Below are 109,819 nucleotides of genomic sequence, written 5' to 3'. Positions count from 1 at the left end.
TTACGTTACCGTAACGGTGCTGGGTTTGGAGGGGCAGGGCGTGGCGCCACCGGAGCTGCTGGCCACCGTGGCCGCCGCACTGAATGACGACAATGTGCGGCCGGTGTGTGATCGGGTGACCGTGCAGAGCGCCCAGGTGATCCCTTACCAAATTCAGGCAATTCTGCACATGACCGGCGCCGGTCCCGAAGCGGATGCCAGTTTGGCCGAGGCAAAGAGTCGGTTGGCGGCCTGGATCAACCCGCGCAAACGGCTGGGCGTTGAGGTCGCACGCTCCGGCGTAGACGCTCAGTTGCACGTTGCCGGCGTTTCCCGGGTTGAGCTAGTCGGCTGGCAGGACTTGTCCCCGACCAAGGCTCAGGCGGCGTACTGCACGGGCTACACCGTGACGCTGGCGGGCTGATATGAAAAGCCTACTGCCGATCAACAGCACGCAACTGGAACGCGCCATGGAGGCGACGTTTTTTGAGAAAACGATTGTCCCGCTGCGCGACCTCTACAACGCGGATACCTGCCCGGTGCATTTGCTGCCGCACCTGGCCTGGGCGTGGTCGGTGGATCGCTGGGACTACCGATGGCCGGAGGCGGTCAAGCGGGCGGCCATTAAGGCCTCTTACTACATCCATGCCCACAAGGGGACCATCGGCGCGCTGCGCCGCGTGGTCGAGCCCCTGGGTTACCTGATCGAGATTATCGAGTGGTTCAACATGAAGCCCGAAGGGGTGCCAGGCACCTTTGCGCTGAAGGTTGGTGTGTTGGACACCGGTATCACCGAGGAAATGTATCAGGAGCTGGAGCGGCTTATTGATGACGCCAAGCCCGTCAGCCGGAAACTGACGGGGCTGGCCATCAGCCTGGAAACCACCGGCGGCATCAATGTTTTTGCCGGTGTGTATGACGGCGACGAGATTGATGTTTATCCGCCTGTATTGCAGGACATTGAAGTCACAGGCGTTATCGGCGGCGCAGGGCGTGAGCATTCCATTGACGCGCTGGATATTTACCCGCCTTCAAGCGGCGTTATCTCGGTTGACTGCGTTACCGGGGTATCTGCCCGCGAACATTCCATAGACTTTTTGGACGTATATCCATGATTGATGCCAATTCAAAGTTCTACGCCATCCTGACTGCGGCCGGGGAGGCCAAGCAGGTCAAGGCCGATGCAGGTTTGCTGACGTGGAAAATCACCCACATGGCGGTGGGTGATGCCAATGGCCTCGATCCATTGCCAGACCGCATGCAAAAGGTGTTGATCAACGAGCGGCGCCGCGCTCCTTTGAACTCGCTGGCTCCCGATCCTGCTAACCCGGCCATCTTGGTCGCCGAGCAGGTTATTCCTGCCGACGAGGGCGGTTTCTGGGTGCGGGAGCTGGGGCTGTTTGATGCAGACGGTGACCTGGTGGCCATTGCCAACTGTGCCCCTAGCTTCAAGCCAAAGCTCTCCCAAGGCTCAGGGCGCACGCAAACGCTGCGCATGAATTTTGTGGTGAGCAGCGCAAGTAACATCGTGCTGACCATTGACCCGGCCGTGGTCCTGGCGACACGCAAATACGTCGACGACTCGGTCAGCAATGCAGTCAACCGGCTGGACACCAAGCAATCAGTGTTGGTGGCCACGACGGGGCCAATGGTGCTGGCCGGTGTGCAAGTGATTGATGGCTTGGCCGCTCCCGCTGGCTCTCGCGTGCTGGTGAAGAATCAAGACCAGCCGAAGGATAACGGCCTGTACCTGGTCAGCGCTGATAGTTGGGTTCGCACTGTCGACGCTGATACCAGCGACAAAGTAACGCCGGCATTGCTGGTCAGCGTTGAGCGGGGCACGGTCAATGCTGACACTCAGTGGCAGTTAGTGACGGATGCGCCAATTGTGCTGGGCAATACCGCGTTGAGCTTTCGTAACATCCTGGCTGGCTTGATGGGCAATTTTGCCGGTAGCCGCACCGTGGCGCAGAGTCGCGCCCTGACAGTTGATGAACGGGGGATGCGTATTGAGTTGGCGGCCGGGGTGGTGGCCACGTTGCCGCTGACAACCTCTGTGCCAGAAGGCACGGCCTATTTGCTGTCAGCAGGTCCGACGTCGACCACCTCTAAGCTCGCTACTGCCAATGGCGATCAGTTCGCCATGAACAACCTCGCGGTGCCGACCCCTTACACGTTCTCGCCAGGCGGCGACGTGATTGTGGTTCGCGAGGGCAGCGTCTGGCGTGGGCACTGCGGCAGTGAAACGCTGAAGACTTCAAAGATGTTCAGCGCTTCGCTGGCAACGCCTGGGTACCAGTTTCTGCCAAGTGGTTTGATTGAGCAATGGGGGGAAATCACCACGACGGGGGCTAACGAACCGGTCACGGTGACTTTTCCGCTGGCGTTCCCCACTGCGTGTTTTCACTTCATCGCGGCCGCCTCTAGTAGTCCGGTAGGGTACGTGGGGGGGGAGGCGCGAGGTAAAGAGCGGGGTGTAGTCACCAGCTCAGCAACCGTGCCACAAGTCTTGTACTGGCGCGCACTCGGAAAATAAGGATGGCACCATGCTTTATTACTCAGCCCAAACCGGCGGCTTTTACGACGATGAAATTCACCGGTCGATACCAGCCGATGCAGTCAACATTACGCAGGATCAGCACACGGCGTTGTTAACAGGGGAGGCAGCGGGCCGGATAATTTTTGCCGGTGAAAAGGGCTTCCCGGTCTTGGTCGATCCTGAGCCGCTTTCTGACGAAGCTTTGAGTGCGCAGGCAAGGCAATGGCGAGATAGCGAGATTGATAGCCTCAAATGGTTGCGCGAGCGTCACCGTGATGAAGTCGACGCGGGCCGTGCCACAACCTTGACCGCCGCTCAGTCCGGCGAATTGATTGATTACGTTCAACAGTTGCGCGACTGGCCAGCCGTTGAAGGGTTTCCGGCGAGCAAGACCAAGCCGCTACGGCCCAACTGGATCGACCAGCAAACTCAATAACGCCCCGCCTTGTCGGGGCGTTTTGCATTCCCGTTACGCGTAACACAAACACCCCTCCCAGCCTCGCTTAAGCGGGGCTTTTTCGTTCTTGGAGATTGAACGATATGAGTTTCTATCACGGCGTCACCACGACTTCGGTTGATACCGGCGCACGCACTATCTCGCTGCCCTCGTCGTCGATCATTGGGTTGTGCAGCACCTTCACCCCGGGCGTCCTCGGCGGCGGCACCGCCAAGGCCGGCGAGCTGAAGTTGATCACCACCGAGCGCGAAGCCATTGCCGCCTTCGGCGCTGACTCGGCTATTACCAAGGCCTGTAAGGCGATCTATGCCAAAGCCAAGGCGGTGATCGTGGCCATCGGCGTGCCGAAGATGGAAGACGCGGCGCTGCAAACCTCGGCGATCATTGGTGGCGTTCTGGTCTCTGGTCAGCGTACCGGCTTGCAAGCTTTGCTCGATGGCAAAAGTCTGTTCAACGCGCAGCCGCGGCTGCTGATCGCGCCAGGCCACACGGCCACTCAGGCGGTGGCCACCGCGCTCGATAGCCTGGCGCAGAAGCTGCGCGCTATCGGCATTATCGACGGGCCTGGCACCACGGACGAGGCCGCCATGGCGTACGCGAAGAACTTCGGCAGCCGTAACCTGTTCATGGTTGACCCTGGTGTGCAGTACTGGGACACCGAACTCAGCAAGACCGTGGATGCCCCGGGTTCAGCTTGGGCGGCGGGTTTGTTTGCCTGGACCGATGCGGAGTACGGCTTTTGGGCTTCGCCGTCGAACAAGGAGTTTACCGGCATCACCGGCACGACCCGGGCCGTGGAGTATCTGGACGGTGACGCGACGTGCCGGGCCAACCTGCTGAATAACGCCAATATCACGACGATCATCCGCGACGACGGTTATCGCTTGTGGGGTAACCGCACGCTGTCGAGCGATCCTAAGTGGGCGTTCGTCACACGCGTTCGTACGCTGTTCATCCTCATGGATGCGGTGCAGGCCGGCCACAAGTGGGCCGTAGACCGCTCGATCACCAAGACCTACGTAACGGATGTCACCAATGGCCTGGAAGCGTTCATGCGCGACCTCAAGGCCCAGGGCGCAATTATCAACTTCGAAGTGTTCCCGGACACCGAGCTGAACACGGCCAGCCAAATTGCCCAGGGCAAGGTGTATTGGCGCATCCGTTTTACCGACGTGCCGCCGGCTGAAAACCCGAATTTCCTTTTCGAAGTCACCGATCAGTGGATGACCGAAGTTCTTGAAGCAGCCTAAGAGACCACGCAGATGATTCCTCAAACTTTGTACAACACGAACCTGTTTGTTGACGGCGTTAACTTCTCCGGTGACGTGCCCAGCTTGACGCTGCCCAAGCTGACCAGCAAGACCGACGAGTATCGCGGTGGCGGTATGGCCGGTGCCATTGAGATGGACCAAGGCCTGGAAAAAATGGAAGCGTCCTTTATTACCAAAGGCGTGCGCCGTGAGTCGCTGAAGTACTTCGGCCTGGCCGATGGCACTGCATTCAATTCGACGTTCCGGGGCGCCTTCAGGGGGCAAAAAGGTGCGGTGACGGCGGTTATCGCCACCTTGCGTGGTCGGCTCAAAGAGGTCGACCCGGGCGACTGGAAAGCGGGTGATTCGGCCGAGATCAAACACGCCATCGCGGTTGCTTACTACAAGCTCGAAATCGACGGGCGCCTCATGTACGAAATCGACATGGTCGCTGGCGTTCAGGTGATCGACGGCAAAGACCAACTCCTCGAAGTGCGCACCGCGCTCGGCCTGTAAGGGAAGAAATCTAGATGAATCAAGCAACTAAGAAAGTACCGGCCTGGCTGTCGCTCAGCGCTCTCGCTGCGGTCGTTACGCTCACACGCCCAAGCAATGCCAACGGCGTGCTGGTCGAGACATTTACCTTGCGTGCCCCGGCCGTACGCGAAGTGCGGGCAGCCGATAAGGCGTCGAATGGCGACGAGGAACAACGTGAGCTGATGCTGTTCGCTGGCTTGGCCGAGGTGGGCGTCAAAGATCTTGAAGGCCTCAAGTTAGCGGACTATCGCCGTGTTCAGGCCGCTTACTCGCACTTGGTGCCCGATACCGATTACTCAGCGTTGATGCCATCGTGGCTGTCTGTGACCACTGATCAGGCCTTGGTAACGCTTTCTTGCCCGAGCGAAATCAACGGGGTGTTGGTTGATAAGTTGGCTCTTCGCTCCCCGACAGTGGGCGATGTGCGAGCGGCTAATCGTGACGCTGCTGGGAATGACGAGCAGCGCGAGTTGGTGCTGTTTGCCGCGTTGGCTGGTGCTCCAGTCGCAGACCTGGAGGGCCTGAAACTGGTGGATTTTAACCGCCTGCAGGCCGGCTATTTTCGCATGGACCAAGACGACGGGATTTAACCCCGGCGTTATAAAGATGGCGGCGAAGCGTCTGGCGGCGGAAACCGGATTTTCCGCCGCTGAGATTCAGTCGATGCCGTTTGCTGAGATGGTTTGGTGGCTCACGGATTGAGCCTCTTTCGGTGAGGCTGTGCAAATGGGGGCCATGACATGGCGAACAAAATCGCTCTCGGGCTGGTCATCGGCGGCGCCGTCAGCTCGACTGTCGGCGCTGCGTTCAAAGATGTAACGGGGCGCATCAAGCGTCTTGAGGCCGAAGGTAACAAGGCGCGCGTTCTGCAGCGCACTATCGGCGACACCATTCGCTTGCGCGAGGAATGGAAGAAAGCCCACGACAGCGGCTCTGCTGGGGCGTCGAAGTTGCTGGGCCGGTTGAATTCAAATCTGGACATGCTTAAAAAGCAGGGTATTGAAGTCGGCCGGCTAGAGAAGGCCTATCGGTCCCTGGGGCAGACCGCGAACAAGGCAGAGCTTAAAGCCAAAGGACACCAGCAAATTAATGCCGGCAAGGACGGCATGAAAAGCGCGGTCGGCGCAGCTGTAGTCGGGGTCGGCATGCTGGCAATTCCGACGAAGGTGAGCGCTGACTTCGGTGCCATTGTTCGTGATATTGCGATCAAGGCTGGCATTGCCAACAAGCCGCAAGAGCAGGAGGTTTCGCGAAAAATCATTGATACGTCGCGCGACACCGGCATGGCACGTAACGAAGTCGCCGACGTGGTCAATCAGTTGGTCGGCGCCGGTATGGATTTGAGCAAGGCGTTGGAATATGCGCCGGTCGCGGCCAAGTTCGTTGTGGGGCAGGGATCAAGTGGCGTAGACACGGCCAAGATGATCAACGCCTTAGGGCAGAACGCCAAGATCACCGACCCCAAGCAGATGCAGCAAGCGCTGGAGGCGATTGCCTACCAAGGGCAGGCGGGCAGCTTTGAAGCCGCCGACATGGCCAAGTGGTTCCCTGAACTGTTGGCCAACATGGGTAGCCTGGGTATTACCGGCATGGATGCGGTGACTCAGTTGGGCGCCATGCTGCAAGTGCAGATGAAGTCTGCCGGCGGCGCCGATGAGGCTGCGAACAACCTCAAAAACTGGATGGGCAAAATAGGCTCGACCGACACGGTCAAAGCCTACCAAAACGCTGGCATTGACTATAAAGGCTCGATGCAAACCGGTTTGCAGAACGGTATGTCCACGCTCGAAACGAGCATGGCGTTAGCTCAGAAGTACATTCAGGCCACCGATCCGAAGCGTGCGGCGGCGATGGCCGAGGCAACGGCAAAGATCAGCAAGGAATCTGACCCGGAGAAAGCCAAGGCCATGATGGCCTCGCTGGAAGAGTCATTGCGCACCGGCGACCTGTTCGCCGACATGCAGGTAAAGGCAGCGCTTTCTGCTTACATGCAGAACAAGGCGCTGTACAGCCAGCTCAAAAACGATTCGCGCGACGCAACCGGCATTCTCGACAAAAACCTCAGCGAGCGCCGCGAGTCGTCGTCACAAAAGTGGGCCGAGATGGCCCAGTCGATGGACGACGCAATGCGCAGCGTTGGGGACGCGCTACGCCCGGTCACGGATACCGTGGCCGAAACGCTCACCAAAGTCACCAAGGGCATTACCTCGCTGGCAGACAGCGCGCCTGGGGTGGTGACGGGGATCGCGGCGGTTGGCGGCGGCCTTATTGCGCTTAAGGGCTTGCTCAGTTCGTTCAAAATCGCCAAAGGGTTGCTCAATCTCGCGCGCGGCTCGCTGGGCGGAAAGTCTGGCGAAGTGCAAAAAGTCTTTGTCACCAACGCCAGGGACAGCGACGGCGAGGGCAGTGGGAAAGGCGCAGAGCCCAAGGGAAAGGCCGGTAAAGCGCTGTCGCTGGTCGAGACAGGACTTAAGGCGGTGGCCGCTTTCAAAGGGGAGCCCGCCGATGGTGACGACGATAGCGAAGGTAAAGACGACAAGAAGCCGGGCAAGTTCGACCTGGTGGCGACTGGCCTCAAGGTGGTTTCGCTAGCGCAGGAGGCGGTATCTGGCGGCGACGAAGGCGCTGAAGGTGGTGCTGCGGGTGGAGGCGACGACGGCGTCAAAAGGGTTTTCGTTGTAAATGCGAGTGATATAGGCGCAGCTGCTGGAGGGGCCGGCGAAGCACGTCGACGTGGTCGCGGTGCAAGGCGCACGCCTTCGCGTCGTCGGCCGAGACCACCTCGGGCGGGCGGCCCGCCACGGCCGCCAGTGCCAAGGCCGGGACCGCCAGTACCTCGGCCGCCTGGTCCGAATCCGCTCCCACCGAGACCACCATTGCCTCGGCCGCCTGGTCCGAATCCGCTCCCGCCGAGACCGCCAGTGCCTCGGCCGCCGGTGCCGATTCCCCGCCCGCCGATTCCACCGGTTCCGCCGGTGCCGGTTCCCAGCGGGGCGTTGGCCAAGTTAAGTGGCGTTGTGCAGGTGGCTGGCAAGGTCGGCAAAGCCGCCAAGATGATACCGGGCGCCTCGGTGATGGAAGCCGGCGCGATGGCGTTCGACACGTTTGAGAATGCCACGACCCAGAATGAAAAGGCTGAAGGCTATGGCGCGGCCGCTGGCAATTTGGCCGGGGCCATGGCTGGCGCGGCGGCGGGTGCGGCGATTGGTTCAGTGGTGCCGATTATTGGTACTGCCATCGGCAGTTTGATTGGCGCTTATGTCGGCAGTCAGGGCGGCTCGGTGTTGGGTGGGTCGTTGGGCAAATCGCTGTTTGGTGGCGATGATGAACAGCCCGAGGAAAAACCGGAAGCCAAGCCGGCGCCAATGATAACGCCATTACTGATGGGGCCGCGCCCTGGTCCGGCGGTTCCCAGCCTGGCCACCTTGACCCAGCCGCTCAGTCGGTCGGCTGATCAGGACAAGGCGAACGGTTCCGGCGCGTTGCTGATGGCTCATGCCCCAGCCCCGCAAGGCCCGGCGCTGGGCGACGTCGCGCGCGCAATGGCTGTACAGGCACCGGTTAAGGCGGCGGCCGTGGCCATTGAGCCCAAGGCGCCAGAAAAGCCGGTCCCGGCCAAAGTGGATCAGCAGTTTCAGTACTCGCTGAACATGCCAGTCACGGTGCAGGGCGATGTCAAAGACCCACAACGCTTTGCACAGGATCTGATGCCGCACATGCAGCGGATGATGGCCGACGCGGCGAAGCAGAACGCCACCAAGCTGTATGACGAACCTCACTTATAAGGGGGCTTTATGGCCTATATGGAACAGTTGCAATCGGGCCTCAAGTATCTGGTAGACGCGGGTGAGGCCGGGCGGCGCAGTGTTGACGGCATGCTCGGGCCGGTTAATGGTGCCATCAGTGAAATAACCGGCGCCGCGTCCGCACTGGAAAGCATCCCGTTTGTGGGGCCAGCCATCGGGGCCAAGCTGCAACGGGTCATGCGGGGGGTGAATGCGGCGCAGGCCAAGGTCGGCCAGGTGGCGGCGGTGTACGGCCGTGCCACGCGTGCCGCCGCCGAGGTACAGGAACGACTGGGCACGCTGAAGGAACAAGCGGGCAAAGCGGCGACGGCGATCAACAACATTGCCGGCAAAATCAGTCCGTCACTGGCGAACATCGTACCCACCAGCTCTTTTGCAGTGGACGCCACGCCGGCACCGGAAGCGGTGAAGCCGTTCCCGCACTTGCTGATCATCCAGCCACGAGACCCCAAGGTGCAGCCTTATTACTTCAACTTGGACACGGCGGCCTTCGACGAGCTATCCCGCTCGACTGAATTCCGCTGGGCTTCACAGGAACGCTTATCGCGGCGTCCTGCGCAGCAGGCCGTGGGCCAGGGTGATGAAAAGCTAACCCTTAAGGGGACGATTTACCCGGGCTTCAAAGGTGGTCTCAAGCAGCTCGACACGTTGCGCACCATCGGCGGCAGGCTACAGCCGCTAACCCTAACCACGGGCTATGGCGAGGTAATCGGTACCTGGTGTCTGAAGACTATCAACGAGGAACAGGGCGCGCTGTTGCACGGCGGGATTCCTCGTAAACAAGGGTTTAGTTTGGAGTTCGTGCGTTATGGCGACGATATGCAGAACGTCTGATGGGGACATGCTCGATGTCATTTGCCATAACGTTTATGGCCATCTGAACGGAACCACCGAGGCGGTGCTCGATGCCAATCAGGGATTGGCTGACGAGCCCCAGCCTTACCGCGCAGGGGTGGTGATCGTGCTGCCGGATCTGCCCAGCCCGACCGAAGAAGGGATTAGCTTGTGGGATTGACCCCGCGCTACACGGCCGCCGGCAACTCGTTGCGTTACGCGTAATGGCACTCTGTTTTGACCCGCCTGGTGCGGGCTTTTTTTTGGATAAAATCCATGACACCCACCTTTCGAATCGTGGCCGATGGTTCCGACATCACGGCCCTGATCAACGATCGACTGTTGTTGCTGCGCACCTCTGACAAGCCTGGCATGGAGTCCGACGAGTTTGAGTTGCGTATCGATGACCGGGACGGCCAGGTGCAACTGCCTTCGCGTGGCAGTTCAATTGAGATTTATCTGGGCTACGTCGAAACGGCCCTGACCCGCCTGGGGCGTTACGCGGTCGACACGGTTGAAGTGTCCGGCCCGCCGGACACGATTGTGATCAAGGGCAAGGCCAGCGACATGCGTGGCAGTGGCAAGACCATCCGTAGCGGCAGTTGGGAGGACGTGCCGCTGTCGAAGATCGTGAGCGACATCGCCGCGCGCAACGGTTGGCAGTCGGGGTGCCCGGTGTCCACGAAAGTTGCCCGGGTGGATCAACTCAACGAGTCGGATTTTAATTTCATCACGCGCTTGGCGAAGCAATATGACTGCACGGCCAAGGTCGCTGACGGCAAGCTGTTGGTCATGCCGCGTCAAGGTGGCCAGACCGCGAGCGGCAAGACGTTCGGCGCGATCACCCTGACACGCAGCGACGTCAGCCGCTGGCAGTTCAGCTTAGGCGACCGCAACTCGCACAAGGCCGTGGCGACCAAACATCAGAACAAGAAGGACGGCAAGCTGTCCGTGGTCACCATTGATAACGATGACGCGCCGGATGGTTTGCCGGCGGTGCATACCGACCGGCATATCTACCCGAACAAGACCGCTGCCGAATCTGCGGCCAAGGCGCGCTTGGCGGCGTTCAATCGCTCGACCGCTGACGTGCGATTTGAGATGCCTGGCCGGACAGACATTTTTGCCGAGCGGTCGATCAATGCTCAGGGCTTCAAGGTCGGGCTTGATGGTGAGTACTTGGCGGATTCGGTTGAGCAGGTGTTTACGCAAGCGGGCTGGTCCACCACGGTCGAGTGCAATGCGGGCAAGAAGGGCAAATCCAAATCGGCGAAGAAAAAGAAAGCAACGGCGCCGCTCAAGGTAGTGAACGTCGAAAAACAGTAACGAATCCCCTGGCCGCCCAAGTGCGGTTTTTTTATGTTTGGAGTTTTTATGCCCATCACTGAGCAACAACTACAACGCATCATGCCGAACGCCCGCCGCCAAGCGGGCGTTTTTGTATCCGCCCTCAACGTGGCGATGGTCAATCGCCAGATCAACACGCCGAAACGCCAGGCCGCGTTCCTGGCGCAGGTCGGTCACGAGTCGGGTCAACTGCAGTACGTCCGCGAGCTGGGCGGCGATCAGTACCTGAGCAAATACGACACCGGCAAACTGGCCGCAAATTTGGGTAACACACCTGCAGCAGATGGGGATGGCCAACGCTATCGCGGTCGCGGTCTGATTCAGATTACTGGGCGCAACAATTACCTGCGCTGCAGCTTGGCCTTATTTGGCGACGAGCGGTTGCTGCGCACCCCCGAGCTGCTCGAGCTGCCGCAATGGGCCGCCGAGTCGGCCGCATGGTTCTGGTGGGTGCGCGAATTGAATGCCCTGGCAGATCGAGACGAGTTCGAGTCCATCACCCGCAAGATCAATGGCGGTCTCAACGGATTAGCGGATCGGCTGGAGCTGTGGGAGCGGGCGAGGGCGGTGCTATGAGCCTCGTAGGCTTTATCCATACGCCGTATCGGCTGCTGGCCAACGCTGTGTTGCTGGCCGTGTTGGCTGGCAGTTCTGGCGCGCTAGCCTGGCAAGTTCAGGCTTGGCGCTACGGTCAGCAGCTGGAGCGGCAAGCCCGCCTGCATGTCGACGGTCTGAACCAACAGGCCCAGGCAGCGGCTGCTCTGCAGCGAGCCGAACAGGATAAGCGCTTGGCGTTGGAGAAGCGGCTTTCCGCCAGTGAACAAACCCACTACCGAGTTTTGAACGATGTCCAACGTGATCAAAGTCGTTTGCGCGACCGCCTTGCCACTGCTGATTTGCGCTTGTCAGTCCTACTCGACGCCACCGCTACCCCCGGCAACGGCTCAGTGCCTGCCACCGCCGCCGCCGGCAGCGTGGTTCATGGAGGCACAAGAGCCCAACTTGACCCGGCGCATGCTCAACGAATTATCAGCATCACCGATGCCGGTGACCAAGGACTGATCGCCCTGGCGGCCTGTCAGGCCTACGCCAAAGAAGTCTCAAAACCGAAGTGAAATCACCAAACTGTCGCTCTCGTGGCAATCCGGTTCTGGGTGAGCCTGAGCGAGCGCGCCACAGAACATGGGGTTCTGACTCTTTAAGCTAATGAAGTAAGGCTGTTTTGGCGTCGTCAAGTCACTCGCTTTCTCAAGTCCTCCCGCACCCAATCTCGGTGTAATCTGCAAAAAATAGATAACTAGATTTTTCCGGGCCTTTCAAGCGTCGATGCATGTATCGTTCAAGTCTGTTCCGTTCAATTTCCATAGGCACTCAGGACGGTGGCGCTCACGACTGTACTCAAGCTACACTTTTTGGGTGTTGAAAAGTCGGGTGACCGTGACGGGCCAATTTGTAAAGTTCCTCAGGAGCAGCGCTCATGATTCCTCGTATCATCATAGCCGACGATCACCCCGTCATCGTGCACGGTTGCCAGGTTGTACTGCTGAATGACAGCAGTTTTGCCAAAATTCAGGCGACCGCCACAAGCATTCCGGAACTCTTTATCGCGCTGGAAAACCATGAGTGCGACGTGCTGATCGTGGACTATTCGATGCCCGGCGCGGACATGGACGGTCTGCGCATGCTGGGTGTGCTCAACAGACGCTATCCGAACTTGCCGGTGCTAGTGCTGACGGGTGAAGAGAACATCGGCATTCTTAGGCTGATTATGGAGGCGAAAGTCCGTGGCATCATTCAAAAAAACAGCGACATTCTCTGCTTGCCAAAAGCCGTGCGCACCGTGCTGCGTCGAGGTATCTATTTAAATGAGTCTTTAAAAAAGGCGCTAGCTGAATCCCCCCGCAACACGGCAGGAGAACCGCAGCTTAGCCCCAGAGAGCTGGAGATCGTGCGGCTGCTGGCGTCGGGCAAGTCGCCCGAGGACATTGCAGAGACGCTGCATCGCAGCATCAAGACAGTGAGCTGGGGCAAGAACTCGGCCAAGCGAAAGTTAGGTATACAATCCGACGCGCAGCTGTACCAGTATTACGCCTCACTGGCCAAATCCACCGTCGAGCACACCGGGTGATAATCGCCCTGCGCAGGTTTTTGTGGCTGATACCGCTGGTGTCTAGCCTATGCGCGGCGTCAACACAAGCTCCGGCGGCTTCTGGCAACCGCGTGGTAGTGGTCGGCCTGCCCGTGCAGGCCACTGCTCCCTTGGGCTTCTGGGTCGGCGACAGTCCGGCCGGGTTCAGTATCGACTACCTGCGTTACCTGGCTGACCGACTGAATCTGAAACTGGAGTTTCGCCAGTTCGCCACCTTTGAACAAGTCACCACCGCACTGTGCGAAGGCCGCATCGACGTGGTGCCAGATTTGCAAACCAACGCCGAGCGGCAACGCTGCATGGACTTTTCCAGCCCCTATCTTCTTTCCCCCCTTGTGTTGGTTGTACGGCAGGGCAGCGCGGCGATCACTCCTGCAGACTTATCATCACATTCATTTGTCGCCGAGCAAAGCTACACAACCGCTCAATGGCTGAGCCAACGCCTGCCGCCCTCTCAGCTGCGAATCTACGCGGACACCAAGGCAGCCCTGGACGCCTTGCAGCATGGCGAAGGTGACGCCTACCTAGGCGAGCCTTACCAGCTCGAAGCGCTGTTCAGCAGCGGACATTACAAGTCCCTTGAGGTCAGGCAGCAGGATCTGTACGACAACGCCGGTCTGCACTTCGGTATTAGTTCACTGAGGCCCGACTTGCGCGACGCCCTTGCAGCAACCATGGCCCGCACGCCATCCGACTTTCTCAACGAACTGCAGTTGCGCTGGCTGGACAAGCATTCGATCAATCAACGCATGCAGCCTTCCTCTCACCTGACCACCGCGCAGCGCCAATGGTTGGATGACTTGCCGATGCTTCGCGTGAGTTATGAAGCCACCTTCCGCCCCATGTCGTTCCTCGACGAACACGGTCGCCCCAGTGGCCTGAGCTACAGCTACCTAAAGTACCTGGTAAATGCGCTACGGCTCAAAGTGGTTGAGATACCCGCGCCAAGTAGCACAGTTGCGCCTTCCGACGAGATTGACCTGCGTATCCCGGTTGACGCATCCACCGAACACTTGCCCGGCTGGCGCTACACGCAGCCGTTTGTGAAGATTCCAAATGTGTTAGTGACACGCCTCGGAGAACCCGCCAAAACCGCCATCGAAGAGCTCAATGGCGCGACCCTGGTTGTGCCGGACAATCCGAAGTTCGCGCAACGTCTCCAGCGACGGGTGCCCGACAGCTTGCTGCTGCGGGTAACCGACCCGGCAGATGGCTTTGAGCTGGTGCGCACAGGCAAGGCCGATGGTTACGTTGGCAACCTGATAACCGTGGACCGATTACTGGAGAAAGGCTGGTCGGACAGCCTCAAGATTGCCGCAGCCACCGATCTGCCGCTGGAATTGTCCATCGCTGTAACCGAACGTCATGCGCAACTGGCAGCACTACTGGATCAGTTGATCCAGAGCATTCCGATAGAACAGCGCGACTTGTTTGCCCAACAGTGGCTGCGCAATACCTATGAAATCGGCGTCTCCCCGCAACGCCTCTGGCGCATCGTCGGCAGCATAGGGTTTGCAGCCCTGCTGATCATTGGCGTATTGCTCTACGCACACCTGTCGCTCAAAACCCGCCAACGCACCCTAGGGGAAACGCAACAGCGGCTGTCCGCGCAACTGCGCTTCAGCCGGGAGCTGCTTGAATCGTATCCGTACCCGGTGGCAATCAAGGACCGTCAGCGCCGATACCTGATGCTCAACAAGGCCTATGAGCGAACCTTTAACGTCGAATCGGCCCAAGTGCTGGGGCGCTCTGTTGACGAAATCAGCTACTACCCCATGCAGGTGCGCCAGCGTATCTCGAAGATGGTCGATAGGGCGCTACGCGACGATGAGCGCCAACAAGGTGAGCATATTTTGGTAGGCGAGGATGGCAGCGATCAGCACTGGCTGTACATCGTCACACCCTACCGACTTGATGACGCCGAACCCCAGGGCGTGCTCACCACGTTCATCGACGTCACAAGCATTCGCGCAGCCGAGCAACTGGCTGAACAGGCGGCCGAGGCCAAGGCAGCGTTTCTGGCCACCATGAGCCATGAAATTCGCACGCCGATGAATGGCATTCTCGGCCTGCTCGAACTGATGAGCGATCTGCATCTGCCCACGGATGCCCAAGAAATGCTGACGATGGTGAACGAATCGACCCGCTCGCTCCTGCAGGTACTTGACGACACACTGGATTATTCACGGATCGACTCCGGCATGTTGGTTATTGCGCCTGAGCCTACTGATCTGCGTCAATTGCTCGACGGTGTGCTGCGCCTCATCGGCCATCAAGCACACAGCAAAGGCCTTGGGCTGCACAGCCTGATTGATCATCGCATCGCCGGACTGCTGGAGGTCGACGGCAGCCGCCTGCGCCAGGTACTGCTCAACCTGCTCAGCAACGCCACCAAGTTCACCCAAAGCGGTCATGTGCGCGTGGAGCTGAGTGTGAAGCGAGATGATGGCGAGCAGCACTTGGAATTTCTGGTTACGGACACCGGCATCGGCATCAGTCAGGAGCAGCAGGAGCGTCTGTTTCAACCCTTTATGCAGGCAGATAGCTCCATTACCCGCCGTTATGGAGGCTCGGGCCTGGGGCTGATGATTTCGCGTCGACTCGTGCAACTGATGGGTGGCGAACTTTACCTGCACAGCTGCCTCAATAAAGGCACACGCATCACCTTCACGCTGAGTCTGCCCGTCGTAGCTGCACTTAAAAAACCTTACTCATCGCACTCGGTAAAGCTCGCGTCCGATCTTGCGCCCTGTCGGGAAGCCCTTGCAGAGCATCTGCTGGCGCTGGGCTTTCACTTTACGCCGGATCAGCAGGACTTGCTGATCACCGCCGATGAGGCATCCGCTGGCAAGGCGGGGACTCTGCTGATCACCACCGAGGACTTGCCTGCCGGCTATGTGGTCGGGCCTTCGGCCACCCGTTTGAGCGTCAACCCGCTGACTTGGGGCGGTTTGCAGGCAGCGCTTGAACAACTGCTGCTGGGGCGCAACAGCAGCCGCCGGATTCCGTTGCCCCGCTCCAGCTACACCAAGGGTCATAAAGTGTTGATCGTGGAGGATCACCCCACCAATCGACTGCTGCTAAAAAGGCAGATGGAGCATCTGCAATGCGCATTCGACCTAGTGGAAAATGGCCTGCAAGCGCTCGAGCGTCTGCAAACGCAGCAGTACACGCTGATCCTGACCGATTGCTATATGCCGGAGCTTGACGGCTACGCCATGACCCATCAATTACGCCACTCACAGCTCGACGCCGCGATGATCCCTATCATCGGCATGACAGCAAGCATTCACTCGCAGGAGCAGCAGCGTGCCCGAGCGGCCGGCATGGACGAACTTATCCTTAAGCCCATCGTCCTCAGCGCGTTGATTAGCCTATTCGAGCGTTACCTGCGCGCGCCGCCTGTAAACTCGGCAGTCACCAGCATGGGCGATCTCAAGGCCGTGATGTGGGACAGTTTTTGCGAAGAGAGTCGCAAGGACCTGCTGGCCATAGAGGCCGCGCTGATCAGCGACGATGCCGAAACCCTCGGCGATCTGCTGCACAAGCTCGCCGGAGCGTTGCAGTTGGTCGAACTGACCGACCTGTCACGTAAGGCGCAGCATTTGCATCGTGAAGCAAAGGGCGACCGGGTCGTACACACGGCTATCCGCGACTTCGCTTACCAACTTCGCGCAGCCGGTATCTGACGGTTCGCACGTAACTCCCGTATACACGTCCCAGCTGTGCTCGCTAACAGCAGAACTAGAATAATCTAGGCAACTACCGTTTCTTGCGCTCCTATAATTTCGCCGCTCTTGAATGGTGTCGATTTCACTATCGACTTTGCTATCTCGACGCGTCTTTAATTATTCATAGGAGTATGACTTTGAAATTTTTCAAACTGGGTACCACATTGTCCGTCGCGGGCTTCGCTGCCTTCGCCCCCTTTATCGCTCATGCCGCCAGCGACATTAACGTTAAAGGCGTGATTGGTCCGAGCGCCTGCGTGGTTGATATTCCAAGTGGTACTGATCTGGACTGGGGCACCATTAGCTGGGACTCACTTAATAAATCCGATTTCACCACGCTCAGTGCTAAAACAGCCACGATCACAATTAACTGCCCGGAAGGTACAACCACGAAAACCGCCATGTGGATTGTCGACGCAGACCCTTCCAGCGCCATGGTCGGCAGGAACAACAGCGGGCGTGCTGACCACGGTGATTCGGGCCGTATCTTCGGCATCGGCATTGACGCGGTGACTAAGAACAAGATCGGTAACTTTGTACTCAACCCAGTTAGCACCACGGTCGACGGCACCGCCAACGTCACTAACTTCGGTTATAACCGCGACGCCGCCACCCACTCTACTATTCCGGGCAGTGTTGCTTTGATGTCCAAGTGGGCTTATTACACCGCAGAAGAGTGGAGCCCGTTGGATGCCAGTAACAAACCGGCCAGCGGCACTTCGTTTACCTGGACCTTTGATGTGGAACCGCAAATAAACAAGGCCAGCCAAATCAGCGCGACCACTCAAGTTCCATGGAGCGGAACAGCGCAAGTCAACGTTCGTTACTTCTAATTTATTGTAGGTTCGCAAATGTCCTGCCTGAGGGTGGGACATTTTTATTGCCATGAAACCTATCCACTTCCTACTGCTGATCTTTTTCATGTCCATGAACGCTCAAGCACAGCTCAAGTTTGACAACAAGTTGCTCGGTATCAGTGGCATCAGTGATCAGCAAGTTGAGGACGCGCTTCACGACAAGGAACTTTATGCCGGCGAGAACTCGGTACATCTATACGTCAATGATCGCTTCATCGCCAAGACCGTGGTTTATGCTACGGCGGGAGGACAGGCGGGTTACACGGCGCATGACCTGCAAACGTTTGGCCTGAAGAAAGAAGCTTGGGGGCAGCGCATTAAAAAAGGCGCGGCGACCTACGTGCAACTGACTGATAGGGTAAAGTCCAATTTCAGCCGCAGCGACCGTAGCCTGAAACTCACGGTGCCGCGCGCGCTGCTGGAAAACCCCGATTTCATTCAAAAACAAAAAGGCGGCACCGGCGCCTTCGTCAACTACAACACTTACTATTCTACGTTCACCTCCTCCGATTCAAGCAGCGAGTCACTGAGCACAACCTATCAGGTCGGCGCCAATTCCGATAACGCGTTGCTGCGTGCCAACGGCACCTTCAGCAGTTTCACTTCCAAAACCCAGCGCTACTCCAACAACAACGTTCAGTCGTTTTATCTGGATCGCGATTTTGACGTGGGTCGCCTCAAAGCCGGTCGCCTGAACTCGCCCGATGGCGGCTTCGGTGTGGGTTATGTGGATGGCGTGGTCTACAATTCCAAAGACGCGCCCTCAGGCATCGGCAGCGTTGCCTTAACGTACGACAGCGATGCGCCGGCGGTGATCGAGTTCTATCAGCGAGACCAACTGGTCTACACCCTGAATGTCAACCGCGGTCACAACAACCTTGCCGCCATACCGGTGACATCACTCACGTCGGATGTGGTGGTGGTGATCAAACGCGATGGCCAGGTCATAGATACCCGCCAGATTTCCCGTGCCCGCATCAGCCGCGCGACCACCCAAAGCAGTGGGCTTTACGCCTTTGCGGGGCGCTCGAACACAGACGCGCACGCAGTGACAGCAGGCGCTGGTTACTCAAAACGCTACAGCGATGCCGTGAATCCCACCGTCGCGGTGGTCGCTCAGCAACGTTATCAAGGCGTTTCGCTGAGCAACACCTTCGACAAAGGCGGCCTGCAGATGACCACGTATGGCCTGTTATCGAGGAATGAGCGTAATAAGCTGGGGGTCAACTTAAACGCCACCCTCAGTTACGGTGGTACCGATCTTACGTACCAGGCCATCAGCCGCAATTTCTCCTACGTCGGCCAAGCGCTTTATGATAATCAGGCTGATATTAAAAGTACCTTGGGAATCACGCACAGTTTTGTGGTGGGTGACCATAATGCGCTCAGTGTTTCGCTCAATCGTTATAACTTTTATAACCGTGCCAGTTATTCGACCTGGTCGGCAGGCTATTCTACAAACATCAAAAGAGCCTTGTTTACCTTGAGTGCCGGGTATGCCCCGCAAGCGCCGGGAGACACCCCGCGCGATAAAATGACCTTGAATGCCAGCCTGTCGGTTCCGTTTGAAGTGGGCGGTCGCCCTGTTTACTACCGGTCGCAATACAACACTTACAGTAATAGCCAGCGCCTGGATAACTATCTGACCACTCGGGTCAATAGTGATTACAGCGTGACCGCTGGCCATGTGCGGCGCACTGCAAATCGCAGTGAGACCACAGAGAACTATATAAGTAACGACTTCAATACACCTTACACCCATGCGGGCCTGACTGTTTCTAAGTCCGAAAACGACAGCCGCAGTGCAACGTCAAACAGCCTGAGCCTTTCGGGTTCCATCGCCGCCAATCGCAAAGGCGTGGTATTTACTCCCGAACAACTCAAAGACACCTACGCCATTGTCGACACTCATCTCAAGGGCTTCGTCAAGGTCAGCAGCCGACGCAGCTCAGCCAGAACGAACTATAACGGCAAAGTGGTGCTTGCCAATATCTCTGATGACAAGCCTGACTTTGTTAAAGTTAATCCCAAGGGACTGGACGACGGCGTGTATTTCCAAAATAACCAGGTGGACTTTATCAGCGACCGTGGGGCGGTTTCCTATTTCGACTTCGAGCCCACGCATAACAAGAATGTGCTGCTGCATTGGACAAACAAGCCTAAAGCACTCGGCTCTCGCGCGGTGTTTTATGACCAAGACGGCAACCTGATCGCTAACTTCATTGACCAAGACGTGCTGCTGGTAAAACAGGACAATATTAAACAACTGCAAACGTCAGGCATGTTCGATGCGTCCGACAGCACCTTGATGTGCAAACTTCCCACTCAACTGGAGATCTCCAATGAACAGATTATCGATACAACCTTTGACTGCTCTAGGCAAAAAATGCCTCTGGCTGGTCTGCCTGACAGCCATACCCCTGCTGGCTGAAGCCCAGGTGCAACCCAGCGCCTCTGCGGTGCTGATTGAAAAAGGACAGAAAGAGGCCACTATTGACCTTAAAAACAATAGTGACGAGGCTGTGCTCCTCTACAGCAAAGTTAGCAAACTGCCGGATGACGACCTCGACGGTGGCGTGCTGTACACCGTGCCGCAAACCGTGGTGGTCGCGCCGGGCAAAAACCAGACCGTGCGCGTGATCTACCGAGGCAACAAGCCCCTCGATAGGGAACATATCGCACGAGTGTTGTTTTCTGGTCTGCCCCCACAAGAGCAAGCTGCAGGCAAGGTGAAATTCGTCATAGGCCAGGATCTGCCTGTGGTTATCGGCGTCGACCCTAACGTGTCCGAAGTCGATACCTGGAAACTGATTACCTTCAAACAGGCGCAGGGAAAGCTCTGTATGAGCAACCCTTCACGCAAGGTATTTCGCTTTGACCCGAACATGTCGAATGTGCAGACCAAGGCGGACATTACCTTCAACAAGGCTTACGTCTTACCGGGCGAGACGCTGTGCCAGTCGCTGAAATCACCGCTGGCCGCCAACGCTTCGTTGACTTTCAACAGCGTGTCCAGTTTCAACTTCATGCTGCAAACCCATATCATCCAGTTATCCAGTCAGACAACAGAAAATTGACTATCCAACTGAGTGAGCGTCCCAATCGAGGCGCGCAACAGCAAACTTCGACGTGTTCATCTTGAAAAAATACCTCTGGACGGTTAAAGGCTTTCCTGCATGCGAACAGAGGGGGTTGGAAACGCGTCATTAGGCGTTTCCAAATCAAAAGTTCAGGCTCTTTAGAGTGCGCCCTGTAAGTTGTCAGATGAGTGCGAGTACTGGAGCGCCGACTGAATTTCAGGCCGCAGTCATCTTGAATTTGCATCGCGATCCTCAAAACCGACGACGGTGAGCACGCTCCTAGGGTGGATCTGTGTTTTTCAGCCAGATCGATCTGGCCTTCAGTGCAAAACATTAAGGGTGTGGTGGGGTAGTGAGGTGTCCAAGGTAAGTTCCGCAACTCAGCGCGGACTGCTTGGCCTGCTTGGGTTGCGCCCGATTGAAAATAGCGGTTTTGCGGAATCAATATCGATTCAACCTACTGATTTATAAGTAAAATGTTGTGGATTGCAAATCCGCCTACGCCGGTTCGATTCCGACCTCGGCCTCCACTCTTAGAAACCCCGTAGATTAACGTCTACGGGGTTTTTTATTGCCTTCAAATTGACTGCGCTCAGCCTTGAGCGGTTTCGCGAGCGATAGCCCGGTATTCCCTTGCAGGTGGCGACCGGCTTGAGCGTGGTGCTTTCGCTGTCAGCCGTGCTGGGCCTCAACGGCGGTTTTCCGTCTTCCGCCGGGCTGTATAGGCCCCAGCTACTTGCGAACGCCGAGGCGTATCTGGATGAATTGCGCCGCGCAGGCGCGGTTATTCGCGAAGACATTGAGTAACCGTCACCTGGTGACAACACGAGGCAACTTTCAAAGTAAAAAAGGAACGGCTCTATTCAACTAAATAGATCCGTTCCTTTCTCAGTTACAGAAGAAATTAACGCGATTTATACCGACGCTGCACTATTAAAAGACTGACAGCGAAAGCAGATTTGATCACGCCCTCGCCGTTGGCGTGACAGTTATCCCCCAAACGGCCCGCTCTTTATCTGCTCGCCTTTTTTCGCGCAAGAGGGTGGGTTGGACATGCCGAAGGTCAAGATATTGCCGCCGTTGATAATGCAGTTGAATTGCTTGTTATCGTTGGTTTTCAGCAATACGTAGGTATTGGTGCCCTGGGTTTGACGATTGACAATAGTCAGGTCCGCAGGGGCGTAGCCCAGTGCGCCGGCGCTTTGCGACTTCACGTCATCATCGCTCAACATGTTGGTCTTGCCTGCGAGCGCATTGCAGCCGCCCAACAATGCCACAGTGATGACCAGTGCAAATAACTTGTGCAGTGACATGTTCCTTATCCTTTTGCCTATAACACGTGAATTAAGCGCTTATGCGGTTCAGCTATCGTCAAATAACAGCGCAAGTGATAAACCTGCGCTGCTGTTTCGCGATGGCTGTTAACAAGCGTCAATTATAAAATGTTACAAAAAGTTCCAGAGAGAAATCTCTTGTCTCTCCGTCTCCATTGCTTGTCTGTGTGTCTCGCCGGTGACCCCCTCACTGTCATCGCCTGCGAACCCTCGCAGTTGAACCTGTAAGAAAATGTAACCGTTCGTCGGAACCCACGCACTATCAAAGGGATACAGAGGTCGATCTACAGAACAAATAAGACAGGTAGCTATGCGATCTCTAATTTTGGATATGCCTAACGGGCGCCAGCTCGTAGAAGAACTGGACCTGGCAACGGAGCAGATGATGGCGACGCCCGTTGAGCAAATTGGCGGTGAACAATGGCAGGCGGCATTTGCCAGGCAGCAACGGGCGTTCAGGCTGTGGAGCGATTATCTGCATTGCAAGGCTGACGGCAGGGGGCTGGACTGTCCTCGTAAGGTTGCTTAGGCGTTTGACTGTCAGTTACAAGAAGGGCATGCCTTGCTCTGCAGACGGGCGGGCCTGGCACCACGCATCCTTGGAGTAGCGAGCCCATGTCAAACGCCGCCAGCATGTTTACGCGACAGTTCTTTCACGGCACTCGGGCTGACCTCGAGCCGGGAGACATGATCCGCGTCGGTTATCCGTCCAATTTCACCGAAGGGCGTGCGCTGTCCTGGGTCTATTTTGCGGGCACGTTGGACGCCGCTATCTGGGGGGCCGAACTGGCACTTGGCGATGAGCGCGAACGCATTTATGTCGTAGAGCCCACGGGCCCGATCGTGGACGATCCCAACGTCACGGATAAGAAGTTTCCCGGCAATCCGACGCTGTCCTATCGCTCCCGCGATCCACTGCGGGTCGTTGCCGAAGTGACCCAATGGCAAGGGCATTCGCCAGAGCGGTTGCAGCAAATGAAGGACAATCTTGCCCGTTTAAGGGCCGAGGGCGGCGATGTCATCCTCGACTGATGGACCGGTACCTGCGCGTTGAATAGCGACTAAGCCTGGGCCTCGGACCTGGTGATACGCTGCGCTTTGACCTCATCTGCATACAGGCCAATTTTCCCTTGCTGAGCTGTCAGCAACGTGCATATTTTCATCAACGCCACCGCTTCGTCCGGCGTCCTGCCAGTGCCGGCCATGGCCGTCAGTTCAACCACTGACCAGCCGATAACAGCCGCCGCATCTTCAAGGTCATAAAACAGTTCTTGCTGCGCAGTCCTGAGCCCATCGAGCCCCTGCATCAATTCTTCCATCTGCTACCTACCTGACATTGGTTGAAGTCCAATCCATTCACCCCATCCCTCTTTCAGCCAGGTCTGGGAATTACCAAATACCTCATGAAATCCCGGGCGTCCTGCCCTCACTTGCCCCCGGTGACGTCAAGAAACGTCCCGGTAATGAACGACGCTTCATCGCTCGCCAGCCACAGGATAGCCCGCGCAACTTCTTCGGGTTGTCCGCCGCGGCCCATGGGGATTGAGTCCTTGACCCGATCCACCCGACCCGGCTCTCCGCCACTGGCGTGCATGTCGGTGTAGATATGGCCGGGGCGGATGCAGTTGACGCGGATGCCGTCTCGCGCAACTTCTTTGGCGAAGCCGATGGTGAACGTCTCCAGGGCGCCTTTTGAGGCAGCGTAGTCGATATATTCGTTCGGACTGCCGAGCCGGGCCGCGCCCGAGGATACGTTGATTACAACGCCGCCGCGGCCGTTATGGCGATGGGACATGCGTTTGACCGCTTGTTGCGCGCACAGCATCGGGCCGATGGCATTGACCGCGAAGATGCGCTGCATGCGTGCAAAGCCGAGGTCTTCGAGGCGCGATTGTGGTCCGAGTATGCCCGCGTTGTTGACCAGCACATCGATGCGGCCAAACTCGCGGTCAATCGCGGCGAATAACGCCGCGACCTGCTCCGGCTCTGCGCTATCGGCGCGGACCGCCAGCGCTCGCCGTCCGGCGGCTTTCACGTCATTCGCCACGACCAGGGCGGCGGCCTCGTCGGACACGTAGCTGATCGCGACATCGTAGCCGCGCGCGGCGGCCAGTCGCGCGGTGGCCGCACCGACGCCGCGGCTGCCACCGGTAATCAGGATGACAGAGGCCTGGGGAAGGGTGCTCATAACGCGTAAACCTCACTGTGTGACAGCAACGGACGGCCTCAGCCGATAAGTACAGTGCCGAGCGCAATCACCGCGCAGGCCAGAAACTTGCGCAGCGTGAATGCCTCGCCGAGAAACCAATAACCGATCAGCGCGGCAAACAACACGCTGGTTTCGCGCAATGCAGACACCGCGCCCATGGGCGCAGTGGACATGGCGTAGATGATGATCCCGTAGGCCAGCAGCGAGACCAGTCCGCCGCCCAAAGCCGTTGCGACACCGGGCCGCCAGCTGAACAAACTGCGCGTCCCACGTAAACCGATATACACCAGAGGCATCAACACGCCCCACAACGCGCACATCCACACGGTATACGCCAAAGGCGCGCCAGACAGCCGGGCGCCAATGCCGTCGGTCACGCTGTAAGCCGCAATAAAAACCCCAGTACCCAATGCGTACGGCAGGCTGGGAACGGCAAGCCTGCGTTTATTGAACGCCAGGGAAATGATGCCGCCAGACACCAGCGCAATGCCCAGCAGCGCAGCGCCGGTGACTGTTTCCCCGACAAAAAAAGCAGCGCTGAGGGCGATCAGGATAGGCGAGGAACCGCGGGAAATCGGATAGGTTTGCCCCAGGTCGCCAACCTTGTAGCTGCGTACCAGAAACAGGTTATAGCCCACATGCAGTACCGCCGACAGCCCGGCGTAGCACCAACTGGCCCGGGCGGGCGGCGCCAGGAACGGCGCGATGAGCACGCTGGCAGTGGCCACCGCCAGGCACATCACCGTCATCGCCCACAACCTGTCGGCGCCGCCACGCAGTAGCGCGTTCCAGCTGGCGTGCAGGAGGGCGGCGAACAGAATGAGCAAAACGATATGAAAAGGCATGCGCCATCCTAAGCAACGGCGCGCCTGCACTAAAGCGAAGTCCCCTCATCCTGGCATGAGCAAACGTTCATGCTTTAGCGGTAACTCAGCTGAGCCTGCTGTGACGCTTCCATCAGCCAGTGACGAAAACTGACGACGTGGGGCTGCGATTCGATGCCTTTTGGGCAGACAAAATAGTAGGCCACCGGGGAGTCGAACGGCACATCAAACAGCCTGACCAAACTGCCGTCGCGGATCTGCGCTTCGACATGCCCGCTGCGCGCAAGCGCGACGCCCTGGCCCAGCAGCGCAGCCTCGATGGTCATGTTGGTGTCTGCAAACCGCACACTTTCCTTGAGCGCCGCGATGCCCGTGCCGACATGCTGGAACCAGGCCTCCCACTTCGGCACCAGGTCTGCGCCGTCGCGCGTCAGCAATGGGTAACGCAATAACTGCGCAGGCGTTTGTGGCATGCCAAAGCGGTGCAGGAGATCGGGGCTGGCCACGGGGAAAATCTGTTCCCTGAGCAGAAACTCCGAGTGCAGGCCCGGATAATTGCCATTGCCCAGGCGGATCGCCACGTCAGATTCAATGCTGGAAAAGGTGATGGCTTTGTCGCTGGTCTCCAGCGTGATCAGAATTTCCGGGTGCTGCTGCGACAAACTCGGCAACCTGGGAAGCAGCCATTTGAGCGCAAAGGAGTAAGTGGTACTGACCTTGAGGCGCACCCGGCCTTTGTGCTCCCGAAGGTCAGACAGGGTGGCTTGCAGGTTCATGAAAAACTCACGCACGATCGGCGCTAGCGCGGCGCCGGCGGGTGTCAACGTCAACGACTTGCCGCGCTGAAAAAGCTCCAAACCCCAAATCGCTTCGAGGTGTTTTAACTGATGGCTGACAGCGCTTTGGGTGACATGCAATTCCTGCGACGCCGAGGTGAAGGTGGCATGCCGTGTGGCAACCTCAAAGGCGCGCAAGGTGGCGGTGGGCGGTAAGTCTCTCATCGGATGCAAGCCGGTAGCCATGAATGAAGGCTCATGGTAGTTGATTTGCCGCCAATCGACTGTTCACCGTGTCCATCCCAGCCCCAGCGCCTTGTGCAGCGACGCAAAATCCTTCAGCAACTCTGCGTCCGCGGAGATCCGGCTTTCTTGTGCCTGATAGCGCGTGCGCTCCGCATCCAGCCAATCCAGCGTACTCGCGGTACCTGCACGGTAACGCTGACGCGTCAGGTCGGCTGCACGTACTGCGGAAGATTCCACCGTGCGCAACAGCAGCACGTTCTGGCGCTGGTGCCCATAACGCGCCAACGCCACGTCGGCATCGCGCAAGGCACTCAACACCACGCTTTTATAGTTGGCCAGGGCCTCGTCACGTCCAGCCTCTGCCCCTTTGACGCTGGCGGCAACACGGCCGAAATCCAGCGCGTTCCAGGTGATCCGAGGCAGGATCAACCAGGTGCCGTTGTCCTTGCGTGCAAGGTGCCCAGGGTCACCGGCCGAGAACGACAGGTCACCCATCAAGCTCAGTTTGGGAAACCAGTCTGCGGTCTTCTCGCCAATCTGGGCATTGCTCGATGCCAGTTTGCGTTCGGCGATGCGGATGTCCGGGCGGGCCTTCAATAGCGCGGCCGGGTCGGCGACCGGCACCGCCTCCGGGATAGCGGGCAGCGGCCGCGCGGTGGCCAGTTGGCTGTCCAGCTCGCCGGGTTCCAGACCGCAGAGCAGGCCAAGCTGGTCGAGCGATTCGACGATGGCCGCTTGCAGCGGCAGGCGTTGGGCCTGGGTGTTTTGGGCCTGTGTCAGTACCTGCTCCAGTTGCAGTTGCGAGGCCACGCCGCGTTCGCGCCGTTGCTGGGTGAGGTCCAGGGCCTGGTTTTCGATGCCGACGCTGGCGTCGACCAATGCCAGGCGTGCTTGCTGGTCGCGCAGGTCGGTGTAGGCCTGCACTATTTCCGCAGCCAATTGCACTTGGGCGTCAGCCAGCTGGGCTTGGGAGGCGTCGGCCTCTGCCTGGGCGGCTTCGACTGCACGGCGTGTGCCGCCAAACAGGTCGGCCTCCCAGCTGGCATCGAAACCGGCGAGGTACAGGCTCAACGGGCCGCGGCCACCACCATTGTTGCCACCCAGCGCGGAGGTGTCCGGGGAGCGCAGTTTGAGCATCGCGGCATCCCCAGTGACCTTGGGCATCGCGTTGGCTTGCGCGCCGCTGAGGCTTGCGCGGGACTGCTTGAGGCGCGCCTGGGCCGTGGCAATGTCCGGGCTGTTTTGCAGGGCTTGCTCCACCAGCTGGTTCAATTGCGCGTCGCCCAGGGTTCGCCACCACTGCGCGACACCGGGAGCGCTTGCCGATGCGCTGTCAGCGTGCGGCAGGTGCCCGGCCGCCAGGGTCTTTGGCGCGACGTCGGGGGCATCGTGGTAGTCCGGGCCGACGGTGCAAGCCGACAACAGGCCGACAGTCAGCAAGAGGGGAAGGGTGCGAGGAATCATCGTTGTACCGTGCGCTTTTTCAGGATGAAGATCAGGGGCAGGCACGCCAGCATCGCGAGGCCCAGTACATAAAACGAGTCGTTGTAGGCCATCACCGAGGCTTGTTGCGCAATGTCATTGGCCAGTTGTGCGAACGCCTGCACCTGCGCCGTCGATGCATCGCCGGTTTGCGCGAGGTAGCTGGCGGTGTGGCTGGCCATGTGGTCCTGCGCCAACTGGCTGTTGGCCTGGATGCCTTCGCGCAGCCTGTCGTCATGAAAATGGCTGCGCCGGTCCATCAGCACGCCGAGCAGGGCCAGGCCGATGGTGCCGCCCAGGTTGCGCGACATGTTGTAAAGCCCAGCGGCGTCCCCGGCGTCACGGGTCTCGACCGAGCGCATCGACAGTTGGCTGAGTGGCATCATCACCAGAATCTGCCCAAAACCACGCAACAGCTGCGACCAGACAAAGTCGTGCCCGACACTCTCGGTGGTGAGTTGGGTGTCGACAAAGCAGCTGGCCCAATACAGCAACAGGCCGGCACCGACCATCCAGCGAAGGTCATAGCGGCCGAGCATGCGCGGCAAAATGGGCATCAGCAAAAACGCCGGTATGCCCGACAGCAACATGATCGCGCCGGACTGCTGCGCGTTGTAGCCCGAGAGGATGCCCAGGAACTGCGGCACCAGATACGCCGTGCCATAAATCCCGGCGCCCACGGCGGTACCGATCAACAGCACGCTGCCAAAGCTTTTGTTCAGCACCAGTTGCAGTCGCACGATCGGCGTACTCGAGCGCAACTGCCCGACCGCAATCAGGAAAAAGCCGATCACCGTGGCGATGCTCAGCCACGTGATCAGCAGCGAGTCGAACCAATGCTCACGCTGGCCTTCTTCAAGCACCACCGTCAGCGAACTCAGGCCCATGGCCAGGCCGAGGATGCCCAACCAGTCGGCACTGATGAAGCGTTGCAGGTTCATGCGCTCGCTTGGCAGGCCGGTGATCAGCAGCGTGATCAGGGCGATGCTGATGGGCAGATTGAGAAAGAAGCACCAGCGCCAGTTGATGTTTTCCGTGAGCCAGCCGCCGATGACAGGGCCGAGCAAGGGGCCGAGGATCACGGTCATGCCAAACATCGTGGTGCCGATGGCCAACTGGTGCGGCGGCAGGCGCGTGCGCACGATGGTTTGCGCGGTGGGAATCATCGCGCCGCCGGCGAACCCCTGGCCGATGCGCCCGGCGATCATGGCGCCGAGGCTTGAGGACAGGCCACAGAACATCGAAAACGCAGTGAACATCAAGGCCGTGCCGATCAGGAACCGGCGCAGGCCGAACACCCGGGTCAGCCAGGCGGCGAGGGGGATCATGACGATTTCCGACATCAGATAGCCCGTGGCGATCCACGTGCCTTCGGTGCCGGTCGCGCCGATTTGCCCTTGAATCTGTGGCAGCGCCGAGTTGGTGATCGACACGTCCAGCGTCGCCAGCAGGGCGCCGAGTGCGCCGGCAGCCACGGCGATCCAGTCGGTCAGCGAGGCGTTGCGCGGTTTTTCTGTGGCCTCGGCCATCAGCGCTTCAGCCATGATTGGCGTCCGCGGCATGGGTGCGGGTGTCGACGTCAACGGTTGCCGACAGGCCAGGCATCAACGCCGCGCGCACCTCATCGGGTATGTCCAGCGAGATGCGCACCGGTACGCGTTGCACGATTTTGGTGAAGTTGCCGGTGGCATTCGACGGCGGCAGCAGCGCGAACTGCGCGCCGGTGCCTGGGGAGAGGCTGTCGATATGGCCTTGCAGATCACGCCCTGGCAGCGCGTCCACGTGCACGCTGACGGATTGGCCGGGACGCATGTCGCCGATCTGGGTTTCCTTGTAGTTGGCGGTCAGATAAATCGCGCTGATCGGTACCACTGTCAGCAAGCGAGTGCCGGGCTGCACGTACTGACCGACACGCACGCCGCGGTCGGCCACGCGCCCGTCCAGCGGGCTGCGAATCACTGCATCATCCACGTCCAGCTGGCTTTGCGCCTCGCTGGCCTTGGCCACGCCGAGTTGCGCCTGGGCTTGTTTGAGTTGTGCTTCAAGCGTGCCATAGCGGGTCTGACTGGAGCGCAAGGCAGCCTGTTTGGCCGCCACGGTGCTGCGGGCCTGGGCCAATTGGTTATTCAACTGCGCCAGGCGCTCTTCGGGCTCGGCACCTGAACGCGCCAGCGGGGCGTAGCGCGCGACTTCGGTCTGTGCGTGTTTTGCATCGGCCTCGGCGCCTTGCAACTGCGCGCGGGCTTCGGCGATGGTCGAGTCCTGCTGCACCAGGTCGGCCTGGGCCTTGGCGTAGTCGGCCGTGCGCGCGGCAATGGTTGCCGAGGCTTCATCGCTGACGGCCTGGTATTTGCGCGCATCCAGGCGCACCAGCACATCGCCGCGCTTTACGTCCTGGTTGTCGCTGACCAGCACTTGGGCCACGTAGCCATTGATCTTGGGCGCCACACTGATGCTGTCGGCTTGCAGGTAGGCGTCGTCGGTGGTCTGGATGAAACGTCCGGTGAGCCACCACCAGGCAGCCCAACCCACAGCACCCACAAGTGCGACGGTGGCGATGGTCAGCAGTATCCGTCGAGCCTTGCCGCGTTGACGGTTGACGGTGTCTTCAGGAATGACCTGAGGCGAGGGAGGTGCAGCAGACATCGGGTCACTCCAGATTTATAACGGATGGAATAAATTCTATTTTTCGCGAATTTTTGTCAACTGGTATATTTTGGTCCGGTATTCGAAAGGAGCTGCACATGGCACGACATAAACCTGCCGCCGAGGGTGGTTATCAGCGTGGTGAAGAAACCCGCGCGCGTATTGTCGACGCGGCGGTCGTGGTCTTTGGCGAGCGCGGCTACGACGGTGCGTCGACCCGCGACATCGCCACGGCCGCGGGCGTCAACGCCCCGGCGATTCAGTATTATTTTGACGGCAAGGAAGGCATCTATCTGGAGTGTGTCGAGCACTTGATCACACTGCTGTGGCGCAAGATGGCGACGTGCGTGGAGGCCGCCGAATGCGCGTTGGCTGATGAGGCCTCGGACGATAAAACCCTGATCGACGTGTCGCTGGGCATCCTCGGTACGGTGGTTTCCACCATCCAGGACAGCCCGCAAACCACCGCCTGGCGTGCGTTTCTTGACCGCCACCAGGCCGGCCTGTGTCCAGAAAGCGCGACAACCGCCTTTGAGGATCGCTTCAAGGCGCGCATTGGCCGGGTTATCCGCCAACTGATCGCGCGCCTGGCCGGTTTTGCGGTGGAGGACGAGCGCACCGTGATTCACTCGATGGCACTGTTCACCCAGGGCCTGGCATTCCGGGTGCAAAAACCCAAGCTGCTTGAGGCGTTGAAGTGGGCCGAGGTCAACCAGAAGGAAATGGAACTGGTGCGCGACGTGGTGCTGATGCAGGCCCGGTTTACCCTCGAAGGCCTGGTCAAGCAACGCGGCGTGATCGCTACGTGATGTGATGTTCAACCCCAGACAAGGACGCAACGATGTCGCTCTATACCGTTACCATTCCCTGCTTCGCCCAGATGCTGAACTCGCTCAAAGGCCTGCTCGCCAAAGGTGAGGCTCACGCTGCAGCGCTGGCTTTCGACCCGCAAGTTCTTCTCGATTCACGCCTGGCACCCGACATGCACCCCCTGGCGACTCAGGTTCGCTACGCCTGCACCCAGGCGCGCGAGGCGGTTGAGCGGCTAAGCGGGCAGCCGCTGTCGACGCTGCAGGCGCCGACTTCGATGGCTGAGGCGCTCGCACTGATCGACCAAACGCTGGCAGTGCTCGCCGGCGCTGATCGCAGCGTGATTGAGCGTCGGGCGGATGAATCCATCGCCATCGAACTCCCCGGTGGTATCGCCTTCCAGATGACCGGCAACGAATACGCCGTCAATTGGGCCACGCCGCAGTTCTATTTTCACCTGATGACCGCCTACAACATCCTGCGCCATAACGGCGTGCCGCTGGGCAAAGCGGACTATGTGCCGCACATGTTTGCGTATGTGCGTCAGGGCTGAACGCAGCACTAAGGGCGGCGGCGATTGGGGGTCTGCGCAGTGTCGACACGTGCTGTGCGAGTGGTCTGCCGCCGCGCTTTTTTGCGGATGACCTGCGTCCAGATGCTGCGAAAATCGGCCAGCCGTTGTGAAATGTTGTGAAGCATGGGGAATGGCCCTTTGCCCATGCTAACGTCCGCATCGGGGTATCGTCAGCACGACGATTTCATTCGTTCCATTGAGGGAGCAGCGCCGATGTCTACTACCGTAACGCCCGCGTCTGGCGGGTCGAACACGCCAAAGTCCTCGCCATCGTCTTTCGACGACAAGTTGAACATTGCCAAGTCCAGCAAGGTCATTGCCGATTACATGCGCCAGACGGGCAAGTCGGCCGTCACCAAGCAGGAGCTGTCGCAACTGGCCAGCAATGCCTCGGGCAAGGTGCCAGCGAACGTTTCCGACGCTGCCAAGTACATGGAAAAACACCCGGATGTATTCACCGCCATCGAAACCCACGACGTGGCCGGCGCCGACAACCTGTCCGGCGTGTGGAACTTCGACTGGGCAGCCAATGGCGGGCTGAAGGGCACGGCGACCGATGCCATCGCCACCATGCAGGACACGTTTGACATGGCCATCGCCAAGTCTGCGCAGATCACTGAAATTTCCACCGCTAAAAAAGCCGAACTGGATTCGACCAAACAACGGCCGCAGAACTGAGGCCGCAGGTTGTCAGCCACGCCCAAAACGGTTCCCGGCGCTTCAGTGGGGGCCGTTTTCTGCCTGACCGGCGGTCAGTCTCACTCAATATCCGCAACTCAATCACGGCGCTGTGCCGACACTCATCGTTTGGCCTTTTTTGATGCGTTCAGCGCAGATTCAAGCAGCGTGAGCAACTATACCGGTCAGTGAAAGCAATCCACTCGCCACTGCCGGAGAAACCTTGATGCTTGTGATCGTCGGCGTACTTGCCAGCGTGGCCGTGTGGATCTGGTGGACCTATCCCCCGCGAGTTTCTCGACAACGCCAAAGTGTATTCCTCGATCCGACCCTAGCTGTACGGGGCAGCCAGGGCTGCAACCGATTACTGTCGCAGGCAACCACCGCCGTCTGGATGCCGCGCCATGTTCATGTCTACCAGCCTGCTCTCAGCCTTCGTGCTGTTTGCCTTCGTGTCCTCGATCACACCTGGCCCCAACAACACGATGCTGCTGGCCTCGGGTGTGAACTTCGGGTTTCGCCGGTCGATGCCCCACGCGTTGGGAATCAGCATCGGCTTTATGCTGTTGGTGATTTCGGTGGGGCTCGGTCTGGGCGAAGTGTTCAAGGTATTTCCGTGGGCCTACACCCTGTTGCGGTATGTGGGCGCGGCTTACTTGTTGTACCTGGCGTGGAAGATTGCAACCTCCGGCGGCATGTCCGAGAGCGAAAACGAACACGCCAAACCCATGACCTTCCTCGGGGCGGCGGCGTTTCAATGGGTCAATCCCAAGGCGTGGATCATGGCGTTAGGGGCGATCACCACCTACACGCCGGCCGAGGGCTATGTGACCAACGTGCTGGTGATTGCCCTAGTGTTTGCGGTGGTCAACTTGCCCAGCGTGTGTGTCTGGGTGGTTTGCGGCACTGGCCTGCGCACTGTGCTGCGTGAACCGCGTTGGTTGCGTCTGTTCAACGTGTCGATGGCCGGGCTGCTGGTGGTGTCGCTGTACCCGATGCTCTTTGCGAGTTGATAAAGTTCGAGACGGTGACGCACTCACACGGGCGAGATGGTCGCCAGCAAGCCGATGCCGATGGTCAACACCAAAAAGCCGAACAGGAAAAGTGCCATCTTGGTCATAAGGCCTCCGAAGGGAAGGGAGCGACAGGAATGTCGGGTTGGCGCCATTGTCCGCCTCGAGGCGTTTTCGATACAGACGCAGATAGCAAAGAAAAAACCGTATCAGATGGCCCCGCAACTGCCCGGCAGCTGGCCTGGAAGGCGGGCGGGTTTCTAAAGATCAGGCACTCGGCTGGCGTTCAACAGCGCCGCCGGGGCAACCGCACGCCCAGGCACCACGCCTGGGGAATGCCGAGGGACAGCGCCTGCATTTGCCCCTAAGATAGCGCCCACTGCATCAACAATAAGCGTGGGCCAACCCTCGATGGAAAGACGCCAATTCAGCGGTGGCATGCAAGGCAAGAACCTGCGCTACCTGAATGACTCCCCCCAGCAGCGGCCGCCGGTTACCCGTGTGGGCTTCCTGCTGCTCGAACACTTCTCCCTGCCCGCATTCACCCAGACCCTCGACACGCTGATCACCGCCAACCTGCTGCGTCCCGAACTGTTTGCCACCCGTACGTTCGGTTGCGGCGACGGCGAGGTGATCAGCGACCTGGGCCTGGTGATCCGTCCCGATGCGCGCCTGGACGTGTCGGCATTGCCGCAGTTGGACCTGTTGGTGGTGTGCGGCGGCTTTCGTACCGAACTCAAGGCCGATGACGAATTCAGCCAGCTGTTACGCAGCGCCGCCGAACAGGCTGTCGCCCTTGCCGGGTTGTGGAACGGCGCCTGGTTTCTCGGCCGCGCCGGACTGCTGCAGGGCTATCGCTGCGCCATCCACCCGGAACATCGCCCGGCGCTGGCGGAGGTCTCCAAGGCCGCCCAAGTGACCAGCGAGCCCTATGTGATCGACCGTGACCGCCTGACGGCCTCCAGCCCCTCAGGCGCGTTTCACATGGCCCTGGACTGGATCAAGGGCCTGCACGGCAAGGCGCTGGTCGAGGGCATTGAAGACATTCTGGCGTTCGAGGAGTCGCGTTACCGACGCATCAAACCCACGGAAAATGTCTGCGTCAGTGCGCCGCTGCGTGAAGTGGTGAAGCTGATGGACGCCAACCTTGAAGAACCGCTGGAACTCGACCAGTTGGCCGTCTACGCCGGTCGTTCACGCCGTCAGCTGGAGCGGCTGTTCAAGGAACAATTGGGCACCACGCCGCAGCGCTATTACATGGAACTGCGGGTCACCGAGGCGCGGCGCTTGTTGCAGCACACCGAACTGTCCCAAGTGGACGTGCTGGTGGCGTGCGGTTTTGTCTCGCCGAGCCATTTCAGCAAATGTTACAGCGCGTATTTCGGCTATCGCCCCTCCAAGGAGAAGCGGCTGGTCAAGTAGTCTGCGCGCGTTGAATTTCTATCTGGACGACGTTTTATCAAGGAGTACCGATGCCTATAACACTGTCAGACCGCTACCGTGGCAGCCTGCTTGGGCTGGCCTGTGGCGACGCGGTCGGCACCACGGTTGAGTTCATGCCCCGAGGCACATTTGCCGCCGTGACGGACATGGTCGGAGGCGGGCCGTTCAGCCTGAAGCCTGGCCAGTGGACCGACGACACATCGATGGCCCTGTGCCTGGCCGAAAGCTTGCTGAGCAAGGGCGGCTTTGATGCGAAGGATCAGATGGGCCGTTACCTGAACTGGTGGCAATGGGGCTATTTGAGTGCCACGGGAGACTGCTTTGATATCGGCATGACCGTGCGCGAGGCCTTGACGGCTTTCCAACAGCATGGCGACCCATTTGCCGGTTCTACACACCCGTATTCGGCCGGCAATGGCTCGATGATGCGCCTCGCGCCTGTGGTGTTGTTCTTTTTCCCGAACCTGCAACGTGTGCGCACCTTTGCCATCGACAGCTCACGCACAACCCACGCGGCTCCAGAGGCCATCGAGTGTTGTGTGGTGCTCGCGCAGGCGCTTTGCAAAGCCTTGAGCGGCATGCCCAAAGACGAGGTGTTGTGCGTCTCGGACGGTGCGCTGACGGCGCCCAAAGTGCTGGCTATCGCTGCCGGCGAATACCGTAACAAGGCGCGTGGCGAGATTGCCGGTTCCGGCTATTCGGTTGCCTCGCTGGAAGCCGCGTTATGGTGCTTCCACCACACCGACAGCTTTGCCGATGCCGTGCTCGCCGCTGCAAACCTGGGTGACGATGCGGACACCACGGCTGCCATCGTGGGCCAGTTGGCGGGCGCCTATTATGGCGTCCAAGGCATCCCCGCCGGCTGGCTGGAAAAATTATGGATGCGCGAGGAGATTCAACAAATGGCGGATGCCTTATCGGACGCCTCCAGGGCCGGCCACTGAGGCCCGCACCCGGCAGCGTTGCTCAGAATCGCCCCAGTCGATAGGGCGCAAGCGTGGGCAGCCCGGACAGCGAGGGGGGTGCGGCGGCCAGTTGCGCGACGATCTCCGCCGTCACCGCTGCTTGCGTCAAGCCCAAATGCTGGTGCCCGAACGCAAGCAGCACCTTGCCGTCGCACAGCCGATCAATGATCGGCAATGAGTCGGGCAGGGAAGGGCGAAACCCCATCCAGGCGGTCGCGTCCTGTGCGTTCAGTTCCTGACGGAACAACCCTTGGCTCAGCCGGTGCAATTGCCAGGCACGCTGCATATTCGCCGGGCGCTCGAGCCCTGCGAACTCGACGGTGCCGGCCAGGCGCAAGCCATCGGTCATGGGCGTCATGATGAACTTGCGCTCAAACGAGGTGACGGCAAACGGCAGGCGGTGCTGCTCCCTTGGCAGCATCAAGTGATAGCCGCGCTCGGTGTCCAACGGCACTGTTTTACCCGTGAGTGCCGCGGTGAGTCTGGCCGAGTGAGCACCGCAGGCGATCAGCACCTGGCGCGCGGCGACGACGCCTTGATCGGTCATCAGCGACACGCCGGCGCCATCCAGCCGCCCATCCAGCACGCGCTGTTGCACAAACTGCACGCCACTGGCCTGGGCGGCGCTCACCAGTGCGCAGACCACGGTGTACGGGTCAATAAAGTGCCCGGTGCCGGGGAAAAACAGGCCGCCTCGGATAGCCTCGCTCAGTTGCGGCGCCACCTGGCGTATCGCCTCGCCTGGCCAGAATTCCACCGCCACGTTCTGCTGCTGCATGCGCAGGCGCAATGCATCGATCGCCTCAGCTGACGCGGCGCGCTCAAACACCAGCAAGGAACCGTCTGGGCGCAACAACTGTGGCCGGTCGATGCTCTGCAACAACCGTTGCCAGGCCGCCAGGCTGGCTTCATTCAGCGCGCGAATACCTGCCACCGTGCGCCGGTAGCGCGCCGGGCGCAGGTTCAGCAGCAGGCGCGCAAACCAGGGCAGGGCGCGCGGCAGGTATTTCCAGTCCAGGCGCAGCGGGCCCATGGGGTCCATCAGCATCGCCGGCAGGCGCTTGAGGATCGACACGTCGGCAATCGGAAACACCTGCTCGGTCGCCAAGTGCCCGGCATTGCCATAGGAGGCGCCCATACCGGGCTGCTGCGGGTCGATGACCACCACGCGCCGGCCTTGACGCGACAATTGCAACGCGCAGGCCACGCCGATGATCCCGGCGCCGATGACGACGGTGTCTGCAGTGTTGGAATCGGACATGGCCTAGGCCTCTCTCTGACCGTCGAGCAAACGCCTTAACTGCAACGGGTTGCCCTGTTGCAGCGCGCAAGGCAACAAACCATCGGGGAAGTCCTGGTAGCACACCGGGCGCAAAAACCGCAGGATCGCCGCTGTGCCCACCGAGGTGCTGCGTGAGTCCGAGGTGGCAGGGAAGGGCCCGCCGTGGACCATGGCGTCACACACTTCTACACCCGTGGGCCAGCCGTTGACCAGCAGGCGCCCGGCCTTGCGTTCAAGCACGGGCAGCAAGGCTTTGGCACGTGCCACGTCCGCATCGTCCAGGTGGAGTGTGGCAGTCAGTTGGCCTTCCAAGTGTTCCGTGACTTGGCGGACTTCATCTTCGCTGGCGCACACCACCACCAGCGATGCGGCGCCGAAGACTTCTGCTTGCAGGTGCTGATTGCGCAAAAAGTCGTGGGCCGGGGCGACGAACAGGTGCGCCTGCCCCTGGTTGGGGCCGTCGGCCGCCTGACCTGTTGCTGCAATCCGGGCATGTTCGGCCAGCGTACTCACGCCGCTTTGGTACGCGCGAAAAATACCCGGCGTCAGCATGGTTTGGGCCGCGCAACCGCGCAGCAACTGCGTTGCGCTGGCGATGAAAGCATCCAGTGCGCTGCCTGCGACGGCGATCACCAACCCAGGGTTGGTACAAAATTGCCCGGCGCCCTGAGTCAACGACGCGACAAACCCCTGCGCCAGTGCTTCGCCACGTGCCTGCAACGCGGCAGGAAACAAATACACCGGGTTGATCGAGCTCATCTCGGCGTACACCGGGATCGGCTCCGGCCGCGCCTGCGCCGCCTGGGTCAATGCGATACCCGCGGTGCGCGAACCGGTAAAGCCCACGGCCTTGATGCGCGGGTCGGTGACCAGCGCGATGCCGATGTCCGTGCCCGCGCCGTAAAGCAGTGAAAACACCCCGCCGGGCAAACCACAGGCCTTCACCGCCTGGGCCACCGCGCGTCCGACCAGTTCACTGCTGCCGGGATGGGCACCGTGTGCCTTGACGACCACCGGGCAGCCGGCCGCCAGGGCCGATGCGGTATCACCGCCCGCCACCGAGAACGCCAAGGGGAAATTGCTCGCGCCAAACACGGCCACCGGTCCCAGTGGCACCTGCCGTTGACGCAAGTCTGGGCGTGGCAACGGCTGGCGCTCGGGCTGCGCGGTGTCGACACGCACGCCCAGCCATTCACCGGCGCGCACGGTGCGCGCAAAGCTACGCAACTGCGCGCAGGTGCGGCCGCGTTCGCCCTGGATGCGCGGGCGCGGCAGGCCCGTTTCGGCCATGGCGCGTTCAATCAACTCATCGCCGAGCGCTTCGATAGTGTCGGCAATGACGTCCAGGAAGCTGGCGCGCTCGGCCAGCGAGGTTTCGCGATACGTGTCGAACGCAGCCCACGCCAGGGCGCACGCCTGCTCGACATGCTCACGACTGCCGCCGGCGTAAGCCGGTTCCAGTGGCGCGTCGGTGGCGGGATTGATGGCCCGAATCGCTTCGCGATGGCCGGAAATTGCTTGCTGACCGATCAGCATCTTGCCCGTCAGAGTCATGGGGTCGTCCTGGAAAAATGAGGGTTGGCCGCTGTGAGAAACACAGCGGCGCGCAAGGGCTCAGGCGAGGTTCTGTTCGGCCGACCAGTTGGCGTACCACTGGCGGAACAGCGCGTACTGGTGCTCGGCATAACGCCGCTGCGCATCACTGAGCACGTCGGTGTCGTTGAAGTGCAGGGCGTAACCCTGGTCACCGTTAAGCACCATCAAATGCTTGTAATACAGCACCAGGTCGCAGCCTTCGTCGAAGGAGGACAGCACGCCCAGCGCCGCTTCCAGTTCGCGGGCCAGGCGCCGGGCCTTGGCGTCACCTTTGGCGGCTTGCTTGCTCAGGGCCACCAGTTGCAGCACTTCGCGTGGCAGCGCATTGCCGATGCCGGTAATGGCGCCGGTGGCGTTGCAGTTGACGAAGCCGTGCACCACCTGGGTGTCGACGCCGACCATCAGGGTCACGTTATCGTCCTGGGAGGTGATGTTTTCAGCCGCGTAACGCAGGTCGGCAGCGCCGCCGAATTCCTTGAAACCGATGAGGTTGGGGTGTTCGCGGCGCAGTTCGAAGAACAGGCCGGCGCGGGTGGCAAAACCGTAATACGGGCTGTTGTAGATCACCGCCGGCAGGTTTGGCGCGGCGTTGAGGATGGCCGCGAAGTGCGCCTTTTGCGCGGTGGCCGACGCACCGCGTGACAGCACGCGCGGGATCACCATCAGGCCATGGGCACCGACGTTGGCCGCGTGCGCTGCGTGGGCCACGGCCTCACGGCTGTTCACCGCACCCGTGCCGACAATGGTCGGCACACCGGCAGCCACCAAGCGCGCCACACCTTCCTGGCGCTGGGCCTCGGTGAGCAACGGCCAGTCACCCATGGACCCGCAGTACACCACGGCGCTCATGCCGATATCGATCAGCTCGCGCCCCTTGGCCACCAGGGCGTCGAAGTCCGGCGTGCGCTCATGCGTGCACGGGGTCATCAGCGCGGGGATGCAACCGGTGAAAATGTTGTCGCTCATTGTTTTAACTCCTTGCAGCGTTCAGTAAAAAAATCGGGGCTCAGATGCCCCAGGCGAAAGGGTCCTGCGCGTCGATCAGCAGGGTGCTGTCGGCGGTCATGTAGGCGCGGCCGGTGATAAACGGGCGTACGCGCTCGCCGTCCCATTCATAGCGGCCTTCGAATTGGCTGCCGGTGATGCTGGCTTGCACCCAGGTTGCGCCGGGCGCGAGCTTGCCGTCGGCGGCCAGGCACGCGAGCTTGGCGCTGGTGCCGGTGCCGCACGGCGAGCGGTCGTAGGCTTTGCCGGGGCACATCACGAAATTGCGGCTGTCGGCGTTGGCGTCGTCTGCGAACAGTTCGACATGGTCGATCAGCGCGCCATCGGCGCCGTGGATGCCTTGGTTTTCCAAGGCCTTGAGCATCGTCCAGGTGTAGTCGGTGAGGGCGTCGACGTTGCCCATCTCAAGCGTTTGCCCGTGCTGCGAGACCAGGAAAAACCAGTTGCCGCCCCAGGCAATGTCGCCGTGGACCACACCATGGCCTGGCACGTCCACCGCCACGTGGTGACGATGGCGATAGGCGGGTACATTGCGCAGGGTCACGGCGCCGTCTTCGTGCAGGGTGGCCGTTACAGGGCCGACCGGCGTGTCGATGCTGTGAACGCCGGGCTTGATGCGCCCCAAGTGGTGCAACGAGGCGACCAGCCCGATGGTGCCGTGGCCACACATGCCGAGGTAGCCGGTGTTGTTGAAGAAGATCACCCCGCACGTTGCACCCGGAGTGACCGGCTCGCAGTACAGCGCGCCGACCAGCACATCATTGCCGCGCGGTTCCAGCAGGCAGGCGCGGCGCCACAGGTCGTGCTCGGTGCGCAGGTTCTCCAGTTGCTCGGCGATGCTGCTGCCTGTCAGCGTGGGAAAGCCGTCCAGCACCAGGCGCGTGGGTTCGCCGCCGGTATGGGAGTCGATCACGTGCAACCGTTTCATAAAACGCTCCATTCAGTGGGTGGCCGGGGACAAAAGCGTGCTGTGCCGGGGCTCGTTGGCGACTTCGCTTTCGTCGTCTTCGTGTTCCAGGCGCACGAGGTGGGCAGGCACGCCGGTGGCCGCGCCCCAGTAATAAATGCCCAAGGCGCAGGCCGCGACGATCAGCGTGTCAAACGGGTGGCTGAGCACGCCGAGGCCACCAAAACTGCCAAGTTTGGAGAGCAGGAGGGTCACCGCGTAGAAGCCGATCAGCCACGCCGATGAGCGCACTTGCTGCTTGATGTTCAGGTGCGCGGTCGGCACCCAGCGTGCGCACAGCAGGTACACCCCAAACATCAGGATTTGCAGGCCGAGCAGCCACGACACGGTGCTCCAGCCAGACCAGTACACAATTAGCGCGGCGATAATGAACGACAGCGGGCCGAGTACCGCCATGCCCTTGACCCGGAACGGCCGTGGCATGCCCGGTGCATTGCGGCGCAGCGCGGCGACGGTCACCGGGGCGACGGCGTAGCTTAGGATCAGCGCGGCCGACACTACATTGATCAGCGCTTCCCAGGAGGGGAACGGCAGGGTCCAGAACACCGACAGGCCAAAGGTCAGCCACAGCGCCGGGCGCGGGATGCCGGATTTCTCATCGATACGCGTGAAGATCTTGAAGAACGTGCCGGTCTGCGCCCAGCCATACACCACGCGCGGCGTGGCATTCATGTAGATATTGCCGCAGCCGCTGGGCGAGATCACCGCGTCCGCCACCACCAGGTACGCCAGCCAGCCCACACCCAGCGCCAGGGCGATATCGCGATAAGGCAGCGCGAGTTCCTTGCTGATCCCCGCCCAACCGTTGGCGAGCATCTCGGTCGGCACGCCGCCGAGGAACGCGGTTTGCAGCAGCACATAGATCGCCGTCGAGAGCAGCACGGAGAGGATCAACGCGATCGGAATCGTGCGTTGCGGGTTCTTCACTTCACTGGCCACCGAGATGATCGGCGTCAGGCCCAGATAGGCAAAAATCACGCCGCCGGCCGACACCGCCATCTCGATGCCCGACAGGCCGAACGGGGCAAAACCCTGGGCCTGGAAGTTCGCCGGTTTGAAGAAGGTGAACAGCACGCCAATCACCAGCAGCGGCACGATGAACTTGAACACGCTCACCAGGTTATTGGCGATGGCGAAGGTCTTCACACTGCGGTAGTTAAGGACAAAGAACAGGCACAACAGCGCCAATTGCATCAGCCAGCCCAGGGTGGTGGGGTCGCTGGAGCCGGCCTTGGTCAGTTCGGGAAACCAGGCCGCGGCGTATTGGCGCGAAGCGACCACTTCAATCGCCACCAGGCTTGAAAACGCAATCAGCGTGATAAAGCCCATCAGGTAGCCCAACAGCGGGCCGTGGGAATACACCGGGTAACGCACCACGCCACCGGCACGGGGCAGGGCGGCGCCGAGTTCGCAATAGACGATGCCCAGCAGCAGCACGGCGAAACCGCCGATCAGCCAGGAAAAAATCCCCGCCGGCCCGGCGATGGCCGAGACGTGACTGGCCGCAAACAGCCAGCCCGAACCGAAGATGGCGCCCAGCCCGATAAAGGTCAGGTCCATCAGTGAAAGTTGTTTCTTGAACTTGCCTTGAGCAGACATGGCGGCGCCTTCTTGTGAGTTATTGGATAGGCAGGTAGTGGCGTTATCCTGAACGCATCAAGGGCGTGGCGATTGATGTTTTGCGCCTGTGTGGATGACGAATTCGGCACAGTTTGCCGCGCTCGACAGTCACTTCGGCATGGGGCAATCTGCTCGAAAACAGGGGAGTCCAGTTCATGCTGCCGAGCGCATTTGCGAGCCTTTTTCAGGCCAATCGTCCCCACGACATGCAGCAGCTATTGGCCGGGGTGGCGCAGCTGTTGCCGATGCTCGACGTGATCCCCAACGCCGCGATCTTTATCAAGGACATCGAGGCGCGTTACGTGCTCGCCAACCACACGCTGGTGCAGCGCTGCGGGCTCAAGCAGTTGCAACCGCTGCTGGGCAAGACCAGTGCGCAGGTGTTCCCCGCGCAACTAGGGCCGGGCTATACCGAACAGGATCGGCGCGTGCTGGAACAGGGGTTTGTGCTTGAAGACCAGCTGGAACTGCACCTCTATGGCACGCGCGAACCCGGCTGGTGCCTGACGCACAAATGGCCGCTGTACAGCGATGAAAACCAGATCATCGGCCTGGCGGGCATCTCCGTAGATCTGCAGTCAGCCAGCGAAACGCACCCGGCGTACCAGCGCCTGGCCGCTGTCGACGCGCACATCCGCACGCATTTCAACCGGCGCGTCAGCCTCGGTGAACTGACGCGCATCGCCGGCATTTCCGTGGCGCAGCTGGAGCGCTACTGCAAACGCGTTTTCCACCTCACGCCACGGCAGATGATCCAGAAAGTGCGCCTGGAACACGCGCACCGGCTGCTGCATACCGAACTGCCGATCACCGAGGTCGCGCTGCAATGCGGCTACACCGACCACAGCGCGTTCACGCGCCAGTTCAGGGCGTTGACCGGGTTTACACCGAGGCAGTATCGGCAGGCGACGCAAGGCCGTGCGTGAGACCTGAGCCATTGAGCTTCGCCGCGAGCAGCGCCCGCGCTGTTGCCAGCGCACACGCGGCGAGCGACTTGATGGCGGTTCCCGGTGGCCACAAATGACGCCGCGTGATTTTGCTCATGCGCCCGGCAAGTCCAGTGCGCGATTCAACGCCTACGAACTGCGCTGCACGGACAGTGCAAATTGCAATGCAACGAATCGCACCCGTGGCGGCTCCTATGCTTACAGATAACTTTTTCACGCACACAGGTAACGGGCTTATGACGGCGGCGGACAACGATCATGTGAACTGGCTGGTTGAGCAATCGATGCTGCACGCGGCGCGCCAGCGCGCCAAGCTCTATTCGGGGCAAGGGCGATTGTGGCAGCAGCCGTATGCGCATACCCGGCCGCGTGATGCTTCAGCCTTGTCGTCGGTGTGGTTTACCGCCTACCCGGCCTCGATCGTGACCCGTGAAAACGGCACGGTGCTGGAGGCGCTGGGAGATGAAAGCCTGTGGCACGCGTTGTCGAAGATCGGCATCCAGGGCATTCACAACGGCCCACTGAAAAAATCCGGCGGGCTCTCTGGCACGCGGCATACACCGACCATCGACGGCAACTTTGACCGCATCAGTTTTGAAATCGACCCGCAGCTGGGCACCGAGGCGCAGCTGCAGGCGCTGACGCGCATGGCCGCTGCGCACAATGCGGTGATCATCGACGACGTGATCCCATCCCACACCGGCAAGGGCGCGGATTTTCGCCTGGCCGAGATGGCGTATGAGGACTATCCCGGGCTCTACCACATGGTGGAAATCCGCGAAGAAGACTGGCCGATGTTGCCCGAGGTCGCCGAAGGCCGGGACGCGCAGAACCTCAGCCCGGTGCAGGTGGATGCGCTGCGCGACAAGCATTACATCGTCGGCCAGTTGCAGCGGGTGATCTTCTTTGAGCCCGGCGTGAAGGAAACCGACTGGAGCGCTACCCCTGTGGTGGTCGGCGTGGATGGCAAGCCGCGCCGTTGGGTCTACCTGCATTACTTCAAGGAAGGCCAGCCGTCGCTGAACTGGCTGGACCCTTCGTTCGCCGCGCAGCAAATGATCATCGGCGACGCCCTGCATGCGATTGACGTGATGGGCGCCAAAATCCTGCGCCTGGATGCCAACGGCTTTCTGGGGGTGGAGCGCAAGCTCGAGGGCGGTGCCTGGTCGGAGAGCCATCCGCTGTCGATTACCGGCAACCAGTTGCTCGGCGGCGCGATTCGCAAGGCCGGTGGGTTCAGCTTTCAGGAGCTTAACCTGACGGTGGATGACATCGCCTCGATGTCACACGGCGGCGCGGACCTGTCCTATGACTTCATCACGCGCCCTGCGTATCAGCATGCGTTGCTGATGGGCGACACCGAGTTTCTGCGCCTGATGCTGCGCGAGATGCACAGCCAGGGCATCGACCCAGGCTCCCTGATTCATGCGTTGCAGAACCACGATGAGCTGACCCTGGAGCTGGTGCATTTCTGGACCTTGCACGCCCACGACAATTACCTCTACCAGGGCCAGACTTTCCCCGGCAACATTTTGCGTGAGCATATTCGCGAACAGATGTACGAACGCCTGACCGGCGAACATGCGCCGTACAACCTCAAATTCGTCACCAATGGCGTGTCCTGCACCACCGCCAGCATCATCACTGCAGCGCTGGGGATTCGTGACCTGGAGGCGATTACGCCGGCCGATATCGAGCAGATCCGGCAGATCCATTTGTTGTTGGTGATGTACAACGCCATGCAGCCTGGGGTGTTTGCCTTGTCGGGTTGGGACCTGGTTGGCGCACTGCCGTTGGCGGCCGATGAAGTCGCGCATTTGATGGCCGACGGCGATACCCGTTGGGTGCATCGCGGCGCTTACGACCTGGTGGACCTGAACCCCGACGCCGAGCTGTCGGCGGGGCAAATGCCGCGCTCCAAAGCCTTGTATGGCAGCCTTAACCAGCAGTTGCAGGACCCGCAGTCGTTTGCCTCGCAGCTGCAAAAAATCCTCGCGGTGCGCAGTGCCTATGGCATTGCCGCCAGCCGGCAGATTCTGGTGCCGGACGTCGAGCATCCCGGCTTGCTGATCATGGTCCACGAGTTGCCGGCCGGGAAGGGTACGCAGATTACCGCGCTCAACTTTAGCAACAGCGCGATCACCGAAACCCTGCACCTGCCCAATATCGCGCCGGGGCCGGTGGTGGACATCATCAATGAACGGGTTGAGGGCGACCTCACTGCCGAGGGTGAATTTACGATCACGCTGGATGCCTACGAGGGCCTGGCGCTGCGCGTCGTCAGTCATTCGCCGATGGTTTAAGTGCCGCATTAACGCGGCGTTCGAGCGTGAGCCTTGCGCAGCGCCGCATCCTCTGCGTCTCGCTGGCGCAAGCCGTCGGCAATGCCTTGGGCCAGCAGTGGTGTGCACTTGTGTGGTGATCCGTTGCGCTTGCAGCGAGGCGGGCGGGCTATTGGCGGCGGGCAGCATCAGCGTGGCCGCATCCAGTTCGCTGAGGAACAGGCGTTGTTCGAGCTGGAACTGCAGTGCGTGACAATGCTTCGCCCAAGGTTTCTTCCAAGTGCTGAATGCGACGAGAAACCGCGGACTGCGTCAGGCAAAGGGTTTGCGCTGCCTTGGTCAGTGACGCGCTATCGACCACGGTGACGAAGGCCTTCAAGTCTTGAAGCAGCATGCGAAATACTCATCATCTTTTGGAAAATTATGCGCTTGATGAATCTTGTGGTGGCGACTAGCGTTGTATCACTGGCCGCCGGTGTGGATGGCCGCTCACCCTGTTAAGGATATGTTCATGCCTTTAGTCCGAATTGACCTTGCCGCCGACACCTCTACTGACACCGCGACGGCCATCAGCGAGGTGGTGTACGCGGCGATGACCAGCGTTGCCAACGTGCCTGAGCACGATAAATTCCAGATCATCAACCGTCATGCCAAGGATGAACTGGTGTACCCGGCGGCCGGTTATCTGGGGATCAGCTACACGCCCAGGATTGTGTTTATCCAGGTGACCTGGAACGCCGGGCGCAGCATTGACGTGAAAAAGGCTTTTTACGCATTCATTGCCGAAGGCATTCACGCCAGGACCGGGTTGCGCAAGGAAGACGTGTGGATCAGCCTGGTGGATGTGAAGCGCGAAGACTGGTCGTTTGGTAACGGTGAAATGCAGTACGCGCCGACCGAGTGACGCATGCACAAAAAAAGGGGCGACTCAGTCTGAGTCGCCCCTTTTTTCATTCGGCGTTCAGCGCCTGCAGAAACGCTGTGTGTTTCAGCGTTTGCGAAAACATCGGCAAGGTAAACTGCTCGGCTGCGCGCTGTTGTTCTTCACTGAACGTCGCGGTGCAATCGGTCAAGGTCACCACGTCATAGCCTTTTTCGTACCCTGATCGAACCGTGCCTTCGACGCAGCAGTTGGTCAGGAAGCCTGCGACGACCAGGTTCTGGATGCCATTGTTGCGCAGGACCAAATCCAGGCCGGTGGTGGCGAACCCGTCCAGCCCGCGTTTGCCTTCGATCACGATGTCGGCGGCTTCGCGCGTCAGCGCGTCGCTGATCTCGGCGCCCCAGGAGCCGGCGCGAAAGGCGTTGCCGTCGGCGACGCCCTTGAGAATGCCGTAGGAGCGTGTGGTCAGCTCAGGGTAACCGTCGGCAAACTGGATCGGTAAGTGGATGATCTTTACGCCCAGCTTGCGTGCCTGCTCAATCGTGGTGGCGGTGTTTGCCAGCATGTTGGTGGTGTGCATGACGTCTTTCACGGCGTCATGGAACACTCCACCGGGGGTGGTGAAGTCGTTCTGGTATTCAATCAACACAATTGCGGTTTTATGCGGGTGCATGGTCGCTCTCCGATCAATAGGGTTTATTCGTTACTGCCTTCAACCAGGGCGACGCTGTAGGTCGTACCCTTCAAACAGTGTGCGGCAACCGCCGGATACGCGGGGCTGTTTGCCCAGGCGAGTCTCGGACAAGCCGGCGCCATACAGCGGCGCTGTGTCAAAGAAACGGATGCCTTGAGCCCAGGCGGCGGCGGCGACGGCAGCGGCCGCCTCGTCTTCGTCAATGGCGCGGAACATGTTGCTCAGCGGCGCCGTGCCGAAGCCCAGTTGCCCGATAATGTTGTCATTCAAACTCATCGCATCACCTCGGCCTCATCAGGCCTTTAATCGTAGGTCAAGCACGACGGTTGGGTCGTGTTCGTTGAGGAATTTCTCAAGCGAGAATGAAGAGGCATGACTGCAAACATTTATTAAATAGATTCTACATAAAATCTATTGTGGGTTTTTGAGTGTTCAAGCCTGAGTGATGTTTGCCTGGCTGCTCATCGGCCTGGCGCAAACAGGCTGATTATTGCGATGCTAACGGCCTACGCGTCACGACCCGCCCACATCGAACTTATGGAGAAACATCGGTGCAATCGCTGCCCATTCCGCCGTCCATCGTCGGGCACACGCTTGAGTTGCGCCCGTTGGACAGCGCAGATTTCGAAGCCCTGTACCGCGTCGCCGCCGATCCTTTGCTCTGGGCTCAGCACCCGAGTCCAACCCGCTATCAGGCGCCGGTATTTCGTGAGTGGTTCGACGAGGCATTGAAGTCGCAGAGCGTTGTGGTGGTGATCGACCGTGCCAGCCATGCGGTGATAGGCAGTTCTCGCTACTACGACTTCAGTGAAGAAAAACGTGAGGTTGCGATTGGGTACACCTTTTTAGCCCGCGAAAAATGGGGCGGCGCGGCGAATGGGGAACTCAAGCGCCTGATGCTCGACCACGCATTTCGTTGGGTCGACACGGTATGGTTCCATATCGGCGCTCAGAACATTCGCTCACAACGGGCCATGCAGAAAATCGGCGGGAGGTTGTCGCATTCCGCGACGAAGGATGTCGCCGGGCGCACCCAAGAGACCCTTTTTTATAAAGTTGAGCGTGATGCGTTGGTGGGTAACGAGTTGTAGCGGATCAGGATGCGCGTGTGATCGTCGGTCGGCGGGACGCGGGGGGGATTTGTGCAGGGCAAAAGAAAAGGGTCTGTCCGACGGACTTTGCTGGAACGCTCCAGCGCTTTCTCGCATCGGAGCTTAACATCCGTCAATGCCCAGCCCGCGCTGGGCTTTTTGCATCTGGCGAAAGTGTTTTTTAACAGGGATCACAGGCTTACTTTAACGGAAAAGTAGCCTTGAATTCTGTCCCACTTTCAATTGTTGAGCTAACCGAAACCGTGCCGCCGTGTGCCTTCACGATTTCGCGGACAATGAAAAGCCCCAATCCAACGCTGCGACTATCTTGCGCAAGATTGACGCCACGAGTCATCGGACTGAAGACCGTGGCGAGGAAGTCTGGAGGAATCGGTATACCCCAGTTGTGCACCACCAGCTCGAAACCTTGCTCCGTAATGGAGGAGGTTACTGTCACCGGGCGATCCACCGCTCCGTATGTAACAGCATTGGAAATAAGGTTACCTGCAAGCTGCGTAAGCCTATCGCTGTCAGCCATGCATAGACCCTGGCCATTGATTGAATGCAGAAGCTCTCGTTTGGGATAAACGATTCGAAGCTGCTCGACAGCCGCAGCGATCAGCAGGTGTAGGTCGATAGTCGTTTTTGTTACCCCAATACCGCGTCCTATTCTGGCCTGCGTGAAATCCAACAAATCGTTGATAAGCCTGCGTGCCCTTTGCGCCGCTTCCTGAGTGTGCCGAACCAATTTCAGCTGCCTGGGGGACAGATCATTCCGCTCAAGCACCTCGGTGGCCATTGAGATCACCGATAGGGGATTACGCAGATCGTGACTCACTATCCCAATCATTTGCTCAGAGAATAGAGCACGGTCTTCTGCTGCTGCCTGCTCCCGTTTTACGTCTGTAATGTCATGAAGGATACCGACAAACTGAACGAGCTTGTTGTTTGGGTCGAATGCCGCACGCCCAGTGGAGAGTACCGTGCGCTGAACGCCGTCAACGCCGTTCAATCTATAAATGCAGCGATACTCCTGAGCTACCGATCCGAGAGCCGCCGAAAATAACTCGGCCTCTCTTGGACGGTCATTAGGGTCTATCAGGTCTGAGTAAACTGACGCTGAAACATCTTGGTTTGACGGGTAACCGAGCAATTGCGCGACGCTGTTATCGTAACGACGCTCAAGTGTCACCGGGTCGACGTCCCAAACGTGCATCTTGGCCGACTCTAGAGCAACTCGCAGTCTCGCATCGGCAACCGACAAATCCCGCTGAAGAGCTAGGTGAGCTTCGAGCGATTCCTCAGCTTGCCGTTTGGAAATCAGCACTTCCTGCTCGAATCGATGCCTCTCGATCACTACAAACGCGCAAACCTCATCGAAAATGCCGCCAAGGTGTTCCCGCCTTGTTGCATTGAGAATCATCGGTAATTTTTTACCCTCAGACGTCGCAAACTCAAGCTTTACCTCGGAGATGGAACGCTGCATCTCAAGCAAAGGCATCCAGTGAGTTTGATGGAAAATCCGTCCTCCGACAGTCAGCAACTCTTGTAGTTTACGTCGGCCAACCAACTGATCTTTGGAGTATCCCAACCACTCGCAGAAGGTGGCATTTGCGCGAAGGATTAAACCGGCCTTGCTGGTGATAATGAGGGCGCAGGGAGCGTGCTCGTAAAGCAAGTCGGCATCAGGGACTGGGTCGTCATTAGCCGCCATGAGCAATTCGACCCTGAACGCTTGCAATGAAGCTTTGGATCGAATTGATGCATAGATCAGGAGCACTCAGGTGCGGGCAATGCCCCACGTTTTCTATCACCTCAAGACGATTATCCGGGATCACCTTGTTGAGGTAACGACCTACTTCGACAGGTGCAATGATGTCGTCGGATGACTGAATAATCAACGCCGGCGCCAGTAGCTTGGCCACGTCAGTGCGGTTATCAGATAGGAACGTCACCCTGGCGAACCGCTTCGCAATATCAGGGTCTGTCTGGCAGAAGCTATTGGTTAATTCGACACCAAGATGGGGCTGTCCAGGCGCGCCCATGATGGCGGGGGCCATGGAACTCGACCAGCCAAGGTAGTTGCTTTCCAACGTCTCCAGAAGAGAGTCGATGTCCTCCCTGCTGAAACCACCAAAATATTCACCATCGTTGATATACGACGGTGAAGGCCCAACCATGACATGCGCCCCGAATAGATCAGGCCGCTTATTCGCGGCGATTACGCCCGCCATAGCGCTGACAGAATGCCCAACAAATATGACCGGGCAGTCCGCAAACTCCTCAATAATCTCCACGATGTCCTGCGCGTACCCTTTCAATGATGAGTACCTCACAACCTCATAGGCTGAGAGGTCTGACTTCCCACAGCCTACAACGTCGAAAAGAATCGTCCGAAAGTTCTCGCGGAATGCCGGCTCGACGAGTCTCCACATGTTCTGATCACACCCAAAACCATGCGCAAAAACTAGAGTGACAGGGCCTGAACCATGGACGCGTACATTGTTGCGGGTTAGGACAGACATTTAAGCCTCCTGCGCTGATCACACATGGAATTCGAAAGGGCGAGTTTAACAGTCTACGTCATTAACTGCCGTTGTCCGTCCTGCTTGGCAGCAAAAACCTGGACGATAGCTAGTTTCAACGGGCATGACGCAGCGGGCAAAATGAGAACGCATGTATGGCAGCTGGTTTAAAAACTTGGGACGTGATGCTTAAGCGTATGCCTAGAGGTGGCTTTTCGGATGGTCAGCCAGGCGCCGTGAAAATCTCTTGTTTTTGTGAGGCCCGATGTCGGCGGAATGCTCGGTGCAGACGAGCCTTGGCTGAACGCTACATCGCTGACCAACCGCCGGTTGGATAGGAGGTTGGAGGGGGACTGCAAGGTAGGCTTGCAGCGCTGCCCATTTCGTTCCTTACATCTGGGCGGTGTCCGGTATGTTGGTACGCTGCGTAGGGGCTGCCATTCGGGCCTGCCAGGCATACATTCGCGCTATTGCACGCTGACGATTCAATCAATTAGTTCTACGAAGCCTGACAAGGACTTGCCGGCTTTTGTTCAGCAGCAAGGTTGGTGAAAAAAATGCAGCCTATTAACTTGGCGAATAAAACCAAAGTCTCCTCAAGATCCGGGTCTTCAAACAATATTGAGCGTGAGTCCAGCGCGCATAAAGCACCAAAGAGTCGCCCATCAGGAAGGAAGATAGGAGCGCCTGCATAACTTTCCAGTCCGTATCGCTTGACGACATGGCGATCTGAATATCTGCGATCGCCACTGATTTTTGGAATGAAGAGGGCTTTGGGGTTTCTTCTCAGCTCGCTGCAGAGGGTGATTTCCAACTCCAGGATATTTCCAGCTTCTATCCCTAGATGGGTTGGGTCGAAAACTGAGCAAACTATCCAGTCCTTTTCCGTGAATTTGGCAATCCCGGCAAATCGCATTCCTGTAAGGCGCGTAACAAGCTGCAAAATAGCGCTTGTGGCCTCCAGTTCAGCTATTTCAGAACGTTCATCTGCGCTCAGCACAGAGTGCAAGGCAATCTCATGAGAAGCCATTTTTATCCCCTGCTGTCTGTAGCTGAGCGTGTCACTGTTGATTGGTAACTCTGTGCCATGAACGCACTGTGCTTGATCCAGCTTTTAGGTCCGGAATCGGAGAACCAAGTCATTCAAGTTGACTGCTAGACGTGATAACTCATTGCTTGCAGTCAACGTCTGGCGGGTACCCTCAGTGCTTTGAATTGCCAAGTCACGGATGCTGATGAGACTGCGATCTACGTCACGTGCAACGTGAGCTTGCTCCTCGGAAGCGGTTGCAATCTGAATATTGCGGTCGTTGATTTCCAGTACGGAATCAATAATTTGGCGTAGCGATTGGCCTGCTTGCTCTGCCGTATCTCGCGTGGTGTAGACCTCAGAGGTGCTCTTGTGCATCAACTCGACTGCGGCTGAAGAACCGGCTTGGATGGTGGATATCATCTGTTCGATTTCTTGGGTCGACGTTTGGGTGCGGTGCGCCAAAGCCCGAACCTCATCGGCCACCACTGCAAAACCACGGCCCTGTTCACCCGCCCGTGCCGCTTCAATTGCTGCATTCAACGCCAGGAGATTCGTTTGCTCGGCAATCGCCCTGATCACACTCAGAACTTTGGTGATGTCTTGAGCCTGGCCTGCGAGTTCTTTCACCTGGGTTGAGGAGACTTCGACCAGTTCCGTCAGTCCGCGCATGGCCGTCAACGTTTCAGTCACTTTTTGATTGCCCAGATCAGCCGCCAAGCTGGACTGCGTGGCCGCTTCAGATGTGGAGTTGGCATTGCGGGCGACTTCTTCGACGGCGGCGCTCATTTCGGTCACTGCCGTGGCTGCTTGCTCTATTTCGCTGTTTTGCTGCTGAAGGGTGCGATCGGCACTTTCGGTGATCGAGGTCATTTCAACCGCTGCGGTACTCAGTTGGGCAGACGCTCCCGAGATTTCCAAGATCGTGTTTCTGAGATTTTTCTGCATCCGATTGAGCGCATGCATCAAGCGTGAAGCTTCGTCTGAACCTGTAACTTCAAGGTCGTGGGTGAGGTCGCCAGACGCGATATCTTCGGCCAACTTCAGCGAGGCGCTGATGGGGCTGACAATGCTTTTAGTGAACAGGGTCGCCAGGACGATGGTTAAGATAAATGCGACTACCAGAACCAAGATCAAGACTTTAACGCTATGCGTATATACATCTGTCGCGTCTTGCCCCGACACCACCGCCTGACGCGCATTTTGCTCACGAAGCGTTGTTAGCTGCTCCTGATAGGCGCTTGCTCGCTGTGCCTGCTCTGTGTTCGCAAAAAGGACAGCTTGGTCATGATCAGAAATATCGAGGGCAAGTACATTCTTGAGACCGTCGATGTAGACATTCATAGCTTGGTTTGTCTTCGAAAACTGGATTTCATCCTGCTCGCCAGAAATCAGATGATCACGGTAAAACGCTGTCTTCGACTGGAGCGTCTGTATGGCGCCTTCGACCAACGACAGCGATTTATCATGCACATCCTTGGTCGTGCTCGAAAGCATGCGAATACTTTCAAGGCGCGCATGGAGCAGGGCGATTTGAATGTCGTCAATGACCTGGACGCTGGGCAGGGAGTTTTGCTCGATGTCCTGCTCTGCATTACGTAGGTGATCTATCTGCAAATACGAGAAGCCCGCCAGGCTTATGAGCAGGAGTGTAATTAGCCCAAAGCAGACGAAAGCCCTGCGCGCGATATTCAAGGATCTTAATTTCATATAGGCCTCCGAGGGCCGGGATTTATTGGCGTGGCAACCCACGTCATTTTGTTGAGCGCGAACAAGACAGACTGTTCATGCGGCACAGTGACTCTCGGCTGCAGCTTGGGCGGCAGACGTAAATCCAGGAATACAAAAGAATGCATCGGGATAATAGGCGCGCTAAATAATTGCGCGCTCATGAGTTGCAGGCGCTCATACCGTAAGCGGGACGGAGGGGAATGTTCGATTAATCCAAGCGGGGGCGTGCCGCAACGACGTGCGCACCGTTGCAGGCTTCGCGCAGTGAACTACGCTTGCCGGGAACGCTTTGACTTCGATTATTTTGGTAACTGAAAGGGCACGATGGACAAGCGGCTTGCGGGTCTTTCAATACTGCTGACCCTCGGGTGGGTCGCCACAGTGGCGACTGTCATGTGGTATTTCTACGACAATTAATCTAAAGGCCGAATCAATTCAGGCCCCTTAGTCCTCACGTTTCCCATGGCCGTTCTACTGACATTTCGGACACGCCAATATGCCAAGTAATAATATCGAACGTAAAACTTACGCAGCACTTCCTCCTGCCGTGGGGCCCTATTCGCATTCGGTGAAACATGGCAATACCCTGTACCTGTCAGGCTTCACAGCGTTCGGAACTGATGCTCAAGGGCAGAGCCTAGAAAAACAGGCCAATGCTATTTTGGAGCAGATTAAAGCGGTTGCCGCCGAAGAGGGCACCGATATGTCTGCACTCTTGAAGGTGACTCTATTCATCACCGACTTCAGCCAAATCGGCGAACTGCGCAAGGTGCTGGTGCAGCACTATGAAGGGCATTTGCCTGCCAGCTCCCTGGTCGAAGTTTCAAAGTTGTTTTCCCCGGAACTGAATATCGAAATTGAGGCTATTTTCGGGGTGTGACAGGCAGTAGTGGCGGCTTTGCATGGTCGAACAGTGTGCAAACCGCTCAAAAAATGGCCATGGAAAAGACGGCTCAATTTTGCAGTCAGGACAGCCGATGTTAGTTCACCCGGGGAGCAGCGAGGATCGACGCCAGCGCCAACAGCAAGACCTTCGAACACTTGTTCGTGCCCGGCTTGCGCAAAGGGTGGGTGATCACGTCTTTGGACCGTAGCGAGCGGGGGTTACTGGTTGCGTAATGGCATCCAGTTGTGCGGGCACAGCTCAGCAATTTTGCTCGCTGCGGGAGTTTAAACATTTGGCAACGACATCAATTCAATGAGGCATGGCTTTCATCTTGCTCGCGCCGCTCGCCGAGCATACTCTCGGAGCCGCATTTCTTAGGCCTTACTGCCATGTATTGTTGGAACAATGATAATTTCGAAGGGCTTCTGGCGCTTGCGGAGAGCCTTGATGCACATTCTGACCTGAAGCCACTTGCGAGCTATTGTCGATATCGAGAACAAGGGCTACGTCGCGAAGCATTTTCTGCACTTGAACGGTTTCTCGTCGCATCCAGTTCGTTTGATAGCGCCGCCGCACGTCGCGCAGCAATCGAAATTCTCGAAGCCAATTCGCGATCCTCAAAAAACCATCAGTTTCTGACGCAGCCGCTCACCGCCCGGTTTCTGGTGCCTACGTTGAAGGCATGGATGGAGGAAGATGCAGTCACAACCTTACCCGTGCGATGGCTCGGGATGCTCAACCGTGACCCTGAACTCCTTACCAGAGCACTTTCTGGGTTCCCCGAAGATATGCCTGTCCGCAGGATGCTGATCGACTTTGCGCTTGGAGGGATTGACTATGCCACCCATCATCTTGACGAGTCTTTCTTCTTAGGCAGTGTTGACGAGGCGACCTCAGCGCTGGAGCGTGCCAGAAGACTCATAGCAGAAGCCCCTGATCCCGAAGCGCTGGCTTATCTGACATCTGAAGTGCAGCATTTCGATCGCCTCATCGCGGACTGGAAAGCCTATTCGGAAAATCCCATAGGCGGCTTCCCCGAATGGTGCGCGAAACTGGGACGAGACTACAAATATTCCGCCAAGGTCTACTACGAGTAGATGAAGGGGCGACAGATCAAGCGCGCATCAGGTTTCCTCAAGAGCGAGTTGGTTTTCATAGCATTTTGAGAGCGGGGAAGGGATCAAATCTGAATGTGGCATCGACGTTCCTCCCTGAGACGAACAGCGTAGCAGGGAGCTTCTTCGGTGAGGCGCTGCAGGTTGCCGCAGACACCGCGAAGAAATTGAACACGCCCCGCCAAGCGCAGGGCGCGTCTGACACTATTTGCCGAGCTTCTCACGAACGTCAGTAACCATCGGACCAACAGCTTTAACGGCGTCTTTGAGCTGTTGCTCTGTTACGCCAAACTCCTTCGTCCAGTGCTTTAGCTCCCAAGGTTCTGATGTGTTCACTCGAGCACGATCTTGAGGCCCGCGGTTTTTCAGATCATCAGACATATTCCACTCCCTGCGGGTTGGCCTGGAGGGCCCAGGCGACTCCCGATAGAGCATGGGAAGGTATGGGTAGTTCGATTGAGGTTACAGGAGGGTAATTGCATTCGGCAGGACGCCGGAGGAGGGGAATTGCGGAACAGTGTGGAAATTGCGGAACAAAAAAGAAAAAGGCCTGCATGAAATTCATCATGCAAGCCCTTGATATCCATGGTGCCCGAACCCGGAATCGAACCGGGACGCCCTTACGAGCGGGGGATTTTAAGTCCCATGCGTCTACCAGTTTCGCCATTCGGGCGGTAGCGCGGTGCAGCAGGGTTGGGAATATATAGACCCAGGCGCTGGGATGCAAGGTCGAACGTTGTGTTTGTTGCATTCGCGCAAAATTGAAAAAGCTTGCCAGATCAGTGATCTACACGAGGAACCTGGCGTCGAGGCGAGGGTTTTGACACGCCACGACATGCTCCTGCCACTATCTGACACAGCCCTGAATTAGAGTGCGCCTGCGTATTCCAGTCAGGTCAGCTCATGAAATTTGCATCTGTTCGCATCGTGACTCAACAGTTTGAGCAACTCATACGGTTCTATCAAAACCTGTCGACTATCGAGCCGCGGCATCGGACTGATGGTTTTGCCGAGATTCATTTCGAGGGTGTGGTTCTGGCGATAAGCGACGAGCGTTTGATTCGCTTGCATAACAACGGGTTGGCCGTCGCTGCGAGTAACCGCTCGGCGATCCTGGAGTTTCAGGTGGAGGAGGTGGAGGCTATCCTGCTGCGGGTCAGCAGCACGCAAGTGGTAATGCCTGTGACGATCATGCCATGGGGCAATACTTGCGCACTGCTGCAGGACCCCGATGGGAACCTGGTGAATATTTTCTCAATACCCGAACAGATCAGACAAAGCGCTGCCCACTGAACCCGCGTGGCAAGCGCTGCAACCCGGGCAGGTCGGTCAGGCGTTGTGTCCACGCACTGCGCCAGTCGCTGGCAGTGTGGGTCTGGGTTTTGCGCGCGGAGCGGCGGGCGGCATTGCGTTGTGTGCGGCGCGCTTCTTTGTAGGCTTCGGTATTGCGGCAGGTGCGGCATTTGACTCGGTTCAGCTCGGTGCTGGACGTGAGGTTGCTGCCGTGGTGGCCGCAGGCTAGATGCCCGGCGACCTTGAAGTGAGTGACCATGTAAGCGTCTCCTTCTTATGGGGGTACGCGCATCCCAGACCAGCAGGTGCACGTGAGCAGGGCGGGGCAATTAACCCCGCTGCCTCAGGGTTTGGACCCCGGGCGCGGCGTGGCGTTCGGTTTGTTTCGCGACGGCTTCACGTTACCCTGCGGGGCCAAAAATCATAAAAAGGAATGAATGATGACTGTCGACGTGTTGCCCCTGGAAGGCAGCTGCCGTTGTAACCGGGTGCGTTTCAGCGTGAGCCTGCCGCCGGTGATTACCATGGCTTGCCATTGCAGCGGCTGCCGGAAAATGACCTCAAGCGCGTTCTCCCTCAGCGCCTTGATCCCCGCCAGTGGCTTTACCGTGACCCAGGGTTGCCCGGTCATCGGCGGCTTGCACGGTGTGGACCGTCACTATTGCTGCCCGCATTGCATGAGCTGGCTGTTTACCCGACCCCATGGCATCGACGAATTCGTCAATGTGCGCGCGACGTTGTTGGATGACGCCCACGATTACGTGCCGTTCATGGAAACCTGGACCAGCGAAAAGCTGCCCTGGGTTTCCACGCCTGCCGTCGAAAGCTTTGCGCAATTGCCTGAGCCGCAGGACTTTCCACGCTTGATGCAGGCCTACGCCGCGTTCAGCGCACGCTGAGCTCAGTCAATCAGTGCCAGCAGGTCGGTGTCGCCTACATCCACGCCCGCCTGGGTCAGCAGCGTGGTTGCCTGGCCTCGGTGGTGGGTCTGGTGATTGAAAAAATGCACCAGCAAGCCAAAGAACGGCTTGCGGTTCGCTGCGCCGCGCATGTTGTGATAACTCAGGTGCTGGTCCAGATCGGACTCGCGCAGGCTATGCGCCCACTCGATGATGAGCTGATCCAGCCACGCGCGATGGGCTGACAGCGCGCGGATATCGGCAAAGGCCAGCTGCTTGAGGTCGGTGGGTGTGGCAATCGCACTCAAGGGGGCCAGCGCCGAAAAGCCCGCTGGATGCTGGGCAAAGCGTTTGAGCCAGACGGTATCCCCCAGCGCCAGGTGATTCAGCGTGCCGAGGATTGAGCCAAAAAACGCCTGTCGATCCGCCGCCAGCTCCGCGTCCTTCAGCGTGCCGGCGGCGTCGTAGAGTTTGCGGTTCATCCACTGGTTGTAGTGGGCCATCAATGCGATGTGCTCGATACGGTTCACGGGGGGGGCTCTCTCAACGGCGCAATGGCGTCATCATAGAGCGTGCCTGCCCGGCGGTCATGGTGTTCCAGCTGCGGCGGGCTATGGTTGTTGAACGCCAACACTGCGCCCTGGGAGGGCAAGACCATGAATACCAGCGATCTATTGGAACAATTGCTGCGCGGGCAGTCAGGCAGCGCCACCTCGGGCGGTGGCCTGGGCGGCCTGTTGGGCGGTTTGCTCAAAGGCACCAGCACCGGCACTGCCTCGGCCGGCGGTGGGCTGGGTGGTTTGTTGGGTGGTCTCGGTGGGCTGCTGCGCGGCGCGCCCGCCGGCGGTACGACGCAGGCGCGTTCCGGCGGGATGAATTACGCGGCACTGGCGTCCCTCGGGATGGCCGCGTTTCAGGCGTATCAGGCCTGGCAACGACAGCAGGCGTCTGCACCCCAGCAAGCCATTCAGACGGTTGACCAGCTCGATGGCCCAGAGGCCGAGGCCCACAGCCATGCGCTGTTACGTGCATTGATTGCGGCCGCCAAGGCGGATGGCAAGATCGACGCGCAGGAGCAGCAGATGATTAGCGCCGAAATCGGCCGCCACACCGATGACCCACAATTGCAGCAATGGCTCGACGCCGAAGTGGCCAAGCCGCTCAATGCTGCCGATTTTGCCGAGTATGCGCGTGACCCGGCGGTGGCGTCGGAGATCTACCTGGCCAGCGTGATGCTGGTCAATGATCAACAGGAAGGCGAGCGTAGCTATCTGGATGAACTGGCAGGGCAGTTGCAGCTCGATCCTGATCTGCAACTGCACCTGGAACAGCAAGCCAAAGCTTAGAAACGTAGGGTGGCGCCGGTCGTCAACCACTGGTCGCGCTCGCCGCTCAGGCTCTGCCCGACGACGACATCCACGTCCACCAACGCGCCCAGATGGAAGCGGGGCCCGGCCTGCCAGGCCTGGTCGCCGCCTTCCTGGCCGTAGCGCTCACCGATCAGCGTCAAAGCATGCGCAAGCTGATATTCGAACCCCGTGCCCCAGGTCAAACGATGGTTTTGCGCGCCGCCGTTGTAGGCATGCGTCCAGCCGCCATTCAGGTTCAGGCGCAGCGCTTGGACAGGTTGCCAGGTCAATGGCACATTCAGGTCCGCGCCGTCGAACGCGTGTTGGCGATCCAAGGCAACATGCGACGTTGCCGAAACTGCCAGCTGTAGCCCCAGGTCTTCGCGTGACCACACCTGGGCCTTCACTTGCGGGCTGACCTGCGTTTGGGCATCGCCGGCCTGGCTGGCGCGCGACAATGCGGCGCTCCATTGCACCGAGGGCAGTGCGTTGAAGGTACAGGCCGGGTTCAAGGTTTCGCTGTGGCTGTTGCCTTCGTGCCGATTGGCGGTGTACCAGGCGTCCACATTGCATTCGCCTGGGGCGTTGACCGCGCCGTCATCAACCACATAGGCGCCACCGGCTGCGTGAGCTTTGGAAAGCAGCGCGATGAGCAGGACAAGGCCCAGGGTCACGCCAATAAACGTAAGGTTGCGTTGCAGTGCACGCCGCTTGGCCGGCGGCAGCAGCAACAGGGTATGGCGAGCGCCGCGATAGTGACGTGCGCGATATTTGGCAAACCCGTCTTGGCGATGAGGGGTGTGTTTGTTGTGCATGATGCACCTCGCTTGAATTCAGCTTTCTACGGTCAGCACCGAAATGCCGCTGGCTTTGGCCTGGCAGACCAGCTCCGAGGTGTCGTCACCACCCGGCAGGGCGATGACCACGTCGGGGCGGCTGTCGGTCAGCATGAAATGGTTGCGCTGGCGTTCCGCCTGCTTGCCATGGCGTTGCCAATTGGGCGGGTAGCGCACCACGTCGATGCCGATTTCCCGCGCCCATTCCTCAACGTCACTGCCCAGGAATTGGTTGCCGCCGTGAATCAATACCTGCACCGGGCGCAGGCGGTGGTAAGCGTCCAGCACTTGGCGGGACTTTTTGGTGTCGGCGTAATGACGACCTGCACAGATCAACACGCGCATAGTCAGAATCCTTGTGTTGCACGGTGGCCGCCGGGCGACGGCCACCGTTTCAGAGGCGGGTGATCAGTACCACTGCTTGAAGCGGCGGATGTAGATCGTTTTCATCAGTTGGGCCACGCAGCAGTAGGCGAACAGCGTGCCAACCAGCCATGGGAAGTACGCGAGCGGCAGCGGCTGCAGGCCGACCAGGGTGCCCAGTGGCGAGAACGGCACGTAGATCCCCAGGCCGATGACGAGGGCGGTCATCATCAACACCGGCCAGGCGGCCGTGCTCTGGAAGAACGGGATCTTGCGGGTCCGCAACATGTGCACCACCAGGGTTTGCGAGAGCAGCCCCTCGATAAACCAGCCGGACTGGAACAGGGTCTGCATTTCCACACTGTTGGCGCTGAACACGTACCACATCAGCGCAAAGGTGGTGATGTCGAAGATCGACGAGGTCGGCCCGATCCAGATCATGAAGCGGCCGATGTTTTTCGCATCCCACTTGCGCGGTTTGGCCAGGTATTCTTTGTCCATCTTGTCCCACGGCAGGGCCAGCTGAGAGATGTCGTACATCAGGTTTTGCAGCAGCAGGTGGATCGCCAGCATCGGCATGAACGGAATGAACGCACTGGCCACCAGCACCGAGAACACGTTGCCGAAGTTGGAACTGGCGGTCATGTTCAGGTACTTCATGATGTTGCCGAAGGTTTCGCGGCCCTTGAGCACGCCTTCTTCCAGCACCATCAGGCTCTTTTCCAACAGGATGATGTCGGCTGATTCCTTGGCGATGTCAGTGCCGCTGTCCACCGAGATGCCCACGTCAGCATCGCGCAGCGCCGGCGCATCGTTGATGCCGTCGCCGAGGAAACCCACAGTGTGGCCGTTGGCTTGCAGCGCTTTGAGCACCCGGGATTTCTGCAGCGGCGTCAGCTTGGCAAACACGGTGCGTTCTTCCACGCGGCGCAGCAGCGTCGCGTCGTCCATCGCTTCGATTTCTACGCCCAGCAGTGGTTGACCAGGCTCCAGGCCGACCTGGCGGCAGATCTTGCTGGTGACCACCGCGTTGTCGCCGGTCAGCACCTTCACCGCCACGCCAATTTGTTGCAGCGCCGCAATCGCCGGGCCCGCAGTTTCCTTCGGTGGATCCAGGAAGGTCAGGAAGCCCTGGATGATCAGGTTGCGCTCATCGGCAGTGGTGTATTGCTGACGAGCCAGGGATTTGGGGATGTTGCGGGTGGCGACCACCAGTACGCGAAAGCCATCCTCGTTGTAGTCATTGGCCAGTGCCAGCAGCTCGTCACGGCGACGATCATCCAGCGGCACTGCAGCGCCATCTTCCATGACGTGGGTGGAAATGCTCAGCATCTCTTCCACCGCGCCTTTGCACACCAGCAACTGGTCGCCGGCGGCGTCCTTGACCACGATCGACAGGCGGCGGCGCACGAAGTCGAACGGCAATTCATCGACCTTGCTGTAGGCAAATGGCCGCTGGAACTTGGGGTTGTGTTCCGAGAACTGCACCACGGCCTGGTCCATCAGGTTTTTCATGCCGCTTTGGTGGTAGCTGTTCAGCCAGGCCAGGGACAGCACCGCATCATCACGTTGGCCAAAGGCGTTGACGTGGTGTTCGAGGATGATCTTGTCCTGGGTCAGGGTGCCGGTCTTGTCAGTGCACAGCACGTCCATCGAGCCGAAGTTCTGGATCGCATTCAGGCGCTTGACCACTACTTTGCGCTTGGCCATGGCGGTAGCGCCCTTGGCCAGGTTGGCGCTGACGATCATCGGCAGCATTTCCGGGGTCAGGCCCACCGCCACCGCCAGAGCGAACAGGAATGCATCGCCCCAGTCGCCTTTGGAGAAGCCATTGAGCAGGAACACGATCGGCACCATTACCAGCATGAAGCGAATCAACAGCCAGCTGACGCTGTTGACCCCACGGTCGAACGCGGTCTGCACCCGCGAGCCGACAATCGCCTTGGCCAGCGAGCCAAAGTAAGTGCGCGGCCCGGTGGCGACCACCACGGCCTTGGCGCGGCCACTGACCACGTTGGTGCCCATAAAGCAGATGTTGGGCAGGTCCAGCAGATTGCCCTGGTCGGCCGCCAGCGAAGAGGCGGATTTTTGCGTGACATCGCCGAGCGTGTCGTATTTTTCGACCGGCAAGGCTTCGCCGGTCAGCACGGCCTGGCTGATAAACAGGTCGCGGGATTCGATCAGGCGCACATCGGCAGGGATCATGTCGCCGGCCGACAGTTGCACGATATCGCCGGCGACCAGGTCGCGCATCGGCACTTCGCGCAGGGTCGGCTGAGCGCCGACTTGCTCACGCCGCAGCACAGTGGCGGTGGTGCGCACCATGGCTTTGAGTGCTTCGGCGGACTTGGCCGAGCGGTGTTCCTGCCAGAAGCGCAGCAGGCTGCTGAGCAGCACCATGGTCATGATGATGATGACTTTGGTCAGGTCGACTTCTTCACCGGCCTGCAACGGCAGCCAATAGTCGGTGACAAAGCTGATGCCCGCCAGGGTCAGCAACACGTAGATGAAGGGATTGTTCAGCGCCTGCAGGAACTGGACGAGGGCGTGAGGCGGCTTGTCGTGGGCCACTTCGTTAAAGCCTTCGCGTTGCAGACGCGCCGAGGCGTCCAGTTCGGTCAAGCCATCCTGGGTGGCTCGCACGTTGGCGAGGGTAGCCTGCAGGCCGTTCTGGGCTTCGCGGGCGGCGCGCATCGACAGTTTGGTGTCGGTGTCGGTGCCATTTTTCTTGTGCAGAGGCGTGTTTTTTACGGCGCTCATTGTCTGTACTCCTGTCGCCAATTCTCGACAAAACATACCCGGTACTTACCTGAAGACAGGCGAGCGAAAGCATGCCGAGCCGCAAACTTCGCGATCGGTTTAAATAAGGTGTTCACATAACTTCTACAGCGCCCGCCACACGCGCGTTAGTTAACTAACGCGCAGCGGGCTACTACTGGACGTGTTCATAAAGAACTCCAGAACATCAATTAGAAAGTTGCTGTTTCCAGCCGGGTTAAGCGCTGCGAGTGCTCAGGTAAAGTCCGAACATCAGGCGCGCTTGAGCCAGCATGGAAACCTGGGGTCTCTGCGGGTCTTGAGGGTCGGCATGGTCCCAGTGCTGCAGCAGTTGGCCGCTGGCAGGGCACAGGTGCCAGTGCGCCAACACCGGGGCCGGACGCGCTTGGTCTTTACTGGCTTGAGGGGAGGGTGCAGCAAACGTGGCCCGGGTAGGCGAAAAGCCTGCGGGCTCGCGGCACAGCTTGGCGCGCAGGGCGGCGGCCAGCGTACGTACATCGGGCAAAGCAATGAGTTGGAAGGTCATAACACACCTCGGGACCGGACGGGCGACCGGTGAGGCAGTTACGGTGGAGCATTAAGCTCTAGCGCAGCTTACCGGACCTGGAAGGCGAGTCCTGTCATATTCTGGGTTTGGCGCCCGATGCCCGCTAAAGCGGTGCTCGGACAGCGACTAGATACTGTGTCCATTGGCTTCTTTTGTGAGGTTTAAAAAAGGCCCCAGTTGCGGGCACGGGCAATCTACTCAGACGGTTACAAAATGTCAACGCATGATTAATTAAATCAGTCCGCGTTCAGAGTTTATTCAGACAAGGGGCACGGTTAGTTATGGGATATATAACTTCATACGCCCTGTGCAGCCAGAACTGCCAGATAGATCAACACTAAACCACATGCGCCGTAACTGACGCGCTGCCACAGCGGCGAGGCGTTTTTGCGTAACAGATTGACCAGCGCCGCAATCAGAAAACACGACAGCACCGACGCCAGCATGAAACCTGCAAAAAACATCAGGGTTTGCCCAGGGCTGGGCGTGCCGCCGACGATCCCGGACAAGGCGCTGCCCAACGCGCCCCAGTACACAATGTTCTTCGGGTTAGCCAGGGAAATGGCCGCGCCCACTGCCAGCGCATTCTGTCCGGAGCGGACCGGCCCGCTGTCCGCCGCGGGCAGGTGCCAGGCGTCGATCAGACTGCGCACACCGAGCCAGGCTAGGTACACCGCGCACACAATCGTCAGCGGAACACGCACGGCTTCATGCTCAACCAGCAGGGCGATGCCAGTGAGGCCGATCACCGCCCAGGCGGCGTCGCCCACCAGCGAACCGATCTGTACCAGCAAGGTAGCGGTGAACCCATGGAGCAAGCCACGGCGCAAGGTTTCTGCCAGCACCGCGCCGGGTGAGAGGCAAAACACAAAACCGAATACCAGCGCGTAAAAAAAGATCGTGACCATGCCGCTTTCCTTCAACAGAGGCGCGCAGTGTGCGGCTGTGTGGCGCAGGTGTCTTGAACCAGATTGCGCTTTCAGCGTTTCAACAGGCTTTGATAGCGGCCTGGGGTAATGCCATAGGCGGCGCGAAAGTGCCGGTTGAGATGGCTTTGGTCAGCAAACCCCAGCTCATGCGCGACGTCGCTGGCCGAGGCGCCGCGGCGCAAGAGTCCCTTGGCACGACACGTACGCAATTGCATCGCCCACTGCCTGGGGCTCAGCCCGGTTTCTTTCTGGAAGGTGCGCAACAGATGGAATTTGGACAAGCCCAGCTCATCGCCCAACTGGTCCAGCGGCAGCGCTTGGCTCAGTTGCTCGGCGAGCAGCTCCTGGGCGCGGCGGATCATGCCTTTGCCGCCCGTGGCAACACCGGGCAGGCGCACGCCGCTAACACCCACCACTTCACCCAGCAGCAAAACCAAGGCGTCTTCGTTAATCTCGCGAAGCAATGGGTCGTCGTTCAAGGCTCCCTTGACCGCCGCAGCCAGGCGCTGTGCCAGGTCGGGCTGGAAGCAGAGCGAGCGATCAAATTCCACCTGGGCCAGCCCCAGGTCAGCCGCCAACGCGTCGGCCGCGACGTACAGGCTGACAAAATGCCAGGGTGCGCCATCAGCCGCGCCGCCGCCTTGAATCTGCCCGGGGTTGTACAACGTGATGCTGCCAGGCCCGGCCTGGAACTCGCGGCGGTCGAGCCAGACGCTTTCCTCGCCGACCAGGTTTACGCCGATCACGCATTCATCATGGCTATGGCGGGCAAAGGTCAGGCCCGTGCAGCGTGTATGGGTGACTTCGTAGTTGCCCAGCCAGGCATGTTGCATGGCGCTCATAGGGTCGGCTCGATAAAAAATCAGCCGTGAGCATACGCTGACGAGGGTGTTCAGATCGACCACTGGCTGCAACGTGCGCTTAAGGATACGCACTGTGGACCGGTCGCTATTTGGGGGGCTGAGCTTACTGGGCAGGATGACGGTTCAGTAAGCTCTGCACCTTCCAAAAAGAGGTTCAGGGTTTTAAATATTTCATTGATGCAAACGAGGACGCGTGTTTTTTATAAATACGCTCGTCATCACTATCGATATCGGTAACTGCCCAGGTAGTCAGGGTTGCTGGCGACGACAATGACGCCGGGACGATCAAGGTCGCGATTACCTTTTTTGTAATGCTGGATGCTGACATCGGTAGCCAAGCTCATCCAGAGTCGGTTCACCGCACACGTCTTCACAGACTCAGGCGCAAGGCGAGCGCCGCCAGGGTGATCAACAGCACCGGCAACGTCAGCACAATTCCGACCTTGAAGTAGTAGCCCCACGTGATGCTGATGCCTTTGCGCGCAAGAATATGCAGCCACAGCAGCGTGGCCAGGCTGCCGATGGGAGTGATTTTCGGGCCCAGGTCGCTGCCGATCACGTTGGCGTAAATCATCGCGTCCTTGACCACGCCCACGGCATGGCTGGATTCGATGGACAGCGCGCCGATCAACACCGTCGGCAGGTTGTTCATCGCCGACGACAGCAGCGCCGTCAGCACCCCGGTGCCCATCGCCGCGCCCCACACGCCATAGGTGGCGAAGGTGTCGAGCCAGGTTGCCAGGTAGGTGGTCAAACCCGCGTTACGCAAGCCGTAGACCACCAGGTACATGCCCAGGGAAAACACCACGATCTGCCACGGGGCGTCCTTCAGCACTTTGCGCGTGGAAATCTTGTGGCCTTTGGCGGCGATCACCAGCAACAAAACGGCGCACACGGCGGAGATCGCACTGATCGGAATGCCCAGCGGCTCCAGGGCGAAACAGCCGACCAACAAAATCCCGAGTACCCACCACCCGGCACGAAAGGTCGCACGGTCGTGGACGGCGCTGGCCGGGTCATCAAGGTCGGCGGGGTCGTAGGCCTGCGGAATATCGCGGCGGAAAAACCACAGCAGCACCGCCAGCGTCGCAGCAACGCTGACGAAGTTGACCGGCACCATGACCGCTGCGTATTCGTTGAAGCCGATCTTGAAATAATCCGCCGAGACGATGTTCACCAGGTTCGACACCACCAACGGCAAGCTCGCCGTGTCGGCGATAAACCCGGCGCCCATCACGAAGGCCAGGGTGGCCGCCGGGGAAAAGCGCAACGCCAGCAGCATCGACATCACAATCGGTGTGAGGATCAGCGCCGCGCCGTCGTTGGCAAACAATGCCGACACCAAGGCGCCGAGCAGCACCATATAGGCAAACAGGCGCCGGCCACGCCCACGACCCCAGCGTGCTACGTGCAACGCGGTCCAGGCAAAGAACCCGGCTTCATCGAGCAACAGGCTGATGATAATCAGCGCGACAAAGGTGCCAGTGGCGTTCCAGATGATGTGCCACACCACCGGGATGTCAGACAGGCTGATGACTCCGCACGCCAGGGCCAGAATCGCGCCCATGGTTGCGCTCCAGCCGACCCCAAGGCCTTTGGGCTGCCAGATGACCAGAACGATGGTGAAGATAAAAATCGCAATTGCGACAAGCATGAATAAACGCTCCGATGGCTCAGCAGCAGGTGCTGGCCCGTTGTGGTCTGTTGCCCATTGCATCAAGACGCTGCGCGTCGTTTTGCAACCATGGCTGGTTAGCTTGCAAGGTGGTGTCCAGCACTTGGGTGACCCAATCGGGCAGTGCCGGATTGATGCGGTAGTAGATCCATTGACCCTGGCGACGATCCAGCAAAAGCCCACCACTGCGCAGTTGCGCCAGGTGGCGGGAGATCTTGGGTTGACTGTCGCACAGAGCATGGATCAGTTCGCACACGCAAAGTTCGCCCTCGCGCAGGATCAATAACATCAACCGTACGCGCGTGGCATCGGCCAGGCATTTGAACAGCTCGGGCGGAGAGAGGGGGGCGGACATGATCGAGGTCTTGGTATGGATAGCGTTGCGAATATATGGTTTGCCATATATGTAGGTCAAATCCTGAATTCCGTTGACGTGGATCAAATGCCCGACAATCAGCCACAAGTGTCTGAAATTAAAATGAAACACGAATGTCCTAAAGTGCCTGCCCATTGCTGATGAAGGAAGAACTCGCGTGACCCGTGCCACTCGCAACCTGCGCAAAACCCTCGATTCTGTCGCGGACAATAACGAAACCGCGGCGTTTGACCTGATGCGCGCCGTCGAAAAACTCGGCGATGAAGTGCTGCGCCAACGCCTGCTCAATACCATTCACCGGCTCAATCAGGATGCCCATGAGTTGCGCGAAGCGCGTGACTCGGTGGAGCAGGTCTCGGTCAGGCTCGCCTGAGCACGATCGTTCAATACACGCCTCGTATCACGCTGGCATGCTTGTCGACTGTCTGTCGATGAGCCGTCTCCATGCCTACAGCCTTACCTCATTACGCCTTCGGTCGCGGCGCCCTTGCCGTTATTCCACTGTCTCTGGCCTGTGCGCCCTGGGGTTTGTTGGCCGGCTCCATGGCGATTGATGCGCAATTTACTCCGCTGCAAGCTCAGGGTTTGTCCGCCATTGTGTTCGCCGGTGCCGCGCAGCTGGTGGCGATCGGCATGGTCAAGAGCGGTGCCAGCCTGATCTCGATTGTGCTGACCACCTTGCTGCTCACATCCCAGCATTTGCTTTACGGCATGCACATGCGCCCGACGCTCTCGTCGCTCAATGTGCGCTGGCGCATGAGCCTGGGCTTTTTGCTGACGGACGAGTTTTTCGCGCTGGTCAACCACTATGACCGTCAAACCTTCAATCGCTGGTATGCGCTGGGCGTCGGCCTGACGTTCTACATCATCTGGAACCTCTTCACCCTGGCGGGCATCGTGCTCGGCAAAAGCATTCCGGGGCTTGATCAACTGGGACTGGAATTTTCCATTGCCGCAACCTTTATCGCCTTGATTACGCCGGTGGTGCGCGATGTGCCCACGGTGGTCTGCGTGGCGGTTTCGCTGTTGTGTTCGGTATGGCTGAGTTACTTGCACTGGGAGTCGGCAGTGGTGGTCTCGGGCGTGCTGGGGATGGGCGCAGGGTTTGCCTGCAAGCGGCTGGGAGTAGGGCAGCGATGATCTACATCATGATTGTGGCCATGGGTTTGGTGGTGTTTCTCAACCGCTACTTGTTCATCGAGCCGCGTCTGCCGGTGCGCCTCAATCGCGGCGCGCGCGAGTTTCTCGGGTTTGCCGTGCCGGGAATGCTGACGGCGATTTGCGGGCCGATCATTTTTCTCGCTGAGCATAAGCTCAACGTGAGTCCGGCCAATCCTTACCTGCTGGCGGGGATCTGCGCGGTGGCGTTGATGTTCTGGACGCGCAGCGTGTTGATCACGGTGCTGTTGAGCATGGGGCTGTTTTATTTGTTTCGTTGGTGGTTTTGATGCGCGGGTAAGTAGCTGGAGGTCATCCACCAACACCCAGGCAAAAAAAAGCCCGCGGGAGGGCGGGCAGAAGTGAGACTTCTTAAAAATGAGCCTGCCAACTATAGGCAGCGCGAGCACCCTTCACAGTGAAACTAAATTCATCCGGCCGCAGGTTTAGGCGGCTTCTTGGCTTTGGCCTCCGCCGCCAGGCATTCCAGGGCGAACTGTTCGGTGTAGGTCATCTGGATCGGCGTGCTTTCACCCTTTACCGTGCGTTCGCCATCGAGGATGTAGCGGATGCGCTTGTCGGTGACGCCGATGCGCTTGGCGATCCACGTCGGCGTCTGGCCGATGCGGCTGATCAGCTTGTCGGCGTAGTCAGTGGAAGGGTTATAGCGTTCGGCGTTGGGCGTCATCGGGTTTCCAGGGGCAAGCGGGGGCATAAGTAGGCGACAGCGTGACGTAATAATCCTTGAGTGTCGCCTGCTAATGGTAGAGTCGCGTTTTTTTCCAAGGAGGCGATGGCATGCGAAAGCTGGTAATTGGCGCATTGGCACTGGCAGTACTGTCCGGTTGCGCGGGCTCGAAAATGAACAATGCGCGCACCGGCGTGCCGTACAAAACGCTGGCTTCGGACAAGACGCCGTTGGTGGTTGCCCAATGCATTCAGTTCGGCTGGCAGGACGAGGCGGTATTTGGCGTTGACGCCGGAGGCTTCAAGGAGCCGATCGAAGCAGGCGGTTTTACCGTCTACACCACCGGCGGCGATTATTTTGTCGACGTGCGCAGTGCCGGCGCCGGCTCTACCGTCAATTACTTTGCCGTCGCCGACACGATGCCCGCCAAGCGCCGACTGGCCGCGCTCGCGACCTGCCTGTAATCCTTTGCCTAAGTGATATTCGGAAAAGCCCGGCGGGACAGCCGACGGACATTGGCTTATCATTCCCCCGCTCGCTCGACGTGATGGCTCTTTACCAGTACACGGACGTCGAGGCCGCAACGTCGAGCGGGCCTCTTTTCTCTTAGCGTGGCATGTAACCCAAGTGCCAGCGCCGCGGAATCTTCAGCGACACTACGCCCAGCAACGCGGCGAACGCGCCACTGACCAGCAGCGCCTTCAGGCCGAGCTGGTGCTCCAGCACCGCGCCGATCACCGCGCCCACAAACATGCCGCCCCACGGAATCAGTTGCACCCTCCAGCCATTGCGTCGTTCTCCCAGCAACCAGCGGCCCAGCCCGCGCCCGAAGCGCGAGAGGGCGCCCGTCACATAAGTCAGGCCCACCGGCAAACCGTTTACCTCTTCCACTGCGGCGTTGAGCATACCCATCGCCACAATCGTTGCCAGCAGCGCGGGCAAGGTGTCGTCGAAGGGCCACACGGCGCCTCCGCACAGCAACGCCGCAATGCACAGCAGCAAGGGCAGCGCGTGCCGGCGGCTGAGGCGGCTGATCACCACGCCCATGGCGTTGCCGACGACAAAGGTTGCGACCAGCAACAACAAGCGCCCGGTAAGGCCCAAGTCGCCTGCGCTGATCGCCACGGCCAGGCGCGTGGTGTTGCCGCTCATGAACGAAACAAAATCGCCGCTGGCCATAAAGCCTATCGCATCGGTCATGCCGGCCAGCACGGAAAGGCTGGCCACCAGCATCAAGCCAACCCGCCCGCGCCAGCGTTGGCGGTGGGCGAGTGCGGCGTTGGCGTAGGGTTTGCGCGATGAAGGCAGCATGGCCCCAGGTTCCTCGGTGAGATTATTCGGCCACTACCGTAGGACGCTTTGGTTGCGCGCGCAATGACCTCAGACACACTCCAGCCGCCAGCCCTGACGCTGCCAGGTCAAAAAATGCGTCGGCCTGACGGCCTGCACAAACGTCTCGTCATGGGAAACCACCACCATCGCCCCGTTAAAACCCTGCAACGCCTGTTCAAAGGCCAGCACGGATTCAAGGTCCAGGTGGTTAGTCGGCTCGTCCAGCAACAGCAGTTGCGCCGGCACCTCGCGCCACAAGGCAATCGCCATCGCGGCCTTCAGGCGTTCGCCGCCGCTCAACTGGCGGGTGGGTTGAGTCACCCGCAGGGCATCCAGTTGCAGCAACGCCAAACGCGTGCGCAGCTCGGCTTCGGCCAGCGGGGTGTCGAGCAGGTTGAGCTGTTCGACAATGCTACGGTTGCCATCCAGCAGCGTCAGGTGCTGGTCGAGATAGGCATTAGCCACATGCACCGCGCATTCGCCACTGACCACCGGCCATTGGCCCGCAAGCACCTTGAGCAACGTGGATTTGCCGCAACCGTTCGGCCCGCGCACGGCCATGCGCACCGGGCCCGCCAGGTTGAGCGTGACGAAGCTGCAGGCTTGCTGCGGATCAAGCCAGGGCAGTTGAGCGTTTTCCGCGCTCAGAACCTGTCGGCCATTGGGCACTACTGAGCCAGGCAGGGCCAACAGCGTGGGCGAGTGATCCTCCACACGCTCATGGGCTTGGCGTACCTGCGCATCGAGCTCGTGTTTGTACGCGTGATGCGCGCTGCGCACGCTGCTGACGATCTCCTTGGCGGCGCCTTTCCAGCGGGCTTTGGTAAACCCGGTGACGTTGGCGGTTTCTGCGTGTTTACGTGCGCGGGCGGCGTTGCGCTGCAGGTTGTCATGATCCTTCTGCAGACGTTTGCGTTCGCGGCTGCGCGCCAGGCGGGCGTGTTCCAGGGCGGCCATGGCCGCGTGCTGTTCGCTGTCGCGTTGCAAGCGATAGGCATCGTAGTTGCCGCCATACACCTGCGCGCCGAGCGGCGACAGCTCGATGATGCGCGCCATCGCATTGAGCAGTTGTCGGTCATGGCTGACCACTACCAGGCCGCCGGACCAGGCTGCCAGCGTGCGCAGCAGCCAGTCACGGCCGGCGCTGTCGAGGTGGTTGGTTGGCTCATCGAGAATCAGCAACTGCGGCGTGGCCAAAAGCGCGCCGATCACTGCAACCTTGGCCAGCTGGCCGCCACTGAGTTGATCGGCTGGTGTGGCAGCGTCGAGTTGCTGCAACCCGGCTGCACCCAGCGCGGTGCGCAGGCGTTCGGCAAGGTCCCAACGATCATCGATCAGCGCGAGATCATCCGCGCGCGCCTCACCGCGGGCCAGCCGCTCAAGGGCGGCCAACACCTGGGCGGTGCCGGTGATGTCGGCGACGGTTTCGCCCGGTTGGACGGCCAGCGCCTGCGGCACATATGCCACGCTGGCCGAGCTTTTCAACGTGCCGCCAGTGGGCGCCAGCAGCCCGGCAAGCAGCTTGGCAAGCAGGCTTTTACCCCGGCCATTACGCCCGACAATCCCGGTGGGCGCGTGATCAATCGACAGGTTGAGGTTGTTCAGCAGGGTTTCGCCATCGGCGAACTGCAAGGACAGGTGTTGCAATGAAACGAGTACGGGCGGCCGTTTGACGTCAGTCATCAGCACCTCCAAAAAAATGTCGGACAGGCCAACAAGCGCGCCAAGCGGCTCGTTGCAGGTACATTTTGGAAGGCTTAGTTGTTCACGTCGGCGTGCATCCCGTGAGTCAGAAGAGGCGCAAAGGCTAACCCACCTTGGCGTTTTTCGGCAAGTTCGCGGCCAATTGCTCAAGGAACATTGCCAGCGCAACTTCTTCAGCTTTCAGGCCCTTGCGCACTCGGGGTTTGGGCAGCTTGGACAATTCGCCCAGGCTGAAATGCTCCAGCACGGCGGGGTGGATATAGCACTTGCGGCACACCGCCGGGGTATTGCCCAGTTGCTTGGCAACGTCCTTGACCATGGCGACCACATGCCGCTTGGCATCCGATTCCGGTTGCCACTCCAGTTCGCGCAATACGGCCAAGGCCAGGGCGGTGCCGGCCCAGGTGCGGTAGTCCTTGGCAGTGAAGTCGGCGCCGGTGAGGCTGTGCAGGTAGGCGTTAACGTCATGGGAGCTGACGGTATGCCGTTCACCGTCCTCATCCAGGTACTGAAACAGGTTTTGCCCTGGCAATTCCAGGCAACGCTTGACCACCGTGGCCAGGCGCCGGTCCTTGACGCTGACCTGATGCTCGACGCCGCTCTTGCCGCGAAACTGGAACAGTATCTCGCTGCCCTTGATGTCGACATGGCGGGTGCGCAGTGTGGTCAGGCCGTAGGATTTGTTGTCCCGTGCGTACTGGGTGTTGCCTACGCGAATCAGCGTGGCATCGAGCAGCATCACCACGGTGGCCAGGACTTTTTCGCGGGTGAAACCGGGCGCGGCGATTTGTGCTTCCAGTTGCGCGCGCAGTTTCGGCAGAGCATTGCCGAACTGTTGCAGGCGCGAATATTTGTCGGTGTCGCGCACCTCACGCCAACGCGGGTGGTAGCGGTATTGCTTGCGGCCACGGGCATCGCGGCCGGTGGCTTGCAAATGGCCGCGCGGGTCGGCGCAGATCCACACGTCGGTGTAGGCGGGTGGCACAGCCAATGAGTTCAGGCGTTTGATTTCGTCGGCATCGGTGATGCGCTCACCGTTGACGTCGAAATACTGAAACTTGCCGCGCAGCTTCTTGCGGCGGATACCCGGTTGGGTGTCGTCAACGTAATGCAGGTCGCGGGGCAGGTCGGCAAGCAACGCGGAGTCGGGCATGGTGCAAATTCCTTGGCAGTAATCAGGCCGGTATGTCTGATTGACCGCAGGGTTTTGCGCTCGTGCCAAATTCTTAAGCCAGCACCGCCACCGCCTTGATTTGCGCCCACAGCGCCTGGCCGGGATGCAGCTGCAACTGGTCGCGGGAAAACCGCGTGATGCGCGCCAGCAACGGCGTGCCGCCGGCGTCGAGGCGCACCAGCACATGGGCGTTGTTGTCGGCACAGATCTCCCCGGTCACCGTCACCGGCAAGCGATTGAGGATACTGCTGGGTTCCTGCGCCTGCAGGCTGAGGCTGACATCGCGTGCCTGCACTTTGATGCGCAGCTGTTTGCCCAGCGCCAGCGGCGCATGGGCAACGCGCATCGATAACGCACTGTCGGGCAATTGCAGCGTCAGCAGGTGATAGTGCGCGTCGTAGGCACTGACGCTGCCATTGATCACTACGCCGGCATCGTCACCCAGGGCCATGGGCAAATCGAGCCGCGCCAGGGTTTCACCGATGGGGCCGCTGGCCAGCGCCTGGCCGTCACTGAGTAACACGATGTGATCGGCCAGCCGCGCCACTTCGTCCTGGGCATGGCTGACGTACAGCACGGGGATATCGAGCTCATCGTGGAGGCGTTCGAGGTACGGCAAAATTTCACCTTTGCGTTTGCTGTCCAGCGCCGCCAGGGGTTCATCCATCAACAGCAATTGGGGGCTGGTGAGCAGCGCGCGGGCGATGCCGATGCGTTGGCGTTCACCCCCGGACAAATGCTGCGGGTGGCGGTCGAGCAAATGGGCAATGCCCAGCAGTTCGGTGGCGTGAGCCATGTCCACGCGCCGCTGCTGACGAGGAATACGCTTGAAGCCGAATTCCAGGTTGGCCCGCACCGACAGATGGGGAAACAGGCTCGCCTCCTGAAACACATAGCCCAATGCGCGTTTGTGCGGCGGCACAAACAGCCCGTTGCGGCTGTCTTGCCAGACTTGATCGTTGATCTGCACAAAGCCGTCTTCGGCACGCTCCAGCCCGGCGATACAGCGCAGGCAGGTGGTCTTGCCCGAGCCGGAATGCCCGTACAAAGCGGTCACACCACGGCCGGGCAATTTCAAGTCCACCTTCAGCGCAAAGCCTGGGTAGTTCAGTTGCAGGCGTACCTCAATCATCGCGATCAGCTCCAGCCCATCTTGGTTTTACGGCTGGAGTAAAGCGCCAGCAATACGAGGAAGGCGAACACCACCATGGAGCCGGCCAGCCAGTGCGCCTGGGCGTATTCCATGGCTTCGACGTGGTCGTAGATCTGCACCGAGACCACGCGGGTTTTGTTGGGGATATTGCCGCCGATCATCAGCACCACGCCGAACTCACCGACGGTGTGCGCAAAGCCGAGAATCGACGCGGTGATAAACCCCGGGCGGCCCAGGGGCAGGATCACCGTGAAAAAGGTGTCCCACGGATTGGCGCGCAAGGTCGCGGCCACTTCCAGGGGGCGAGTACCGATGGCGCCGAAGGCGTTTTGCAAAGGCTGCACCACAAACGGCATGGAGTAGATCACCGAACCCAGTACCAGCCCGGTGAAGCTGAAGGTCAGGGTCCCCAGGCCCAGCCATTGGGTGAATTGGCCGAAATAGCCATTGGGGCCCATGGTCAACAGCAGGTAAAACCCGATGACCGTCGGCGGCAATACCAACGGCAGGGCGACGATTGCGCCGATGGGGCCGCGCCACCAGGAACGGGTGCGCGACAGCCACAGCGCAATCGGAGTGCCGATGACCAGCAGGATCACGGTGGTCAGTGACGCCAGTTTGAGGGTCAACCAGATCGCGGAAAAATCGGCACTCGACAGCGGCATTTTACTGGCCCAGCTCGTAACCGTAGGACTTGATCACCGCAGCGGCTTTCGGGCCTTTGAGGTAGTCGACCAGGGCTTTGGCTGCGGCGCTGTCCTTGCCTTTGGTGAGGATCACCGCGTCTTGCTTGATTGGATCGTGCAGCGAGGCGGGCACAATCCACGCCGAACCGCGGGTGACTTTGCCGTCCTTGTAGATCTGCGACAGGGCGACGAAGCCCAGTTCAGCGTTGCCGGTAGAGACGAACTGGAAGGCTTGGGTGATGTTCTGCCCGGTGACCAGCTTGTCTGCGACCTGCTCGCTCAGACCTTCCTTGGCCAGCACTTGAGTGGCGGCGAGGCCGTAAGGTGCAGTTTTGGGGTCGGCGATGGACAAGTGCTGGTACTGGTTGTTCTTCAGCACCTCGCCTTTGGCATCGACGTAGCCTGGCTTGGCCGACCACAGCGCCAGGGTGCCGACCGCGTAGGTAAAGCGCGAACCTTTGACGGTCGCGCCTTCGTCATCGAGCTTTTTGGGGGTGGTGTCGTCTGCGCTGAGGAACACTTCGAACGGCGCGCCGTTCTTGATCTGCGTATAGAACTGGCCGGTGGCGCCGTAGGCCGCAATCAGTTTGTGGCCGGTGTCTTTCTCGAAGTCGGCGGCGATTGCCTGGATCGGCGCGGTGAAGTTGGCGGCCACGGCCACCTGCACTTCGTCGGCCTGCGCCGAGCCCAGGGCAAAGGCGGCGATCAGGGTGGCGAGGGCTGTGGGGGCCAGGCGTGAGGCGCGGATCATCATGAAGCAGCTCCTTTGAGGGTGTACGGCTCGTTATAGATAGAAGGCTTTACCGCTATGTAGGGGAATATATAGCGGTTGGCCATCGCCGGTACAGCGCAAAGTTGCCCCTGACGTCAGTTCTGCTTGAGCTTTGCCAGCGCCTGCGCGGCCAGCTCGCGAGTCAGGTCATAAGTGGATGCATCTTTGCACAGGCGCAGTGCCTGGCCCGACCACAGGTTGCTGAAACCCGCCTCGTCCTTGGCCTTGAGCGGCATCAGGGCACCACCGGACGTGGGGAAGGCAGGCGCTGCCGGATTGATCGCGCCCAGTTCACGCATCACGCGGTTGACGATGCCTCGCGCCGGGCGGCCGGTGAACAGGTTGGTCAGCGCGGTTTCGCTGGCCTGGGCACGACGCAGCGCAGCGGCGTGGGAGGCGCTGACGTTGGCTTCTGGCGTAAACAGGTAGGCGGTGCCGATTTGTACGGCTGATGCGCCCAGAGCAAGGGCCGCGACGATGCCGCGCGCATCAGCAATACCGCCGGCCGCAATCACGGGCACGCTGACGGCGTCGACGATCTGCGGTAACAGCGCCATCAAGCCGATCTGGGTATTGAGATCGTCGCTGAGAAACATGCCACGATGCCCGCCGGCCTCAATGCCCATCGCAATAATTGCATCGCACCCATGCTGTTCCAGCCAGACCGCTTCTTCCACGGTGGTGGCGGACGACAGCACTTTGGCGCCGGTGGCTTTTACCCGGTCGAGCAAGGTTTTTTCCGGCAGGCCAAAGTGAAAACTCACCGCCTCGGGGCGGAAAGCCTCGACCACCTGGCAGGCGGCCTCGTTAAAGGGCGCGCGGTTGGAAACGGGTGTTGGCGCATCAAAATCGGCGCCCAGTTCGTGGTAGTAGGGTTGCAACAGGTGCTTCCAGCGACGGTCGCCGGCCTCATCGGCGTCGGGCGGTTGATGGCAGAAGAAATTCACGTTGATGGGGCGCGTACTTGCCTGGCGGATCGTGCTCAAGGCTTCGCGCAGTTGCTCGATGGTCAGCGCTGCGGCGGGCATCGAGCCCAGCGCACCCGCTTGATTGGCGGCAATCACCATGGCGGTGGTCGTGGCACCGGCCATGGGGGCCTGGATGATGGGCAGTTGAATGCCCAGCAGGTCGATGATTCGCGAATCTGGCCAGGTGCTCATGGGATGCGTCTCCAGCGTGAGTAGGACTTTGCGCTGTTTTAACAGGGCCATTGGCACCCGGCCAGTGCGTATTATTCACTGGACGAGAGCAGGGTTTCGTGCAGCGCCATCAGTCGATGGCATGCCCCAGCACCGCGTGAATACGCTCGGCAATATGGGCCGCATGGGTTTCCAAGGCGAAGTGGCCGGTGTCCAGCAGTTCAACCACCGCGTTGGCGTTGTCGCCCTTGTAGGCATGGGCGCCAGGCGGGATAAAAAACGGATCGTTCTGACCCCAGATCACCAGTGTCGGCACCTGGCTGGCTTTGAAAAATGCCTGGAACGCCGGGTACAGCGTGAGGTTATTACGGTAGTCGAGAAACAGGTCCAGCTGGATTTCGTCGTTGCCCGGGCGTTGCATCAACAGCACGTCCAGCATGTAGGACTCCGGTGCGACCAACTCCGGCTGACTCACTCCATGCAAGTACTGGTAGCGCGTGCCTTCCAGGCTGATGACCGCGTCGCGGATCACCTCGCGATTGGCTGCGCTCGCGTCTGCCCAGTAGGCGCGAATCGGCGCCCAGGCATCGCCCAGTCCTTCCAGATACGCGTTGCCGTTTTGCGAGACCAGCGCGCTGACCCGTTCCGGATGCGCCACCGCCAGTCGCAGGCCCACGGGTGCACCGTAATCGAAAACGTACAGGGCGTAGCGGCTCAGTTTCAGCGCATCGACGAAATGCCCGATGCTGATCGCCAGGTTATCGAAGCTGTACTGGTAATCGCGCTCGACGGGCACCTCGGTGAAGCCGAAACCTGGCAAATCGGGCGCGATGACCCGAAAGCGCGTGGCGAGCAGCGGGATGAGGTTGCGGTACATATGCGACGAGCTGGGGAACCCGTGCAGCAGCAACATGACCGGAGCCGAAGGATCGCCGGCTTCACGGTAGAACATGCGCAGACCATCGACATCAACGTGCTGGTAGCGAACGACGGGGGTTGCGATAGACATGATGGGGGCACCTTTGTAACTGGATTGGTTGATAATAAGGGTTACTGATTTAGAGGCTGAGCTCAAATCTGTAACCTGTCAAACCAGTTATTGAGGTTATATTTTTTTGAGAGTGTAACTATCCAGATCCAAAAATAGCGGTTACGATTGCGCGGTGCTCAAGAGGACAAACCATGGCCACCCTTACGCCCCATGCCACACCATCACAACCCTATGTACTGGCCGACGAGCCGGTGCTGGACATGCTCAATACCCTGGCGACTGTCGACGGCGAGCCGGTGGATTTCTGGCACACCGACGCCGACGTTGCGCATTGGCTGGTGCGCCTGGAGTGGGTAGCGCAAGCGAGCATTCCCACGTTCGAAGAAGGTGCTTTGCTGGGGGCTGCACGCCAACTGCGCGAGGTGATCCGTGAACTGGTGGCCGCGCGCAAGAGCGGTGAGACGGGCAATCCGGCGGCGCTCAACAGTTTTTTACGCAAGGCGGTCAGCTATCCGCAGTTGGTCTGGCCTGCGTCCGGGCAGCCTCAACTGGAGCGCCAGCGCAAGCAACAGACTGCGGAGCAGTTTTTGTCGCCGATTGCCGAAGCGGCGGCTCAGTTATTGGTGGCCGGCGATTTCAGCTTGATTCGCCGCTGCGAGCATCCGGAATGTGTCCTGTGGTTTTATGACCGGACCAAAGCGCACAAGCGCCGTTGGTGCAGCATGGCGTTGTGTGGCAACCGGCATAAGGTTGCGCAGTTCCGTAAACGCAAGGCCTTGTAAGCGCACACGGACGCTATAAAAGGAGAGGGCAGTGCAAGCAATTTCGGCTGGCCGGGCTCAACGTGCGCACACGTAATGCGGATGAGACCTAGCCTGCAGCGCACAAAATCGGACCGGTGTGGCGCTGATTGGTGCGCTGAGTCTTTACTGACTTTCCCGCTCCAGCAACTGCCGCTTGCGCTCAACGCCCCAACGGTACCCGGAGAGCTCGCCATTGCTGCGTACGACGCGATGGCAGGGGATCGCCACAGCCAGGTGATTGGCGCCACAGGCCTGGGCCACCGCACGAAAGGATGTGGGCGCGCCGATGCGCTGGGCGATCTGCGCGTAGCTGGCGGTGCCGCCCACCGGAATGTCGCGCAGTGCCCGCCACACGCGCTCCTGAAAGGCGGTCCCGCGCAAGTCCAGGGGCAAATCCAGGCCCAGCGCCGGTGCTTCGACGAAGCCCACGACCTGGGCGATCAATTGTTCGAAATGCCGATCCGCACCCACCAACTCGGCCTTGGGAAATTGATCCTGCAGGTCGCGCACCAGCGTGTCCGGATCGTCCCCCAGCAAAATCGCACACACGCCCCGTTGGCTCTGCGCCACCAGAATGGCCCCCAGCGAGCACTGGCCCACGGCAAAATGGATCTCGCTGTTAGTGCCACCGGCCTTGTAATCGCTGGGTTTCATGCCGAGTAACTGATCGGCGGACTCATAAAAGCGGCTGTTTGAGTTAAAGCCTGCGTCGTACACCGCGTCCGTCACGGAATGCTCGCCCTTGAGGCCAGCACGCAATTTGCGTGAGCGAAGGGCGCTGGCGTAGCCCTTGGGCGTCAGGCCGGTGATGGCTTTGAAGACGCGATGAAAATGGAACGAACTCAAGCCTGCCAGGCGCGCAAGTACGTCCAGGCTGGGCGGGGTTTCGGCCTGTTCTATATGCCGGCACGCGTCGGCGACTATCTGCGCGTGGTGCGCGGCCAATTGGGTCTGGTCGCCCGCGGCGCGTTTACTCGGCCTATAACCCGCCGCTTCGGCCTGCGCGGGGCTGTCAAAAAATTCGACGTTCTCCGGCCGTGGCAAGCGCGAGGCGCTGCTGGGGCGGCAATAAACGCCGGTGGTTTTTACGCCGTAGACAAACAGCGCGTCAGCCTTGGCATCGCGGGAGACGATGGCGGCCCAGCGAGGGTCTTGTTGGTTGTTCATGGCCTGCACTCTTGACGGGTCACGGACAGATTAACCGCGCAGGTTGCGCTCGACACTCCGAAGCTTGCGGTCAAATCAACCGGCCGTGCGAAACGTCAGGTTGATTCGTTGCGGGCCCATCACCGGATGCACGCCTTCCTTGATCGGCATCACCCCATGAAAACGTAAACGATCGACGCCACCCCAGACCACGACATCGCCGTGAAACAACGAGATTTTCTGGGTGCGGTTACCACGCTCATGCCCGCCGAACAGGAAAATGGCGGGCAGCCCGAGGGACACGGAAACCACCGGGGCGCGATACCAACGTTCGTTTTTATCCTGGTGCAGGGACATTTTAGCCCCGGGCACATAACGGTTGATCAGGCAGGCATCCGGGGAAAAGTCATCGAAGCCGGCTTCTGTGGCCGCCAGCTTGGCAAGCTCGCGCAAAGCGTCGGGCATCGCCGGCCAGGGTTGCCGGCTGCGCGGATCAACCGGGCTGTATCGATAGCCGGAGCTGTCGGTGGTCCAGCCCAGTGCGCCGCAACTGCTCAGGGCCGCTGACATGGTAAATCCACCGGGTGTGACCATCTGCCGGAACGGTGATTGAGCCAATACGCGCCGCAGTTCAGGTAGCAAGCGATCAATCCAGGGCAGGGCATAGCCCCTCAGCACGTAAGACTCTTCGCCGATCTGCTCGCGCCCGGCCGGTTGTTGCAGCGCATCGTCGGCGAACAAATCCGCCGTAGGGCCGGACATCGCTTACAGCGCCTTGCTCACGGTGATGTCGGTGATTTCGTCACTGGCATCGTGGATTTTCGCCAGCGCCTGCTGGGCTTCTTCGACACTGTTGGTGTGCAATTGCGCGAACTCAAAGCGACGTTCGCCGTTGAGTTTGTACTTGATGACGTATTTGGTAGTGGTAGTCACAGTGTTTTCCTGTCGAGTGTTCGGGTCAGCTCAGTTTGGTACTGGTGCGACGAACGATGCGAATCTTGTGAGACAACGCTGGCTTACGCGTGACGCTGATGGCGCGGCGTGTCACTACATCCAGGGTGATGTTCCAGAAACCGGTGCTGGGTGCGGTGATTTTTGCCGGAAATTTGTCGAACGCGCCGCCGTGATAAGTGTGGCGGCCACCGTTCTTGAAGCTGCGAAAATTGGCGTCGCTCATCAGGCGAATGTTGCACGTTTGTGAGCATTCGATGACAACGATGTCGCCCTCGTTGAGGTGCTCGCGCTGGTGGATGAATTTCATGGGGTGTCTCCAGAAGGGCTTTTTCTGAAAAATCAGAATGATACGTAGGTTAAGATAGAGTTTATCAGCCCCAGCGCGTTTATTATCGGATCGTCGTCGACGACTTCGACAATTTAAAACAGTTATTTCCCGAGTTTTTAGAGATAAATCCTACATTGGCGGGAGAAATCTACTCTCTACGCTGTCGTAGGATCTTTATCGGAGGTTTAAGTATGAAGTGGAGTGTGTTGGTTCTGGCCCTGGCCTTAGGTGGGTGTGCTTCGGTTGCAGATATCAAGCAGACCCCGCCAACATTGGTGGTCATTTCAGGTAAAAAACCGCCGGAATATGCCGCGTGTGTCGTGCGCAAGCTCGCCGCCACCCGCAGACCGCCGCAGATCGAACCCCACAAGGACGGTGTACAGGTGATTGTGCCGCAGAAATTCTCGGCTGATCCGTCGGCGATCTTCGAGATTGAAGAGCGCTCCAGCGGCAGCAGCATCAAACTTTATGAAAGCATGTCGAACGTGCCCATTCGACCTGGTGATGTCAAGAAAGCCGCAGAGGATTGCATCTCCGGCTGAACCCCAGGCTCATTGGGCGCTTGAATCCGATAAAAAAGCCTGAGGCTGCAGTGCAGCGTCAGGCTTTTTTTTGCAATGCGTTTGGGTGTTGTCGCTAGAGGTCTATTTCCCTGCCATTTGTAAACTTATGCGCTTGTGATCTAAGCCTATAAAAATGGAGCGGTGATGAGCGTGTTGATCGGGCAAGGCATCCGTTAAACTGTCGGGTATTCAATGCAAAAAATGCCGCGCAACCCTAACGATTGCGTGGCATTTGTCTTTTTCTGGAAAACCGTCATGAAGCGTGAACACGTCAAAGCCCGCCAGGCCGAGGGTCAAATTTCGGCCACCCATGTCATTCAGAACCCTGCCGATCTTGGCGAGTGGATCGTGTTTTTCAAAAAAAGCGGCGGGCGCAGTTTTTTTCTGGTGGACGAGCAGGATGAAGTCGAGTCATTCGCGCGCCTGGATGACCTTATCGAGCTTCTGCGCGGGCTGGGCATCAAGTTCGCCGAAATTCACCTGTAGCCGTCTGGCTATTTGCACACGACCACTACGCTTCGGCTCTTGAAGTTGCCTACGTCTTTGCCCAGGGTCTTGTCGTCTTCCTTGAGCGAGGGCGTGCCTTCGGTGCCGACGATACGGTAGCCGGTGCCCGCGCAGGAGGCGTCGGCTTTTTCGTAGCAGCTGGCCCACGAGTTGGCTTCGCCCGAGCAGTCGATGGTCAGGCCTTGCTCGCCATTTTTCAGGAAGGTATCGGAGGTGGTGGTGCAGCCGGTCATCAGCGCCAGGGTTGCAGTCAGTGCCAGAATCTTGTTCATGAGTTGAGTCGTCGTCGAGGGTGTTGGAGGGAGCGCTGACACTGTCGTGGGGCGTTCGCAGCAGATTATAGCGAACTGCCACCTAGGTACAGACAAACACAAAAAAGCCCCGTCAATCGGGGCTTTTTGCGCAAGTCGTTGTGGCTTACTTGCCTTTGGGTCTTTTGCTCGATGCGTGGCCGGCTTCGTCCACAAACACTTCTGCTACCGCGATAGCCTGGCTTTCAGTCGGAAATACCCCGGCAACGCTGTCACCGTGAAAGTTGATCAAGTGCCAGCCGTCTGCTCGCTGTGTGATCAGGTAGCCGTTTACGCCTTTTGGTTCTGACATCTATTAACAATCTCGTGGTCTGGTTCAAGCGCGTCATGATAGCGCCAAATGCCGGGGGAAAGCGCAAGTTGTTGCAGGTCAGTGTGACGCGCGGCAAAGCGTGCTAAAACAGTTATACCCCTTTTAATCATTGGGGGATGGCATGTTTTGCCGAACCGCTGGGCAAGCTCTTGGCAGGATCAGCGGAACTTACGCCGACATTTTTTCTCTATGATGACATCGCAACGCCAGCAGGACCCATTGTAAGGTGACTGCGGCCTCATTAGACTGCGCCGAATTCCGTACGCACAGCCCTTTGTAAGGACTCATATGATCAAGAAATGCTTGTTCCCAGCAGCCGGTTACGGCACTCGCTTCTTGCCAGCGACCAAAGCCATGCCCAAAGAGATGCTGCCGGTGGTGAACAAGCCACTGATTCAGTACGGCGTCGAAGAGGCATTGGATGCCGGTCTGAACGAAATCTCCATCGTCACCGGCCGTGGTAAGCGCGCACTCGAAGACCACTTCGACATCAGCTACGAGCTGGAAAACCAGATCAAGGGCACCGACAAGGAAAAATACCTGGTCGGTATCCGTAAATTGCTCGACGAGTGCTCGTTCTCCTACACCCGTCAAACCCAGATGAAAGGCCTCGGCCACGCGATCCTCACCGGCCGCCCGCTGATCGGTGACGAACCGTTTGCCGTGGTACTGGCGGACGACCTGTGCGTCAACCTGGAAGGCGACGGCGTACTGACCCAAATGGTCAAGCTGTACCAGAAATACCGTTGCACCATCGTTGCGGTGATGGAAGTCAATCCGGCCGAAACCAACAAGTACGGCGTGATCGCCGGTGACGACATTGGTGATGGCCTGATCCGCGTACGCGACATGGTCGAAAAACCAGCGCCGGAAGACGCGCCGTCGAACCTCGCGATCATTGGTCGTTACATCCTCACCCCGGACATCTTCAAGCTGATCGAAGAAACCGAGCCGGGCAAGGGTGGCGAGATCCAGATCACCGACGCCCTGTTGAAGCAAGCCAAAGACGGTTGCGTGATTGCCTACAAGTTCAAAGGTCAGCGTTTCGACTGCGGTGGCGCTGAAGGCTACATCGAGGCGACCAACTTCTGCTACGAGCACTTCTACAAGACTGGCAAGGCTTACTGATTCACGCTTGCTGAGTGTTTTAAGAGAAAGCCACCCTCGGGTGGCTTTTTCGTTTTTCAGCCCCATCTAAATCGGTATGCTGATGACCTGCCGAGGAGAGTGAAATGGCCTACGATTTTGACCTGTATGTAATTGGCGCCGGTTCTGGCGGTGTTCGCGCGGCGCGTTTTGCCGCTGGCTTTGGCGCCAAGGTGGCCGTGGCGGAAAGCCGCTACCTGGGCGGCACGTGCGTTAACGTCGGTTGCGTACCGAAAAAACTGTTGGTGTACGGGGCGCATTTCGCCGAAGACTTCGAACAAGCGAGCGGCTTCGGCTGGTCGTTGGGTGAAGCTGACTTTGATTGGGCGACCCTGATCGCCAAGAAGGATCGCGAAATCAACCGCCTCAATGGCATCTATCGCAACCTGCTGGTCAACAGTGGCGTGACCTTGCATGAAGGGCATGCGCGTCTGGTGGATCCGCACCAGGTAGAGATTAATGGCGAGCGCTTTACCGCCAAGCACATCCTGATCGCTACAGGTGGCTGGCCACAGATTCCGGAGATTCCAGGGCGCGAACACGCTATTGGTTCCAATGAGGCATTCTTCCTCAAGGCGCTCCCCAAACGTGTGCTGGTGGTCGGCGGTGGCTACATTGCCGTTGAGTTCGCGGGCATTTTCCATGGCCTGGGCGCGCAGACCACGCTGCTGTATCGCGGCGACCTGTTCCTGCGCGGTTTCGACGGTTCAGTGCGCACCCATCTGAAGGAAGAGCTGACCAAGCGCGGCCTCGACCTGCAGTTCAACGCCGACATCGAGCGTATCGACAAGCAAGCCGATGGCAGCCTCAAGGCCACCTTGAAAGACGGCCGCGTGCTCGAGGCCGATTGCGTGTTCTACGCCACTGGCCGCCGCCCGATGCTGGACAACCTGGGCCTGGAAAATACTGGCGTCAAGCTGGACGAGCGCGGCTTCGTTGAGGTGGATGACCTGTACCAAACCGCTGAGTCGTCGATCCTGGCGATCGGCGATGTGATTGGTCGCGTGCAGTTGACGCCAGTGGCCCTGGCTGAAGGCATGGCGGTGGCGCGTCGTCTGTTCAAGCCCGAGCAGTACCGCCCGGTGGATTACGCGATGATCCCGACAGCGGTGTTCAGCCTGCCAAACATCGGCACTGTCGGCCTGACTGAAGAAGAAGCGAAAAAGAACGGCCACAAGGTGCAGATTTTCGAAAGCCGTTTCCGGCCCATGAAGCTGACGCTGACCGATTGCCAGGAAAAAACCTTGATGAAGCTGGTGGTCGACGCTGACACCGACAAGGTGTTGGGTTGCCACATGGTCGGCCCGGATGCCGGCGAGATCGTGCAAGGCCTGGCGATCGCGCTCAAGGCGGGCGCGACCAAGCAGCATTTCGATGAGACCATCGGCGTGCATCCTACGGCGGCGGAAGAGTTCGTCACCATGCGCACGCCTGTGGCTGACTGATCAGGCTTGCGGTGTTGCCTCTGGCGCCGTTGCAACGGCGGCCGCCAGGCGCAATGCCTCGATACTGGCCTGGGCCTTGATAAGCTCCAGTTCCAGGGTTTTGTTGGCAAGCTGGTGTTCGGTCAGCGCTTCCTGGCGCGATTGACTCTCCAGTACCGCCACCCGCAGGCGTTCCTGAAGCAGGGTGCGTTCGCTTTCAATCAGGTTTACCTGTTCGCCAAGCTTTTGCTGCAGGGCCTGGTCTTTGCGGGTTTGCGCTTGCAGCGCGGTCAGTTCCTTCATGGTCACGCGGTGTTCAATCAATAACCGCTCGTTGTCGCGATGCAGCTGCGTAATTTCATCCTGGCGCACCATGACGCTTTGCTGAGCCTGGCGCAGTTCCGCCTGCACTTGTTGCAGTTGGCCTTCGTGGCGTCGCTGTTCCTGCTCGCGCTGCTCTTTGATTGCAGTGCGGTAATGCTCCAGCGCCTCCCGGGCGTGCAGGTGTTTTTCTTCCAGTGATCGAATCTGTTCGTCCTTGTCCGTAATCCTCAACTCGTAATCGCTGCACGCCTGGCTGAGCCCGGCGTTGCGGGTTTGCTCGGTCTGCAGGCTGGTACTGGCGGTTTGCAGGGCGGCGCTTTCTTCTGCCAAGGCGGCGGCCTGGATATCAAATTGTTGCTGGAGCTCGGCGTGAGCCGCCTCCAGCGCCTCTACCTGGGCGAGCAGGGCGGCTTTGTGCTGTTCGAACTGCGCCAAGGCCAAGTCGATAGGTTCCTGAGCCTTCTCTTTCAAACGTAAAGCCAGTCGTGCGACCAGTTCGCCGAGCTCGTCATCGATTGGCGCTTCGGTGATGGTCAGCCGGCTTTCGCTATCGTCCAATTCCTTCAAGTAGCGATGAATCGTGGTTTTCGAGCCGGTATTGCCCATCTCGATGCGCACCGCGTCGATGCTGGGGTTTTCGCCGCGGGCAAGGATCGCCAAGCGTGCCGTTTGAACTACTGCTTTGTTTATGCCGCCGCGAGCCATGGAGTCTCCGTCGATTTCGTACTGTGGTACAGAGTATGTATATACATACTGTAACATAAATAAAAACACGTTTAAATTCATGATTTAACAGATGGGATATTGGCGTATTATCCCGTGTCATAGCGGTTTTAAGCGCGGATTCACCTTGCAGCAGTACGAATAGGCCTTTCATGAGCGAACTGGATCGATACCTCAACGCCGCCACACGCGATAACACTCGCCGTAGTTACCGGGCGGCCATTGAGCACTTCGAGGTGAGTTGGGGCGGTTTCCTGCCGGCGACCAGCGACAGCGTCGCGCGCTACCTGGTGGCGCATGCCGGCGTGCTGGCGGTAAACACCTTGAAGCTGCGGCTCTCGGCGTTGGCGCAATGGCACAGCAGCCAGGGGTTTCCCGACCCGACCAAGGCGCCGGTGGTGCGCAAGGTGCTCAAGGGCATTCGCGCCGTGCACCCGGCGCAGGAGAAGCAGGCCGAGCCGCTGCAACTCAAGCACCTCGAGCAGGTGGTTGCATCGCTGGAGGCAGAAGCGCGACAGGCGAGCAGCGACCAGGACGTGCCTCGCTTGCTGCGCGCCAAGCGCGACACCGCGCTGATTTTGCTGGGCTTCTGGAGAGGGTTTCGCAGCGACGAGTTGTGCCGCCTGCACATCGAACACGTGCAAGCAGTACCTGGCGCTGGCATCAGCCTGTACCTGCCACGCAGCAAAAGTGATCGCGACAACCTCGGCAAGACCTACCAGACCCCGGCGTTACTGCGGCTGTGCCCGGTACAGGCCTACAGCGACTGGCTCAGTGCTTCGGCGTTGGTGCGTGGCCCGGTGTTCCGCGGGATTGATCGCTGGGGCAACCTTGGCGAGGAGGGCTTGCATCCCAACAGCGTGATCCCGCTGCTGCGCCAGGCGCTGGAGCGCGCGGGCATTCCGGCCGATCAATACACCAGCCACTCCCTGCGTCGAGGTTTCGCCACCTGGGCTCATCGCAGTGGCTGGGACTTGAAGTCACTGATGAGTTATGTCGGTTGGAACGACATGAAATCCGCCATGCGCTATGTTGAAGCGACGCCCTTTCTTGGCATGACCTTGGCCACCCAGCCGTTGATTTGAGATTTCTTCTATTAATACGGTTACCTGATAGGCAAAACCAATCGTCAGCATCAGGTTTGCCAATGAGCCAACGATCAAGAGAGTGGGTAGGATTCACCCCATCAACTTCTTAACCCCTGACGGAGAGTCAACGATGCCTATCATCAACAGCCAAGTAAAACCGTTCAAAGCAACTGCTTACAAAAACGGCAACTTCGTAGACGTGTCGGACGCTGACCTGAAAGGCAAATGGTCCGTCGTGTTCTTCTACCCAGCCGACTTCACCTTCGTTTGCCCAACCGAGCTGGAAGACCTGGCTGACAACTACGCCGAATTCCAGAAACTGGGCGTCGAAATCTACAGCGTTTCCACCGACACCCACTTTGCCCACGCTGCCTGGCACAACACTTCGCCAGCCATCGGCAAAATCCAGTACACCATGATCGGCGACCCAACTCTGACCATCTCCCGCAACTTCGACGTACTGATCGAAGAAGCTGGCCTGGCAGACCGCGGTACCTTCGTGATCGACCCAGAAGGCAAGATCAAGATCGTTGAACTGAACGACGGTGGTGTTGGCCGTGACGCTTCCGAGCTGCTGCGCAAAATCAAGGCTGCTCAATACGTAGCTGCCCACCCAGGCGAAGTGTGCCCAGCCAAGTGGAAAGAAGGCGAAGCGACTTTGGCTCCGTCCCTGGACCTGGTCGGCAAGATCTAAGTCTGTGAAGTATCAAGGGCGGAACTCCGCACTTAAGTAAGCTGCATCCGCCCTCAAAACGCCCGGGCGAGATTCGCTCGGGCGTTTTTTTGTCTGCAATAAACCGAATTAATAGGAAATCGCCCGTATGTTGGACGCCAATCTTAAAGCTCAGTTGAAGTCATACCTGGAACGGGTCACCCAGCCGATCGAGATCGTCGCTTCCCTCGACGACGGTGCGAAATCCCAGGAAATGCTTGCCCTTTTGCAAGACGTAACCAGCCTCACCACGCTGATTACTCTGAAAACCGATGGCGATGATGCGCGCAAGCCGTCGTTCTCCATCAACCGCCCGGGTGCCGATATCAGCCTGCGTTTCGCCGGCATCCCCATGGGCCATGAATTCACCTCCTTGGTGTTGGCATTGCTGCAAGTCGGCGGCCACCCCTCGAAGGCGAGTGTAGAAGTGATTGAACAGATCCGCGCCCTCAAGGGCGAGTTCAGCTTCGAGACGTACTTCTCGCTGTCCTGCCAGAACTGCCCCGACGTGGTCCAGGCATTGAACCTGATGGCCGTGCTCAACCCGAACATCCGCCACGTCGCCATCGACGGCGCGCTGTTCCAGGCTGAAGTCGATGAGCGCCAGATCATGGCGGTACCGAGCGTGTACCTTAATGGCGTGAACTTCGGTCAGGGCCGCATGGGCCTGGAAGAAATTCTCGCCAAGCTCGACACCAGCGGCATCGAAAAAGCCGCAGAAAAAATCAGCGCCAAAGACGCCTTTGATGTCCTGGTAGTCGGCGGTGGCCCAGCCGGTTCGGCGGCCGCTATCTACGCCGCACGTAAGGGCATCCGCACCGGTGTGGCGGCTGAACGCTTCGGCGGGCAAGTGCTGGACACCATGTCCATCGAGAACTTTATCTCGGTGCAAGAGACCGAAGGGCCGAAGCTGGCCAGCGCGCTTGAAGCCCACGTGCGTCAGTACGACGTGGACATCATGAACCTGCAGCGTGCCAGCAGCTTGATCCCTGCAAAAAACGCCGGTGACCTGCACGAGATTCGCTTCGAAAGCGGTGCGACCCTCAAGTCCAAGACCGTGATTCTGGCCACGGGCGCCCGCTGGCGCGAAATGGGTGTGCCGGGCGAGCAGGAATACAAAGCCAAGGGCGTGTGCTTCTGCCCGCACTGCGATGGTCCGCTGTTCAAAGGCAAGCGCGTGGCAGTGATCGGCGGGGGTAACTCCGGCGTTGAAGCGGCTATCGACCTGGCGGGTATCGTCAGCCATGTGACCTTGCTCGAGTTCGACAGCAAGCTGCGCGCCGACGCCGTGTTGCAGCGCAAGCTCTACAGCCTGCCGAACGTTGACGTGATCACCAGTGCGCTGACCAGTGAAGTCAAAGGTGATGGCCAGAAAGTCACTGGCCTGGCGTACAAGGACCGCGACAGTGGCGAGTTCAAGACCATCGACCTGGAAGGCATCTTTGTCCAGATCGGCTTGTTGCCCAACACCGACTGGCTCAAGGGCACGGTGGAGCTGACCCCGCGTGGCGAGATCATTGTTGATGCGCGTGGTGAAACCTCGCTGCCAGGTGTATTCGCCGCCGGTGACGTAACGACCGTACCGTACAAGCAAATCGTGATTGCGGTAGGCGAGGGCGCCAAGGCTTCCCTGAGCGCGTTCGATCACCTGATCCGCACGTCCGCACCTGCGTAAAGTCGGACCCGGAAATGAAAAACCCCATGAGTGATCATGGGGTTTTTTTATGGTGCGAGGCTTTTACATCGGTGCTGGTTGAATAATCTCGACCCAGTACGCATCCGGGTCCTTGATGAAAGCCAGGCTTTTCATGCGGCCGTCGGTCAGGCGCTTCTGGAAGTCACAGCCCAGGGCTTCGAAGCGTTCGCACGCAGCGACGATATCCGGCACCGAAATGCAGATGTGGCCAAAGCCACGCGGGTCGGTGTTGCCGTTGTGGTACGCGAAGTCGGCATCGTTTTCGGTGCCGTGGTTGTGGGTCAGTTCCAGGATGCCCGGGATCGACTTCATCCACTGGGTGCGTTCAGCGGCGTCGGCCGGGATCTGAGCCTTGTCCACCAGGGCCAGGAAGTACAGGCTGAATTCGGCTTCCGGAAAGTCGCGCTTTTCAACCAGGGAAAACCCCAGGACGCGGGTGTAGAAATCCAGCGACTTGGTGATGTCTTTGACCCGCAGCATGGTGTGGTTGAACACGAAGTTCGTGGTGGCGGTGTCAGGCTGGGCAGTGACGCCCGGGAAAGTGTTCAGTTCGTGCAGGCTCATGGGCCCTCCAGAAAAAAATGGGGCAAACGCGACTTGAAATGATAGGCGCGGTCCGTTGGCTTGCGGCAAGCGTCCATGCAGCCGAGCCATGATACGCAAGGGCCGCCCAGTGCGCCAAATGAAAAAGGTCACGCAGCGCTTGCGACCAGCGGGTGCCGGGCTCAAACTTTGACGCTTGAACCTTGGGCGTTTTTTGCAATGATCGAATTTCGTAAATCGCTGTTGAGCTCGTTGTGTTTACTGCTGGTTAGCCCGTTCGTACTGGCGGCCGACCCGGAAATTCACTGGCCCAGTGGCTGGCAAGTCGAGGAAGTGGAGCCGGACGGCGAAGCACCGGTAAAACCCCAGGCCGTGTCTCGCCAGCGCGCGATCAAGAACGACGAAAATGGCAATACCTTGATGGTCATGGAGTTGACCGGCACGCCGATCGAGGCGGGTCATAAAGTTAATCTTCAAGGCGTGTTGCTGGAAATGCGTAAATCCATCCAGAAAGATTTTGCCGGCAGCGGTTATCAAAGCGTGTGCACCAAGATGCACCCAACCACATTGAGCCGTCTTGATGCGTTGGAAACAACTTGCGTGATTACCGAGAATGGCCGACACGTGTTGTCGCAAACATTAGTCGGTGCCGTAGATACCGACACAGCCTATGTTTTTTCATACGCCGGCCAAGCCCAAGCCTATGAGGCCAGCCAGAACGAAGTCGGATCGGTACGCGACAGCCTGAAACTTTGAAGGTGTCAGATTGATCGGATTTGAACAAAATGAAATGTTAGTTAAGTTCGTTTTCGAATCCTTAAACAAAAAAAGCCCCGTATCAGCGGGGCTTTTTGTTAGTGCAATGCGATCAGCCGCGAAGCCAGGAATCTACAGTGGCGGCGCCGTACTGTTCTTTCCAGGCTTTGAGGCCGCGGTGGTTGCCGCCTTTGGTCTCGATCAGCTCGCCGGTGTGCGGGTTGTGGTAGACCTTGACCACACGTGCGCGGCGCTGTTTGGGGGCGGCGGACGTTGCAGCACCGGCCTTGGCAGGGTGTGGGTCAAGGATCGCGATGATGTCGCGCAGGCCTTTGCCGTAGTGTTTCATCAAGCCTTGCAGCTTTTCTTCGAATTCGATTTCTTTCTTCAGGCCGGCGTCGTTCTTCAGGGATTCCAGCTGTGCAAGCTGCTCTTGAAGGGCTTTTTCTGCTGCGCGAAATTCGGCGAGTCTGGACAAAATCTGTACTCCAATAATGTAGTTTGCTGATATCAACTGCAGACAAAGCTATAAGCCAAGCGCTTATAAAGTGACTCAAAGAAAGAGGCCTTTCTGCGAGTTCAGCACAGGCAGGAAAAATTGTAGTAGTTAATGCCCCACGAGTAAATCACGTCGTTTACCTAAATAAGATTATTTCATCAAGGGTAATGAGTGGCTATTCAACGGCTGGCCAGCGACTTAATGAACTCTTCACCGGGGAGTGGTCGGCCAAACAGGTAACCCTGCAGAAAATCCACACCGTGCGCCGCCAGATATTCACATTGCTCTGCTGTTTCCACGCCCTCGGCCACGATGCCCAGGTCCAGCTTGCCGGAGAGTTCGATGATGCTGTCGAGGATATGCCGTGAAAGTGCATCAGCGCCAATCATGGCCACAAAGCTTTGATCGATTTTCAAGTAATCGACATTGAAGTTGCGCAAGTAACCCAGGCTGGAGTGCCCGGTACCAAAGTCATCGATGGCAATCATCACCCCCAGTTGATGCAGGGCGTCGAACAGCTGACGCGTGATATCCGTGGGCTTGATCAGTTCACGTTCGGTCAACTCCAGCACCAGCGTCACTTGGCCTGGGGCGAACGCGGCGAGAAACGTTCGACAATCCTCCACCAGGTCCAGATCCTCACAGTGGCGTGCCGTGATATTCACGCCAACATGAAAGCCCGGACTGAAACGCGCGGCATGCGGGGCCAACTGGGCGGCGGTCTGGCGCAGCAAGGCGCGGGTCATCGGCACGATCAGGCCGGAATGCTCCGCCAACGGGATAAACAGGTCGGGACGCACCAGGCCTTCTTTTGGGTGCTGCCAACGCATCAGCACCTCACAGCCGGCCCACTCACGCGTGTCGCCGCGCACCACTGGTTGAAAGTATGGAATGAACTCGTTGGCACCCAAGGCGCGTTGCAGTTCATGGGTGGGCGCAGACGAGCGCTTTTGCAGCCAGTGCGCAAGCACGCCCGACAGCACGCCAAAAAACACCAGCAGGCTGAACAGTGCCGGATAGCGCGCTTCCATGTACCGCCACACTTCACCGGCCGGCATGCCGGCGTCGACACTGTAGTGATAGCGCTCTGAGGCCAGGTGGTGATGGGCCACCTCGAACACCGGCACGGGCGTGTTGTGCACCTTGCCGTCGGCATCCAGCCAGTTGGGGCCCACTTGCAGCACCAAGTGTGCGTAACGGCTGATCAGGCGCAAGACGTTGGCCAGGTGAAAGCCATCAATCGAGGCGAACGCGGCCTTGTCGCCTTCGACCAGCCGGTTAACCAGCAGCGCGGTATCCGGTGTGACCGGGTTGCCATTCATCAACCACAGGTTCCCGTCCACGTAGTCATCCGGGTTGACCGCCGACTGGTAGTGATCGCCAAACAGCGAGCTGCAATAGATGTTCTTCTGCCAGGACAACGTTGTCGCGCGCACAAAGGGCCGGCGCGTGACCTGTTCACGCAGTGCCAGCTGCGCGCCGTTGTCGCACGGCTGACCGGCCAGCGGCAGCAAGGCCTGGGCGGCGAGGGTGGTGTTATCGAGCATCAGGTCAAACTGGCGCACGGCTTCGCGGGCGGTTTGCGCAGTGCTTTGTTGCAGGGTGCGTTCGGCTTGCCAGTGCAGAATGACCATGCCCAATGCGATGGGCAGCAGGCCACTGAGGGTGGTAATCAAATAGCGGGTGGCGCGTTTTCGCGGGCCGTTTACGGTCAGGGGCATGGAGAGACGGCCTGTCGCAGGATGGGAAAAGCCCGAAGGGCTGATCAGATAGATCAAATGATAGATGGCGCTCGCGAAATAAGCTCGCTGTACCTCGCGGTCAGATGAGTCCGGACCGCTGGAGATTCAGCGTCTGCGCCAGTTGGATGAACGCCAGGGTTGCGGGTGTCGACTGGCGTTGGTCCAGCACCGCCAGGCCAATATCACGGCCCACCCGTGGCGACAGCGGGCGCACCTGGTAACGTGCGTCCGGCGTCTGCGGCAAGGACGCCTGCGCCACTACACTCACGCCGTCGCCGCGGCTCACTGCCTCAAGCGTACTGAGCAGTTGCGAGCAGCGATAACGCACATTCGGGGTCAGACGCGCGCTGCTGAACAACCGCGAGACCAGCTCCTGCGAGCCGGCGTCGGTGAGAATGAACGGGTCGTCACACAGCGCCTTCAAGGTCACGCAAGGTTGCGCAGCCAGCGGGTGCGCAGCGGGCAGCAGGGCAACCATCTGGTCGTTGAACAGCGCAAACGTATCGAAGCGCTCCTGTTCGAGCGCCACAAACCCCACGTCGATGCGCCGCTCGTCCAGCCACTGGATCACTTGGCGGTCCGGGCCTTCGTCCACGTGCACCTCAATGCCCGGGTGCTGACGCCTGAATGGCTCGAGAATGCGCGGCAGCAGGCGGTTGGATGAAGTCGGGCCAAAAGAGCCGATCCGCAGCGTGCCGCGCTTCATGCCTCGCGCATCCGAGGCTTCCTGTTGCAGGGTGTCGGCCACGCCCAGCAGGGTGCGCGCACGCATCAGCAATTGCTGGCCGATATCACTGAGTTCGACCTGGGACTGATGGCGCCGAAACAGTTCGACGCCCAATTCCTGCTCCAAGGCCTTGATGGCATGCGACACGGCTGACTGGCTGATGCCCAGGCGGTGGGCGGTGTGGGTGAAGCTTTGCAGCTCGGCCACCCGCGAGAAGATTTGCAGTTGCGTAAGGGTCATGAGCAATTACTCATTTTACGATGATCGGTCATTAGCCACAGGATATCCCAATCCTGACATTCACAGAGCCTCACCAATGACGTCCTCTCCCGATCGCCTGACTTACCTCAAACTTGCCGCTGTCACCATGATCTGGGGCGCGACCTTTGTGGCCGGCCGCTACCTGGCAGCCGACGTGGAGCCGATGCTGGCTGCCACGCTGCGTTTTGTATTGGCCAGCGCGGCGCTGCTGGGCTTCATGGCCCTGGCACGCGTGCGCCTGGCTCGGCCCAGCGTCACGCAACTCGCGCAGTTGGCAATGCTGGGGTTCTGCGGGATCTTTTTCTACAACCTGTGTTTCTTCTACGGCCTGCATTACATCAATGCGTCGCGAGCGTCGCTGATCGTGGCCTTGAACCCGGCCGTGATCGGCCTGGGTTCGTGGTGGCTGTTCAAGGAGCGGCTAGGCACGGCCAAATGCCTGGGCATTGCCTTGTGCTTGGGCGGCGCGGGTGCGGTCATCCTCAGCCGCAATCCCCATGCGCTGCAGGGTGCGGCCAACACCTGGGTGGGCGATCTGCTGATTTTTGGCTGCGTGTTGGGGTGGGGCGCCTACTCGTTGTTTTCCCGCAGCCTCAACCAGAGCCTGGGGCCATTGCAGGCGGTGACCTGGTCGATCTTGCTGGGCACGGCGATGTTGACGCTCACCACACTGGTCGGTGGCAAGCTCACCGTAAATGCGCTGAGCGCGATCCACTTGCCGCAACTGCTCAGCCTGCTGTACCTGGGCGTGTTCGGCTCGGCGCTGGCCTACATCGCCTGGTATGACGGCATTCGCCGCATCGGCGCGACCCGCGCCGGCGTGTTCATCGCACTCAACCCGCTGACGGCAGTGATCTGCGGCGCCGTGCTGCTGGATGAGCACCTGAGCGCGCCGATGCTGGTGGGCGGGGCGGTGATCCTGCTGGGCATCCATCTGTGCAACAAACCCCTTGCGCAGCCCAAGCCATTGGGGATTTGATAAGAGTGCGGACAAACCCTGTTACGCTGTGTAGAATCGATTTACGCATACAAGAATATGGACTTGCGCTCACGCAAGCCTCGGCCGTCAGAGACTGATGTAACCATGAAGCTACTCGGCTCCCCCCTCATCTTTGGTGATTTCCTCGCGCGCAGCGTGCGAGGCCTGTCCTGCGCGCCACCCTGCAACCTCATCCTTGCTCGCAAATAACCCTGTGTTAATTACAAGAATGATGAGGTGCCACCATGGCAGACCAATACGAAAACCCAATGGGCCTGATGGGCTTTGAATTTATCGAATTTGCATCGCCAACGCCGGGCACTCTGGAGCCGATCTTCGAGATCATGGGCTTCATCAAAGTCGCCTCCCACCGCTCCAAGAACGTGCACCTGTATCGCCAGGGCGAGATCAACCTGATCCTCAACAACCAGCCCGACAGCCTGGCCTCCTACTTTGCGGCCGAACACGGCCCGTCGGTGTGCGGCATGGCGTTCCGCGTCAAGGATTCGCAGCAGGCCTACAACCGCGCACTCGAACTCGGCGCCCAACCGATTCATATCGAAACCGGCCCGATGGAGCTGAACCTGCCAGCCATCAAGGGCATCGGCGGCGCGCCGCTGTACCTGATCGACCGTTTCGGCGAAGGCAACTCGATCTATGACATCGACTTCGTGTACCTAGACGGTGTGGACCGCAACCCGGTGGGCGCCGGCCTCAAGGTCATCGACCACCTGACCCACAACGTGTATCGCGGGCGCATGGTCTATTGGGCCAACTTCTACGAGAAGCTGTTCAACTTCCGCGAAGCGCGCTACTTCGATATCAAGGGCGAATACACCGGCCTGACGTCCAAGGCCATGAGCGCTCCGGACGGCATGATCCGCATCCCGCTGAACGAAGAGTCGTCCAAGGGCGCGGGCCAGATCGAAGAGTTCCTGATGCAGTTCAACGGCGAAGGCATCCAGCACGTGGCGTTCCTCACCGACGACCTGGTCAAGACCTGGGACGCGCTGAAGAACATCGGCATGCGCTTCATGACCGCGCCGCCAGACACCTACTACGAAATGCTCGAAGGCCGCCTGCCCAACCACGGCGAGCCGGTGGATCAACTGCAAGCGCGCGGCATTCTGCTCGACGGTTCGTCGATTGCCGGCGACAAGCGCCTGCTGCTGCAAATCTTCTCGGAAACCCTGATGGGCCCGGTGTTCTTCGAATTCATCCAGCGCAAGGGCGATGATGGGTTTGGCGAGGGCAACTTCAAGGCGCTGTTCGAGTCGATCGAGCGTGACCAGGTGCGTCGTGGTGTATTGACCGCCGACTAAGCGTAGAAAAGCCCGGCCGAGATAACCCTCGGCCGGGCTTTTTAGGGCCTGCGCATCACGCTTTGCGCTGACGCACCAAGTGCTTGAAGCCTTCGTACACCAGCACCATCACCGCCAGCCAGATCGGGATATAGGTCAGCCACTGGCCGCCCTTGATGCCTTCGCCCAATATCAGCGCCACCGCCAGCAGCAACACCGGCTCCACATAGCTGAGCAGCCCGAACAGGCTGAAAGGCAGCTGCCGGCTGGCCACGATATAGCTGACCAGCGCCGAGGCACTGATCACGCCCAGCATCGGAATCAATGCATACAGCTTGGGATGACTGTCCATCACGGCAAAGCCTTGTTCGCCGTGCTGCACAAACCACCAGGCCACGGGCAGCATCAGTGCCATGTCCAGCCACAAGCCGCCCAGGTGATCAGTGGTCAGGTATTTGCGCACCACAAAATAGACCGGGTAACCAATGATCACCACCAGGGTTGCCCAGGAAAAACCACCGGCCTGATACAGCTCGTTGAGCACGCCGAGCGCGGCAAAAAATACCGCGATCTGCTGCAGGCGCGACAAGCATTCGCCGTACACCAGGCGCCCGGTCAACACCATGGTCAGCGGCAGCAGAAAGTAGCCGACCGACACATCCAGGCTGCGCCCATTGAGCGGTGCCCACATAAATAGCCACAGTTGCACGCCGAGCAGCGCCGACGACAACAGCACACCGCCGATCAGCCGCGGCTTGGCTGCCAGCATCCGTACCAGCTCCCATACCCGCCGCCATTCGCCGCTGACGATCATGAACACGGTCATGCACGGCACGGTCAGCAGCATGCGCCAGCCGAAAATTTCCAGGCCGCTCAATGGCGTGAGCAGCGAGGTGAAGTAATACATCACGGCAAACAACACCGAGGCCAATACCGACAACACAACACCTTTAGACACACTGTCCTCGCGAAAACGAATAGCTACAAAAGAGGGGGGATATTTCAGGAGGGGATTATGGTGCTTTTGGCGGCAGACGGTTGCGCTGTTTTGGGGCGTTTTGCAGGAAATTTTCTCGCCACACCATGTTTAGCCAAATCGCGTAAGGCAAGCGGGCATAGTGTGGCGAGCGGGCTTGCTCCGCGTTGGGCTGCAAAGCAGACCCAAAACCAGACACCGCATTGTGCCAGACACAACACGGTGACCCGGATGGGGCCGCTTCGCAGCCCAACGCGGGGCAAGCCCGCTCGCCACACACCTACACGTTGCAGGCGCTAGGCGCGCGCCACGCGGCCCGAGACAAAATGGCCCACATCATTAAACCCCGGTGTGGACGAATGCCCCGGTGTCACCAGCGAATCAATAAAGGCCTCATCTTCAGCGCTGATCTTCACCACCAGCGCGCCGGTGTACGCGTCCCACTGCGCTTCGGTGCGCGGCCCGACAATTGCCGAACTCACGGCCGCGTTGTTCAGCACCCAGGCAATCGCAAACTCGACCATGCCGACGCCGCGCCCTTGGGTGTACTGCTGAATCTGTTGGGCGATGCGCAGTGACTCCACGCGCCATTCGGTTTCCAGGATGCGCTTGTCCTGACGCGCTGCACGGCTGCCAGCTTGGGGCGTGACGTCGGGTGCGTACTTGCCGCTGAGCACGCCGCGCGCCAGCGGGCTGTAAGGCACCACGCCCAGGCCGTAGGCGGCTGCGGCGGTGAGCTGCTCGACCTCGGCCTGGCGATTGACGATGTTGTACAGCGGTTGGCTGATGATCGGCTGGTCCACGCCCAAACGCTCGGCCACGCGCATCACTTCGGCGATGCGCCAGCCCCGGTAGTTGGACAGGCCCCAATAGCGAATCTTGCCCTGGCGGATCAAATCGCCAATCGCCGACACCGTGACTTCCAGCGGCGTGTCATGGTCTTCGCGGTGCAGGTAATAGATGTCCAGGTAGTCGGTGTCCAGGCGCGTCAAGCTGGCTTCCAGCGCGTTGAAAATGCGCTTGCGGCTCAACCCTCTGCGATTCGGCACGCCGTCGGCCGGGCCGATGCCGACCTTGGACGCCACCACCCAGTCCTGGCGATGACGAACGATGGCCTCGCCGACGATTTCTTCGGAACGCCCGCCGGTGTAGACGTCGGCGGTGTCGATAAAATTGATGCCCTGGTCCCAGGCCTTGTCGATGATGCGCAGCGAGTCTTCGGTGTTGGTCTGTTCGCCAAACATCATGGTGCCCAGTGTCAGTGCGCTGACCTTCAACCCGGACTGGCCCAATGTGCGGTAAATCATGCAAAGCTCCTCATGGCAGGGAAACGTGAACCCTGCAATACCAGACTCGAGGGCGCTGAAACAAGCCCGGCGCGCGTTTCTTCATGCATTGAGCAAGGCCTGACAGCGTGTCTGCAGAAATCGGTGCAGCACTTTCACCCGTTCCGACACTTGCAGGCGGTGCGGGCACATCAGGTTGAACGGCGTGGGTTCGCCTTGCCAGTCGGGCAACAGCGGCACCAGGCGCCCGGCCTTGATATCACTGGCGATGTCCAGGTTGGCCTTGTAGGCAATGCCATGGCCGGCCAGGGCCCAGCGCCGCACAATTTCGCCGTCGTCGCTGAGGTAATCGCCCGTCACCTCGACTTCCTGCAGCAGTGCGCCCTGGCGAAAGTACCAGGTGTTGTTGGCCTGCCCACGGCGCATGTAGCGCAGCGTGCTGTGCTGCGCCAGGTCTGCCGGCGTGCGCGGTGTGCCATGGCGTGCGAGGTAGTCGGGGCTGGCACAGGGAATGCGGTGGTGGCCAGGCACCACCGGCAGCGCGACCAGGCTGGAGTCGCGTGGCACGCCAAAGCGCAGGGCAATGTCGACGGTGTCGCGGAATAAGTCGGCGTTGCTGTCGTTGAGCAACAACTGCAAGCGGATGTTCGGGTGTTCGAGCTTGAATTCGTCCAGCCAGCCCAGCAGCACATTGCGGCCAAAATCCGAGGGCGCCGCCAATTGCAATAAACCGCTGAGGCTCTGGCCTTGCTGCTTGATCGCCTGCTCACCTTCCGACAAAGCTTCCAGGGCGACCCGAACGCTGTCCAGGTAGCGCCGACCTTCTTCGGTCAGGCGCATGCTGCGCGTGGAGCGGGCCAGCAGGCGGATGCCCAGCCGGGTTTCAAGGCGCTTGAGCGCAATGCTCGCCGCAGCCGGTGTGAGGTTGAGGCTGCGGGCAGCCGCTGACAGGCTGCCGGTGTCGGCGGTGCGCACGAACACTTCAAGGTCGAGGGTTGAGCTCATTTGTAAAAATCCTTTAAAGATCTTGTCGTTTTACCGGGATTTTTCGCTGATTGCCAAGCTGAGAAGATCAACGCTCACTTTCTTAGTCAGGTAGTTAACCCATGGCATCTTCCCTCAGCGGTAAAACCGTCATCGTCATCGGCGGCAGCAGCGGTATCGGCGCCGCCGTGGCCAAAGCGGCCACGGCGCGAGGCGCACAGGTGGTGCTGGCCGGGCGCCGGTTGACGTCCGGTGTCGACAACGGCGTACGCAGCGAGCCGGTGGATGTGACCGACACTGCGTCCTTGCAACGCTTGTTCGAGGCGGTGGGGCGCTTTGACCATATGGTCTACACCTCTGGGCCGTCGGTGCGCGCCAAACCCTTGCTCGACACCGACCTGGATGAGGCCCAGGACAATTTCGACGTGAAGCTCTGGGGCTCGCTGCGCGCGATTCAACAGGCGCTGCCATTTCTCGACGAGCACGGCAGCATCACGCTGACCTCTGGCCAACTGGGCCGTAAATTGGCGCCCGGTCAGTTCATCAAGACCGGCATCAACGCCGCGACCGAGGCGCTGGGTAAACAACTGGCGAAGGAACTGGCGCCACGGCGGGTCAATGTGATCAGCCCGGGCGTGATCGACACGCCTGCTTATGCAGGCTTGGCAGAAGAACAGCGCCAGGCGATGTTTGCCAAGACCGGTGGAGCGTTGCCGGTTGGGCGCGTGGGGCAGGCTGACGAAGTGGCGGCGGGGTACGTGCTGGCCATGGAGAATGGCTTCGTCACCGGCGCCGTGATTGACATTGACGGCGGTGGCCTGTTGTAAACCCGGCAACCAAAAGTGGGAGCGGGCTTGCTCGCGAAAGCAGTGCGTCAGTCACCGAATGTATCGACTGAACCACCGCATTCGCGAGCAAGCCCGCTCCCACATTGAACTGATTGCTGCCGGGCGCGCGTTATACCTTCAATGCGCGCGTCATGCGCAGCGCCAGCACACTGCCGGCAACGATCACCGCCGCCAGCAAGTACAACGCCACATCCGTGGACCCGGTGGCATCCTTCACAAACCCTACGATATACGGGCTGAGGAAGCCGGCCATCTGCCCCATGGAGTTGATCAGCGCCAAACCACCGGCCGCAGCGCCGGCACTGAGCATGGCGGTCGGTACCGGCCAGAACATCGGCAGGCCGGTGAGGGCGCCCATGGTGGCAATGGTCAGGCCAAGAATCGCAATCGCCGGGGTGGTGGCGAAATTCACGGCGATCACCAAACCGATAGCCCCCATCAACATCGGCACCACCAAATGCCAGCGACGCTCCTTGCGCAAGTCGGCGGAGCGGCCCACCAGCAACATGAACACCGCGGCCAGCAGGTACGGAATCGCGCTGAGCCAGCCAATCACCAGGTTATCGCTGAAGCCCAGGCTCTTGATGATCGACGGCAGCCAGAAGTTGATCGCGTACACGCCGCTCTGGATGCAGAAGTAGATCAGGCCGAACGCCCAAATGGCCGGGTTCTTGAACACCTCGCCGAGCGAATCTGTGGTGGTTTTCGGCTTGTTCGCCAGATCCGTTGCCTGGTCGGCCTCCAGCACTGCACGCTCATGCGGCGTAAGCCACTTGGCATTGGCAAAGCTGTCGCTGAGCAGGAAATAGGCGAGCGCGCCCAGAATCACCGTCGGGATGCCTTGCAACACAAACATCCACTGCCAGCCGGCCAGGCCACCCTGGCCGGCGGCAAAGTGGTTGAGGATCCAGCCGGAAAACGGGCTGCCGAGCAGGCCGGACACCGGGATTGCCGACATGAACAACGCCATGATCCGCCCACGGCGGAAGGTCGGGAACCACTGCGAGAGGTACAGCACCACGCCTGGGAAGAACCCGGCTTCAGCGGCACCGGTCAACAGGCGCAGGCCATAGAAGTGTGTCGGCGTGGTCACGAACAGCAAGCATGTGGAGAGCGTGCCCCACACGATCATCATCAGCGCAATCCAGCGCCGCGGGCCGAACTTGGTCAGCGCCAGGTTGCTCGGCACGCCGCACAGTACGTAACCGATAAAGAAAATCCCGGCCCCCAGGCCGTACACCGTTTCACTGAATTTCAACGCATCGAGCATCTGCAACTTGGCAAAACCAACGTTTACCCGGTCAAGGTAATTAAACAGGTAGCAGATGAAAATGAAGGGGATCAGGCGCAGGGTAATGCGCTTGTAGATGGCGTTTTTATCGTCATCGGTGGCCAGTGTGGCAGCGGCGCTCTGTGACATGTCAGTCTCTCTTTATTATGATTTTTCGCGATGCGAAGGTAACGTTGATCGCCCAATGAGTCTCGGCCACCTTGCGGGGTGCTGTCTTTGTGCTTGCGCACAGTCAAGCACGCTTTGCGCTGTGCCTATGACCAACTCGCTTTTTTCAGGAATTTAGCCCCATGTTCGAGCTGGATCATGACCTGGCGCAGGATATCGTCAATCGCACCATGGCGATCCTGCCCTACAACGTCAACGTCATGGACAGCCAGGGCCTGATTCTGGGCAGCGGCGAGCCGGAGCGCATCAATACCCGCCATGAGGGCGCGCAGCTGGTGCTGGCCAACGGCCGGGTCGTCGAGATCGACGGCCAGACTGCCAAGCACCTCAAGGGCGTGCAGCCGGGCATCAACCTGCCCTTGATGCACGACCAACGCCTGATCGGCGTGCTGGGCATTACCGGTGAACCCGAGCTGTTGCGCACCTACGCCGAACTGGTGCGCATGACCGCCGAGATGTTGGTCAGCCACCGTCATCAGCAAGCCGAGCAGCAATGGCGACGCCAGCGGTGCGATGACCTGCTCGCGTTATTGCTGGCTGAACGCGGTGAATCGCCGCGCCTGGTGGACGAGGCCCAGCAACTGGGGCTCAAGCCGCACATGCCGCGCACGCCGTACCTGTTTGAGCTGGGCGTGGGTCAGTCGGCCGAAGCGCTGAGCGCGTGGCTGACCAGCCGTTACCCGGACAGTTGGTGTGTCAGCTCTGCGCAATTCTCTCTGTTGTGGTGCCGGCCGGCGGCGGTGCAGGTGGACAACCCTCGGCTGCTGGAAAAACTCCAGGGCCTGGGCTGGAACATCCTGCGGGTTGCCGTCGGTGGGCAAGCCGATGGCCTGGCGGGCTTGCGCCGGTGTTATCGCCGGGTCGGCGATCTGCTGGCCTACGGTCGTGACATCTTGCCCCACTCGCGTTTGTTGACGCTCAACCGCTATCGCCTGCCGGTGATGCTCTGGCGCCACCGCAACGACGATGCGCTGGATGAACTGCTGAACCCGTTGCGCAAAGTCCTGGCCAAGGACACCAATGGCCAACTGCTTGCCACGCTGCGCAGTTGGTGCGACCACGACGGCCAGAGCCAGGCCTGCGCCGACGCGCTGGGCATCCACCGCAACAGCTTGCGCTACCGCATGGAACGCATTGCCGAGCTCAGCGGCGTCGACCCGTTGACCCTCGACGGCATGCTGGCCCTGTACCTTGGCGTACAGCTTTTGCCCCAGGCTTTGTCGGAATGAACAACAAACCTGCGCCACACTTGTGCATCGGACCGGCGTCATTGCCGCAGCCAACTGGCAGCATGGGCGTCATAAAAACCGGAGAACGCCCATGAAAATCATCATCGCCCCCGACTCGTTCAAGGACAGCTTGAGCGCCGAAGGCGTCGCCCAGGCCATCGCCGAAGGCTTGGCCGAGGTCTGGCCGCAGGCACATCTGGTGCAGTGCCCGATGGCGGACGGTGGCGAGGGCACGGTGGATTCGGTGCTTGCCGCCTGCAATGGCGAGTTGCGCAGCCAGACGGTTCGAGGCCCCTTGGGCGCGTCGGTTGAGGCTCGCTGGGGCTGGTTGGCCGACAGCCATACCGCGATTATCGAAATGGCCGAAGCCAGTGGTTTGCAACTGCTGCCGCCGGGCAAGCGCGATGCCTGTTCGAGCAGCACTTACGGCACGGGCGAACTGATCCGTGCAGCCTTGGACGCCGGTGCCCAGCGCATCATTCTGGCGATTGGCGGCAGTGCGACCAACGATGCCGGTGCTGGGGCGATGCAGGCGCTGGGTGTGCAACTGTTCGATGCGCAAGATCAGGCACTTGCCCCGGGAGGCCTGGCGCTGGCGCGGCTTGCGCGGATCAGCCTTGAGCAACTGGACCCACGTTTGGCTCAGGTGCGTTTTGACATTGCTGCCGATGTGAACAACCCGCTGTGTGGCCCGCACGGCGCGTCTGCCATTTTCGGCCCGCAAAAAGGTGCCAGCGCGCAGCAGGTCGAACAACTGGACGCAGCCCTTGGTCACTTTGCCGATCACTGCACCAAGGTCCTGCCCAAAGACGTGCGCGATGAACCCGGCAGCGGCGCCGCCGGTGGCTTGGGTTTTGCCGCCAAAGCGTTTCTTGGTGCGCAATTTCGCGCGGGTGTAGAGGTGGTGGCCGAACTGGTTGGTTTGGACGCAGCGGTGCAGGGGGCTGATCTGGTGGTCACCGGCGAAGGCCGTTTCGACGCCCAGACCCTGCGCGGCAAAACCCCTTTCGGCGTGGCGCGCATCGCCCAGCAGCACAACGTGCCCGTCATCGTGATTGCCGGCACCCTGGGCGAGGGCTACGAGCACATGTACAGCCACGGCGTGAACGCCGCATTCGCCTTGCCGTCCGGGCCGATGAGCCTCGAACAGGCGTGCAGCGACGCGCCGCGCCTGCTGCGCGAGCGTGCGGCAGATATTGCGCGACTGTGGCGCACCGCGACCGGGCGCTGACGCAACGCCGTGAACGTGGGACAATCCGCGCCGTTTTTCGACACGGAGAGTCCCCATGCTGCGCACCGCATTCCTGGCCCTGCTGCTGACTGGCATCAGCGCCCCGGCCCTCGCTCAACCCGCGACTGAAACCGTCCCGCTGCTGCGGGAAATCAAGAATTGGGTCATCGGCTGCGACAACCTGCGCAATTGTCACGCCCTCAGCGCGCCCAGTGGCGTTGATGAGCAAGACGACAGTTCCCTGACCTTGCATATCTGGCATCAGGCCGGCCCCGAAGGGTACCTGCGGTTGCGCGTTGATCATCGCGGTGAGGCGCTGGACCTTTCGACCCTGCAATTGGATGGAAAGCCCCTGGGTCAGGCACTGACGCGCAGCCTGGAGGTGCAGTTGGACGATCAGCGTGTTGATCCCCAAATGCAGTCTTACGGCGTGATCGAGGACGCGCCGGCGCGGCTCTGGCTGCAGCGCTTGCGCAACGGCCAGCGTTTGCAGTTACCTGGCGATGACACCGCGCATGTGTCCCTGAGCGGGCTAAGTGCCTCGCTGTTGTTGATGGACGCGGTGCAAGGGCGGGTGGATAACGTCACCGCACTCGCGCGGCCTGGCAAGGGCGCGGCCAGTGAAGTGCCGGCACGCTTGTCGCCACCGGTGCTGCGCCCGTTCACGTCGGCGCCAGCGCTCAACCACCAGGAACAGGCCGCACTGGCCGCCGCAGCGGTGAAGGCGATCAACAGCACCGACACCGCGATGAAACCCGAGGCCGAAGTCGGCGCCCTGAGCGAGGCTCAAGCCCTGACAGTGGTGCGCTATGACTGCGCGGCCTACACCTGCGAGTACGAAGTCAGCAGCCGCGAGCGCAAGGCGCCGTACTCCGAGACTACCTTGAGCATTCAACCGTTACCCTTGGACGGCGCTGCCCTGCAAGGGTCGGTGGGCTACGACCCAACCACCGGCACCCTGAGCTATTTCTACAAATTGCGTGGCGTGGGTGATTGCGGTGAGGGCGGCGTCTGGGTGTTCGACGGCAAGGCTTTCCAGCTGCGCGAGTTGCATCAGATGCCGCGCTGCAATGGGGTGGGTTACGGCGATTGGCCGTCGCTGTGGACGACAGTGCCAGCACCCTAGCCAGCCTGCGGGCTTGGCCTCTACACTGGGCGGCCACTTGTTTTTCCAAGGAAGAAACGCAATGCACACACCTGAATCCCCTATCGTGATCCAGCGCTTCACCGAGGCCCACCTTGAAGGCGTCGCTGCGCTCTACAACGAACCGGCTGTGTGCCGTCAGGTGCTGCAAATGCCTTTCCAATCGGTGCAGGCTTGGCGTAACAAACTGGCGCTGGATGACGAGCGGCGGCTGCAGCTGGTGGCGATGCATGCAGGGGAAGTGATCGGCCAGCTTGGCCTGGAGCAAACCCTGCGGGTGCGCCGCAGCCATGTCGGTTCGTTCGGTATGGGCGTCGCCACCGCCTGGCAAGGCAAGGGCGTCGGCTCCAGGCTGTTGGCGGCCGCGCTGGACGTGGCCGACAACTGGATGAACTTGCGCCGCGTCGAACTGACGGTGTACGCCGACAACGAAGCAGCGCATAACCTCTATCGCAAGTTCGGCTTCGAGGTCGAAGGCCGGATGCGCGATTACGCCCTGCGTGACGGCGTCTTCGTCGACACCCTGAGCATGGCGCGCCTGCGTCAGTCGGCTTAACCCTCCAGCGCAAACGCCACCGCAGCCTGCGCATGCAGCTCGGTGGTGTCCAGCAACGGCAGGTTGCTGTGCTGCGGTTTGATCAGCAGACCGATTTCCGTACAGCCCAGAATGATCGCCTGGGCGCCACGTGCGGCCAGCGACTCGATCACCCGCTGATAGACCTGGCGCGAGGCGGCGCTGATCACGCCGACACACAACTCCTCATAGATGATTCGGTGCACGGCCTGGCGCTCGTCTGCGTCGGGCACCAACACGGTCAAGCCCTGGGCGGTCAGGCGCGAGGTGAGAAAGTCCTGCTCCATGGTGAATGCCGTGCCCAGCAAACCGACCGTCAGCGTACCGGCCGCTACCGCAGCGGCACCGGCCGCATCGGCGATATGCAGGAACGGAATCGACACGGCCGCCTCGATACGCGGCGCCACCCGATGCATGGTGTTGGTACACAGCACTACGCAGTCCGCACCGCCGGCCTGCAAGCGGCGCGCCGCATCCTCGAGGATCAGCGCGGCGTCATCCCAACGGCCGGCATGCTGGGCCTGTTCGACCGGGCCGAAATCCACGCTGTACATCAACAGTTGCGCCGAGCGCAGCGGGCCCAGCTGGTCACGCACGCGCTGGTTGATAATGCGGTAATACTCGGCGCTGGACTCCCAGCTCATGCCGCCGATAAGGCCGATGGTGCGCATGCGATGCTCCTGACAGGGGATGTCGACTCACCTTACCCATCGGCTGCGCATTAGTCATACGCAGTTGTCGGCCAAATGACCGGTGCAGTTTTAAGCCGCACGCTGAACCGCCGCATCTGCCATGATCACCGTTCGCAACCTGGCCCACCCAAGGAAATCCGCAATGGACGATGTACAGCAATTGGGCGAGATGCTTCGTCATTACGCCGACAGCGAAGCGCACAAAAAACAGCAATTCGACCTGCAGTCCGCGCGCTGGGCACAAAAGCTCGGTGAGTTGTTCGGGCAGATCGAGCAATGGCTGGAACCCGTCAAGACCACTGGCCTGCTGGAAGTCCATCGTGAGGCCTATGTCGCCAGTGGCCCGAGCCTGCCGATTGAAACGTCGACCTTCAAAACCGAGAAACTGACGGTGCACATCACCGGCAAGACGGTGGAGTTCGTGCCGGACGTGATGGGGGCGGGCGGCTCGATTGCCGTGTCGGTGATGGGCTTGACCGCCGCCCGGCACGGCAGCGTATCGCTGGTGCTGCCGGCTGATAAAAACGACTGGCTGTGGAAAAAAACCAACGGCCTGAAGGACCCGGACACGTTTGCCTTCGACGCTAATTTCCTGGCGTCGCAGTTGCAGAGCCTGATCCCGCGCGATCGCGCTTGAGTGGGCTCGCTCAGCGCCGGGTGCCCCGGCGCAATCCTGCCCAAACGCGCTTGCAGTACAGCCCGTTGCTCAGTTGAGCTGACGCTGGTAGGCCAGCCGTGTGTCTCGGTCAACGCACGCGTGCCTGGCGCTTGTACGCGCCAACGGCAGCCAGGGCCGCCACCAGTGTCAGGCCGGCGACGGGCCCGAACCGAGCGCTGATGGCAATGCTCATGGCCGCACCCGGAATCAGGTCGCGCACCGGCAATAATGGCAGGCGGGTGGGGCTCAACCAGCGCGGCAGTTTCGCACCAAGACGTTCATCCAGCACGCGCAGCCCATGCGCCAACGGGCGCCACACCTGCCAGGCCAGTGCGCCAACGGCCATGTAGGCCATCGACCAGGCCAATGCGTCGCCCGCAGCGTCCACTAACGCGCCCGCTTGCCAGGGCGACTGGAACAGCGCTCCGACGAGGCAGCCCAGCACAATCGCGTGCAACAGCGGCAAGGTGTCGAAGGCGGTTTCCCAGTCCTGCCAGAAATACGGCGTGCCGCCTGGCAGGGCCCGTGCCACGTCGGGATGGTCGGCTTTGAGGGTCGCGGCCAGGGTTCGGCACGCGTCCCAGTCTTGTTCACTCAGGCGCTGGGCGAATGCACGCCGCTGGCCCAGAGACATCGGCGCCAGCAATAAGCGCGCGGCGCGTTGCTGTGGGGTGTTGGGTGCTGTGGCCGCCAACGCGTGCTGGTGGGCCATGAATACCGGGCCTTGCTGACGCCGCATCAAGTGTTGCCATTGGTCTGCGGGGCAGGCGTGTTTGCTGCCCTGCCATCGCTGGCCGGTGCGCACGGCCTCAAACACGGCGGGAGACCAGAACTGGCTTTCGGTCAACAGCGTTGCCAGCATGTGGTGAACCCACTGGGCATGCGCGGGTTGCTGGAGCCAGGGCTGATCAACGCGCGCGGCATAAGCCGCGAGAAAAGCCGCTTCGTCACGCTCGGCCATGGCCAAGGCCAGCGTGTGTTGCAAAGCCTGCTTGCGTTGGTTGACCAAAGCTTCGATCAGCTCTTGCGGCAACTCCAGGCGTTGCCAGGCGGTGAGCCACTGGAAGGTGTCAAACGCCCAACGCCGATCATCTTCGCTGAGGTCCTCGTCGCAGAGGCAGCGTTTAAGCAGCGCCACTTCAAATTCCAGCCCGGCACCCGCGGCCATCGCCAGCCTGTAGTGCGCTTGCAAGGTCTCAGCGGCCAAGGCCGTCGGCACGGTTACCACTGCCAGCTCGGCGCTGTCGTCTTCCTGCGCCCATTGTTGCCAACTCAACGCGTGTTCGTACGCTTCACGCAGGCGTTGAAAGCCTTGCGGATCATCATCCGGTCGGGTTTTCTTCAGCAGGGTGGCGTATTGGCGTTTGATCGTGCGGCTATCGGCATTCGGGGATAGGCCGAGGACATCCCAGCAAGTCATGTGCGGTACAACTCCATAAATAACGCGCGCACCTTACCCGGTTTCGTGTCCGCTGAACCAGTGGGAGTGAGGGAGGGCACGGTCTTGCTGGAGTGCCTGGTGCAAGCGCTTGGAAGACCCGGAAGGTACGTGCCCGGTCGCAAACCGGGGGCGAACGGGCACGTTGCTGTTAGCCGAGGATTATTTGAGCGGCGTCAGCGGTGGCAATTTCCATTGGCCGTTACTCGCTTCAGGCTTGGGCAGGTAGATGCGCAGCACTGCGTAAAACGGGCCGGGCGGTGCCGGTAGCCAGTTGTTCTGTTCGGCTTTCGGTGGCTCGTGGTGCTGCAACGCCAGGGTCAGGCCGCCGTCGGCGTCCAGTTTGAGGTTGGGCAACATCCGCGAATTGATTAGGTAGCGCTTCTTGAGGTTGGGCGCCAGCAGCTTGGTCTTGGCGTCGTACATGGTCAGCGACCAGAACGCTTCGGCGGGCGGCAGTTGGTCCTTGTCAAAGTGCACGGTGTAGCTGTGACGTGCGCCATTGGCCGGTTTGCCTTCGCTGTCGACG

At 59.8% G+C, this 109,819-nt stretch carries 112 protein-coding genes, 1 tRNA gene and 3 pseudogenes (2 of these 116 cut by a window edge); 56 read left to right on the top strand and 60 right to left on the bottom strand.

Annotated elements, in window-relative coordinates:
• The 19 genes from ACP7B3_RS02760 to ACP7B3_RS02670 form a co-directional block, all read left to right on the top strand.
• Positions 1–403: the end of a baseplate assembly protein gene (locus tag ACP7B3_RS02760; RefSeq protein ID WP_426177698.1), read on the top strand. 479 nt of this gene lie to the left of the window's left edge; the window shows 403 of its 882 coding nt (coding positions 480–882); the start codon falls outside the window, past its left edge; it ends in the stop codon at positions 401–403.
• Between the two features lies 1 nt (position 404).
• Entirely contained in the window at positions 405–1,094 is a 690-nt protein-coding gene (locus ACP7B3_RS02755) for a phage tail protein I (RefSeq protein ID WP_099236022.1), read from the top strand.
• Complete coding sequence (locus tag ACP7B3_RS02750) at positions 1,091–2,515, top strand: phage tail protein (protein WP_426177696.1); 1,425 nt, start codon at positions 1,091–1,093, stop codon at positions 2,513–2,515. Before ACP7B3_RS02755 ends, ACP7B3_RS02750 begins: the two co-directional genes overlap by 4 nt.
• A gap of 10 nt (positions 2,516–2,525) precedes the next feature.
• Positions 2,526–2,954: a tail fiber assembly protein gene (locus ACP7B3_RS02745; protein ID WP_058411103.1), complete on the top strand. Its 429-nt coding sequence runs from the start codon at positions 2,526–2,528 to the stop codon at positions 2,952–2,954.
• Between the two features lie 104 nt (positions 2,955–3,058).
• Positions 3,059–4,225 carry a phage tail sheath subtilisin-like domain-containing protein gene (locus tag ACP7B3_RS02740; RefSeq protein WP_058411102.1) on the top strand — a complete coding sequence of 389 codons (1,167 nt, stop codon included), beginning with the start codon at positions 3,059–3,061 and terminating at the stop codon, positions 4,223–4,225.
• Between the two features lie 12 nt (positions 4,226–4,237).
• The gene (locus ACP7B3_RS02735) at positions 4,238–4,741 is read left to right on the top strand and encodes a phage major tail tube protein (RefSeq protein ID WP_058411101.1); all 504 of its coding nucleotides are present in this window, start codon (positions 4,238–4,240) and stop codon (positions 4,739–4,741) included.
• 14 nt (positions 4,742–4,755) lie between these two features.
• A complete protein-coding gene (locus tag ACP7B3_RS02730; RefSeq protein WP_426177693.1) occupies positions 4,756–5,352 on the top strand; it encodes a phage tail assembly protein in 597 nt (198 codons plus the stop codon).
• 150 nt (positions 5,353–5,502) lie between these two features.
• Complete coding sequence (locus ACP7B3_RS02725) at positions 5,503–8,547, top strand: phage tail tape measure protein (protein WP_426177691.1); 3,045 nt, start codon at positions 5,503–5,505, stop codon at positions 8,545–8,547.
• Positions 8,548–8,556: 9 nt separating this feature from the next.
• A complete protein-coding gene (locus ACP7B3_RS02720; RefSeq protein ID WP_426177690.1) occupies positions 8,557–9,402 on the top strand; it encodes a phage tail protein in 846 nt (281 codons plus the stop codon).
• Positions 9,377–9,583 carry a tail protein X gene (locus ACP7B3_RS02715; protein WP_099236034.1) on the top strand — a complete coding sequence of 69 codons (207 nt, stop codon included), beginning with the start codon at positions 9,377–9,379 and terminating at the stop codon, positions 9,581–9,583. The genes ACP7B3_RS02720 and ACP7B3_RS02715 overlap by 26 nt, the downstream gene beginning before the upstream one ends.
• A 95-nt stretch (positions 9,584–9,678) precedes the next feature.
• Positions 9,679–10,728, top strand: a complete 1,050-nt coding sequence (locus tag ACP7B3_RS02710) for a phage late control D family protein (protein WP_426177687.1) — start codon at positions 9,679–9,681, stop codon at positions 10,726–10,728.
• A gap of 48 nt (positions 10,729–10,776) precedes the next feature.
• Positions 10,777–11,325, top strand: a complete 549-nt coding sequence (locus ACP7B3_RS02705) for a glycoside hydrolase family 19 protein (RefSeq protein ID WP_426177685.1) — start codon at positions 10,777–10,779, stop codon at positions 11,323–11,325.
• Positions 11,322–11,864 carry a lysis protein gene (locus tag ACP7B3_RS02700; protein ID WP_426177683.1) on the top strand — a complete coding sequence of 181 codons (543 nt, stop codon included), beginning with the start codon at positions 11,322–11,324 and terminating at the stop codon, positions 11,862–11,864. Before ACP7B3_RS02705 ends, ACP7B3_RS02700 begins: the two co-directional genes overlap by 4 nt.
• A gap of 362 nt (positions 11,865–12,226) precedes the next feature.
• Positions 12,227–12,877, top strand: a complete 651-nt coding sequence (locus tag ACP7B3_RS02695; RefSeq protein WP_426177681.1) for a response regulator — start codon at positions 12,227–12,229, stop codon at positions 12,875–12,877.
• Positions 12,874–16,587, top strand: a complete 3,714-nt coding sequence (locus ACP7B3_RS02690; protein WP_426177679.1) for an ATP-binding protein — start codon at positions 12,874–12,876, stop codon at positions 16,585–16,587. Before ACP7B3_RS02695 ends, ACP7B3_RS02690 begins: the two co-directional genes overlap by 4 nt.
• Positions 16,588–16,766: 179 nt before the next feature.
• Positions 16,767–17,462, top strand: coding sequence for a DUF1120 domain-containing protein (locus tag ACP7B3_RS02685; protein WP_426177678.1), 696 nt, complete (start codon positions 16,767–16,769; stop codon positions 17,460–17,462).
• 52 nt (positions 17,463–17,514) lie between these two features.
• Positions 17,515–19,917 (top strand): fimbria/pilus outer membrane usher protein, encoded by a 2,403-nt coding sequence (locus ACP7B3_RS02680; protein WP_426177676.1) that lies wholly within the window; start codon positions 17,515–17,517, stop codon positions 19,915–19,917.
• The gene (locus ACP7B3_RS02675; RefSeq protein WP_426177674.1) at positions 19,829–20,563 is read left to right on the top strand and encodes a fimbria/pilus periplasmic chaperone; all 735 of its coding nucleotides are present in this window, start codon (positions 19,829–19,831) and stop codon (positions 20,561–20,563) included. Before ACP7B3_RS02680 ends, ACP7B3_RS02675 begins: the two co-directional genes overlap by 89 nt.
• A gap of 654 nt (positions 20,564–21,217) precedes the next feature.
• Positions 21,218–21,373, top strand: a complete 156-nt coding sequence (locus ACP7B3_RS02670) for a hypothetical protein (RefSeq protein ID WP_426177672.1) — start codon at positions 21,218–21,220, stop codon at positions 21,371–21,373.
• Between the two features lie 182 nt (positions 21,374–21,555).
• Here ACP7B3_RS02670 and ACP7B3_RS02665 read toward each other — a convergent pair whose 3' ends face one another.
• Positions 21,556–21,879, bottom strand: coding sequence for a hypothetical protein (locus ACP7B3_RS02665; RefSeq protein ID WP_145161003.1), 324 nt, complete (start codon positions 21,877–21,879; stop codon positions 21,556–21,558).
• 636 nt (positions 21,880–22,515) lie between these two features.
• On the opposite strand from ACP7B3_RS02665, the gene arr reads away from it, so the two are divergent.
• Complete coding sequence (arr, locus tag ACP7B3_RS02660) at positions 22,516–22,932, top strand: NAD(+)--rifampin ADP-ribosyltransferase (RefSeq protein WP_369302953.1); 417 nt, start codon at positions 22,516–22,518, stop codon at positions 22,930–22,932.
• Positions 22,933–22,961: 29 nt separating this feature from the next.
• Here the strand turns inward: arr and ACP7B3_RS02655 are convergent, their stop codons facing one another.
• The 7 genes from ACP7B3_RS02655 to ACP7B3_RS02625 all read right to left on the bottom strand — a co-directional run bounded on the left by ACP7B3_RS02655 (position 22,962) and on the right by ACP7B3_RS02625 (position 30,083).
• Positions 22,962–23,219, bottom strand: a complete 258-nt coding sequence (locus tag ACP7B3_RS02655; RefSeq protein ID WP_426177669.1) for a hypothetical protein — start codon at positions 23,217–23,219, stop codon at positions 22,962–22,964.
• Positions 23,220–23,326: 107 nt separating this feature from the next.
• Entirely contained in the window at positions 23,327–24,088 is a 762-nt protein-coding gene (locus tag ACP7B3_RS02650) for an SDR family oxidoreductase (RefSeq protein ID WP_426177667.1), read from the bottom strand.
• 38 nt (positions 24,089–24,126) lie between these two features.
• Positions 24,127–24,954 (bottom strand): EamA family transporter, encoded by an 828-nt coding sequence (locus ACP7B3_RS02645; RefSeq protein ID WP_426177665.1) that lies wholly within the window; start codon positions 24,952–24,954, stop codon positions 24,127–24,129.
• 74 nt (positions 24,955–25,028) lie between these two features.
• On the bottom strand, positions 25,029–25,934 hold the full coding sequence (gene gcvA, locus ACP7B3_RS02640) for a transcriptional regulator GcvA (RefSeq protein ID WP_426177664.1): 906 nt from the start codon (positions 25,932–25,934) through the stop codon (positions 25,029–25,031).
• Positions 25,935–25,997: 63 nt separating this feature from the next.
• Positions 25,998–27,419 (bottom strand): efflux transporter outer membrane subunit, encoded by a 1,422-nt coding sequence (locus ACP7B3_RS02635; protein WP_426177662.1) that lies wholly within the window; start codon positions 27,417–27,419, stop codon positions 25,998–26,000.
• The gene (locus ACP7B3_RS02630; protein WP_416363414.1) at positions 27,416–28,981 is read right to left on the bottom strand and encodes a DHA2 family efflux MFS transporter permease subunit; all 1,566 of its coding nucleotides are present in this window, start codon (positions 28,979–28,981) and stop codon (positions 27,416–27,418) included. Before ACP7B3_RS02630 ends, ACP7B3_RS02635 begins: the two co-directional genes overlap by 4 nt.
• The gene (locus ACP7B3_RS02625) at positions 28,974–30,083 is read right to left on the bottom strand and encodes an HlyD family secretion protein (protein WP_242197979.1); all 1,110 of its coding nucleotides are present in this window, start codon (positions 30,081–30,083) and stop codon (positions 28,974–28,976) included. Before ACP7B3_RS02625 ends, ACP7B3_RS02630 begins: the two co-directional genes overlap by 8 nt.
• A 98-nt stretch (positions 30,084–30,181) precedes the next feature.
• Between ACP7B3_RS02625 and ACP7B3_RS02620 the strand changes: the two genes are divergently transcribed.
• The 6 genes from ACP7B3_RS02620 (at position 30,182) to ACP7B3_RS02595 (ending at position 35,545) form a co-directional block, all read left to right on the top strand.
• The gene (locus tag ACP7B3_RS02620) at positions 30,182–30,892 is read left to right on the top strand and encodes a CerR family C-terminal domain-containing protein (RefSeq protein WP_145160985.1); all 711 of its coding nucleotides are present in this window, start codon (positions 30,182–30,184) and stop codon (positions 30,890–30,892) included.
• A gap of 32 nt (positions 30,893–30,924) precedes the next feature.
• On the top strand, positions 30,925–31,446 hold the full coding sequence (locus ACP7B3_RS02615) for a DUF1993 domain-containing protein (protein WP_145160983.1): 522 nt from the start codon (positions 30,925–30,927) through the stop codon (positions 31,444–31,446).
• Positions 31,447–31,680: 234 nt separating this feature from the next.
• Positions 31,681–32,145, top strand: coding sequence for a hypothetical protein (locus ACP7B3_RS02610; RefSeq protein ID WP_416365140.1), 465 nt, complete (start codon positions 31,681–31,683; stop codon positions 32,143–32,145).
• A 404-nt stretch (positions 32,146–32,549) separates the two neighbouring features.
• Entirely contained in the window at positions 32,550–33,158 is a 609-nt protein-coding gene (locus ACP7B3_RS02605; protein ID WP_242197974.1) for a LysE family translocator, read from the top strand.
• Positions 33,159–33,596: 438 nt separating this feature from the next.
• Positions 33,597–34,580, top strand: a complete 984-nt coding sequence (locus ACP7B3_RS02600; RefSeq protein ID WP_145161234.1) for a GlxA family transcriptional regulator — start codon at positions 33,597–33,599, stop codon at positions 34,578–34,580.
• A gap of 50 nt (positions 34,581–34,630) precedes the next feature.
• Entirely contained in the window at positions 34,631–35,545 is a 915-nt protein-coding gene (locus ACP7B3_RS02595) for an ADP-ribosylglycohydrolase family protein (protein ID WP_426177658.1), read from the top strand.
• Between the two features lie 22 nt (positions 35,546–35,567).
• On the opposite strand, the gene ACP7B3_RS02590 is transcribed toward ACP7B3_RS02595, so the two are convergent.
• From ACP7B3_RS02590 to ACP7B3_RS02570, 5 genes are read right to left on the bottom strand one after another with little or no spacing between them, the layout of a single operon-like run.
• Positions 35,568–36,827, bottom strand: a complete 1,260-nt coding sequence (locus ACP7B3_RS02590) for an NAD(P)/FAD-dependent oxidoreductase (protein ID WP_426177656.1) — start codon at positions 36,825–36,827, stop codon at positions 35,568–35,570.
• A gap of 3 nt (positions 36,828–36,830) precedes the next feature.
• Positions 36,831–38,402 (bottom strand): aldehyde dehydrogenase (NADP(+)), encoded by a 1,572-nt coding sequence (locus tag ACP7B3_RS02585; protein ID WP_426177654.1) that lies wholly within the window; start codon positions 38,400–38,402, stop codon positions 36,831–36,833.
• A 60-nt stretch (positions 38,403–38,462) separates the two neighbouring features.
• A complete protein-coding gene (locus ACP7B3_RS02580) occupies positions 38,463–39,410 on the bottom strand; it encodes a dihydrodipicolinate synthase family protein (protein WP_426177652.1) in 948 nt (315 codons plus the stop codon).
• Between the two features lie 40 nt (positions 39,411–39,450).
• Positions 39,451–40,377, bottom strand: coding sequence for a 4-hydroxyproline epimerase (locus ACP7B3_RS02575; RefSeq protein WP_426177650.1), 927 nt, complete (start codon positions 40,375–40,377; stop codon positions 39,451–39,453).
• 12 nt (positions 40,378–40,389) lie between these two features.
• Positions 40,390–42,015 carry an APC family permease gene (locus tag ACP7B3_RS02570; RefSeq protein ID WP_145160967.1) on the bottom strand — a complete coding sequence of 542 codons (1,626 nt, stop codon included), beginning with the start codon at positions 42,013–42,015 and terminating at the stop codon, positions 40,390–40,392.
• A 176-nt stretch (positions 42,016–42,191) separates the two neighbouring features.
• Here ACP7B3_RS02570 and ACP7B3_RS02565 point away from each other — a divergent pair, with 176 nt between their 5' ends.
• Together ACP7B3_RS02565 and treS are read left to right on the top strand one after the other, a co-directional pair.
• Positions 42,192–42,962, top strand: coding sequence for an AraC family transcriptional regulator (locus tag ACP7B3_RS02565; RefSeq protein ID WP_242197960.1), 771 nt, complete (start codon positions 42,192–42,194; stop codon positions 42,960–42,962).
• Between the two features lie 257 nt (positions 42,963–43,219).
• The gene (treS, locus tag ACP7B3_RS02560; RefSeq protein WP_426177647.1) at positions 43,220–45,286 is read left to right on the top strand and encodes a maltose alpha-D-glucosyltransferase; all 2,067 of its coding nucleotides are present in this window, start codon (positions 43,220–43,222) and stop codon (positions 45,284–45,286) included.
• Positions 45,287–45,434: 148 nt separating this feature from the next.
• Here the strand turns inward: treS and ACP7B3_RS02555 are convergent, their stop codons facing one another.
• Positions 45,435–45,659: a helix-turn-helix domain-containing protein gene (locus tag ACP7B3_RS02555; protein WP_426177645.1), complete on the bottom strand. Its 225-nt coding sequence runs from the start codon at positions 45,657–45,659 to the stop codon at positions 45,435–45,437.
• 117 nt (positions 45,660–45,776) lie between these two features.
• Here ACP7B3_RS02555 and ACP7B3_RS02550 point away from each other — a divergent pair, with 117 nt between their 5' ends.
• A complete protein-coding gene (locus ACP7B3_RS02550; protein ID WP_369302935.1) occupies positions 45,777–46,169 on the top strand; it encodes a tautomerase family protein in 393 nt (130 codons plus the stop codon).
• A gap of 46 nt (positions 46,170–46,215) precedes the next feature.
• On the opposite strand, the gene ACP7B3_RS02545 is transcribed toward ACP7B3_RS02550, so the two are convergent.
• Positions 46,216–46,821: a cysteine hydrolase family protein gene (locus ACP7B3_RS02545; RefSeq protein ID WP_426177642.1), complete on the bottom strand. Its 606-nt coding sequence runs from the start codon at positions 46,819–46,821 to the stop codon at positions 46,216–46,218.
• A gap of 108 nt (positions 46,822–46,929) precedes the next feature.
• A pseudogene (locus ACP7B3_RS02540) lies at positions 46,930–47,118 on the bottom strand (aldo/keto reductase); the annotation flags it as partial.
• A gap of 275 nt (positions 47,119–47,393) precedes the next feature.
• Between ACP7B3_RS02540 and ACP7B3_RS02535 the strand changes: the two are divergent.
• Positions 47,394–47,933, top strand: a complete 540-nt coding sequence (locus ACP7B3_RS02535; RefSeq protein WP_426177640.1) for a GNAT family N-acetyltransferase — start codon at positions 47,394–47,396, stop codon at positions 47,931–47,933.
• Positions 47,934–48,132: 199 nt separating this feature from the next.
• On the opposite strand, the gene ACP7B3_RS02530 is transcribed toward ACP7B3_RS02535, so the two are convergent.
• From ACP7B3_RS02530 to ACP7B3_RS02510, 5 genes and pseudogenes are all read right to left on the bottom strand, one after another.
• Positions 48,133–49,647, bottom strand: a complete 1,515-nt coding sequence (locus tag ACP7B3_RS02530; protein ID WP_426177638.1) for a PAS domain-containing sensor histidine kinase — start codon at positions 49,645–49,647, stop codon at positions 48,133–48,135.
• A complete protein-coding gene (locus ACP7B3_RS02525; RefSeq protein WP_369302931.1) occupies positions 49,637–50,458 on the bottom strand; it encodes an alpha/beta fold hydrolase in 822 nt (273 codons plus the stop codon). The genes ACP7B3_RS02530 and ACP7B3_RS02525 overlap by 11 nt, the downstream gene beginning before the upstream one ends.
• 499 nt (positions 50,459–50,957) lie before the next feature.
• A complete protein-coding gene (locus ACP7B3_RS02520) occupies positions 50,958–51,488 on the bottom strand; it encodes a GAF domain-containing protein (protein ID WP_145160951.1) in 531 nt (176 codons plus the stop codon).
• A gap of 84 nt (positions 51,489–51,572) precedes the next feature.
• Positions 51,573–52,172: pseudogene (locus ACP7B3_RS02515) on the bottom strand (methyl-accepting chemotaxis protein); the annotation flags it as partial.
• Between the two features lie 306 nt (positions 52,173–52,478).
• Positions 52,479–53,198, bottom strand: a pseudogene (locus ACP7B3_RS02510) (MCP four helix bundle domain-containing protein); the annotation flags it as partial.
• Between the two features lie 517 nt (positions 53,199–53,715).
• Between ACP7B3_RS02510 and ACP7B3_RS02505 the strand changes: the two are divergent.
• Entirely contained in the window at positions 53,716–54,099 is a 384-nt protein-coding gene (locus tag ACP7B3_RS02505) for a RidA family protein (protein ID WP_426177635.1), read from the top strand.
• A gap of 395 nt (positions 54,100–54,494) precedes the next feature.
• Positions 54,495–55,202, top strand: coding sequence for a hypothetical protein (locus tag ACP7B3_RS02500; protein ID WP_426177633.1), 708 nt, complete (start codon positions 54,495–54,497; stop codon positions 55,200–55,202).
• Between the two features lie 222 nt (positions 55,203–55,424).
• Here ACP7B3_RS02500 and ACP7B3_RS02495 read toward each other — a convergent pair whose 3' ends face one another.
• Together ACP7B3_RS02495 and ACP7B3_RS02490 are read right to left on the bottom strand one after the other, a co-directional pair.
• Positions 55,425–55,601 carry a DUF3606 domain-containing protein gene (locus ACP7B3_RS02495; RefSeq protein ID WP_145160942.1) on the bottom strand — a complete coding sequence of 59 codons (177 nt, stop codon included), beginning with the start codon at positions 55,599–55,601 and terminating at the stop codon, positions 55,425–55,427.
• Positions 55,602–55,806: 205 nt separating this feature from the next.
• A tRNA-Leu gene (locus ACP7B3_RS02490) sits at positions 55,807–55,893 on the bottom strand.
• A gap of 230 nt (positions 55,894–56,123) precedes the next feature.
• On the opposite strand from ACP7B3_RS02490, the gene ACP7B3_RS02485 reads away from it, so the two are divergent.
• Positions 56,124–56,513 (top strand): VOC family protein, encoded by a 390-nt coding sequence (locus ACP7B3_RS02485; protein ID WP_426177631.1) that lies wholly within the window; start codon positions 56,124–56,126, stop codon positions 56,511–56,513.
• Here the strand turns inward: ACP7B3_RS02485 and ACP7B3_RS02480 are convergent.
• Positions 56,491–56,772, bottom strand: a complete 282-nt coding sequence (locus ACP7B3_RS02480; RefSeq protein ID WP_145160938.1) for a hypothetical protein — start codon at positions 56,770–56,772, stop codon at positions 56,491–56,493. The genes ACP7B3_RS02485 and ACP7B3_RS02480 overlap by 23 nt on opposite strands.
• Before the next feature lie 181 nt (positions 56,773–56,953).
• Between ACP7B3_RS02480 and ACP7B3_RS02475 the strand changes: the two genes are divergently transcribed.
• Positions 56,954–57,412 (top strand): GFA family protein, encoded by a 459-nt coding sequence (locus tag ACP7B3_RS02475; RefSeq protein WP_242196459.1) that lies wholly within the window; start codon positions 56,954–56,956, stop codon positions 57,410–57,412.
• A 2-nt stretch (positions 57,413–57,414) separates the two neighbouring features.
• Here ACP7B3_RS02475 and ACP7B3_RS02470 read toward each other — a convergent pair whose 3' ends face one another.
• A complete protein-coding gene (locus ACP7B3_RS02470) occupies positions 57,415–57,942 on the bottom strand; it encodes a DinB family protein (protein ID WP_426177628.1) in 528 nt (175 codons plus the stop codon).
• A 126-nt stretch (positions 57,943–58,068) separates the two neighbouring features.
• Here ACP7B3_RS02470 and ACP7B3_RS02465 point away from each other — a divergent pair, with 126 nt between their 5' ends.
• The gene (locus ACP7B3_RS02465) at positions 58,069–58,758 is read left to right on the top strand and encodes a tellurite resistance TerB family protein (protein ID WP_242196462.1); all 690 of its coding nucleotides are present in this window, start codon (positions 58,069–58,071) and stop codon (positions 58,756–58,758) included.
• Here ACP7B3_RS02465 and ACP7B3_RS02460 read toward each other — a convergent pair.
• The 8 genes from ACP7B3_RS02460 to ACP7B3_RS02425 form a co-directional block, all read right to left on the bottom strand.
• Positions 58,755–59,576: a hypothetical protein gene (locus tag ACP7B3_RS02460; RefSeq protein WP_426177626.1), complete on the bottom strand. Its 822-nt coding sequence runs from the start codon at positions 59,574–59,576 to the stop codon at positions 58,755–58,757. The two genes, ACP7B3_RS02465 and ACP7B3_RS02460, sit on opposite strands and share 4 nt — an antisense overlap.
• 18 nt (positions 59,577–59,594) lie before the next feature.
• On the bottom strand, positions 59,595–59,942 hold the full coding sequence (locus ACP7B3_RS02455) for a DUF2493 domain-containing protein (RefSeq protein ID WP_106579131.1): 348 nt from the start codon (positions 59,940–59,942) through the stop codon (positions 59,595–59,597).
• A gap of 63 nt (positions 59,943–60,005) precedes the next feature.
• Positions 60,006–62,720, bottom strand: coding sequence for a magnesium-translocating P-type ATPase (mgtA, locus tag ACP7B3_RS02450; protein WP_426177624.1), 2,715 nt, complete (start codon positions 62,718–62,720; stop codon positions 60,006–60,008).
• Positions 62,721–62,955: 235 nt separating this feature from the next.
• Positions 62,956–63,264, bottom strand: coding sequence for a hypothetical protein (locus ACP7B3_RS02445; protein ID WP_145160926.1), 309 nt, complete (start codon positions 63,262–63,264; stop codon positions 62,956–62,958).
• Between the two features lie 317 nt (positions 63,265–63,581).
• Complete coding sequence (locus ACP7B3_RS02440; protein WP_426177622.1) at positions 63,582–64,193, bottom strand: LysE family transporter; 612 nt, start codon at positions 64,191–64,193, stop codon at positions 63,582–63,584.
• A 71-nt stretch (positions 64,194–64,264) separates the two neighbouring features.
• The gene (locus ACP7B3_RS02435) at positions 64,265–65,056 is read right to left on the bottom strand and encodes an AraC family transcriptional regulator (protein WP_426177620.1); all 792 of its coding nucleotides are present in this window, start codon (positions 65,054–65,056) and stop codon (positions 64,265–64,267) included.
• 391 nt (positions 65,057–65,447) lie between these two features.
• Positions 65,448–66,731 (bottom strand): arsenic transporter, encoded by a 1,284-nt coding sequence (locus ACP7B3_RS02430; RefSeq protein ID WP_145160920.1) that lies wholly within the window; start codon positions 66,729–66,731, stop codon positions 65,448–65,450.
• A gap of 19 nt (positions 66,732–66,750) precedes the next feature.
• Positions 66,751–67,107 carry a metalloregulator ArsR/SmtB family transcription factor gene (locus tag ACP7B3_RS02425; protein WP_404482938.1) on the bottom strand — a complete coding sequence of 119 codons (357 nt, stop codon included), beginning with the start codon at positions 67,105–67,107 and terminating at the stop codon, positions 66,751–66,753.
• Positions 67,108–67,285: 178 nt separating this feature from the next.
• Between ACP7B3_RS02425 and ACP7B3_RS02420 the strand changes: the two genes are divergently transcribed.
• The 3 genes from ACP7B3_RS02420 to ACP7B3_RS02410 all read left to right on the top strand — a co-directional run bounded on the left by ACP7B3_RS02420 (position 67,286) and on the right by ACP7B3_RS02410 (position 68,576).
• Complete coding sequence (locus tag ACP7B3_RS02420; protein ID WP_043205333.1) at positions 67,286–67,501, top strand: hypothetical protein; 216 nt, start codon at positions 67,286–67,288, stop codon at positions 67,499–67,501.
• Between the two features lie 71 nt (positions 67,502–67,572).
• Positions 67,573–68,268, top strand: a complete 696-nt coding sequence (locus ACP7B3_RS02415; RefSeq protein WP_106579139.1) for an AzlC family ABC transporter permease — start codon at positions 67,573–67,575, stop codon at positions 68,266–68,268.
• The gene (locus tag ACP7B3_RS02410; protein WP_145160914.1) at positions 68,265–68,576 is read left to right on the top strand and encodes an AzlD domain-containing protein; all 312 of its coding nucleotides are present in this window, start codon (positions 68,265–68,267) and stop codon (positions 68,574–68,576) included. Before ACP7B3_RS02415 ends, ACP7B3_RS02410 begins: the two co-directional genes overlap by 4 nt.
• A 140-nt stretch (positions 68,577–68,716) precedes the next feature.
• Here ACP7B3_RS02410 and ACP7B3_RS02405 read toward each other — a convergent pair whose 3' ends face one another.
• Positions 68,717–68,974, bottom strand: a complete 258-nt coding sequence (locus ACP7B3_RS02405) for a hypothetical protein (RefSeq protein ID WP_145160912.1) — start codon at positions 68,972–68,974, stop codon at positions 68,717–68,719.
• Positions 68,975–69,084: 110 nt separating this feature from the next.
• Here ACP7B3_RS02405 and ACP7B3_RS02400 point away from each other — a divergent pair, with 110 nt between their 5' ends.
• Positions 69,085–69,438: a lipoprotein gene (locus tag ACP7B3_RS02400; protein ID WP_145160910.1), complete on the top strand. Its 354-nt coding sequence runs from the start codon at positions 69,085–69,087 to the stop codon at positions 69,436–69,438.
• Between the two features lie 142 nt (positions 69,439–69,580).
• Here ACP7B3_RS02400 and ACP7B3_RS02395 read toward each other — a convergent pair whose 3' ends face one another.
• The 8 genes from ACP7B3_RS02395 to ACP7B3_RS02360 form a co-directional block, all read right to left on the bottom strand.
• Positions 69,581–70,285, bottom strand: coding sequence for a YoaK family protein (locus tag ACP7B3_RS02395; protein WP_426177615.1), 705 nt, complete (start codon positions 70,283–70,285; stop codon positions 69,581–69,583).
• A 69-nt stretch (positions 70,286–70,354) separates the two neighbouring features.
• The gene (locus ACP7B3_RS02390) at positions 70,355–71,989 is read right to left on the bottom strand and encodes an ABC-F family ATP-binding cassette domain-containing protein (RefSeq protein ID WP_426177613.1); all 1,635 of its coding nucleotides are present in this window, start codon (positions 71,987–71,989) and stop codon (positions 70,355–70,357) included.
• Between the two features lie 124 nt (positions 71,990–72,113).
• The gene (locus tag ACP7B3_RS02385; RefSeq protein WP_426177611.1) at positions 72,114–73,163 is read right to left on the bottom strand and encodes a DNA topoisomerase IB; all 1,050 of its coding nucleotides are present in this window, start codon (positions 73,161–73,163) and stop codon (positions 72,114–72,116) included.
• A gap of 73 nt (positions 73,164–73,236) precedes the next feature.
• Positions 73,237–74,316 carry a molybdenum ABC transporter ATP-binding protein gene (modC, locus tag ACP7B3_RS02380; RefSeq protein ID WP_426177609.1) on the bottom strand — a complete coding sequence of 360 codons (1,080 nt, stop codon included), beginning with the start codon at positions 74,314–74,316 and terminating at the stop codon, positions 73,237–73,239.
• Between the two features lie 5 nt (positions 74,317–74,321).
• Positions 74,322–75,002, bottom strand: coding sequence for a molybdate ABC transporter permease subunit (modB, locus tag ACP7B3_RS02375; protein WP_426177607.1), 681 nt, complete (start codon positions 75,000–75,002; stop codon positions 74,322–74,324).
• Position 75,003: 1 nt separating this feature from the next.
• Positions 75,004–75,777, bottom strand: a complete 774-nt coding sequence (gene modA / locus ACP7B3_RS02370; protein ID WP_369302913.1) for a molybdate ABC transporter substrate-binding protein — start codon at positions 75,775–75,777, stop codon at positions 75,004–75,006.
• A 113-nt stretch (positions 75,778–75,890) separates the two neighbouring features.
• Entirely contained in the window at positions 75,891–76,955 is a 1,065-nt protein-coding gene (locus ACP7B3_RS02365) for an NAD(P)H-dependent flavin oxidoreductase (protein WP_426177605.1), read from the bottom strand.
• A gap of 109 nt (positions 76,956–77,064) precedes the next feature.
• A complete protein-coding gene (locus ACP7B3_RS02360; protein ID WP_426177603.1) occupies positions 77,065–77,943 on the bottom strand; it encodes an alpha/beta fold hydrolase in 879 nt (292 codons plus the stop codon).
• A gap of 173 nt (positions 77,944–78,116) precedes the next feature.
• On the opposite strand from ACP7B3_RS02360, the gene ACP7B3_RS02355 reads away from it, so the two are divergent.
• A complete protein-coding gene (locus ACP7B3_RS02355) occupies positions 78,117–78,707 on the top strand; it encodes a CGNR zinc finger domain-containing protein (RefSeq protein ID WP_426177601.1) in 591 nt (196 codons plus the stop codon).
• 144 nt (positions 78,708–78,851) lie between these two features.
• On the opposite strand, the gene ada is transcribed toward ACP7B3_RS02355, so the two are convergent.
• The 4 genes from ada to ACP7B3_RS02335 all read right to left on the bottom strand — a co-directional run bounded on the left by ada (position 78,852) and on the right by ACP7B3_RS02335 (position 81,135).
• On the bottom strand, positions 78,852–79,895 hold the full coding sequence (ada, locus tag ACP7B3_RS02350; RefSeq protein ID WP_426177599.1) for a bifunctional DNA-binding transcriptional regulator/O6-methylguanine-DNA methyltransferase Ada: 1,044 nt from the start codon (positions 79,893–79,895) through the stop codon (positions 78,852–78,854).
• 75 nt (positions 79,896–79,970) lie between these two features.
• Positions 79,971–80,636, bottom strand: a complete 666-nt coding sequence (gene alkB / locus ACP7B3_RS02345) for a DNA oxidative demethylase AlkB (protein WP_426177597.1) — start codon at positions 80,634–80,636, stop codon at positions 79,971–79,973.
• A 3-nt stretch (positions 80,637–80,639) separates the two neighbouring features.
• Positions 80,640–80,807: a hypothetical protein gene (locus ACP7B3_RS02340; protein ID WP_164487941.1), complete on the bottom strand. Its 168-nt coding sequence runs from the start codon at positions 80,805–80,807 to the stop codon at positions 80,640–80,642.
• 25 nt (positions 80,808–80,832) lie between these two features.
• Positions 80,833–81,135 carry a DUF1883 domain-containing protein gene (locus ACP7B3_RS02335; RefSeq protein ID WP_003173824.1) on the bottom strand — a complete coding sequence of 101 codons (303 nt, stop codon included), beginning with the start codon at positions 81,133–81,135 and terminating at the stop codon, positions 80,833–80,835.
• 212 nt (positions 81,136–81,347) lie between these two features.
• Here ACP7B3_RS02335 and ACP7B3_RS02330 point away from each other — a divergent pair, with 212 nt between their 5' ends.
• Positions 81,348–81,698: a hypothetical protein gene (locus ACP7B3_RS02330; RefSeq protein ID WP_106579154.1), complete on the top strand. Its 351-nt coding sequence runs from the start codon at positions 81,348–81,350 to the stop codon at positions 81,696–81,698.
• Between the two features lie 276 nt (positions 81,699–81,974).
• Positions 81,975–82,205 carry a hypothetical protein gene (locus ACP7B3_RS02325; protein WP_106579155.1) on the top strand — a complete coding sequence of 77 codons (231 nt, stop codon included), beginning with the start codon at positions 81,975–81,977 and terminating at the stop codon, positions 82,203–82,205.
• Between the two features lie 8 nt (positions 82,206–82,213).
• Here ACP7B3_RS02325 and ACP7B3_RS02320 read toward each other — a convergent pair whose 3' ends face one another.
• Positions 82,214–82,498: a hypothetical protein gene (locus tag ACP7B3_RS02320; protein WP_145160885.1), complete on the bottom strand. Its 285-nt coding sequence runs from the start codon at positions 82,496–82,498 to the stop codon at positions 82,214–82,216.
• A gap of 145 nt (positions 82,499–82,643) precedes the next feature.
• Positions 82,644–82,829, bottom strand: coding sequence for a hypothetical protein (locus ACP7B3_RS02315; RefSeq protein WP_028616218.1), 186 nt, complete (start codon positions 82,827–82,829; stop codon positions 82,644–82,646).
• A 309-nt stretch (positions 82,830–83,138) separates the two neighbouring features.
• Between ACP7B3_RS02315 and galU the strand changes: the two genes are divergently transcribed.
• On the top strand, positions 83,139–83,978 hold the full coding sequence (galU, locus tag ACP7B3_RS02310) for a UTP--glucose-1-phosphate uridylyltransferase GalU (protein ID WP_003230743.1): 840 nt from the start codon (positions 83,139–83,141) through the stop codon (positions 83,976–83,978).
• 104 nt (positions 83,979–84,082) lie between these two features.
• Positions 84,083–85,441, top strand: a complete 1,359-nt coding sequence (gorA, locus tag ACP7B3_RS02305; RefSeq protein WP_426177593.1) for a glutathione-disulfide reductase — start codon at positions 84,083–84,085, stop codon at positions 85,439–85,441.
• Here gorA and ACP7B3_RS02300 read toward each other — a convergent pair whose 3' ends face one another.
• A complete protein-coding gene (locus ACP7B3_RS02300; protein ID WP_426177591.1) occupies positions 85,442–86,449 on the bottom strand; it encodes a DNA-binding protein in 1,008 nt (335 codons plus the stop codon). It abuts the gene before it with no gap.
• A 170-nt stretch (positions 86,450–86,619) separates the two neighbouring features.
• Here ACP7B3_RS02300 and ACP7B3_RS02295 point away from each other — a divergent pair, with 170 nt between their 5' ends.
• The 3 genes from ACP7B3_RS02295 to ahpF all read left to right on the top strand — a co-directional run bounded on the left by ACP7B3_RS02295 (position 86,620) and on the right by ahpF (position 89,942).
• A complete protein-coding gene (locus ACP7B3_RS02295) occupies positions 86,620–87,552 on the top strand; it encodes a site-specific integrase (protein WP_145160878.1) in 933 nt (310 codons plus the stop codon).
• A gap of 133 nt (positions 87,553–87,685) precedes the next feature.
• Positions 87,686–88,249, top strand: coding sequence for an alkyl hydroperoxide reductase subunit C (gene ahpC, locus ACP7B3_RS02290; protein ID WP_053255965.1), 564 nt, complete (start codon positions 87,686–87,688; stop codon positions 88,247–88,249).
• Positions 88,250–88,376: 127 nt separating this feature from the next.
• Entirely contained in the window at positions 88,377–89,942 is a 1,566-nt protein-coding gene (gene ahpF, locus ACP7B3_RS02285; RefSeq protein ID WP_145160876.1) for an alkyl hydroperoxide reductase subunit F, read from the top strand.
• Positions 89,943–90,005: 63 nt separating this feature from the next.
• Here ahpF and gloA read toward each other — a convergent pair whose 3' ends face one another.
• Complete coding sequence (gene gloA, locus ACP7B3_RS02280) at positions 90,006–90,527, bottom strand: lactoylglutathione lyase (protein ID WP_106579161.1); 522 nt, start codon at positions 90,525–90,527, stop codon at positions 90,006–90,008.
• A gap of 198 nt (positions 90,528–90,725) precedes the next feature.
• Here gloA and ACP7B3_RS02275 point away from each other — a divergent pair, with 198 nt between their 5' ends.
• Positions 90,726–91,262 carry a DUF4946 domain-containing protein gene (locus ACP7B3_RS02275; RefSeq protein WP_145161232.1) on the top strand — a complete coding sequence of 179 codons (537 nt, stop codon included), beginning with the start codon at positions 90,726–90,728 and terminating at the stop codon, positions 91,260–91,262.
• A 112-nt stretch (positions 91,263–91,374) separates the two neighbouring features.
• On the opposite strand, the gene ACP7B3_RS02270 is transcribed toward ACP7B3_RS02275, so the two are convergent.
• The 3 genes from ACP7B3_RS02270 to ACP7B3_RS02260 form a co-directional block, all read right to left on the bottom strand.
• A complete protein-coding gene (locus ACP7B3_RS02270; RefSeq protein WP_145160874.1) occupies positions 91,375–91,740 on the bottom strand; it encodes a histone-like nucleoid-structuring protein, MvaT/MvaU family in 366 nt (121 codons plus the stop codon).
• A gap of 200 nt (positions 91,741–91,940) precedes the next feature.
• Entirely contained in the window at positions 91,941–93,482 is a 1,542-nt protein-coding gene (locus tag ACP7B3_RS02265; RefSeq protein WP_369302903.1) for an EAL domain-containing protein, read from the bottom strand.
• A gap of 100 nt (positions 93,483–93,582) precedes the next feature.
• Positions 93,583–94,470: a LysR family transcriptional regulator gene (locus tag ACP7B3_RS02260; protein ID WP_426177587.1), complete on the bottom strand. Its 888-nt coding sequence runs from the start codon at positions 94,468–94,470 to the stop codon at positions 93,583–93,585.
• Positions 94,471–94,546: 76 nt separating this feature from the next.
• Here ACP7B3_RS02260 and ACP7B3_RS02255 point away from each other — a divergent pair, with 76 nt between their 5' ends.
• Together ACP7B3_RS02255 and hppD are read left to right on the top strand one after the other, a co-directional pair.
• On the top strand, positions 94,547–95,470 hold the full coding sequence (locus ACP7B3_RS02255) for a DMT family transporter (RefSeq protein WP_426177585.1): 924 nt from the start codon (positions 94,547–94,549) through the stop codon (positions 95,468–95,470).
• A 245-nt stretch (positions 95,471–95,715) separates the two neighbouring features.
• Positions 95,716–96,792, top strand: a complete 1,077-nt coding sequence (gene hppD / locus ACP7B3_RS02250; RefSeq protein WP_426177583.1) for a 4-hydroxyphenylpyruvate dioxygenase — start codon at positions 95,716–95,718, stop codon at positions 96,790–96,792.
• Between the two features lie 55 nt (positions 96,793–96,847).
• Here hppD and rarD read toward each other — a convergent pair whose 3' ends face one another.
• The 3 genes from rarD to ACP7B3_RS02235 all read right to left on the bottom strand — a co-directional run bounded on the left by rarD (position 96,848) and on the right by ACP7B3_RS02235 (position 100,038).
• Positions 96,848–97,729 carry an EamA family transporter RarD gene (gene rarD / locus ACP7B3_RS02245; protein ID WP_426177581.1) on the bottom strand — a complete coding sequence of 294 codons (882 nt, stop codon included), beginning with the start codon at positions 97,727–97,729 and terminating at the stop codon, positions 96,848–96,850.
• Positions 97,730–98,043: 314 nt separating this feature from the next.
• Entirely contained in the window at positions 98,044–99,054 is a 1,011-nt protein-coding gene (locus ACP7B3_RS02240; protein WP_426177579.1) for an aldo/keto reductase, read from the bottom strand.
• An 81-nt stretch (positions 99,055–99,135) separates the two neighbouring features.
• Positions 99,136–100,038 carry a LysR family transcriptional regulator gene (locus tag ACP7B3_RS02235; protein ID WP_426177577.1) on the bottom strand — a complete coding sequence of 301 codons (903 nt, stop codon included), beginning with the start codon at positions 100,036–100,038 and terminating at the stop codon, positions 99,136–99,138.
• A gap of 101 nt (positions 100,039–100,139) precedes the next feature.
• Here ACP7B3_RS02235 and ACP7B3_RS02230 point away from each other — a divergent pair, with 101 nt between their 5' ends.
• A complete protein-coding gene (locus ACP7B3_RS02230; RefSeq protein ID WP_426177575.1) occupies positions 100,140–100,844 on the top strand; it encodes an SDR family oxidoreductase in 705 nt (234 codons plus the stop codon).
• Positions 100,845–100,974: 130 nt separating this feature from the next.
• Here ACP7B3_RS02230 and ACP7B3_RS02225 read toward each other — a convergent pair whose 3' ends face one another.
• Positions 100,975–102,285, bottom strand: coding sequence for an MFS transporter (locus ACP7B3_RS02225; RefSeq protein ID WP_369302896.1), 1,311 nt, complete (start codon positions 102,283–102,285; stop codon positions 100,975–100,977).
• Positions 102,286–102,446: 161 nt separating this feature from the next.
• On the opposite strand from ACP7B3_RS02225, the gene ACP7B3_RS02220 reads away from it, so the two are divergent.
• The 4 genes from ACP7B3_RS02220 to ACP7B3_RS02205 all read left to right on the top strand — a co-directional run bounded on the left by ACP7B3_RS02220 (position 102,447) and on the right by ACP7B3_RS02205 (position 106,484).
• Positions 102,447–103,553, top strand: coding sequence for a sugar diacid recognition domain-containing protein (locus tag ACP7B3_RS02220; protein WP_145160854.1), 1,107 nt, complete (start codon positions 102,447–102,449; stop codon positions 103,551–103,553).
• Between the two features lie 91 nt (positions 103,554–103,644).
• Positions 103,645–104,784: a glycerate kinase gene (locus tag ACP7B3_RS02215; RefSeq protein WP_426177573.1), complete on the top strand. Its 1,140-nt coding sequence runs from the start codon at positions 103,645–103,647 to the stop codon at positions 104,782–104,784.
• A 55-nt stretch (positions 104,785–104,839) separates the two neighbouring features.
• Positions 104,840–105,910 (top strand): DUF1176 domain-containing protein, encoded by a 1,071-nt coding sequence (locus tag ACP7B3_RS02210; protein WP_426177571.1) that lies wholly within the window; start codon positions 104,840–104,842, stop codon positions 105,908–105,910.
• A 61-nt stretch (positions 105,911–105,971) separates the two neighbouring features.
• Entirely contained in the window at positions 105,972–106,484 is a 513-nt protein-coding gene (locus ACP7B3_RS02205; RefSeq protein ID WP_369302893.1) for a GNAT family N-acetyltransferase, read from the top strand.
• Here the strand turns inward: ACP7B3_RS02205 and ACP7B3_RS02200 are convergent.
• On the bottom strand, positions 106,481–107,173 hold the full coding sequence (locus ACP7B3_RS02200) for an aspartate/glutamate racemase family protein (RefSeq protein ID WP_426177569.1): 693 nt from the start codon (positions 107,171–107,173) through the stop codon (positions 106,481–106,483). The genes ACP7B3_RS02205 and ACP7B3_RS02200 overlap by 4 nt on opposite strands.
• A gap of 163 nt (positions 107,174–107,336) precedes the next feature.
• On the opposite strand from ACP7B3_RS02200, the gene ACP7B3_RS02195 reads away from it, so the two are divergent.
• Positions 107,337–107,831, top strand: coding sequence for a hypothetical protein (locus tag ACP7B3_RS02195; protein ID WP_426177567.1), 495 nt, complete (start codon positions 107,337–107,339; stop codon positions 107,829–107,831).
• 109 nt (positions 107,832–107,940) lie between these two features.
• Here ACP7B3_RS02195 and ACP7B3_RS02190 read toward each other — a convergent pair whose 3' ends face one another.
• Positions 107,941–109,272: a J domain-containing protein gene (locus tag ACP7B3_RS02190; RefSeq protein WP_426177565.1), complete on the bottom strand. Its 1,332-nt coding sequence runs from the start codon at positions 109,270–109,272 to the stop codon at positions 107,941–107,943.
• A 180-nt stretch (positions 109,273–109,452) separates the two neighbouring features.
• Positions 109,453–109,819, bottom strand: the end of a protein-coding gene (locus ACP7B3_RS02185; protein WP_426177563.1) for a DUF1254 domain-containing protein. Its footprint extends 1,034 nt past the window's final position; the window shows 367 of its 1,401 coding nt (coding positions 1,035–1,401); the start codon falls outside the window, past its right edge; its stop codon occupies positions 109,453–109,455.

Source organism: Pseudomonas sp. TWRC1-2 (assembly GCF_049896685.1).
In the GTDB taxonomy this organism is placed as follows: Bacteria; Pseudomonadota; Gammaproteobacteria; order Pseudomonadales; family Pseudomonadaceae; genus Aquipseudomonas.
This window is presented reverse-complemented; position numbering and strand designations above follow the sequence as displayed.

Coding starts and splice junctions, on each gene's coding strand:
- ACP7B3_RS02755 (WP_099236022.1), top strand. CDS start 405: ATGAAAAGCCTACTGCCGATCAACAGCACGCAACTGGAACGCGCCATG.
- ACP7B3_RS02750 (WP_426177696.1), top strand. CDS start 1,091: ATGATTGATGCCAATTCAAAGTTCTACGCCATCCTGACTGCGGCCGGG.
- ACP7B3_RS02745 (WP_058411103.1), top strand. CDS start 2,526: ATGCTTTATTACTCAGCCCAAACCGGCGGCTTTTACGACGATGAAATT.
- ACP7B3_RS02740 (WP_058411102.1), top strand. CDS start 3,059: ATGAGTTTCTATCACGGCGTCACCACGACTTCGGTTGATACCGGCGCA.
- ACP7B3_RS02735 (WP_058411101.1), top strand. CDS start 4,238: ATGATTCCTCAAACTTTGTACAACACGAACCTGTTTGTTGACGGCGTT.
- ACP7B3_RS02730 (WP_426177693.1), top strand. CDS start 4,756: ATGAATCAAGCAACTAAGAAAGTACCGGCCTGGCTGTCGCTCAGCGCT.
- ACP7B3_RS02725 (WP_426177691.1), top strand. CDS start 5,503: ATGGCGAACAAAATCGCTCTCGGGCTGGTCATCGGCGGCGCCGTCAGC.
- ACP7B3_RS02720 (WP_426177690.1), top strand. CDS start 8,557: ATGGCCTATATGGAACAGTTGCAATCGGGCCTCAAGTATCTGGTAGAC.
- ACP7B3_RS02715 (WP_099236034.1), top strand. CDS start 9,377: ATGGCGACGATATGCAGAACGTCTGATGGGGACATGCTCGATGTCATT.
- ACP7B3_RS02710 (WP_426177687.1), top strand. CDS start 9,679: ATGACACCCACCTTTCGAATCGTGGCCGATGGTTCCGACATCACGGCC.
- ACP7B3_RS02705 (WP_426177685.1), top strand. CDS start 10,777: ATGCCCATCACTGAGCAACAACTACAACGCATCATGCCGAACGCCCGC.
- ACP7B3_RS02700 (WP_426177683.1), top strand. CDS start 11,322: ATGAGCCTCGTAGGCTTTATCCATACGCCGTATCGGCTGCTGGCCAAC.
- ACP7B3_RS02695 (WP_426177681.1), top strand. CDS start 12,227: ATGATTCCTCGTATCATCATAGCCGACGATCACCCCGTCATCGTGCAC.
- ACP7B3_RS02680 (WP_426177676.1), top strand. CDS start 17,515: ATGAAACCTATCCACTTCCTACTGCTGATCTTTTTCATGTCCATGAAC.
- ACP7B3_RS02675 (WP_426177674.1), top strand. CDS start 19,829: ATGAACAGATTATCGATACAACCTTTGACTGCTCTAGGCAAAAAATGC.
- ACP7B3_RS02665 (WP_145161003.1), bottom strand. CDS start 21,879: ATGTCACTGCACAAGTTATTTGCACTGGTCATCACTGTGGCATTGTTG.
- arr (WP_369302953.1), top strand. CDS start 22,516: ATGTCAAACGCCGCCAGCATGTTTACGCGACAGTTCTTTCACGGCACT.
- ACP7B3_RS02655 (WP_426177669.1), bottom strand. CDS start 23,219: ATGGAAGAATTGATGCAGGGGCTCGATGGGCTCAGGACTGCGCAGCAA.
- ACP7B3_RS02650 (WP_426177667.1), bottom strand. CDS start 24,088: ATGAGCACCCTTCCCCAGGCCTCTGTCATCCTGATTACCGGTGGCAGC.
- ACP7B3_RS02645 (WP_426177665.1), bottom strand. CDS start 24,954: ATGCCTTTTCATATCGTTTTGCTCATTCTGTTCGCCGCCCTCCTGCAC.
- gcvA (WP_426177664.1), bottom strand. CDS start 25,934: ATGAGAGACTTACCGCCCACCGCCACCTTGCGCGCCTTTGAGGTTGCC.
- ACP7B3_RS02635 (WP_426177662.1), bottom strand. CDS start 27,419: ATGATTCCTCGCACCCTTCCCCTCTTGCTGACTGTCGGCCTGTTGTCG.
- ACP7B3_RS02630 (WP_416363414.1), bottom strand. CDS start 28,981: ATGGCTGAAGCGCTGATGGCCGAGGCCACAGAAAAACCGCGCAACGCC.
- ACP7B3_RS02625 (WP_242197979.1), bottom strand. CDS start 30,083: ATGTCTGCTGCACCTCCCTCGCCTCAGGTCATTCCTGAAGACACCGTC.
- ACP7B3_RS02620 (WP_145160985.1), top strand. CDS start 30,182: ATGGCACGACATAAACCTGCCGCCGAGGGTGGTTATCAGCGTGGTGAA.
- ACP7B3_RS02615 (WP_145160983.1), top strand. CDS start 30,925: ATGTCGCTCTATACCGTTACCATTCCCTGCTTCGCCCAGATGCTGAAC.
- ACP7B3_RS02610 (WP_416365140.1), top strand. CDS start 31,681: ATGTCTACTACCGTAACGCCCGCGTCTGGCGGGTCGAACACGCCAAAG.
- ACP7B3_RS02605 (WP_242197974.1), top strand. CDS start 32,550: ATGTTCATGTCTACCAGCCTGCTCTCAGCCTTCGTGCTGTTTGCCTTC.
- ACP7B3_RS02600 (WP_145161234.1), top strand. CDS start 33,597: ATGCAAGGCAAGAACCTGCGCTACCTGAATGACTCCCCCCAGCAGCGG.
- ACP7B3_RS02595 (WP_426177658.1), top strand. CDS start 34,631: ATGCCTATAACACTGTCAGACCGCTACCGTGGCAGCCTGCTTGGGCTG.
- ACP7B3_RS02590 (WP_426177656.1), bottom strand. CDS start 36,827: ATGTCCGATTCCAACACTGCAGACACCGTCGTCATCGGCGCCGGGATC.
- ACP7B3_RS02585 (WP_426177654.1), bottom strand. CDS start 38,402: ATGACTCTGACGGGCAAGATGCTGATCGGTCAGCAAGCAATTTCCGGC.
- ACP7B3_RS02580 (WP_426177652.1), bottom strand. CDS start 39,410: ATGAGCGACAACATTTTCACCGGTTGCATCCCCGCGCTGATGACCCCG.
- ACP7B3_RS02575 (WP_426177650.1), bottom strand. CDS start 40,377: ATGAAACGGTTGCACGTGATCGACTCCCATACCGGCGGCGAACCCACG.
- ACP7B3_RS02570 (WP_145160967.1), bottom strand. CDS start 42,015: ATGTCTGCTCAAGGCAAGTTCAAGAAACAACTTTCACTGATGGACCTG.
- ACP7B3_RS02565 (WP_242197960.1), top strand. CDS start 42,192: ATGCTGCCGAGCGCATTTGCGAGCCTTTTTCAGGCCAATCGTCCCCAC.
- treS (WP_426177647.1), top strand. CDS start 43,220: ATGACGGCGGCGGACAACGATCATGTGAACTGGCTGGTTGAGCAATCG.
- ACP7B3_RS02555 (WP_426177645.1), bottom strand. CDS start 45,659: ATGCTGCTTCAAGACTTGAAGGCCTTCGTCACCGTGGTCGATAGCGCG.
- ACP7B3_RS02550 (WP_369302935.1), top strand. CDS start 45,777: ATGCCTTTAGTCCGAATTGACCTTGCCGCCGACACCTCTACTGACACC.
- ACP7B3_RS02545 (WP_426177642.1), bottom strand. CDS start 46,821: ATGCACCCGCATAAAACCGCAATTGTGTTGATTGAATACCAGAACGAC.
- ACP7B3_RS02530 (WP_426177638.1), bottom strand. CDS start 49,647: ATGGCGGCTAATGACGACCCAGTCCCTGATGCCGACTTGCTTTACGAG.
- ACP7B3_RS02525 (WP_369302931.1), bottom strand. CDS start 50,458: ATGTCTGTCCTAACCCGCAACAATGTACGCGTCCATGGTTCAGGCCCT.
- ACP7B3_RS02520 (WP_145160951.1), bottom strand. CDS start 51,488: ATGGCTTCTCATGAGATTGCCTTGCACTCTGTGCTGAGCGCAGATGAA.
- ACP7B3_RS02505 (WP_426177635.1), top strand. CDS start 53,716: ATGCCAAGTAATAATATCGAACGTAAAACTTACGCAGCACTTCCTCCT.
- ACP7B3_RS02500 (WP_426177633.1), top strand. CDS start 54,495: ATGTATTGTTGGAACAATGATAATTTCGAAGGGCTTCTGGCGCTTGCG.
- ACP7B3_RS02495 (WP_145160942.1), bottom strand. CDS start 55,601: ATGTCTGATGATCTGAAAAACCGCGGGCCTCAAGATCGTGCTCGAGTG.
- ACP7B3_RS02485 (WP_426177631.1), top strand. CDS start 56,124: ATGAAATTTGCATCTGTTCGCATCGTGACTCAACAGTTTGAGCAACTC.
- ACP7B3_RS02480 (WP_145160938.1), bottom strand. CDS start 56,772: ATGGTCACTCACTTCAAGGTCGCCGGGCATCTAGCCTGCGGCCACCAC.
- ACP7B3_RS02475 (WP_242196459.1), top strand. CDS start 56,954: ATGACTGTCGACGTGTTGCCCCTGGAAGGCAGCTGCCGTTGTAACCGG.
- ACP7B3_RS02465 (WP_242196462.1), top strand. CDS start 58,069: ATGAATACCAGCGATCTATTGGAACAATTGCTGCGCGGGCAGTCAGGC.
- ACP7B3_RS02460 (WP_426177626.1), bottom strand. CDS start 59,576: ATGCACAACAAACACACCCCTCATCGCCAAGACGGGTTTGCCAAATAT.
- ACP7B3_RS02455 (WP_106579131.1), bottom strand. CDS start 59,942: ATGCGCGTGTTGATCTGTGCAGGTCGTCATTACGCCGACACCAAAAAG.
- mgtA (WP_426177624.1), bottom strand. CDS start 62,720: ATGAGCGCCGTAAAAAACACGCCTCTGCACAAGAAAAATGGCACCGAC.
- ACP7B3_RS02445 (WP_145160926.1), bottom strand. CDS start 63,264: ATGACCTTCCAACTCATTGCTTTGCCCGATGTACGTACGCTGGCCGCC.
- ACP7B3_RS02440 (WP_426177622.1), bottom strand. CDS start 64,193: ATGGTCACGATCTTTTTTTACGCGCTGGTATTCGGTTTTGTGTTTTGC.
- ACP7B3_RS02435 (WP_426177620.1), bottom strand. CDS start 65,056: ATGAGCGCCATGCAACATGCCTGGCTGGGCAACTACGAAGTCACCCAT.
- ACP7B3_RS02430 (WP_145160920.1), bottom strand. CDS start 66,731: ATGCTTGTCGCAATTGCGATTTTTATCTTCACCATCGTTCTGGTCATC.
- ACP7B3_RS02425 (WP_404482938.1), bottom strand. CDS start 67,107: ATGTCCGCCCCCCTCTCTCCGCCCGAGCTGTTCAAATGCCTGGCCGAT.
- ACP7B3_RS02415 (WP_106579139.1), top strand. CDS start 67,573: ATGCCTACAGCCTTACCTCATTACGCCTTCGGTCGCGGCGCCCTTGCC.
- ACP7B3_RS02410 (WP_145160914.1), top strand. CDS start 68,265: ATGATCTACATCATGATTGTGGCCATGGGTTTGGTGGTGTTTCTCAAC.
- ACP7B3_RS02405 (WP_145160912.1), bottom strand. CDS start 68,974: ATGACGCCCAACGCCGAACGCTATAACCCTTCCACTGACTACGCCGAC.
- ACP7B3_RS02400 (WP_145160910.1), top strand. CDS start 69,085: ATGCGAAAGCTGGTAATTGGCGCATTGGCACTGGCAGTACTGTCCGGT.
- ACP7B3_RS02395 (WP_426177615.1), bottom strand. CDS start 70,285: ATGCTGCCTTCATCGCGCAAACCCTACGCCAACGCCGCACTCGCCCAC.
- ACP7B3_RS02390 (WP_426177613.1), bottom strand. CDS start 71,989: ATGACTGACGTCAAACGGCCGCCCGTACTCGTTTCATTGCAACACCTG.
- ACP7B3_RS02385 (WP_426177611.1), bottom strand. CDS start 73,163: ATGCCCGACTCCGCGTTGCTTGCCGACCTGCCCCGCGACCTGCATTAC.
- modC (WP_426177609.1), bottom strand. CDS start 74,316: ATGATTGAGGTACGCCTGCAACTGAACTACCCAGGCTTTGCGCTGAAG.
- modB (WP_426177607.1), bottom strand. CDS start 75,002: ATGCCGCTGTCGAGTGCCGATTTTTCCGCGATCTGGTTGACCCTCAAA.
- modA (WP_369302913.1), bottom strand. CDS start 75,777: ATGATGATCCGCGCCTCACGCCTGGCCCCCACAGCCCTCGCCACCCTG.
- ACP7B3_RS02365 (WP_426177605.1), bottom strand. CDS start 76,955: ATGAGCACCTGGCCAGATTCGCGAATCATCGACCTGCTGGGCATTCAA.
- ACP7B3_RS02360 (WP_426177603.1), bottom strand. CDS start 77,943: ATGTCTATCGCAACCCCCGTCGTTCGCTACCAGCACGTTGATGTCGAT.
- ACP7B3_RS02355 (WP_426177601.1), top strand. CDS start 78,117: ATGGCCACCCTTACGCCCCATGCCACACCATCACAACCCTATGTACTG.
- ada (WP_426177599.1), bottom strand. CDS start 79,895: ATGAACAACCAACAAGACCCTCGCTGGGCCGCCATCGTCTCCCGCGAT.
- alkB (WP_426177597.1), bottom strand. CDS start 80,636: ATGTCCGGCCCTACGGCGGATTTGTTCGCCGACGATGCGCTGCAACAA.
- ACP7B3_RS02335 (WP_003173824.1), bottom strand. CDS start 81,135: ATGAAATTCATCCACCAGCGCGAGCACCTCAACGAGGGCGACATCGTT.
- ACP7B3_RS02330 (WP_106579154.1), top strand. CDS start 81,348: ATGAAGTGGAGTGTGTTGGTTCTGGCCCTGGCCTTAGGTGGGTGTGCT.
- ACP7B3_RS02325 (WP_106579155.1), top strand. CDS start 81,975: ATGAAGCGTGAACACGTCAAAGCCCGCCAGGCCGAGGGTCAAATTTCG.
- ACP7B3_RS02320 (WP_145160885.1), bottom strand. CDS start 82,498: ATGAACAAGATTCTGGCACTGACTGCAACCCTGGCGCTGATGACCGGC.
- ACP7B3_RS02315 (WP_028616218.1), bottom strand. CDS start 82,829: ATGTCAGAACCAAAAGGCGTAAACGGCTACCTGATCACACAGCGAGCA.
- galU (WP_003230743.1), top strand. CDS start 83,139: ATGATCAAGAAATGCTTGTTCCCAGCAGCCGGTTACGGCACTCGCTTC.
- gorA (WP_426177593.1), top strand. CDS start 84,083: ATGGCCTACGATTTTGACCTGTATGTAATTGGCGCCGGTTCTGGCGGT.
- ACP7B3_RS02300 (WP_426177591.1), bottom strand. CDS start 86,449: ATGGCTCGCGGCGGCATAAACAAAGCAGTAGTTCAAACGGCACGCTTG.
- ACP7B3_RS02295 (WP_145160878.1), top strand. CDS start 86,620: ATGAGCGAACTGGATCGATACCTCAACGCCGCCACACGCGATAACACT.
- ahpC (WP_053255965.1), top strand. CDS start 87,686: ATGCCTATCATCAACAGCCAAGTAAAACCGTTCAAAGCAACTGCTTAC.
- ahpF (WP_145160876.1), top strand. CDS start 88,377: ATGTTGGACGCCAATCTTAAAGCTCAGTTGAAGTCATACCTGGAACGG.
- gloA (WP_106579161.1), bottom strand. CDS start 90,527: ATGAGCCTGCACGAACTGAACACTTTCCCGGGCGTCACTGCCCAGCCT.
- ACP7B3_RS02275 (WP_145161232.1), top strand. CDS start 90,726: ATGATCGAATTTCGTAAATCGCTGTTGAGCTCGTTGTGTTTACTGCTG.
- ACP7B3_RS02265 (WP_369302903.1), bottom strand. CDS start 93,482: ATGCCCCTGACCGTAAACGGCCCGCGAAAACGCGCCACCCGCTATTTG.
- ACP7B3_RS02260 (WP_426177587.1), bottom strand. CDS start 94,470: ATGACCCTTACGCAACTGCAAATCTTCTCGCGGGTGGCCGAGCTGCAA.
- ACP7B3_RS02255 (WP_426177585.1), top strand. CDS start 94,547: ATGACGTCCTCTCCCGATCGCCTGACTTACCTCAAACTTGCCGCTGTC.
- hppD (WP_426177583.1), top strand. CDS start 95,716: ATGGCAGACCAATACGAAAACCCAATGGGCCTGATGGGCTTTGAATTT.
- ACP7B3_RS02240 (WP_426177579.1), bottom strand. CDS start 99,054: ATGATTTACCGCACATTGGGCCAGTCCGGGTTGAAGGTCAGCGCACTG.
- ACP7B3_RS02235 (WP_426177577.1), bottom strand. CDS start 100,038: ATGAGCTCAACCCTCGACCTTGAAGTGTTCGTGCGCACCGCCGACACC.
- ACP7B3_RS02230 (WP_426177575.1), top strand. CDS start 100,140: ATGGCATCTTCCCTCAGCGGTAAAACCGTCATCGTCATCGGCGGCAGC.
- ACP7B3_RS02225 (WP_369302896.1), bottom strand. CDS start 102,285: ATGTCACAGAGCGCCGCTGCCACACTGGCCACCGATGACGATAAAAAC.
- ACP7B3_RS02220 (WP_145160854.1), top strand. CDS start 102,447: ATGTTCGAGCTGGATCATGACCTGGCGCAGGATATCGTCAATCGCACC.
- ACP7B3_RS02215 (WP_426177573.1), top strand. CDS start 103,645: ATGAAAATCATCATCGCCCCCGACTCGTTCAAGGACAGCTTGAGCGCC.
- ACP7B3_RS02210 (WP_426177571.1), top strand. CDS start 104,840: ATGCTGCGCACCGCATTCCTGGCCCTGCTGCTGACTGGCATCAGCGCC.
- ACP7B3_RS02205 (WP_369302893.1), top strand. CDS start 105,972: ATGCACACACCTGAATCCCCTATCGTGATCCAGCGCTTCACCGAGGCC.
- ACP7B3_RS02200 (WP_426177569.1), bottom strand. CDS start 107,173: ATGCGCACCATCGGCCTTATCGGCGGCATGAGCTGGGAGTCCAGCGCC.
- ACP7B3_RS02195 (WP_426177567.1), top strand. CDS start 107,337: ATGGACGATGTACAGCAATTGGGCGAGATGCTTCGTCATTACGCCGAC.
- ACP7B3_RS02190 (WP_426177565.1), bottom strand. CDS start 109,272: ATGACTTGCTGGGATGTCCTCGGCCTATCCCCGAATGCCGATAGCCGC.